Annotated in this window: 118 protein-coding genes, 1 tRNA gene and 1 pseudogene (2 of these 120 running past the window's edge); 49 read left to right on the top strand and 71 right to left on the bottom strand. The window is 71.6% G+C overall.

What is annotated here, in order from left to right:
* On the bottom strand, positions 1-1,149 hold the 5' portion of the coding sequence (locus BLW32_RS07375; protein ID WP_068741097.1) for a 2-isopropylmalate synthase. 603 nt of this gene lie to the left of the window's left edge; 1,149 of the gene's 1,752 nt are visible here — the first part of the coding sequence; its start codon is at positions 1,147-1,149; its stop codon lies off the left edge, out of view.
* 174 nt (positions 1,150-1,323) lie between these two features.
* Here BLW32_RS07375 and BLW32_RS07370 point away from each other — a divergent pair, with 174 nt between their 5' ends.
* A complete protein-coding gene (locus BLW32_RS07370; RefSeq protein ID WP_068524526.1) occupies positions 1,324-2,001 on the top strand; it encodes a FadR/GntR family transcriptional regulator in 678 nt (225 codons plus the stop codon).
* A 15-nt stretch (positions 2,002-2,016) separates the two neighbouring features.
* Here the strand turns inward: BLW32_RS07370 and BLW32_RS07365 are convergent, their stop codons facing one another.
* On the bottom strand, positions 2,017-2,850 hold the full coding sequence (locus BLW32_RS07365; RefSeq protein ID WP_068741096.1) for a helix-turn-helix transcriptional regulator: 834 nt from the start codon (positions 2,848-2,850) through the stop codon (positions 2,017-2,019).
* 112 nt (positions 2,851-2,962) lie between these two features.
* On the opposite strand from BLW32_RS07365, the gene BLW32_RS07360 reads away from it, so the two are divergent.
* Complete coding sequence (locus BLW32_RS07360) at positions 2,963-4,405, top strand: MFS transporter (RefSeq protein ID WP_068741095.1); 1,443 nt, start codon at positions 2,963-2,965, stop codon at positions 4,403-4,405.
* On the opposite strand, the gene BLW32_RS07355 is transcribed toward BLW32_RS07360, so the two are convergent.
* Genes BLW32_RS07355 through BLW32_RS07340 form a run of 4 tightly spaced genes read right to left on the bottom strand, consistent with a single transcriptional unit; the run spans position 4,389 to position 8,493 of the window.
* Positions 4,389-4,889, bottom strand: coding sequence for a MarR family winged helix-turn-helix transcriptional regulator (locus BLW32_RS07355; RefSeq protein ID WP_068524523.1), 501 nt, complete (start codon positions 4,887-4,889; stop codon positions 4,389-4,391). The two genes, BLW32_RS07360 and BLW32_RS07355, sit on opposite strands and share 17 nt — an antisense overlap.
* Positions 4,890-4,916: 27 nt before the next feature.
* Positions 4,917-5,786, bottom strand: coding sequence for a 3-hydroxyisobutyrate dehydrogenase (gene mmsB, locus BLW32_RS07350; protein ID WP_068524522.1), 870 nt, complete (start codon positions 5,784-5,786; stop codon positions 4,917-4,919).
* 11 nt (positions 5,787-5,797) lie between these two features.
* The gene (locus BLW32_RS07345; RefSeq protein WP_386113036.1) at positions 5,798-6,946 is read right to left on the bottom strand and encodes an acyl-CoA dehydrogenase family protein; all 1,149 of its coding nucleotides are present in this window, start codon (positions 6,944-6,946) and stop codon (positions 5,798-5,800) included.
* Between the two features lie 23 nt (positions 6,947-6,969).
* A complete protein-coding gene (locus tag BLW32_RS07340) occupies positions 6,970-8,493 on the bottom strand; it encodes a CoA-acylating methylmalonate-semialdehyde dehydrogenase (protein ID WP_068741094.1) in 1,524 nt (507 codons plus the stop codon).
* A gap of 106 nt (positions 8,494-8,599) precedes the next feature.
* Here BLW32_RS07340 and BLW32_RS07335 point away from each other — a divergent pair, with 106 nt between their 5' ends.
* Positions 8,600-10,267 (top strand): AMP-binding protein, encoded by a 1,668-nt coding sequence (locus BLW32_RS07335; RefSeq protein ID WP_068741093.1) that lies wholly within the window; start codon positions 8,600-8,602, stop codon positions 10,265-10,267.
* 57 nt (positions 10,268-10,324) lie between these two features.
* Here the strand turns inward: BLW32_RS07335 and BLW32_RS07330 are convergent, their stop codons facing one another.
* Entirely contained in the window at positions 10,325-10,915 is a 591-nt protein-coding gene (locus tag BLW32_RS07330) for a TetR/AcrR family transcriptional regulator (RefSeq protein ID WP_068741092.1), read from the bottom strand.
* 94 nt (positions 10,916-11,009) lie between these two features.
* Between BLW32_RS07330 and BLW32_RS07325 the strand changes: the two genes are divergently transcribed.
* Complete coding sequence (locus tag BLW32_RS07325) at positions 11,010-12,182, top strand: FAD-dependent oxidoreductase (RefSeq protein WP_068741091.1); 1,173 nt, start codon at positions 11,010-11,012, stop codon at positions 12,180-12,182.
* Positions 12,183-12,300: 118 nt separating this feature from the next.
* On the top strand, positions 12,301-13,296 hold the full coding sequence (locus BLW32_RS07320; RefSeq protein WP_068524517.1) for an ArsR/SmtB family transcription factor: 996 nt from the start codon (positions 12,301-12,303) through the stop codon (positions 13,294-13,296).
* A 16-nt stretch (positions 13,297-13,312) separates the two neighbouring features.
* Here BLW32_RS07320 and BLW32_RS07315 read toward each other — a convergent pair whose 3' ends face one another.
* The 4 genes from BLW32_RS07315 to BLW32_RS07300 all read right to left on the bottom strand — a co-directional run bounded on the left by BLW32_RS07315 (position 13,313) and on the right by BLW32_RS07300 (position 16,819).
* Positions 13,313-13,519 carry a hypothetical protein gene (locus BLW32_RS07315; protein ID WP_068524516.1) on the bottom strand — a complete coding sequence of 69 codons (207 nt, stop codon included), beginning with the start codon at positions 13,517-13,519 and terminating at the stop codon, positions 13,313-13,315.
* 102 nt (positions 13,520-13,621) lie between these two features.
* Complete coding sequence (gene selB, locus BLW32_RS07310; protein ID WP_068741090.1) at positions 13,622-15,403, bottom strand: selenocysteine-specific translation elongation factor; 1,782 nt, start codon at positions 15,401-15,403, stop codon at positions 13,622-13,624.
* Complete coding sequence (selA, locus tag BLW32_RS07305; RefSeq protein WP_068741089.1) at positions 15,391-16,677, bottom strand: L-seryl-tRNA(Sec) selenium transferase; 1,287 nt, start codon at positions 16,675-16,677, stop codon at positions 15,391-15,393. The genes selB and selA overlap by 13 nt, the downstream gene beginning before the upstream one ends.
* Before the next feature lie 46 nt (positions 16,678-16,723).
* A tRNA-Sec gene (locus tag BLW32_RS07300) sits at positions 16,724-16,819 on the bottom strand.
* A 92-nt stretch (positions 16,820-16,911) separates the two neighbouring features.
* On the opposite strand from BLW32_RS07300, the gene selD reads away from it, so the two are divergent.
* Entirely contained in the window at positions 16,912-17,901 is a 990-nt protein-coding gene (gene selD, locus BLW32_RS07295) for a selenide, water dikinase SelD (RefSeq protein ID WP_068524513.1), read from the top strand.
* Here the strand turns inward: selD and nrfD are convergent.
* The 3 genes from nrfD to fdnG are packed head-to-tail and all read right to left on the bottom strand — an operon-like array spanning position 17,891 to position 23,174.
* On the bottom strand, positions 17,891-18,991 hold the full coding sequence (gene nrfD / locus BLW32_RS07290) for an NrfD/PsrC family molybdoenzyme membrane anchor subunit (protein WP_068741088.1): 1,101 nt from the start codon (positions 18,989-18,991) through the stop codon (positions 17,891-17,893). The genes selD and nrfD overlap by 11 nt on opposite strands.
* Positions 18,988-20,010 (bottom strand): 4Fe-4S dicluster domain-containing protein, encoded by a 1,023-nt coding sequence (locus BLW32_RS07285; RefSeq protein ID WP_068524511.1) that lies wholly within the window; start codon positions 20,008-20,010, stop codon positions 18,988-18,990. The genes nrfD and BLW32_RS07285 overlap by 4 nt, the downstream gene beginning before the upstream one ends.
* Complete coding sequence (gene fdnG / locus BLW32_RS07280) at positions 20,010-23,174, bottom strand: formate dehydrogenase-N subunit alpha (protein WP_197726957.1); 3,165 nt, start codon at positions 23,172-23,174, stop codon at positions 20,010-20,012. Before fdnG ends, BLW32_RS07285 begins: the two co-directional genes overlap by 1 nt.
* Before the next feature lie 75 nt (positions 23,175-23,249).
* Between fdnG and BLW32_RS07270 the strand changes: the two genes are divergently transcribed.
* The 4 genes from BLW32_RS07270 to BLW32_RS07255 all read left to right on the top strand — a co-directional run bounded on the left by BLW32_RS07270 (position 23,250) and on the right by BLW32_RS07255 (position 26,598).
* A complete protein-coding gene (locus tag BLW32_RS07270; RefSeq protein ID WP_068741086.1) occupies positions 23,250-24,248 on the top strand; it encodes an alpha-hydroxy acid oxidase in 999 nt (332 codons plus the stop codon).
* Positions 24,249-24,314: 66 nt separating this feature from the next.
* Positions 24,315-24,953 (top strand): HAD-IA family hydrolase, encoded by a 639-nt coding sequence (locus BLW32_RS07265; RefSeq protein WP_068524507.1) that lies wholly within the window; start codon positions 24,315-24,317, stop codon positions 24,951-24,953.
* A gap of 68 nt (positions 24,954-25,021) precedes the next feature.
* Positions 25,022-25,588 (top strand): RNA polymerase sigma factor, encoded by a 567-nt coding sequence (locus tag BLW32_RS07260; protein ID WP_068741085.1) that lies wholly within the window; start codon positions 25,022-25,024, stop codon positions 25,586-25,588.
* On the top strand, positions 25,585-26,598 hold the full coding sequence (locus BLW32_RS07255; RefSeq protein WP_068741084.1) for a DUF4349 domain-containing protein: 1,014 nt from the start codon (positions 25,585-25,587) through the stop codon (positions 26,596-26,598). Before BLW32_RS07260 ends, BLW32_RS07255 begins: the two co-directional genes overlap by 4 nt.
* A gap of 4 nt (positions 26,599-26,602) precedes the next feature.
* Here the strand turns inward: BLW32_RS07255 and BLW32_RS07250 are convergent, their stop codons facing one another.
* The 3 genes from BLW32_RS07250 to BLW32_RS07240 are packed head-to-tail and all read right to left on the bottom strand — an operon-like array spanning position 26,603 to position 29,214.
* Positions 26,603-27,004 (bottom strand): PaaI family thioesterase, encoded by a 402-nt coding sequence (locus BLW32_RS07250; protein WP_068524504.1) that lies wholly within the window; start codon positions 27,002-27,004, stop codon positions 26,603-26,605.
* Positions 27,005-27,028: 24 nt separating this feature from the next.
* The gene (locus BLW32_RS07245) at positions 27,029-28,015 is read right to left on the bottom strand and encodes a DUF5995 family protein (protein WP_074850422.1); all 987 of its coding nucleotides are present in this window, start codon (positions 28,013-28,015) and stop codon (positions 27,029-27,031) included.
* A 5-nt stretch (positions 28,016-28,020) separates the two neighbouring features.
* A complete protein-coding gene (locus BLW32_RS07240; RefSeq protein WP_068741083.1) occupies positions 28,021-29,214 on the bottom strand; it encodes an NAD(P)/FAD-dependent oxidoreductase in 1,194 nt (397 codons plus the stop codon).
* Between the two features lie 91 nt (positions 29,215-29,305).
* On the opposite strand from BLW32_RS07240, the gene BLW32_RS07235 reads away from it, so the two are divergent.
* Positions 29,306-29,659, top strand: a complete 354-nt coding sequence (locus BLW32_RS07235) for a Fe-S protein (RefSeq protein WP_068524502.1) — start codon at positions 29,306-29,308, stop codon at positions 29,657-29,659.
* Here BLW32_RS07235 and BLW32_RS07230 read toward each other — a convergent pair.
* Positions 29,649-30,056 (bottom strand): MerR family transcriptional regulator, encoded by a 408-nt coding sequence (locus BLW32_RS07230; protein ID WP_170181063.1) that lies wholly within the window; start codon positions 30,054-30,056, stop codon positions 29,649-29,651. The genes BLW32_RS07235 and BLW32_RS07230 overlap by 11 nt on opposite strands.
* Before the next feature lie 9 nt (positions 30,057-30,065).
* Between BLW32_RS07230 and BLW32_RS07225 the strand changes: the two genes are divergently transcribed.
* From BLW32_RS07225 to BLW32_RS07215, 3 genes are read left to right on the top strand one after another with little or no spacing between them, the layout of a single operon-like run.
* Positions 30,066-30,695, top strand: coding sequence for an NAD(P)H-dependent oxidoreductase (locus BLW32_RS07225; RefSeq protein ID WP_068741081.1), 630 nt, complete (start codon positions 30,066-30,068; stop codon positions 30,693-30,695).
* 52 nt (positions 30,696-30,747) lie between these two features.
* Entirely contained in the window at positions 30,748-31,485 is a 738-nt protein-coding gene (locus tag BLW32_RS07220; protein ID WP_068741080.1) for a Clp protease N-terminal domain-containing protein, read from the top strand.
* A gap of 18 nt (positions 31,486-31,503) precedes the next feature.
* A complete protein-coding gene (locus tag BLW32_RS07215) occupies positions 31,504-31,968 on the top strand; it encodes a DUF8021 domain-containing protein (protein ID WP_068741079.1) in 465 nt (154 codons plus the stop codon).
* 3 nt (positions 31,969-31,971) lie between these two features.
* On the opposite strand, the gene BLW32_RS07210 is transcribed toward BLW32_RS07215, so the two are convergent.
* The 5 genes from BLW32_RS07210 to BLW32_RS07190 all read right to left on the bottom strand — a co-directional run bounded on the left by BLW32_RS07210 (position 31,972) and on the right by BLW32_RS07190 (position 35,608).
* Entirely contained in the window at positions 31,972-32,595 is a 624-nt protein-coding gene (locus BLW32_RS07210) for a maleylpyruvate isomerase family mycothiol-dependent enzyme (protein ID WP_068741078.1), read from the bottom strand.
* Between the two features lie 43 nt (positions 32,596-32,638).
* On the bottom strand, positions 32,639-33,199 hold the full coding sequence (locus BLW32_RS07205) for a DUF1707 SHOCT-like domain-containing protein (RefSeq protein WP_068524496.1): 561 nt from the start codon (positions 33,197-33,199) through the stop codon (positions 32,639-32,641).
* 36 nt (positions 33,200-33,235) lie between these two features.
* Positions 33,236-34,423: an RNA polymerase sigma factor gene (locus BLW32_RS07200; protein ID WP_068741077.1), complete on the bottom strand. Its 1,188-nt coding sequence runs from the start codon at positions 34,421-34,423 to the stop codon at positions 33,236-33,238.
* 13 nt (positions 34,424-34,436) lie between these two features.
* A complete protein-coding gene (locus BLW32_RS07195; RefSeq protein ID WP_068741076.1) occupies positions 34,437-34,823 on the bottom strand; it encodes a YciI family protein in 387 nt (128 codons plus the stop codon).
* Positions 34,824-34,915: 92 nt separating this feature from the next.
* A complete protein-coding gene (locus tag BLW32_RS07190) occupies positions 34,916-35,608 on the bottom strand; it encodes a type 1 glutamine amidotransferase domain-containing protein (protein ID WP_068741075.1) in 693 nt (230 codons plus the stop codon).
* Positions 35,609-35,702: 94 nt separating this feature from the next.
* Between BLW32_RS07190 and BLW32_RS07185 the strand changes: the two genes are divergently transcribed.
* Complete coding sequence (locus BLW32_RS07185) at positions 35,703-36,146, top strand: MarR family winged helix-turn-helix transcriptional regulator (protein ID WP_068741074.1); 444 nt, start codon at positions 35,703-35,705, stop codon at positions 36,144-36,146.
* On the opposite strand, the gene BLW32_RS07180 is transcribed toward BLW32_RS07185, so the two are convergent.
* From BLW32_RS07180 to BLW32_RS07165, 4 genes are read right to left on the bottom strand one after another with little or no spacing between them, the layout of a single operon-like run.
* Positions 36,143-36,592 (bottom strand): acetyltransferase, encoded by a 450-nt coding sequence (locus BLW32_RS07180; RefSeq protein ID WP_068741073.1) that lies wholly within the window; start codon positions 36,590-36,592, stop codon positions 36,143-36,145. The genes BLW32_RS07185 and BLW32_RS07180 overlap by 4 nt on opposite strands.
* Positions 36,589-37,254, bottom strand: a complete 666-nt coding sequence (locus BLW32_RS07175; RefSeq protein WP_068741072.1) for a hypothetical protein — start codon at positions 37,252-37,254, stop codon at positions 36,589-36,591. The genes BLW32_RS07180 and BLW32_RS07175 overlap by 4 nt, the downstream gene beginning before the upstream one ends.
* Before the next feature lie 49 nt (positions 37,255-37,303).
* Positions 37,304-37,762: a peroxiredoxin gene (locus BLW32_RS07170; RefSeq protein WP_068741071.1), complete on the bottom strand. Its 459-nt coding sequence runs from the start codon at positions 37,760-37,762 to the stop codon at positions 37,304-37,306.
* Positions 37,763-37,811: 49 nt separating this feature from the next.
* The gene (locus BLW32_RS07165) at positions 37,812-39,080 is read right to left on the bottom strand and encodes an AAA family ATPase (protein ID WP_068741070.1); all 1,269 of its coding nucleotides are present in this window, start codon (positions 39,078-39,080) and stop codon (positions 37,812-37,814) included.
* A 70-nt stretch (positions 39,081-39,150) separates the two neighbouring features.
* Here BLW32_RS07165 and BLW32_RS07160 point away from each other — a divergent pair, with 70 nt between their 5' ends.
* Entirely contained in the window at positions 39,151-39,783 is a 633-nt protein-coding gene (locus BLW32_RS07160) for a DUF2461 domain-containing protein (protein WP_068741069.1), read from the top strand.
* 28 nt (positions 39,784-39,811) lie between these two features.
* Positions 39,812-40,231 (top strand): YbaN family protein, encoded by a 420-nt coding sequence (locus tag BLW32_RS07155; protein ID WP_068741068.1) that lies wholly within the window; start codon positions 39,812-39,814, stop codon positions 40,229-40,231.
* Here BLW32_RS07155 and BLW32_RS07150 read toward each other — a convergent pair.
* Positions 40,212-40,562 carry an Rv0313 family protein gene (locus BLW32_RS07150; RefSeq protein ID WP_068524487.1) on the bottom strand — a complete coding sequence of 117 codons (351 nt, stop codon included), beginning with the start codon at positions 40,560-40,562 and terminating at the stop codon, positions 40,212-40,214. The two genes, BLW32_RS07155 and BLW32_RS07150, sit on opposite strands and share 20 nt — an antisense overlap.
* Positions 40,563-40,653: 91 nt before the next feature.
* The gene (locus BLW32_RS07145) at positions 40,654-41,085 is read right to left on the bottom strand and encodes a VOC family protein (protein ID WP_068524486.1); all 432 of its coding nucleotides are present in this window, start codon (positions 41,083-41,085) and stop codon (positions 40,654-40,656) included.
* 92 nt (positions 41,086-41,177) lie between these two features.
* Between BLW32_RS07145 and BLW32_RS07140 the strand changes: the two genes are divergently transcribed.
* Complete coding sequence (locus tag BLW32_RS07140; protein ID WP_068741067.1) at positions 41,178-41,987, top strand: nucleotidyltransferase family protein; 810 nt, start codon at positions 41,178-41,180, stop codon at positions 41,985-41,987.
* A gap of 3 nt (positions 41,988-41,990) precedes the next feature.
* On the opposite strand, the gene BLW32_RS07135 is transcribed toward BLW32_RS07140, so the two are convergent.
* Genes BLW32_RS07135 through BLW32_RS07115 form a run of 5 tightly spaced genes read right to left on the bottom strand, consistent with a single transcriptional unit; the run spans position 41,991 to position 46,175 of the window.
* Positions 41,991-42,989: an acrylyl-CoA reductase family protein gene (locus BLW32_RS07135; protein ID WP_068741066.1), complete on the bottom strand. Its 999-nt coding sequence runs from the start codon at positions 42,987-42,989 to the stop codon at positions 41,991-41,993.
* 38 nt (positions 42,990-43,027) lie between these two features.
* Entirely contained in the window at positions 43,028-43,459 is a 432-nt protein-coding gene (locus tag BLW32_RS07130) for a YdeI/OmpD-associated family protein (protein ID WP_068626165.1), read from the bottom strand.
* Positions 43,460-43,487: 28 nt separating this feature from the next.
* Complete coding sequence (locus BLW32_RS07125) at positions 43,488-43,829, bottom strand: glyoxalase/bleomycin resistance/dioxygenase family protein (protein WP_068741065.1); 342 nt, start codon at positions 43,827-43,829, stop codon at positions 43,488-43,490.
* Positions 43,826-44,656, bottom strand: a complete 831-nt coding sequence (locus BLW32_RS07120; RefSeq protein ID WP_068524763.1) for a hypothetical protein — start codon at positions 44,654-44,656, stop codon at positions 43,826-43,828. The genes BLW32_RS07125 and BLW32_RS07120 overlap by 4 nt, the downstream gene beginning before the upstream one ends.
* Before the next feature lie 22 nt (positions 44,657-44,678).
* A complete protein-coding gene (locus BLW32_RS07115) occupies positions 44,679-46,175 on the bottom strand; it encodes an MDR family MFS transporter (RefSeq protein WP_068741064.1) in 1,497 nt (498 codons plus the stop codon).
* Between the two features lie 221 nt (positions 46,176-46,396).
* Here BLW32_RS07115 and BLW32_RS07110 point away from each other — a divergent pair, with 221 nt between their 5' ends.
* A complete protein-coding gene (locus tag BLW32_RS07110) occupies positions 46,397-46,861 on the top strand; it encodes a PNPOx family protein (protein WP_231857338.1) in 465 nt (154 codons plus the stop codon).
* A 16-nt stretch (positions 46,862-46,877) separates the two neighbouring features.
* Here BLW32_RS07110 and BLW32_RS07105 read toward each other — a convergent pair whose 3' ends face one another.
* Positions 46,878-47,474: a GNAT family N-acetyltransferase gene (locus BLW32_RS07105; RefSeq protein ID WP_068741063.1), complete on the bottom strand. Its 597-nt coding sequence runs from the start codon at positions 47,472-47,474 to the stop codon at positions 46,878-46,880.
* Positions 47,471-48,169, bottom strand: a complete 699-nt coding sequence (locus BLW32_RS07100) for an NAD(P)-dependent oxidoreductase (protein WP_068741062.1) — start codon at positions 48,167-48,169, stop codon at positions 47,471-47,473. The genes BLW32_RS07105 and BLW32_RS07100 overlap by 4 nt, the downstream gene beginning before the upstream one ends.
* Positions 48,170-48,255: 86 nt before the next feature.
* Here BLW32_RS07100 and BLW32_RS07095 point away from each other — a divergent pair, with 86 nt between their 5' ends.
* The 3 genes from BLW32_RS07095 to BLW32_RS07085 all read left to right on the top strand — a co-directional run bounded on the left by BLW32_RS07095 (position 48,256) and on the right by BLW32_RS07085 (position 50,317).
* On the top strand, positions 48,256-48,906 hold the full coding sequence (locus BLW32_RS07095) for a TetR/AcrR family transcriptional regulator C-terminal domain-containing protein (RefSeq protein WP_068741061.1): 651 nt from the start codon (positions 48,256-48,258) through the stop codon (positions 48,904-48,906).
* 59 nt (positions 48,907-48,965) lie between these two features.
* Positions 48,966-49,574: a SanA/YdcF family protein gene (locus tag BLW32_RS07090; protein WP_074850418.1), complete on the top strand. Its 609-nt coding sequence runs from the start codon at positions 48,966-48,968 to the stop codon at positions 49,572-49,574.
* Positions 49,575-49,639: 65 nt separating this feature from the next.
* Entirely contained in the window at positions 49,640-50,317 is a 678-nt protein-coding gene (locus BLW32_RS07085) for a TetR/AcrR family transcriptional regulator (protein ID WP_139286097.1), read from the top strand.
* A 63-nt stretch (positions 50,318-50,380) separates the two neighbouring features.
* Here the strand turns inward: BLW32_RS07085 and BLW32_RS07080 are convergent, their stop codons facing one another.
* Entirely contained in the window at positions 50,381-50,836 is a 456-nt protein-coding gene (locus tag BLW32_RS07080) for a DUF2269 family protein (protein ID WP_068524478.1), read from the bottom strand.
* Between the two features lie 101 nt (positions 50,837-50,937).
* Between BLW32_RS07080 and BLW32_RS07075 the strand changes: the two genes are divergently transcribed.
* Together BLW32_RS07075 and BLW32_RS07070 are read left to right on the top strand one after the other, a co-directional pair.
* Complete coding sequence (locus tag BLW32_RS07075) at positions 50,938-51,552, top strand: dihydrofolate reductase family protein (RefSeq protein ID WP_068741244.1); 615 nt, start codon at positions 50,938-50,940, stop codon at positions 51,550-51,552.
* A 7-nt stretch (positions 51,553-51,559) separates the two neighbouring features.
* Positions 51,560-52,162: a hypothetical protein gene (locus BLW32_RS07070; RefSeq protein WP_068741059.1), complete on the top strand. Its 603-nt coding sequence runs from the start codon at positions 51,560-51,562 to the stop codon at positions 52,160-52,162.
* Between the two features lie 501 nt (positions 52,163-52,663).
* On the opposite strand, the gene ychF is transcribed toward BLW32_RS07070, so the two are convergent.
* The 4 genes from ychF to BLW32_RS07045 all read right to left on the bottom strand — a co-directional run bounded on the left by ychF (position 52,664) and on the right by BLW32_RS07045 (position 57,391).
* Positions 52,664-53,737 carry a redox-regulated ATPase YchF gene (gene ychF, locus BLW32_RS07060; RefSeq protein WP_068524459.1) on the bottom strand — a complete coding sequence of 358 codons (1,074 nt, stop codon included), beginning with the start codon at positions 53,735-53,737 and terminating at the stop codon, positions 52,664-52,666.
* A gap of 63 nt (positions 53,738-53,800) precedes the next feature.
* Positions 53,801-54,781, bottom strand: coding sequence for an ABC transporter substrate-binding protein (locus BLW32_RS07055; RefSeq protein WP_197467091.1), 981 nt, complete (start codon positions 54,779-54,781; stop codon positions 53,801-53,803).
* 55 nt (positions 54,782-54,836) lie between these two features.
* Entirely contained in the window at positions 54,837-55,841 is a 1,005-nt protein-coding gene (locus tag BLW32_RS07050; RefSeq protein ID WP_068524457.1) for an ABC transporter permease, read from the bottom strand.
* On the bottom strand, positions 55,841-57,391 hold the full coding sequence (locus BLW32_RS07045) for a sugar ABC transporter ATP-binding protein (protein ID WP_068524456.1): 1,551 nt from the start codon (positions 57,389-57,391) through the stop codon (positions 55,841-55,843). The genes BLW32_RS07050 and BLW32_RS07045 overlap by 1 nt, the downstream gene beginning before the upstream one ends.
* A gap of 327 nt (positions 57,392-57,718) precedes the next feature.
* On the opposite strand from BLW32_RS07045, the gene BLW32_RS07040 reads away from it, so the two are divergent.
* From BLW32_RS07040 to BLW32_RS07010, 7 genes are all read left to right on the top strand, one after another.
* Positions 57,719-59,989, top strand: a complete 2,271-nt coding sequence (locus BLW32_RS07040; protein ID WP_068741058.1) for a carbon starvation CstA family protein — start codon at positions 57,719-57,721, stop codon at positions 59,987-59,989.
* The gene (locus BLW32_RS07035; protein ID WP_068741057.1) at positions 59,950-60,150 is read left to right on the top strand and encodes a YbdD/YjiX family protein; all 201 of its coding nucleotides are present in this window, start codon (positions 59,950-59,952) and stop codon (positions 60,148-60,150) included. The genes BLW32_RS07040 and BLW32_RS07035 overlap by 40 nt, the downstream gene beginning before the upstream one ends.
* Before the next feature lie 67 nt (positions 60,151-60,217).
* Positions 60,218-61,690 carry an AlkA N-terminal domain-containing protein gene (locus BLW32_RS07030; RefSeq protein ID WP_068741056.1) on the top strand — a complete coding sequence of 491 codons (1,473 nt, stop codon included), beginning with the start codon at positions 60,218-60,220 and terminating at the stop codon, positions 61,688-61,690.
* A complete protein-coding gene (locus BLW32_RS07025) occupies positions 61,687-62,196 on the top strand; it encodes a methylated-DNA--[protein]-cysteine S-methyltransferase (RefSeq protein ID WP_068524453.1) in 510 nt (169 codons plus the stop codon). Before BLW32_RS07030 ends, BLW32_RS07025 begins: the two co-directional genes overlap by 4 nt.
* Positions 62,193-63,425, top strand: coding sequence for an AI-2E family transporter (locus BLW32_RS07020; protein ID WP_068741055.1), 1,233 nt, complete (start codon positions 62,193-62,195; stop codon positions 63,423-63,425). The genes BLW32_RS07025 and BLW32_RS07020 overlap by 4 nt, the downstream gene beginning before the upstream one ends.
* A 32-nt stretch (positions 63,426-63,457) precedes the next feature.
* Positions 63,458-64,543, top strand: a complete 1,086-nt coding sequence (locus tag BLW32_RS07015; RefSeq protein ID WP_068741054.1) for a DNA recombination protein RmuC — start codon at positions 63,458-63,460, stop codon at positions 64,541-64,543.
* A gap of 16 nt (positions 64,544-64,559) precedes the next feature.
* Positions 64,560-66,185: a DUF6542 domain-containing protein gene (locus BLW32_RS07010; protein WP_068741053.1), complete on the top strand. Its 1,626-nt coding sequence runs from the start codon at positions 64,560-64,562 to the stop codon at positions 66,183-66,185.
* 100 nt (positions 66,186-66,285) lie between these two features.
* Here the strand turns inward: BLW32_RS07010 and BLW32_RS28465 are convergent.
* Together BLW32_RS28465 and BLW32_RS07000 are read right to left on the bottom strand one after the other, a co-directional pair.
* Positions 66,286-66,405, bottom strand: a pseudogene (locus BLW32_RS28465) (DivIVA domain-containing protein); the annotation flags it as partial.
* Positions 66,406-66,456: 51 nt separating this feature from the next.
* Positions 66,457-67,407, bottom strand: a complete 951-nt coding sequence (locus BLW32_RS07000) for a 4-hydroxy-3-methylbut-2-enyl diphosphate reductase (RefSeq protein WP_068524448.1) — start codon at positions 67,405-67,407, stop codon at positions 66,457-66,459.
* Positions 67,408-67,466: 59 nt separating this feature from the next.
* Between BLW32_RS07000 and BLW32_RS06995 the strand changes: the two genes are divergently transcribed.
* From BLW32_RS06995 to BLW32_RS06985, 3 genes are read left to right on the top strand one after another with little or no spacing between them, the layout of a single operon-like run.
* Positions 67,467-68,123: a lipid droplet-associated protein gene (locus BLW32_RS06995; protein WP_074850414.1), complete on the top strand. Its 657-nt coding sequence runs from the start codon at positions 67,467-67,469 to the stop codon at positions 68,121-68,123.
* Entirely contained in the window at positions 68,120-69,409 is a 1,290-nt protein-coding gene (gene xseA, locus BLW32_RS06990) for an exodeoxyribonuclease VII large subunit (protein ID WP_074850412.1), read from the top strand. Before BLW32_RS06995 ends, xseA begins: the two co-directional genes overlap by 4 nt.
* Complete coding sequence (locus BLW32_RS06985) at positions 69,406-69,615, top strand: exodeoxyribonuclease VII small subunit (RefSeq protein WP_068524445.1); 210 nt, start codon at positions 69,406-69,408, stop codon at positions 69,613-69,615. The genes xseA and BLW32_RS06985 overlap by 4 nt, the downstream gene beginning before the upstream one ends.
* 15 nt (positions 69,616-69,630) lie before the next feature.
* Here BLW32_RS06985 and BLW32_RS06980 read toward each other — a convergent pair whose 3' ends face one another.
* Entirely contained in the window at positions 69,631-70,236 is a 606-nt protein-coding gene (locus BLW32_RS06980; protein WP_074850410.1) for a DUF4245 domain-containing protein, read from the bottom strand.
* 166 nt (positions 70,237-70,402) lie between these two features.
* On the opposite strand from BLW32_RS06980, the gene glpX reads away from it, so the two are divergent.
* On the top strand, positions 70,403-71,410 hold the full coding sequence (gene glpX, locus BLW32_RS06975; RefSeq protein ID WP_068524443.1) for a class II fructose-bisphosphatase: 1,008 nt from the start codon (positions 70,403-70,405) through the stop codon (positions 71,408-71,410).
* Between the two features lie 59 nt (positions 71,411-71,469).
* Positions 71,470-72,888 carry a class II fumarate hydratase gene (locus tag BLW32_RS06970; RefSeq protein WP_068524442.1) on the top strand — a complete coding sequence of 473 codons (1,419 nt, stop codon included), beginning with the start codon at positions 71,470-71,472 and terminating at the stop codon, positions 72,886-72,888.
* A gap of 24 nt (positions 72,889-72,912) precedes the next feature.
* On the opposite strand, the gene BLW32_RS06965 is transcribed toward BLW32_RS06970, so the two are convergent.
* Positions 72,913-73,500 (bottom strand): NPCBM/NEW2 domain-containing protein, encoded by a 588-nt coding sequence (locus BLW32_RS06965; RefSeq protein WP_139286095.1) that lies wholly within the window; start codon positions 73,498-73,500, stop codon positions 72,913-72,915.
* 38 nt (positions 73,501-73,538) lie between these two features.
* Positions 73,539-73,856: a hypothetical protein gene (locus BLW32_RS06960; RefSeq protein WP_068524440.1), complete on the bottom strand. Its 318-nt coding sequence runs from the start codon at positions 73,854-73,856 to the stop codon at positions 73,539-73,541.
* Between the two features lie 192 nt (positions 73,857-74,048).
* On the opposite strand from BLW32_RS06960, the gene BLW32_RS06955 reads away from it, so the two are divergent.
* Together BLW32_RS06955 and BLW32_RS06950 are read left to right on the top strand one after the other, a co-directional pair.
* Complete coding sequence (locus BLW32_RS06955; RefSeq protein ID WP_068741051.1) at positions 74,049-75,581, top strand: serine/threonine-protein kinase; 1,533 nt, start codon at positions 74,049-74,051, stop codon at positions 75,579-75,581.
* A 10-nt stretch (positions 75,582-75,591) separates the two neighbouring features.
* Positions 75,592-76,173 (top strand): class I SAM-dependent DNA methyltransferase, encoded by a 582-nt coding sequence (locus tag BLW32_RS06950; RefSeq protein ID WP_068741243.1) that lies wholly within the window; start codon positions 75,592-75,594, stop codon positions 76,171-76,173.
* Between the two features lie 48 nt (positions 76,174-76,221).
* Here the strand turns inward: BLW32_RS06950 and BLW32_RS06945 are convergent, their stop codons facing one another.
* Together BLW32_RS06945 and BLW32_RS06940 are read right to left on the bottom strand one after the other, a co-directional pair.
* Complete coding sequence (locus BLW32_RS06945; protein ID WP_068524438.1) at positions 76,222-77,916, bottom strand: fumarate hydratase; 1,695 nt, start codon at positions 77,914-77,916, stop codon at positions 76,222-76,224.
* A gap of 79 nt (positions 77,917-77,995) precedes the next feature.
* Positions 77,996-78,439, bottom strand: a complete 444-nt coding sequence (locus BLW32_RS06940) for an anthrone oxygenase family protein (RefSeq protein ID WP_068524437.1) — start codon at positions 78,437-78,439, stop codon at positions 77,996-77,998.
* 80 nt (positions 78,440-78,519) lie between these two features.
* Here BLW32_RS06940 and BLW32_RS06935 point away from each other — a divergent pair, with 80 nt between their 5' ends.
* Positions 78,520-79,476 carry an AraC family transcriptional regulator gene (locus BLW32_RS06935; protein WP_231857336.1) on the top strand — a complete coding sequence of 319 codons (957 nt, stop codon included), beginning with the start codon at positions 78,520-78,522 and terminating at the stop codon, positions 79,474-79,476.
* On the opposite strand, the gene BLW32_RS06930 is transcribed toward BLW32_RS06935, so the two are convergent.
* Positions 79,469-80,797, bottom strand: a complete 1,329-nt coding sequence (locus BLW32_RS06930; protein ID WP_068741050.1) for a permease prefix domain 1-containing protein — start codon at positions 80,795-80,797, stop codon at positions 79,469-79,471. The two genes, BLW32_RS06935 and BLW32_RS06930, sit on opposite strands and share 8 nt — an antisense overlap.
* Entirely contained in the window at positions 80,794-81,144 is a 351-nt protein-coding gene (locus tag BLW32_RS06925) for a PadR family transcriptional regulator (protein ID WP_068741049.1), read from the bottom strand. The genes BLW32_RS06930 and BLW32_RS06925 overlap by 4 nt, the downstream gene beginning before the upstream one ends.
* Positions 81,145-81,267: 123 nt before the next feature.
* Here BLW32_RS06925 and BLW32_RS06920 point away from each other — a divergent pair, with 123 nt between their 5' ends.
* The gene (locus tag BLW32_RS06920) at positions 81,268-82,446 is read left to right on the top strand and encodes a GNAT family N-acetyltransferase (RefSeq protein WP_231857335.1); all 1,179 of its coding nucleotides are present in this window, start codon (positions 81,268-81,270) and stop codon (positions 82,444-82,446) included.
* Positions 82,447-82,482: 36 nt separating this feature from the next.
* Here the strand turns inward: BLW32_RS06920 and BLW32_RS06915 are convergent, their stop codons facing one another.
* The 6 genes from BLW32_RS06915 to BLW32_RS06890 form a co-directional block, all read right to left on the bottom strand.
* Positions 82,483-82,977: a GNAT family N-acetyltransferase gene (locus BLW32_RS06915; protein WP_068741048.1), complete on the bottom strand. Its 495-nt coding sequence runs from the start codon at positions 82,975-82,977 to the stop codon at positions 82,483-82,485.
* 63 nt (positions 82,978-83,040) lie between these two features.
* Positions 83,041-84,348, bottom strand: coding sequence for an RNA 5'-3' helicase PhoH2 (phoH2, locus tag BLW32_RS06910; RefSeq protein WP_074850406.1), 1,308 nt, complete (start codon positions 84,346-84,348; stop codon positions 83,041-83,043).
* Between the two features lie 266 nt (positions 84,349-84,614).
* A complete protein-coding gene (locus BLW32_RS06905) occupies positions 84,615-85,445 on the bottom strand; it encodes an acyl-ACP desaturase (RefSeq protein WP_068524432.1) in 831 nt (276 codons plus the stop codon).
* Between the two features lie 32 nt (positions 85,446-85,477).
* The gene (locus BLW32_RS27435; RefSeq protein WP_068741047.1) at positions 85,478-85,915 is read right to left on the bottom strand and encodes a hypothetical protein; all 438 of its coding nucleotides are present in this window, start codon (positions 85,913-85,915) and stop codon (positions 85,478-85,480) included.
* 28 nt (positions 85,916-85,943) lie between these two features.
* Positions 85,944-87,242, bottom strand: coding sequence for a serine hydroxymethyltransferase (gene glyA, locus BLW32_RS06895; RefSeq protein WP_068524430.1), 1,299 nt, complete (start codon positions 87,240-87,242; stop codon positions 85,944-85,946).
* Positions 87,243-87,251: 9 nt separating this feature from the next.
* Entirely contained in the window at positions 87,252-88,463 is a 1,212-nt protein-coding gene (locus BLW32_RS06890; protein ID WP_068741046.1) for a hypothetical protein, read from the bottom strand.
* Between the two features lie 33 nt (positions 88,464-88,496).
* Here BLW32_RS06890 and coaA point away from each other — a divergent pair, with 33 nt between their 5' ends.
* Both coaA and BLW32_RS06880 read left to right on the top strand, forming a co-directional pair.
* Positions 88,497-89,432 carry a type I pantothenate kinase gene (gene coaA / locus BLW32_RS06885; protein ID WP_068524428.1) on the top strand — a complete coding sequence of 312 codons (936 nt, stop codon included), beginning with the start codon at positions 88,497-88,499 and terminating at the stop codon, positions 89,430-89,432.
* Between the two features lie 45 nt (positions 89,433-89,477).
* On the top strand, positions 89,478-90,089 hold the full coding sequence (locus BLW32_RS06880) for a TetR/AcrR family transcriptional regulator (protein WP_068741045.1): 612 nt from the start codon (positions 89,478-89,480) through the stop codon (positions 90,087-90,089).
* Positions 90,090-90,110: 21 nt separating this feature from the next.
* Here BLW32_RS06880 and BLW32_RS06875 read toward each other — a convergent pair whose 3' ends face one another.
* From BLW32_RS06875 to BLW32_RS06850, 6 genes are all read right to left on the bottom strand, one after another.
* The gene (locus tag BLW32_RS06875; RefSeq protein WP_068524426.1) at positions 90,111-91,097 is read right to left on the bottom strand and encodes an oxygenase MpaB family protein; all 987 of its coding nucleotides are present in this window, start codon (positions 91,095-91,097) and stop codon (positions 90,111-90,113) included.
* Positions 91,098-91,224: 127 nt separating this feature from the next.
* Complete coding sequence (locus tag BLW32_RS06870) at positions 91,225-92,025, bottom strand: isoprenyl transferase (protein WP_102103236.1); 801 nt, start codon at positions 92,023-92,025, stop codon at positions 91,225-91,227.
* 72 nt (positions 92,026-92,097) lie between these two features.
* Entirely contained in the window at positions 92,098-92,883 is a 786-nt protein-coding gene (locus BLW32_RS06865) for an ABC transporter ATP-binding protein (protein WP_068524425.1), read from the bottom strand.
* Positions 92,880-93,938, bottom strand: coding sequence for a taurine ABC transporter substrate-binding protein (locus tag BLW32_RS06860; RefSeq protein ID WP_068524424.1), 1,059 nt, complete (start codon positions 93,936-93,938; stop codon positions 92,880-92,882). The genes BLW32_RS06865 and BLW32_RS06860 overlap by 4 nt, the downstream gene beginning before the upstream one ends.
* Positions 93,935-94,795, bottom strand: a complete 861-nt coding sequence (locus tag BLW32_RS06855; RefSeq protein WP_068524423.1) for an ABC transporter permease — start codon at positions 94,793-94,795, stop codon at positions 93,935-93,937. The genes BLW32_RS06860 and BLW32_RS06855 overlap by 4 nt, the downstream gene beginning before the upstream one ends.
* Positions 94,796-94,885: 90 nt before the next feature.
* Complete coding sequence (locus tag BLW32_RS06850) at positions 94,886-95,638, bottom strand: SDR family NAD(P)-dependent oxidoreductase (protein ID WP_068741044.1); 753 nt, start codon at positions 95,636-95,638, stop codon at positions 94,886-94,888.
* A 135-nt stretch (positions 95,639-95,773) separates the two neighbouring features.
* Here BLW32_RS06850 and BLW32_RS06845 point away from each other — a divergent pair, with 135 nt between their 5' ends.
* The gene (locus BLW32_RS06845; protein ID WP_068741043.1) at positions 95,774-96,709 is read left to right on the top strand and encodes a DMT family transporter; all 936 of its coding nucleotides are present in this window, start codon (positions 95,774-95,776) and stop codon (positions 96,707-96,709) included.
* Here the strand turns inward: BLW32_RS06845 and BLW32_RS06840 are convergent.
* From BLW32_RS06840 to BLW32_RS06830, 3 genes are all read right to left on the bottom strand, one after another.
* Positions 96,621-97,157 carry a DinB family protein gene (locus BLW32_RS06840; RefSeq protein WP_082791308.1) on the bottom strand — a complete coding sequence of 179 codons (537 nt, stop codon included), beginning with the start codon at positions 97,155-97,157 and terminating at the stop codon, positions 96,621-96,623. The genes BLW32_RS06845 and BLW32_RS06840 overlap by 89 nt on opposite strands.
* Before the next feature lie 111 nt (positions 97,158-97,268).
* Entirely contained in the window at positions 97,269-98,327 is a 1,059-nt protein-coding gene (locus BLW32_RS06835; protein WP_068741041.1) for a 3-deoxy-7-phosphoheptulonate synthase, read from the bottom strand.
* Between the two features lie 190 nt (positions 98,328-98,517).
* Positions 98,518-100,503: a thioredoxin domain-containing protein gene (locus BLW32_RS06830; RefSeq protein WP_068741040.1), complete on the bottom strand. Its 1,986-nt coding sequence runs from the start codon at positions 100,501-100,503 to the stop codon at positions 98,518-98,520.
* Between the two features lie 66 nt (positions 100,504-100,569).
* On the opposite strand from BLW32_RS06830, the gene BLW32_RS06825 reads away from it, so the two are divergent.
* Positions 100,570-101,061, top strand: coding sequence for an SRPBCC family protein (locus BLW32_RS06825; protein ID WP_068741039.1), 492 nt, complete (start codon positions 100,570-100,572; stop codon positions 101,059-101,061).
* 3 nt (positions 101,062-101,064) lie between these two features.
* Here the strand turns inward: BLW32_RS06825 and BLW32_RS06820 are convergent, their stop codons facing one another.
* Positions 101,065-102,033, bottom strand: coding sequence for a helix-turn-helix transcriptional regulator (locus tag BLW32_RS06820; RefSeq protein WP_068741240.1), 969 nt, complete (start codon positions 102,031-102,033; stop codon positions 101,065-101,067).
* A 124-nt stretch (positions 102,034-102,157) separates the two neighbouring features.
* Between BLW32_RS06820 and BLW32_RS06815 the strand changes: the two genes are divergently transcribed.
* Positions 102,158-102,553, top strand: a complete 396-nt coding sequence (locus BLW32_RS06815; RefSeq protein WP_068627177.1) for a RidA family protein — start codon at positions 102,158-102,160, stop codon at positions 102,551-102,553.
* Between the two features lie 48 nt (positions 102,554-102,601).
* Here the strand turns inward: BLW32_RS06815 and BLW32_RS06810 are convergent, their stop codons facing one another.
* From BLW32_RS06810 to mca, 3 genes are all read right to left on the bottom strand, one after another.
* Positions 102,602-104,512: an ArnT family glycosyltransferase gene (locus tag BLW32_RS06810; protein WP_068741239.1), complete on the bottom strand. Its 1,911-nt coding sequence runs from the start codon at positions 104,510-104,512 to the stop codon at positions 102,602-102,604.
* Positions 104,513-104,587: 75 nt separating this feature from the next.
* Positions 104,588-104,914 carry a hypothetical protein gene (locus BLW32_RS06805; RefSeq protein WP_074850401.1) on the bottom strand — a complete coding sequence of 109 codons (327 nt, stop codon included), beginning with the start codon at positions 104,912-104,914 and terminating at the stop codon, positions 104,588-104,590.
* Positions 104,914-105,780, bottom strand: coding sequence for a mycothiol conjugate amidase Mca (gene mca, locus BLW32_RS06800; RefSeq protein WP_068524415.1), 867 nt, complete (start codon positions 105,778-105,780; stop codon positions 104,914-104,916). The genes BLW32_RS06805 and mca overlap by 1 nt, the downstream gene beginning before the upstream one ends.
* Positions 105,781-105,841: 61 nt before the next feature.
* On the opposite strand from mca, the gene BLW32_RS06795 reads away from it, so the two are divergent.
* From BLW32_RS06795 to greA, 3 genes are all read left to right on the top strand, one after another.
* Positions 105,842-106,270, top strand: coding sequence for a DUF4307 domain-containing protein (locus tag BLW32_RS06795; RefSeq protein WP_068524414.1), 429 nt, complete (start codon positions 105,842-105,844; stop codon positions 106,268-106,270).
* Complete coding sequence (locus BLW32_RS06790; RefSeq protein ID WP_068741038.1) at positions 106,267-107,028, top strand: queuosine precursor transporter; 762 nt, start codon at positions 106,267-106,269, stop codon at positions 107,026-107,028. The genes BLW32_RS06795 and BLW32_RS06790 overlap by 4 nt, the downstream gene beginning before the upstream one ends.
* A 167-nt stretch (positions 107,029-107,195) precedes the next feature.
* Positions 107,196-107,690, top strand: a complete 495-nt coding sequence (gene greA / locus BLW32_RS06785; protein ID WP_068524412.1) for a transcription elongation factor GreA — start codon at positions 107,196-107,198, stop codon at positions 107,688-107,690.
* A gap of 72 nt (positions 107,691-107,762) precedes the next feature.
* On the opposite strand, the gene BLW32_RS06780 is transcribed toward greA, so the two are convergent.
* Entirely contained in the window at positions 107,763-108,833 is a 1,071-nt protein-coding gene (locus tag BLW32_RS06780; RefSeq protein ID WP_068741037.1) for a polysaccharide deacetylase family protein, read from the bottom strand.
* 148 nt (positions 108,834-108,981) lie between these two features.
* Between BLW32_RS06780 and BLW32_RS06775 the strand changes: the two genes are divergently transcribed.
* Positions 108,982-109,449 carry a hypothetical protein gene (locus tag BLW32_RS06775; protein WP_068741036.1) on the top strand — a complete coding sequence of 156 codons (468 nt, stop codon included), beginning with the start codon at positions 108,982-108,984 and terminating at the stop codon, positions 109,447-109,449.
* Here the strand turns inward: BLW32_RS06775 and BLW32_RS06770 are convergent.
* Positions 109,442-110,392 carry the 3' portion of a cystathionine gamma-synthase gene (locus tag BLW32_RS06770; protein WP_068741035.1) on the bottom strand. 222 nt of this gene lie beyond the right edge of the window, so the window shows 951 of its 1,173 coding nt (coding positions 223-1,173); its start codon lies beyond the right edge, outside the window; the stop codon is at positions 109,442-109,444. The two genes, BLW32_RS06775 and BLW32_RS06770, sit on opposite strands and share 8 nt — an antisense overlap.

Below are 110,392 nucleotides of genomic sequence, written 5' to 3'. Positions count from 1 at the left end.
CCCCTCGGCCGCGGCGCGGGCGCGGTGCTCGGCGAGGCCCTTCTTGATGGCGTCCTGGTGCGTGCCGCTGAACGCCGTGTGCACCAGATCGCCGACATAGGGGTGCCGGTCGTGGACGGCGATCCCGTTGCAGGCCTCGACGGTCCGCCGCACCTCGTCGATGTCGGAGAAGTCGACCATGGGGTCGATTCCCTGCGCGAACATGTTGAGCGCCAGCGTCGCCAGGTCCACGTTTCCCGTGCGCTCGCCGTTGCCGAAGAGGCAGCCCTCCACGCGCTGCGCGCCGGCGAGCACGGCGAGTTCCGCACACGCGATGCCGGTCCCGCGGTCGTTGTGCGGGTGCACCGAGAGGATCACCGCGTCGCGCCGGCCCAGGTTGCGGTGCATGTACTCGATCTGGTCCGCGTAGACGTTCGGCGTCGCCACCTCAACGGTGGCGGGCAGGTTGAGGATCACGGGGCGCTCGGCCGTCGCGTCCCACAGCGCGGTCATCGCGTCGCAGACCTCGAGCACGTAGTCCGGCTCCGTCAGGTTGAAGACCTCGGGCGAGAACTCGAACCGCACGCCGTCGAGGTCGCCGGCGGCCGCCAGCAGGTGGCGGCCACCGTCGAGGATCAGCGACCGCAGCTCCGCCCGGTCGCGGCCCAGCACCACGTCGCGCCAGGTGGGCGCTGTCGCGGTGTACATGTGGATCACCACCTCGTTGCGGATCCCGCGGACGGCCTCGACGGTCCGCTCGATCAGGTCTCGGCGCGCGGGCGTGAACACCACGACGGTGACGTCCTGCGGCGCGATGTCGGTCTCGGCGATCAGGCGGACGAAGTCGTAGTCGGTCTGGGAGGCGGACGGGTAGCCGACCTCGATCTCTTTGTACCCCATGGCGACCATGAGCTCGAAGAAGCGGCGCTTGCGCGTGGGATCCATGGGTTCGGGCAGGGCCTGATTGCCGTCGCGCAGGTCGACGGGCACCCAGAGGGGTGCCGTGGTCAGGCGGCGCGCGGGCCAGGTGCGGTCGGCGAGCGGGACGTCGACACGGGCGTGGACGTCGCGGTAGCGACGGTGCGGCATCTGCGAGCCGCGTTGCCGGTTCCAGGCGGGTGCGGCGGCGGGGACGGGGCCGTGGGGCGTGTCGATCGTGGGGAAGGGCATGACGGTTCCTTCGTCGAGCGGGGCGAGAGGGCCGGCGCGGATTCCCCACGGCGGGATGCCGGCCCGAGGAATCAGGCCCCGCCGTGGCGCGGAAGGAGAAGGAGGTGTCCCCGGTACGTCATGGCGACGACCCTAGCACAACTCCTCAGACAAGCTGAGAAGTATGCTCGACGCATGCCCCCGCTCCGCCGCACCTCGCTCGCCGATCAGGCCGCCGACGCGCTGCTCGCCCGCGTCCGGTCCGGGGAGTGGGCGGTCGGCGACAAACTCCCCGGCGAGACCACCCTGGCCCCGCAGCTCGGCGTCGGACGATCGACGGTGCGCGAGGCGATCCGGCGGCTGGCGGGGATCGGTGTGCTCGCCACCCGGCAGGGCGCCGGGGTGTTCGTGACCAGGCTCGACGCCCCGTCCGGCCTCGACGTGCTCCTCGACGGCGCCGCCATCGACGCGGTGCTCGAGGCACGGATCGCGGTCGAGGTGGAGGCCGCGACGCTCGCCGCGCGGCGCCGGACCGAGGAGGACCTGGACGCCGTTCGCGCCGCGCTCGCCATCCGCGCCGCGCACCGCGCGGATCTCGTGCGGCACGTCGAGACCGACACCGACTTCCACCGGGCGGTCATCGCTGCCGCGCACAACCCCGTCCTGCTCGAGATGTTCGACGGCATCGCCGCGCACCTGCGCCGGGCGATGATCGACATGCTGCGGACCCGCGACGAAGACTTCGGCGGCGACGACGATCAGCTCTCCCACGCCGCACTGCTCGCCGCTATCGAGCACAGGGACGCGGACGCGGCCGCACGGCTGAGCCGGGAGCACTTGGCGGGCATGCTCACCCGGCGCGACGCGCACTGAGCGGCGCCGCGGGCGTCAGGCGTCGCGATACTCCGGCGGGACGATCCGGGTCAGCCGTTCGCGGGTGTCCTCGTCGCGCGGGAGGTAGGTCAGCATCCGCAGCGAAGGCCGGTCGCGCAGGTTGAACGTGCTCACCTGCAGGCGCAGCTCCCCCACCCGCGGATTGCGGATCGTCTTCTCCCAGTCGGCGGCGTCGAGCACCAGGCCCGCGTTCCACAGGTGCGCGAACAGCGGCGAAGCCGCCTGCAGCCGGCGCAGCAGCGGCTCCCACGCGGGATCGGCGTGACTGCCCGCGTACAGCGCGCGCGTCCGCGCGACGACGGCCTCGAGCTCCTGCCGGTCGGCGGCGTAGGCGCCGAGCCACAGCTCGTCCGTGAAGTCCAGCCAGAGGCAGTTCCGGTGCTCCGGCGGGAACCGTTCGACGTCGGTGATGAGGAAGCGGAAGGCGCGGTTGTACAGAACCATGTCGCCGCGGGTGTTGAGCACGGCGGCGGGATTCGGCAGGAGCGCGTCGAGCACGGGTTGGACGGTGGCCGCCGCCCCGGACTCCTCGGCCGGGGGCCCCGGCGGATGACCGGCGAGGCGCAGGACGTGGTCCCGCTCCCCCGGATCGAGCAGGAGCGCATCGGCGACGGCGCAGAGCACCTCCTGGCTGGGATTGACGTCGCGGCCCTGCTCGACCCACGTGTACCAGGTCGTGCCGACGTGCGCCCGCGCCGCGACCTCCTCCCGGCGCAGCCCGGGCGTGCGGCGCCGGCCGCCTGCCGGGAGCCCGACCCGTTCCGGAGTCACCTGCTCACGGCGGGTCCGCAGGAAGCGCGCCAGCTCTGCGTTGTTGCGGGTGCCCATGCCACTGAGTATCCCCGCTCGCCGCACGCTCGCGCGCCGCGAGCCCGGTGGTCTCACTACTAGGATCCGTGCGGTCTGGATACCCGGATGATGACGAGGCACCGTCGGGGCCATGACCTCCGCTCCCCTCCCCCGCCTGACCGGCGCCGGGCTCGCCGTCCTCGGCGTCGCCTACTTCCTCACGACCTTCCTGTTCGCGTCGGCGAACGTCGCCGTCCCCGAGGTGGCGCGGCGGCTCTCCGCGTCGCCGGCGCAGCAGACGCTGATCCTGGCCGCGTTCTCGGCGACCTTCGCGACGGCACTGATCCTGTTCGGCCGGCTCGGCGACAACCGCGGGCGACGCCGGGTCTTCGTGGTCGGCCTCATCGCGACCGGGATCGCCTCCATCGCCGCCGGATTCGCCCCGGACATCACCTCGCTCATCGTGCTCCGCGCGATGCAGGGGGTCGGCGCGGCGGCCTTCACCCCGCAGGTGCTCTCGACCGTGCAGGCGACCGCCACGGGCGAGGCGCGCCGCCGGGCGATCGCGGTCATCGCCGCCACGGCGGGCCTGGGCTTCTGCGGCGGGCAGGTCGTCGGCGGCGCTCTGCTGGCGTGGGACCCGGCGGGCCTCGGGTGGCGCACCGTGTGGTGGTCGGCCGCCGGCATCGCGCTCGTCGCGGCGGCCGCCGCCCGCGCGGTGCCCGACACGCGCGCGCAGCGCCGGCTCCCGCTGGACTACCGCGGCACGGCGCTGCTGACCGCAGCCCTGCTGGCCCTGCTGGTGGGGCTCTCGATGGGAGGCTCGCTGGGCTGGCCCCCGGTCTCCTGGGTGCTGCTCGCCGTCGCCGTCGGTGCCGGCGCGGCGTTCTGGTCGGCGCAGCGTCGCGCGGAGGCCGCGGGCGGCGCGCCGATGCTGCCGCCGTCGGTGTTCGCGCACCGGCCGATCCGGGTCGGGCTGCTCATGGCGCTGCTGTTCTTCTCCGGCTACGGCGCCCTGGTCTTCGAGTACGCGCTGGTGAGCGAGCACGCCCTGGGGATGAGCCCGATGGCGTCGGGCCTGGCCCTGGTGCCGTACGGCGCCGCCTTCGTGGCCGTCTCCCTGGGCCAGCCGGCGATCCACCGCGTCCTCGGCGCGCGGACCATGCCGGTGGGGGCCGCGCTCAACGCCGTCGGCCTCCTCGCCCTCGCGGCGACCGGCCTCGCGGCCCCGCAGATCTGGGCGTGGGCGGTGCAGCCCGCCCTGATCCTCGTGGGCGCGGCCCAGGCGATGCAGTTCGGGCCACTGGTCGGGGCCATCATGGGGGCGGTGCCGGACCGCATCGCCGGGCTCACCGGCGGTCTCGTGTCGACGGCGCAGCAGGCGGCGTTCGCGCTGGGCGTCGCGACGCTCGGGACGGGCTACACCGCGCTGGCCGGCGGGATGCCCGCGCAGCACGCCTTCGCGGTGGTCCTGGTGGTGCACGCCGGACTCGCCGCCGCCTTCGCTGCGTGCGCCCGGAGCCTGCACCGCGCACCGTCGACCGACGGCACGGAGCCCCGACTCCCCGCCGCGGCGGTCAGAAGTCGCCGTTGAAGCGGCGCAACGAGCGGATCGCGCCGACCAGGGCGGCGGACTCGTCGTCCGGCATGCCGATGTCGGAGAAGACGTCGTTGAGCACCACGGTCGCCTTCTCCACCAGCTCCCGGCCGTCCGGGGTGATGGCGACGAGCGTGGTGCGGCCGTCGGTCGGGTGGGGCTTGCGCTCGACCAGCCCGGCCTCGCCGAGCCTGTCGATCGCGTGGGTCACCGACGAGACGTGCACCTGCAGCCGGGTGCTCGCCTTCGAGATCGGCAGTTCGCCGCGCTTGGTGAAGGCGAGCAGCCGCAGCAGCTCGAATCGGGAGAACGACAGGCGGAAGGGCTTGAGCGCCGTCTCGATCCGCGCGAGCAGGATCTGGTGCGCTCGCATCACGGAGGTCACCGCCTCCATGCCCGAGGCGACGTCGCCGCCCCAGCCCGCGTCCTCCCAGTTGCGGCGGGCGCGCGCGATCGGGTCCCGGGGGTCCGGTTCAGCCATCGCGCCCGCCTTCCTCGTCGTGAATCGCTACCTCAGCGTCTGAATGATCGCACTGAAGTCCAGGCCGCCGTTGTCCTGCGCGAACGCAGAGTACAGCTCCGCGGCGTGCGTGCCGAGCGGCGCGCTCGAACCGGTGGACGCCACGGCGTCCATGGCCAGGCCCAGATCCTTGTTCATCAGGGCCGTCGCGAAGCCGGGCTTGAACTCGTTGCCCGACGGTGCCCCCGCCACCGGCCCCGGCACGGGGCAGTTGGTGTGCAGCGACCAGCAGTTGCCGGTCGCTCCGGTGACCACGTCGTACAGCGCCTGATCGGCCAGGCCCAGCTTCTCGGCGAGGACGAAGGCCTCGCCCACGACGATCTGCTGCACCGCGAGGATCATGTTGTTGCACACCTTGGCGGCCTGCCCGTTGCCGGTGCCGCCGCAGTGGATCACCTTGCCCGCCATCGGATCCAGCACGGGCCGAGCCGCGGCGAAGGCGGCGTCGTCGCCACCCACCATGAAGGCGAGCGTGCCGGCGTCGGCGCCCTTGACGCCGCCCGAGACGGGGGCGTCCACCTGCTGCATCCCGGCGGCCTCGGCGAGCGCGTGCACCGCGCGGGCGTCGTCGACCGAGATGGTGGAGCTGTCGATGAAGAGCGTGCCCGGCGCGGCGTGCGGGAGGACCGACTCGTACACGGCCTTCACGATGCCCCCGTTGGGCAGCATGGTGACCACGGCGTCGGCGCCGGTCACGGCCTCCTCGGCGGTATCGATCACGGTGACGCCGGCCGCGCGGGCCGCGTCCTGCGCCGCGGGGACGAGGTCGAAGCCGCGCACGGTGTGGCCGGCCGCGACGAGGTTCTTCGCCATCGGGCCGCCCATGTGGCCGAGGCCGAGGAATGCGATCGTGCTCATGAAGGTTCCTCCTACTTGCCCTGGATGCGAGCGGCCTCGGCGCGGCCGATCACCATCCGCATGATCTCGTTGGTGCCCTCGAGGATCCGGTTCACCCGCAGGTCGCGGACGATCTTCTCGACGCCCGTCTCGTGCAGGTAGCCGTAGCCGCCGTGCAGCTGCAGCGCCTGGTCGGCGACCTGGAAGCAGGTCTCCGTGACGAACTTCTTCGCCATGGCGCAGAGCTCTACCTTGTCGGGGTCGTTCTCGTCGAGCGCGGTGGCCGCGCGCCACAGGATCAGCCGGGAGGCCTCGAGCGAGGTGGCCATGTCGGCGAGCGCGAACCGGATGGTCGGCTCGTCGATCAGCTTGCGGCCGAACGTCTCGCGCTCCGTCATGTACCGCAGCGCGAGGTCGTACGCGGCCTGCGCACCACCGAGGGAGCAGGCGGCGATGTTGAGCCGGCCGCCGTTGAGACCGTTCATGGCGATGCCGAAGCCCTTGCCGGCACCGTCGGTCCCGCCCAGCATGCGCGACGCCGGGATCCGCACGTTCTCGAAGATCACCTGCGTGGTGGGCTGGCTGTGCCAGCCCATCTTGACCTCGGGCGGCCCGAAGGACAGGCCCTCGGTCCCCTTGTCCACCAGGAAGGTCGAGATGCCGCGCGCGCCCTCGCCCTCGCTGCGGGCCATGACGACGTACAGGTCGGAGGCGCCGCCGCCGGAGATGAACTGCTTCGTGCCGTTGAGGACGAAGTCGTCACCGTCGCGCTCGGCCCGCGTGGTCAGCGAGGCGGCGTCCGAGCCGGCGCCCGGCTCGGTGAGGCAGTAGCTGGCCATGACGTCCATCGGCGCGAGCTTGGGGATCCACTCCTGCCGCTGCTCCTCCGAACCGTACGTGTCCACCATCCAGGTGCACATGTTGTGGATCGAGATGAACGCCGCGGTCACGGGGTCGCCCTTGGCGAGCTCCTCGAAGATGCGGACGCCGTCGAGCCGGCGCAGGCCGGACCCACCCACGTCCTCGCGGGTGTAGATGGCGGCCATGCCGAGGCTGCCCGCCTCCTTCATCTCCGCCACGGGGAAGTGCTTGGTGGCGTCCCATTCGAGTGCGTAGGGCGCGAGGCGCTTGCGGGAGAAGTCGCGCGCCATCTCGACGATGGCGAGGTCGTCCCCCGTCAGGTTCGGGTAGGGCACGTGCGCTCCTAGTGCATCGTGGGGATGGAGAACTCCGCGCCGTCCTTGATGCCCGAGGGCCAGCGCGAGGTCACCGTCTTGGTCTTGGTGTAGAACAGGATCGAGTGCGGGCCGTGCTGATTCAGGTCGCCGAAGCCGGACCGCTTCCAGCCGCCGAAGGTGTGGTACGCCACGGGAACCGGGATCGGCACGTTGACGCCGACCATGCCGACCTCGACGCGGGCGACGAAGTCGCGGGCGGCGTCGCCGTCGCGCGTGAAGATGGCCACGCCGTTGCCGTACTCGTGCTCGGTGGGCAGCGCGAGGGCCTCCTCGTAGGTGTTCGCGCGAACGATGCAGAGAACGGGGCCGAAGATCTCGTCCGTGTAGATCGACATGTCCTTGGTGACGTGGTCGAACAGGGTCGGGCCGAGGTAGTTGCCGCCGGAGAGGTCGGCGTCGCCGAAGGTCAGCTCGTCGCTGGTGCGCTCGCGGCCGTCGACCACGAGGTCGGCGCCGGCGTCCACGCCCTGCTGGATGTAGCTCTTGGTGCGTTCGACGGCGGCGGGAGTGATGAGCGGCCCGTAGTCGGCCTTGGGGTCGTGGCTGTGGCCGACGCGCAGCTGCTGCACCCGCTCGACGAGGCGCTCCCGCAGGCGGTTCGCGGTCACCTCGCCGACCGGCACCGCGACGGAGATCGCCATGCAGCGCTCGCCGGCGGAGCCGTAGCCGGCGCCGATGAGGGCGTCCACGGCCTGGTCCAGGTCGGCGTCGGGGAGGATCACCATGTGGTTCTTGGCGCCGCCGAAGGCCTGGCTGCGCTTGCCGTTCTTGGCACAGGTCTCGTAGATGTACTGCGCGATGTCCGAACTGCCGACGAAGCCGACGGCCTTGACGTCCGGGTTGTTCAGCAGCGCGTCGACCGACTCCTTGTCGCCGTGGACGACCTGGAAGACGCCCTCGGGCAGGCCGGCCTCGATGAACAGCTCGGCCAGACGCACCGGCACGGAGGGGTCACGCTCGGAGGGCTTGAGGATGAAGGCGTTGCCGCAGGCCAGGGCGGGGCCGGCCTTCCACAGCGGGATCATGGCCGGGAAGTTGAAGGGCGTGATGCCGGCGACGACGCCGAGCGGCTGCCGCATCGAGTAGACGTCGATGCCGGTGCCGGCGCCCTCGGTGTACTCGCCCTTGAGCAGGTGCGGGATGCCGATCGAGAACTCGATGACCTCGATGCCGCGCTGGATGTCGCCCTTGGCGTCGGCGACGGTCTTGCCGTGCTCACTGGAGAGCAGCGAGGCGAGCTCGTCGACGTTCTGGTGGACCAGGTCGATGAACTTCATGAAGACGCGGGCGCGGCGCTGCGGGTTGAAGGCCGCCCACTCGACCTGAGCCTTCTTCGCCCGCGCGACCACGTCGTCGACCTCGGCGGTGCTCGCCAGCGGGACGGTGGCCTGCACCTGACCGGTGCTCGGGTCGAAGACGTCGGCGGTGCGGCCCGTGCCCTCCACGCGACGACCGTCGATGAAATGCGGGATGGTGCGCACGTCAGCCATGGTGTGTCCTTCTCTCTCGATCGAGGTCCATCGCGAAGCCCTTGCGCGATGTGTTGCCCATCACTATATACTTGGATATCCAAGTAATCAACCGGAGGATCTGAAAGTGGCTAGCACACAGGGGTATCGAGACTTCCTTGCCGCGCGCGACCTGCTGGTCGAGCTCGCCGACGACTACGACGCGGCGCGGGAGCGCTTCAGTTGGCCGCAGCTCGACGAGTGGAACTTCGCGCTCGACTGGTTCGACCGGGTCGCCGAGAACAACGACGCACCCGCCCTGTGGATCGTCGAGGAGGACGGCTCCGAATCGAAGTTCAGCTACGCGGACATGAGCGCGCGCAGCAACCGCGTCGCGAACTGGCTGCGCGAGCGCGGCGTGAACCCGGGCGACCGGATCCTGCTCATGCTCAGCAACCAGGTCGAGCTCTGGGACGTGATGCTCGCCGCGATCAAGCTCGGCGCCGTGGTCATCCCCGCGACCACCCTGCTCGCCGAGGCCGACATCGCCGACCGCATCGCCCGCGGCGGAGCGAAGCACGTCATCGTGCGCAGCGAGCTCGCCGAGCGCGTCCCCGCGGACGCCCAGGTCACCCGCATCGCCATCGGCGATCCCGTGCCGGGCTGGGAGTCGTTCGCCGCGGCGTACACGGCACCGTCGGACTTCACCCCCTCGTACGTCACGCACGCCGACGACACCCTGCTCCTGTACTTCACCTCGGGCACCACGAGCGCGCCGAAGCTGGTCGAGCACACGCATGCGAGCTACCCCGTCGGCCACCTGTCGACGATGTACTGGATCGGCCTGCGCCCCGGCGACGTGCACCTCAACGTGAGCTCGCCCGGCTGGGCGAAACACGCGTGGAGCAACGTCTTCACGCCGTGGATCGCGCAGGCCTGCGTCTTCATCTACAACTACAACCGGTTCGACGCGGCCGCGCTGATGAAGCAGATGGAGCGGGCCGGCGTCACCAGCTTCTGCGCGCCGCCGACGGTGTGGCGCATGCTGATCCAGGCCGATCTCAGCGCGCTGGCCACGCCGCCCCGCGTCGTCGTGGGCGCCGGCGAGCCGCTCAATCCCGAGGTGATCACCCGGGTGCGGAACGCCTGGGGCGTGACGATCCGCGACGGCTTCGGCCAGACGGAGACCACGGTGCAGGTGGCGAACACGCCGGGCCAGCCGCTCAAGGACGGGTCGATGGGGCGCCCGTGCCCCGGCTACGACGTGGTGCTGGTCGACCCGGCCACCGGCGAGCAGGGCGTGGACGAGGGCGAGATCTGCCTGCGCCTCGACCCGCGGCCACTGGGCCTCATGGTCGGCTACCACGGCGACGCCGAGAAGACCGCGAAGGTCATGGAGGGCGGCGTGTACCACACCGGCGACGTGGCCTCGAAGGACGCGGACGGCTACCTGACCTACGTGGGCCGCACCGACGACGTCTTCAAGTCGAGCGACTACAAGATCAGCCCGTTCGAGCTGGAATCGGTTCTGCTGGAGCACGATGCGGTGGCCGAGGCCGCCGTCGTCCCGGCGCCGGACGAGCTGCGCCTGGCGGTGCCGAAGGCGTACATCGTGCTCGCCGACGGCCACGCACCCGACGAGACCACCGCGCAGTCGATCTTCGACTACAGCCGCGAGCACCTCGCGCCGTACAAGCGCGTGCGCCGCATCGCGTTCGCCGAGCTGCCGAAGACGATCAGCGGCAAGATCCGCCGTGTCGAACTGCGCAAGGCCGAGGAGCAGGGCCTGACGTCCGCGGAGTTCCGCGAGTCCTGACCTGCCCGCACTCGCGCCGCGGCGGCGATCCGGACCCGGGTCGCCGCCGCGGCCGTCTCAGTCAGCCTCCGCGAGCGATGCCGACACGAGCGCGCGCACCGCGGACCGCCATCGCTCGTCCGGATCGCCGGCGCACCAGGCGCGCAGTGCGACGGCGACCACCACGTAGGCGAGGTCCTCGGCCCGCACGTCGGGTCGCAGCCGGCCCGCACGCTCCTCGGCGGCGAGCCCGTCGGCGATCGCGGCCGTGACGCCCTCGAAGCCGGCCGCGGCGTCGCCCAGCACCTCGGCCGCACGGTTCCGGAGCCCCGGCCGCGCGGCCAGCAGTCGCGCGAAAGCGGTGGCCGCGGGTTGCGACAGCGCCTCGAGTTGCGCGCAGAGCGCCTCCGCCACCGTCGTTGCCGAACCCGGTTCCGACGGGGCCGCGTTCCCCGCCTCCGCACCGAGCAGGAAACTGCGGTCCACCGCGTAGGCGGCGAGGAAGCCGTCGAAGTCGCCGAAGTGCGCGTGCAGCAGCCCCGTCGCGACCCCCGCCTGCGTGGTGACCGCGCGCCCCTTCAGGCCGTCCACTCCCTCACGGAGGATCACCGCCTCGGCGGCCGTGAACAGGCGCTGCCGCGCGCCGTCGATCGCGACTCCCCTGGGCATGCGTCGATTCTACGAGCTCGGCGCGGCGCCTTGCGCCAACTATGAACATTCGCTCATACTCGGTATGAACGGACGCTCAAACCAGGAGGACAGCATGCCGGGACCCACCGACCACGCCCTGCGGGTCGTCATCGCCGGCGCCGGGATCGCCGGCCTCGCGACCGCGCTCCGGCTGCATCGCGACGGGCACCGCGTCCTCGTCGCGGAGCGTGCACCGGCCCGTCGAACCGACGGCTACCTGGTGAATCTCCTCGGCCCCGGTTTCGACGCGGCCGAGGACCTGGGGCTCGTGCCCGCCCTGCGCGCCCGGGACCAGGGGATCTTCACCTCGCTCCTGGTCCGCGCGGACGGCTCCACGAAGCTCGCCATGCCCGCCGCACTCGCCGAGCAGTCGCTGGGCTCGCGCGCGCTGACCGTCTTCCGCGGCGACCTCGAGGACGCGCTGTGGGAGGAGATCGACGACGCGGTGGAGGTCCGGTTCGGCACGACGGTCGCCGCGATCGACGACGCCGACGGTCCGCTCCGCGTGACGCTCAGCGACGGCAGCGTCCACGACGCCGATCTGCTCGTCGGCGCCGACGGCCTGCACTCCGGGGTGCGCGAGCTCGCCTTCGGGCCGGAGCAGGAGTACGTCCGCGACCTGCGGCACGCGGTGGCGGCCTTCCCGCTGGACGAGGCTCCGGAAGGCCTGCCCGCACAGACCGCGAGCACCTTCATCGACGTCGGGCGCACCGCGGCCGTCTTCCGGCCGCGCGACCACGCGCCGTCGGCGTTCTTCACCTACCGCACCGCGGACGCCGACCCGGCCGGCTCCCCCGCCACGGCCGTCGCCGCGCACTTCGGCGACCTCACCGGCCGGGTACACGATGCGGCTCTCCGGGCCGCAGGCACCGACGGCGCCTACTTCGACTCCGTGAGCCAGGTCGTCATGGACGCGTGGAGCCGCGGACGCGTGGTGCTGGTGGGCGATGCGGCGTGGTGCGTCTCCCTGTTCGCGGGCCACGGCGCCGGTCTCGCGCTGGCGGGCGCCGACCGCTTGGGGCGCGCACTCGCGGATCACCCGGGCGACGTCGCGGCCGCTCGCCGCACATGGGAGGACGGGCTGCGACCGGAGGTCACGAAGCACCAACGGCGGGCCCGCGCCGGGATGGCGCGCTTCGCGCCGCCCAGCCGCGTGCATCTGGCCGTGCAGGATCTGATGATCCGGGCGTTGACGGCACCGCTCCTCGGGCCCGCGCTCCTACGGCTGATGAGCCGGACACGGTAACTACCGCCGGGTAGCAAGCACTCGCCGCACACGAATCCCCAGGAAACCTTCTTGACTAACGCTGTTAAGTCGTGAACCGGGGGCGGCGGGCCCGGTGCGCCCCTAAGCTGGGCGTCTCATGCTCACCTACGTACTCGACGTCCGCGATCTGTCGGACGTGCGTTTCGTTCTGGCGCCGATGAACGAGACGTCGCTGAGCCTGTTCCACCTGAACACGACGCACGACAGCTCCGCGCACCTGCAGCGCTGGCGCAGCAACGCGCAGGCGCAGCGCGACCGGTACGACCACCGGCTCGTCAGCGCACTGGTGGCACCCTCGGGGAACGCGATTCCGGACTTCCTGACGCCGATGCCGCCGCTCGGGGACTCGCGGCCGTCGCTCGACGAGGGCTTGACGGCCATCGCGGCCACCGATCCGGCGCTGATCCACGCGCAGCTGGACGAGCTGCGGGAGGGCGGGGATCCGTCGCCCGCGCTGGCGCGGCTCCTCGACGACCCCGAGCGGGCGGGGCCGCGCATCGCGGGGGCGCTGGAGCGGTACCACCGGGTGGTGATCGCCCCGATCTGGCCGTCCGTGAACCGGATCCTGGAGTCGGACATCACGTTCCGCGGCCGGGAGCTGGCGATCGGCGGGCCGACGCAGCTGTTCGCCTCGCTCAATCCGAACCTGGCGTGGGATCGTGACGGGCGGTTGCGCCTGGACCTGGCGTACACGCGATCCGGCGAGTACGCCTCCGCCGGGCGTGGGCTCATCCTGATTCCGAGCGTCTTCCTCACCCGCCTCGTCAGCGCGCACTCCCCGGAGACTGCAGTGCCGCACGCCGGCTACCCGGCGCGCGGCAGCGCGACCCTGATGGAGTCGATGCGCGAGGTTCCGCCGGGCGCACTGCGGCGTCTCATCGGCGGGGCGAAGGCGGACGTGCTGCACGCCCTGGACGAACCGGTGGCGGTCAGCGAGTTGGCGCGGCGGCTCGAGGTGACGCCGTCGGCGGCGTCCCAGAGCCTGCGCGTGCTCCACGAGAACGGTCTCGTCGACCGGGCCCGGAGCGGGCGCGAGGTGCTCTACCGGCGCACGCCGGACGGTGACCGGCTGGTGCGCGGCCACCGCGCCTGAGGGGTCGAGCGGTGGATCAGAAGCGCAGCGCGGCGGGGCCGGTGTACTCGGGGTTGGCGGTCACGAAACGCTGCATCGCGGCACGCAGGCCGGCGGCGGCGAATCCGGAGCGCGGCGCGGCGGTGGGCTTCGCGGCGTCCTCGTGGATGTCGGCGAGGCGGGCGTAGACGGTGCCGGCGGTCGGGTCGGCGGTGAGGCTCTTGAAATCACGGTAATTGGTCATGACCAAGAGTCTCCCGGTCGCGCCGCCGTGCCGCCAATCTTTAAGTGATGAGCTAAAGTGTGACCGGGGACACTGTGTGCCGGGGCACATTCCGGTGTGGCGTCAGCGCGCGACTTCGCGGCGCCCCGCGTCGAGGCGGCGCGTCCATCCGCGGCCGTCGAGCAACTCCAGCAGCGGCACGGCCACCCGGCGGCTGGTGCCCAGCGCCTGCCGCGCCTGCGAGACGGTGAAGGGCTGCGGCAGCCGCGCGAGATCCCGCATCGCGAGTGCGGGGGCGCGCGGCGCCAGGACGATTCCGTCCGCCAGCCGCAGCAGCCGCCCCGCCCGCTCGGCCGCGGCGAGTTCCCGGGCCCCGAGCCGCAGCGCCGCCAGGTCGTCGGCCTCCGGCGCGGCGAAGGGCGCCTCCGCGAGACGGCGCTCGACCTCCGCCACGGCGGGCTCCGCCGGCCCCAGGTCCGTGCGGTGCCCCGGCAACGCGAGCCGCCCGCCCTCCGCTTCGAGCCCGGCACCGTCGACGACTGCGGGCAGCAGCGCCGGATCGGGCAGGTCGAGCCCTTCGCGCGCGGCGCCCAGCGACAGTCCGGCGGCGAGCGGATCCCGCTCGTGCAGGTCGGCCACGAGACCGCGCAGGCGGGCCTGCCAGGCGTCGAGCGCGGCCTCGTGCACCCACCACGGCCCGATCACTCGCACGCCGTCCGGGACGTCCGCGCCGAAGCCGAGGTCGTCCAGGCGATCGCGCCGCACGGCGCCCCAGCGCGCGACCTCGGCGAGGAGGTCCCCGGCGGATCCCCGGCCCGCGAGGGCGTCGGCTCGGCGGGCGCCGTCGCCGCGGCGGCGCAGCGGCGGCGGGTCCGCGTCGAGCACCCGCGCGCCACCGACGATCCGCTTCTCCCCCGGATCCCGCAGCACCAGCGGGTCGCCGAGCACGAGCGGCAGCTCCCGCGACAGCGTGAGCCGGGCGTGGTCACCGTCGAACGGACGGACGCGGGCGGGGACGGCGGCGGTGCCCGCGTGCACGGTGAGCCACACGGGCACGGCCGCGTCCGGGTCCGACGGTGCGACCCGCACGTCCACGACACCGGTGGCACGCCACTGCCCGGGCGTGAGCAGGGCGTCGCCGCGGTGGATCTCGTTGACCGCGACCCCGCGCAGGTTCAGCGCGACACGCGAGACCGGCCCCACCGCGTCCGCGGATGCGCTGTGCCGCTGCAGCCCGCGCACCGTCACCCGACGGGTGCCGCGCGCGCCGAGCAGTTCCAGCTCGTCGCCCACGCGCACCGTGCCCGCCGCCACCGTGCCGGTCACGACGGTGCCGGCGCCCACGACGGTGAACGCGCGGTCGATCCAGATCCGCACGCGGGCATCCGGATCGGGCAGCGGCACGTCCGCGAGGACGGTGTCGAGCGCGGCCCGCAGCTCGCCGAGCCCGTCGCCGGTGACGGCGGAGACGGCGACGACCGGGGCCCCCGCGAGCCCGGTACCGGCCAGCTCACGGCGGGCCCGGGCGGTCACGGCGGCGACCGCGTCGGGCGCCCGGTCGGTCTTGGTGATCACGATGAGGCCGTACTCGATCCCCAGGGCCGCCACCGCGTCCCGGTGATCGTCGGACTGCGCGCTCCAGCCCTCGTCGGCGGCGATCACGAAGCACACCACCGGGACGGGCCCGAGACCGGCGAGCATGTTGCCGAGGAAGCGCTCGTGACCGGGCACGTCGACGAAGGCCAGCTCGCGGCCGGACGGCAGTGCGGTCCAGGCGAATCCGAGGTCGATGGTGAGGCCGCGGCGCTGCTCCTCGGCCCAGCGGTCCGGCTCGATCCCGGTGAGCGCGCGGACCAGCGTGGACTTGCCGTGGTCGACGTGGCCCGCGGTGGCTACGACGTGCACGCGAGCACCGCCTCCGCGACCGTCGCATCCGCCTCCTCGGGCACGCAGCGCAGGTCGAGCAAGCACGCACCGTCGGACAGACGCGGGAGAACGGGCGGGTCCCCGGCGCGCAGCGGGGCCGCGAGCGACTCCGGCAGACGAACAGCCCAGCCGGGCAACGGCACTCCCGGTGCCCCGCCACCGCCGACACGCCCGTCGTGCGGGACGACGGTGCCGCCCACGCGGGCGGCGAGGCGCTCCGCGCGCCGGTGCAGGTCCTCGGGGTCGGCGTGCAGGGAGGCGAGGACGGGCGCCTCGGGCCCACCGACGGTGGCCTCCAACGCGGCGAGCACGAGCTTGTCGGCGCGGACGGCCCGCGCGAGGGGATGCTTCGCGAGCCGGGAGACGAGTTCCGCGCGGCCGAGCAGGATCCCGGCCTGGGGACCGCCGAGCAGTTTGTCGCCGCTGGCCGTCACGACGTCGGCACCCGCCGCGAGCGCGGAGGCGGCGTCGGGTTCACCGGGCAGGGCGGGGTCCGCGGCGAGGAGGCCGCTGCCGAGGTCCATGACGAGCGGGACGTCGCCGCACACGGCGCGGAGCTCGGCGAGGGGCACGTCGGCGGTGAAGCCCTCGACGCGGAAGTTGCTGGGGTGCACCTTGAGCACGCACCCGGTCTCGGGGCCGATCGCCTCGGCGTAGTCGCGGGCGTGGGTGCGGTTCGTCGTACCGACCTCGCGCAACCGGGCGCCCGTGGAGGCGATGAGGTCCGGCAGCCGGAATCCCGCGCCGATCTCGATGAGCTCGCCCCGGCTGATGACCACCTCACGGCCGGCGGCGAGCGCCGTGGTGGCGAGGACCAGGGCGGCGGCGCCGTTGTTGACCACGAGCGCCTCCTCCGCGGCGGGGCACGCCGCGAGCAGCGCCGCCCGCGCGGCGACGCCGCGCTTGCTCCGCGCGCCGGTGCCCAGGTCCAGCTCGACGTCGGTGTACCCGGCGGCGTCGACGAGGGCCGCGACCGCCGCCGCCGATAGCGGCGCGCGGCCGAGGTTGGTGTGCACCACGACACCGGTGGCGTTGAGCACGGGACGCAGCGAGGCCGGCGACGCTCCCGCGAGCTCCCGCTCGACGGCGCCCGCGACGTCCTCCGGCGCGAGCTCCCCGCGGCGCGCGGCCTCCTGGGCGGCGGCGACGGCGCCGCGCACCCGGCGCTCGCCGAGCCGCGTGGCAGCGGCCGCGATGGACGGCGCGGCGAGGAGGTGGTCGGTGCGGGGAATCCGCCTGCGGGGGTCCGTCATCCGTCCTCCTCGTGGCTCCGGAGTCGTCCCGCGGCGCGCGGACGCTTGGCGGAGGTGGACGGGAATCGAACCCGCCAGGCCGAGATACTCGACCTCACCGGTTTTGAAGACCGGGGGGCCCACCAGGAACCCGGACACCTCCACCGACCAACATAGCCGCCGGGCCGTGCCCCCGTGCCCCGGAGGGCGTCGGTCCCCCGGAGGCCGCGGGCGGCGCGGGGCTACGGTGGGATCATGACCGACGAGATCGCCCGGCTCACCTCCTTCGCACACGGCGGCGGCTGCGCCTGCAAGATCCCGCCGGGCGAGCTCGAGGACGCGGTCCGGGGTCTGCAGGGCCAGGTGGCGCCGGACGTTCTCGTCGGGCTGGACGACGGTGACGACGCCGCCGCGGTCCGGCTCTCCGACGACCTCGCCGTGCTCTCCACGGCCGACTTCTTCACCCCCGTCGTGGACGACGCCTTCGACTGGGGCCGCATCGCCGCCGCCAACGCGCTCTCCGACGTCTACGCGATGGGCGGCCGGCCGGTGATGGCGATCAACCTGGTCGGCTGGCCCCGCGAGCGGCTGCCGATGGAGCTCATGACCGAGGTGCTGCGCGGCGGCCTGGCTGTCGCGCAGGAGGCCGGGTGCCCCGTCATCGGCGGGCACAGCATCGACGATCCGGAGCCCAAGTACGGCATGGCCGTGACCGGTGTCGCGCACCCGGACCGGTTGCTGCGCAACGACGCCGCCGCCGCCGGACTGCCGCTGACCCTGACCAAGCCCCTCGGCGTGGGCCTGCTCAACAACCGGCACAAGCGCACCGGCGAGGTCTTCGAGGCCGCGATCGCGACCATGACGGCGCTCAACCGCGACGCCGCGGCCGCGGCCCTCGAGGCGGGCGCCCGCGCGGCCACGGACGTCACCGGCTTCGGCCTGCTCGGTCACCTGTTCAAGATGTGCCGGGCCTCCGGCGTCGGGGCGGAGATCGACGCCGCCGCGGTACCGCTGGTCGACGGTGCTCGGGAGGCCCTGCGGGACGGCTTCGTCTCCGGCGGCACGCGCCGCAACCTCGATTGGGTCGCCCCGCACCTCGACGCCGCCGGCGCCGAGGAGGACGACCTGCTGTACCTCGCCGACGCGCAGACCTCCGGCGGCCTGCTGGTGGTCGGCGAGGTGCCCGGCTACCCCGTGATCGGCCGTACCGTCGCCGGGCCGGCCGGGCGCATCGTCATCCGGTGATCGAGTCGCCCGTGTTCCCGGCCGCGCGCCGGGCGGCGAGGCGCCGCTTCTGCGGCTCGATCGTGTAGCGCGGGTCCTTGGCCGATTCCAGGCCGGCCTCGAAGACGCCGAACCGGGTGCAGGCCGAGGCCGCGACGAGCGCGCCGCCGGACAGGGCGGCGAGGCCCCGTCGGACCCGACCCCGGCGACCGCCCGTGAGCAGCGCGCCCACGCCCCCGGCGATCGCGAGGCGCTCCGCCCAGCGCATGAGCTTCCCGGGCGTGCCGTGGTGCAGGGGCTCGGCGGCCACGGGGTCCATGCGGGACTCCATGATCCGCGTGGCGGCCACGTCGCCGATGACGCCGAGCACCGCGAGGTTGCGAGCGGGTGCCGCCTCCGCGGCCGGGGTGGTGACGAGCGCCAGGCCGCCGGCGGCGAGGCTCGCCGAGCTGACGAAGACGAAGGGCAGATCCTTGTAGGCGGCGTTCCACGTGGGCATCGCCGTGTCCGCGAGGAGGACCGCCGTGTACGCGGCGAGCGGGGTCGCGAAGACGGCCGCGCCGAGCCCGGCGGGCGCCTCGCCGAACCGGAGCACCGTCCGCAGCGGGCCGAGCGGGAGCCGCTCGCCGAGGAGGCGGTCGACCTCCGCCGCGGCGGCGACGCCGATCATGCCGCTGTAGCCGGAGAGGATCCATGAGCCGACGCTCATGGGCGAGGTCACCTTGAAGGTGCGCATCATGTGCAGGAAGCGTTCCGGCCGGCCGAGATCCACGACCAGCGCGAGCGCGCCGACGCCCGCGGCCCCCAGGCCGGCGAGGCGGGCGTTGCGCCGCAGCGCGGGATACCCGGCGAGCTGCGCCCCCGCGGCGAGCAGGCCGGAGCCGCCCGCGATACCGCCGAGGACGAGGTACGCGCCGACGGGCGCCTCCCACGGCGGCGGCTTCACGATCGGGTGGCCGTAGTAGCTGTCGACGTGCTCGATCACGGCCTCGGGCACCATGACGTCGTCGGGCCGGCGCCGTTTCGGCGCACCATCGCGCTTGCCGTCACCGCGCTTGCCGCGGCGCTCGGGCCGGGGCGGACGGAACTGGTCGAACTCGGAACTGGTCACCGGCGGCCCTTCTTCCGCGCCGAGAGGAAGGAGACCGCGGCCGCGGCGATCATGCCGGCCGCGGCGGTGCCGGCGCGCTTGTACATGGTCATGAGGTCGGCGGTGCACACCCGCGGGTCGGGCGGCAGCCCGTAGACCTCCGGCTCATCGAGCAGCAGGAACACCGAACCGGTGCCGCCCACCCCGTCGTCGTCGTTCGCGCCGTAGAGCCGCGCCTCGGTCATGCCCTGGGCGTGCAGCTGCGCGACGCGCTCGCGGGCCGTCGCCACCATCTCCTCACGCTCGCCGAACTTGATCGACGTGGTGGGGCAGGTCTTGGCGCACGCCGGCGTCTCGTCGTCGCGGAGCCGGTCGTAGCAGAGGGTGCACTTCTGGGCGATGCCGCGGTTGTCGACCGGGGGCTGCTCGCCCTTGCGGTGCCCCTCGCGGACCGTCGGGGCGACGGTGCCGTCGCTGCGCCGCTCGACGACGCCGAACGGGCAGCCCGCGACGCACGTGCCGCAGCCGTTGCAGATGTCGTTCTGCACGACGACGGTGCCGAACTCGGTGCGCATCATGGCGCCGGTCGGGCACACGTCGAGACACCCGGCGTGCGTGCAGTGCTTGCACACGTCGGAGGACATGAGCCAGCGGAACTCGGGGGTGTCGGGCGGGGTGACGTCCGCCTCGCCCCAGGCCGGCATCTCCTCGCTCGCCGGGGCGGCGCCGCGCACCGCGGGCATGCCGAGACCGACGAGGGCGCGGCCGGATTCGCGGGCCTGCTCGATGCGCTCGCGATCCTGCTCGATGAAGGCGACGTGCCGCCAGGTGCTGGCGCCGAGCGCGACCGTGTTGTCGTACGACATGCCCGTGAGCTCGAGGTCACCGTCGCGCGGGTTGCGGTTCCACTCCTTGCAGGCCACCTCGCACGCCTTGCAGCCGATGCAGATGGACGTGTCCGTGAAGAACCCCCGCCGGGCCTCGTGCACGTGCCAGTGCGCGTCGGCGCTCGGGTCGGTGGGGCCGGTCAGCTGTCCCATCAGGCCTCCCTCGGCGGCGTCAGCCGCACGTTGTCCGTCTCGACGGTGACGCCCGCCCGGTCCCGGTAGCTCTGCACCAGCTCCTCGAGCGCCGCGCCGCGCGGCCGGCGGCCCGCGATCACCGTGCAGGAGCCCACCTTCGACTCCTGGATCTGCGTGTTCGGGTCCAGTGTGACCCCGATCAGGTCGTTCGCGGCGTCGCCGGTCACGACGGCGTCGCTGCCGACGCCCCAGTGATACGGCAGGCCGACCTGGTGGACGGTGCGCCCGCCGACGGTCAGCGGCCGCATCCGCTCGGTGACCAACACACGGCACTCGATCGCGGCGCGGGGCGAGATGATCGTCGCCCAGCCCTCGTTCTCCAGGCCGCACTCGGCGGCGAGTCCCGGCGAGACCTCGCAGAACATCTCCGGCTGCAGCTCCGCCAGGTACGGCGACCAGCGGCTCATGCCGCCCGCGGTGTGGTGCTCGGTGAGCCGGTAGGTGGTGAAAACGTACGGGTAGACGTCCGCCCCCGGGTCGCCCGCGCTGGGCGCGTCCAGGTTGTCCTCGCGCGGGAACAGCACCCGGGCGGGGGCCTGCTGCTGCGGGTGGATCGCGTTCCGCACCGGCGATTCCTGCGCCTCGTAGTGCGTCGGCAGCGGACCGTCGACCAGGCCCGTCGGCGCGAAGAGCCAGCCCTTGCCGTCGGACTGCATGATGAACGGATCGTCGCCGGCGAGGGCCTCGGCGCCCGTCGCGCCGGGGTCGGGGACGGTGCCGGGGGCCAGCGTGGCCGGGAAGTCCGGGACGTCGGGCCCGGCCCAGCGGCCGGCGGCCTCGTCCCACCAGAGGTACTTCTTGCGCTCGCTCCACGGCCGGCCCTGCGGATCGGCCGACGCCCGGTTGTAGAGCATCCGGCGATCGGCGGGCCACACCCAGCCCCATTCGGACTGCGTGATCCCGCCGCCGCCCTGGGGCACGCGCCGCGCGGCGTGGTTGGCACCGTCGGCGTACACGCCCGTGTAGATCCAGCAGCCCGCGATCGTCGAACCGTCCGCCTTCAACTGCGTGTACGACGTGAGGTTGCGCCCCGCGTCGGGCCCGGAGACGAAGCGGCCGTTGATCTCCGAAAGCACCGCCTCGGGATCGGGGTTGCCGTGCGCGTCCGGCGGGTAGTCCCAGGTGAGGTCGAGCAGCGGGCGATCGCGCTCGTCGGTCGAGCCCGCGAGGCGCTCCCGGATCCGGAGACCGAGCTCGTAGAAGAAGTCGAGCTCGCTCTGCGCCTGGCCCGGCGGCTGCACGGCCTGGTGGCGCCACTGCAGCATCCGCTGGGTCTGTGTGAACGAGCCGGCCTTCTCGACGTGCGTGGCGGCGGGCATGAAGAAGACCTCGGTGCCGATGTCCTCGGTACGCAGCTCGCCCGAGGCGATCTCCGGGCCGTCCTTCCACCACGTGGCCGACTCGATCATGTTGAGATCGCGGACCACGAGCCATTTCAGCTTCGCCATGCCCATGCGCTGCTGCCGCCCGTTCGCGGAGCCGACGGCGGGGTTCTGGCCGAGCACGAAGTACCCGTCGACCTTCCCGTCCAGCATGTCGACGGCGGTCTGGTAGGTGCCGGCGGGGCCGTTCAGCTTCGGTAGGTAGTCGTAGGCGAAGTCGTTCTCGGCGGTCGCCGCGTCGCCGTACCAGGCCTTGAGCATGCTGATCATGTAGGCATCGGCGTACTGCCAGTAGCCCTTGCCCGTGCCCGGCCGGACCGACGCGATGTAGTCGGCCAGGGTGTCGTGCTTGCCGACCGAGGGCATCGGCAGGTAGCCGGGCAGCAGGTTGAACAGCGTGGGGATGTCGGTCGAGCCCTGGATGCTGGCGTGCCCGCGCAGCGCCATGATGCCGCTGCCCGGCCGCCCGACGTTGCCGAGGAGCAGCTGCAGGATCGCGGCGGTGCGGATGAACTGCGCACCCATCGTGTGCTGCGTCCAGCCGGTGGCGTAGCCGAAGCACGTCGTGCGCTCGCGCCCGGAGTTGCTCGTGATCGAGTCCGCCAGGTAGGTGAACTCGGCCGGCGAGATGCCGCACATGTCGGCCACCACCTCCGGGGTGTAGCGCGCGTAGTGGCGGCGCAGCACCTGGAAGACGGTCCGCGGGTCCTGCAGCGTCTCGTCGCGCCCGTCGGCGTACTGCCACGTCGCCTGGTCGTACGTGCCCGTCTCCGGGTCGAATCCCGAGAACAGGCCGTCGAGATCCTCCGTGTCGCGGTAGTCCTCGCCGACCATCTCCGCCGCGTTGGTGTACGCCACGACGTAGTCGTGGAAGTACGCGTCGGTGGCGAGCACGTGGTTGATGAGCCCACCGAGCAGCACGATGTCGGAGCCCGCACGGATCGGCACGTGCCGGTCCGCCACCGCGGAGGTCCGCGTGAACCGCGGGTCCACGTGGATCACCCGCGCGCCGCGGGCCTTCGCCTCAGCGACCCACTGGAATCCGACGGGGTGCGCCTCGGCCATGTTGCCGCCCATGAGCACGATGCAGTCCGCGTTGGCCATGTCCTGCAGGGACTGGGTGGCGCCGCCGCGCCCGAACGAGGCTCCCAGACCGGGAACCGTGGCGGAGTGTCATATGCGCGCCTGGTTCTCGATCTGGATGGCGCCCGCGGCGGTGAACAGCTTCTTGATGAGGTAGTTCTCCTCATTGTCGAGCGTCGCGCCGCCGAGTGAGGCGATGCCCATGGTGCGGCGCAGCGGCCGCCCGTGCTCGTCGAAGTCCTGCCAGCCGTGCCGCCGCGCCTCCACGAACCGGTCCGCGATCATGTCGATCGCGGTGTCCCGGTCGAGGTCCTGCCACTCGGTGGCGTACGGCGCGCGGTAGCGGATCTTCGTCTGCCGCAGCGGGTTGTTCACCAGTTGCTCGCTCGAGGAGCCCTTGGGGCACAGCCGCCCCCGGGAGATGGGCGAATCCGGGTCGCCCTCGATCTGGATGACCTTCTCGTCCTTGACGTAGACCTTCTGGCCGCAGCCGACGGCGCAGAACGGGCAGACGCTCTGCACCACGCGGTCGGCGGTCTTCGTGCGCGGCTCGAGCGCGCGGGTACGCGGGGACTCGACGGCCGGGCCGCGGCCGAAGACGTCCCCGGAGCGGAGCTGCCGCAGCACGGGCCATTCGAGGGGGCTGAACCTCGTCATACCCCCGAGCCTAGTCCCGCCGTGCCTGCGCCGCTCCGGAACCCGCAGTAGCGCCGGCTGTGAGATCGTGAAGACATGATCGAACTCGCGCAGCGCGCGGAGCGGGCGCTCCCGCCCGACGTGTGGGCCTACCTGATGCGCGGCGCGAGCAGCGGCGAGTCGCCGTGGGAGCGCTGGCGGTTCGCGCCGCGGGTGCTGCGCGACGTCCGCTCCATCGACACCGCGACGGACGCCTTCGGCGCGTGGCGCTCCCCCATCGGCGTGGCCCCGACGGCGTTCCACCGCCTCGTCGATCCCGGGGGCGAGGCGGCGGCGGCCCGCGCGGCGGCGGACTGCGGCGCCCCGTTCGTGCTGTCCATGCGGGCGACCACCCGGATCGAGGAGGTCGCCGCGGCGGCCGCCGGGCCGTGGTGGCAGCAGGTCTACCTCATGCGCGATCGGACGATCACCGATGCGCTGGTGCAGCGGGCCGCGGCGGCCGGCGCGACGGCGCTGGTCCTCACCGGTGACACGCCGTACGTGGGCCGCTCCGGGGGCCGCGGGCTGCCGCCGCTGGGCGACGATCTCGCCCTGGTCAACGTCGCCCAGCACCTGCCGCCCGGCGCCGACGCGTGGGCCGCCATCGAGCAGGACGCGGGAGCCGTCCTCGACGACATCGGCCGGCTCGCCGACCTGTCCGGGCTCCCGGTGATCGTCAAGGGCGTGCTGCGCCCCGACGAGGCCCGACGGTGCGTCGACGCGGGCGCCGCCGGGGTGTGGGTGAGCGATCACGGGGGCCGGCAGCTGGGCCGCACGGTCGCGCCCGCGCAGGCGCTGCCGCGGGTCGCGGCGGCCGTCGGCGCCGAGGCGACCGTCCTCGTCGACGGCGACGGCCTCGACGCGCTGGCCGCGCTCGCGCTCGGCGCGGACGCGGTCTTCGTCGGCCGGCCGGTCCTGTGGGGCCTGGCCGTCTCGGGCGCCGACGGTGTCCGCTCGGTCCTGACCGGGCTGCTCGACGAGCTCCGGCACGGCATGGGGCTCGCGGGCGCCACCCGCGTCGCGGAGCTGTCGCCGGACCTCGTCGTCCCCCGCTGATCCGCACCGCCTCTCCCGGGCCGGTCCGTATCGTGGTGCGCACACGCCCATCCCAGGAGGACATGCATGCTCACCGGTCGCGCTCTGCTGCTGGACATGGACGGCACGCTGGTCGATTCGCACGCCGTCGTGGAACGGTGCTGGAGCCGGTGGGCGCGGGAGAAGGGCCTCGATCCGGCCGCGGTGCTGGCCGTCGCGCACGGGCGGCAGGGGCACGCGACGATGGCGGAGCTGCTGCCCGACCGTCCCGTCGAGGTCAACCTCGTGGAGAACCGCGAGCTGCTCGCGCAGGAGACCGCCGACACCGAGGGCATCGTGCCCGTCGCGGGCGCGCCCGCCTTCCTCGCCGCGCTCGACGGCGCCCCGCACGCCCTGGTGACCTCCGCCGACGTGGCGCTGTCGACGGCGCGTATGGGCGCCGCGGACCTTCCGCTGCCGGCGGTGCGGGTGACCGCGGAGGACGTGCGCGCCAGCAAGCCCGACCCCGAGGGCTTCCTCCGCGGCGCGGAACTGCTCGGCATAGCTCCCGCCGACTGCATCGTCTTCGAGGACTCCGAGGCCGGCATCGCCGCGGGGAAGGCGGCCGGGATGCGCGTGGTCGGGGTGGGCCCGCAGGCGGCGCGGTTCTCCCCCGACGTGCACGTCGACGACCTGACCGCGGTGACGGTCACCGTCGACGGCGAGGGCATCCACCTGGCCTTCTGACCAGCACCGTCGGATCCGGGTGAGACGGTCGGTCGCCCCGGCGACATAGAGGGGGTGTGACGTCCACGATGAGAACCGACGAATCCGCGGACCGGACCCTCCTCGCCCGCGCCGCGGGCGGCGACGGCTCGGCGTTCGCGGCGATCCACGACCGCCACGTGCGCCCCGTCTACTGGCAGGCGTACACCGTCCTGCGCGACGCCGACGCCGCGCAGGAAGTCGCCCAGGACACCTTCCTCACCCTCTGGCGCCGCATCGACGCGGTGCGGATCGTCGACGAGTCGGTGCTCCCGTGGCTGCTGACCACCGCGCGGTACACCGCGCTCAACGCGGGCAGGCGCCTCTCGGCGGTCCGCGACAGAGCGGCGCCGCTCGACGACGCCGAACCGCCCGGCGCGGCACCATCGCCCGAGGACGAGGTGCTCGCCGCGGAGATCCGCGCGCTCATCGCCGCCGCGGTGGACGCACTGTCGCCCACCGACCAGCGCCTCTACCGCCTGTGCGTGGAGGACGAACAGACGTACGAGCGGGCCGCCGCCGAGGTGGGCGTGACCCACGCCGCCGTGCGCAACCGCGTCTCCCGGCTGCGCGGCCGCCTGCGCGCCGACCTGAGCACCCTGAGGGAGCAGTCATGACCACCCGGATCACCCCCGACGACATCCTCACCGACGACCGGCTCGCCGCGATGCACTCCGCGGTGATGACCGAGGTCGGCGACGACCTGCAGGCGCGGCGTCGGCGGCGCAGGCACCGGACGATGGGTATCGCCGCGGCAGCCGCCGTCGCGGTCGTGGCCGTGGGCGGCGGCGTCGTCGCGACCCAGCTCCAGAGCAGCACCAGCGAGTCCTCGCCGTCCTACGCCTCCGCTCCCCAGACCGGGGGCCGAGGCGCCGCGGAGTCCGCGCCCATCACGGGCGCCGCGCCGATGGTCGCCCCCGCCCCGAAGACGGCGCCCACGACGGCGCCGAACGCACCGTCGACCCCGATGACCGCGCCGACGAACCGGCAGGTGATCACCACCGGCACCGTCGAGGTGACGAACGCGGACCCGGCGTCGGTGGCCACGGAGCTGGCCGCGACCGCGGAACGCCTCGGCGGCCGCGTCGACGCGCGCACCGAGACGGGCGGCGAGAAGGCCCGGGCGACACTGACGCTCCGCGTGCCGAACGAGAAGGTGAACGAGCTGGTGGAGAAGGTCGGCGGCCTCGGCGAGGTCGGCTCCGTCCGGCTCGAGCACGAGGATGTGACCGGCACTGTCGTGGACCTCGAGGCGCGGATCCGCGCGACGCAGGTCTCCGTCGACCGGCTGACGGCGATTCTCGCGAGGGCCGACACCACCGATCAGGTGATCGCGGCCGAGTCCGCGCTGACCTCGCGCCAGCAGGAGCTGGAGACGCTGCAGTCGCGGCGCGCGTCGATCGAGGACCAGGTGTCGCTCTCGACGGTGACGGTGACGGTCGAGAAGCCGACGGTGACCGTCGACCGGTCCGGGTTCACGGGCGGGCTGCGGGACGGCTGGGACGCGCTGCTCGGTGCCGGGCGGTGGTTGCTGGTGATCGTGGGCGCGGTGCTGCCGTGGGCCGCGGTGCTGCTGGTGCTGTACGGCGTCTACCGGGCGGTGCGCCGCTTCCGGCGCCGCTCCTGAGCGGCTAGGAGGGAACGACGAGCGCGCGCGCCGTGGCGAACCGGGGCCCGCGCGCACCGTCGACCTCGACGAAGAAATCGGCCTCGGAGAAGCTCTGCTTGCTGCCGGGCTTGACCACCCGGCCGACGGCGAGGAAGGCCTCGCCCTGCGCGGGGCGCAGGAACTGCGTGTCCATCTGGGTGACGAGGCCGCCGGCGCCGGGGTGCATGGCGAGGGCGTAGCCGCAGGCGTTCTCGAGGACGCCCGCGATGAGCGCGGCGTGCAGGCCGCCGACGTTCTGGCACAGGTCGTCGCGGCGCTCGAGCCGCAGCACGACCTCCTCCAGATCGGCGCTGAGCACCTCGATACCGGCCCACCGGTTGAACGGCAGGGAGGCGTTGTACTTCACGAGTTCCTCGAAGGTCACCCCAGCACTATCGCACCCCGGCGTTCAGCGTCCCGTCGCGGCGAGCACCGGGGCGGGCACGGGGCGGGACGTCGGGGTCGGGGCGGGTCGCGGGTTCGGCGCCGGCGCGACCGGGGTGCCGAGGCCGCCGAGCCCGGAGAGGACGTCGAAGGCGATCTCGCCCGTCTGCCACAGCGCGAGGATCTCCCCCTCGGTCACCGGGCGCACGCCGGGGTTCTGCAGCGCGAGGCCGTTGGCGAAGGTGAGGGTGTTGTAGCCGTCGTCGGCGGCGCGGAGCATCAGGTTCGACGCGACGCCCGCGCCGACGAGGCGATCGAGCCCCTGGCCGAAGAAGTAGAAGGTCCACAGGCCCCACAGGTCGGCGCCGTAGATCCGCTTGCTCCGCTCCGGGATCACGTTGCCGTTCTTCGCGATCGAGTCGACGATGCGGTAGAAGTCGAGCGCGTTCGACGGGGTGCTGCGGGTGTGCGCGACGGTGTACGCGAGGTCCACGGTGATGTGCGCGTTGTAGCCCGCCATCGCCACCCGCCCGGGCGGCAGCTCGCACCGCGCGGCCAGCCGGAAGTAGTTGCCCCACCACTGCGGCACGGCGCCGCCGGTCCACTGCGCGTGGACGGCCCGCAGGTAGCGGCTCACCAGGTCGATGGAGAGCGACTTGGTGTACCGGGGGTCGTCGAGACCGGCCTCGTTGCGCTGCGTCGGGGTGACGGCGTCGCGGATGACGCCGTCCATGCCGACGCCGAACAGGCCGCGCCGATCGCGATGGGCGCCGAGGATGTCGGCGATGGCGCGCTGCCGCACCGTGAGGTCATCGAGACTGGCGAAGGTCGGCACCGTCGGGAGTGCGGCCAGATCGGAGAGCGCGATGATGCGCTTGTTCTCCGCGGGCGTCAGCGCGGTGCCGCAGTAGGGCGACGGTGCCGCGGTCGCCGACGGGGCGGAGACCAGCGCGACGGTGACGAGGGCGGCGGCTATCGTGCCGGCGACCCGCGCCGACCGTCGGGGCATCATGCGTACTAGACCTCCGCGAGCGGTACGCCGGGATCGGCGAGACGAGCGGCGTCGACCACCCGGCGGGACGTGATCAGCGCACGCACATCATCGCCCACGTCCCACACGTTCACGTTCATACCGGCCAGAACGCGCCCTTCGGCCAGCCAGAAGGCGACGAACTCGAGGGCGTCCACGTCGCCGCGGATCACCACGTCGTCGTACCCCGTCGACAGGCCGAGGTACTCCATGCCGAGCTGGTACTGGTCGGTGAAGAAGTACGGGAGGCGGTCGTAGACCTCGGATCCGCCGAGCATGTTGGCGGCGGCGACGCGCGGCTGGTTGAGGGCGTTGGCCCAGTGCTCGACGCGGACGCGTCGGCCGATCGTCGGGTTCTCGGCGGCGGCGATGTCGCCGACGGCGAAGACGTGCGGGTCGGAGGTGCGCAGACCGGCGTCGACGGCCACGCCGCCCTCGGCGGTCTCCAGGCCGGCGGCCTCGGCGAGCTCGATGTTCGGCATCGCCCCGATCCCGACGAGCACGGCGTCGGTCTCGATCGTGGTCCCGTCCTCGAGCACCAGTCCCCGGCCGCCGGGCTCGACGGCCCGCACGCCGGTGCCGGTGCGCAGGTCGACGCCGTGGCTGCGGTGCAGGTCGGCGAAGACCTTGCCGAGCTCGGGACCGAGGGCGCCGAGGAGCGGCTGCTCGGCGGGCTCGACGACAGTGACCTCCAGGCCGGCCCCGCGGGCAGCGGCCGCCGCCTCGAGCCCGATCCAGCCGCCGCCGACGACGCCGAGGCGACCGCCCTTGTCGAAGACGGCCCGCAGGGCGTCGCTGTCGTCGAGGGTGCGCAGGTAGCGCACCCCGTCGGCCCCGGGCAGCGGCCGGGCTCGGGATCCGGTGGCCAGCAGCAGGTCGTCGTAGGGCAGCGATTCGCCCGTGTCGAGGCCGACGGCGCGCGCCTCCCGGTCGAGGGACGTCGCGCGGACGCCGGTCCGCACGGTCACGTCGTGATCCGCGTACCAGGCGGCGTCGAAGGTGAAGACGCTGTCGCGCTCGGCCTTGCCCTGCAGGTAGTCCTTGGACAGCGGGGGTCGCTCGTACGGCGGATGGGATTCCGCGCCGATCAGAGTGATCGGGCCGTCGTGGCCCAGATCCCGTAGCGCCTCGGCCGCTTTCGCGGCCGCCAGTCCTGCTCCGACGATGACGATCGCACCCATGTCCTCGACCGTAGCCCCGTCCGCCGACGAGGGGAACCCCTCGAATCGCCGTAACGGGTGCACGATTCGTCCGGTTCGCTACGCTCGGACCATGGAAGTACTACGCAACGTAATAGTTCTGGTGCACATCGTGGGCTTCGCCGTCACGTTCGGCGGCTGGGTCGCCTCGGCGGCCGCGGGCCGGTTCCGGTTCGAGCGAGTCATGGACTACGGCCTGCTGGTCTCGCTCGTCACGGGCCTCGCGCTCGCCGCGCCGTGGCCCGCGGGGATCGAGTTGAACTACCCCAAGATCGGCATCAAGCTCGTCATCCTGCTCGTCCTCGGTGGCCTGCTCGGCATGGGCAGCGCGCGGCAGAAGCGGACCGGCGAGGCCGTGCCGCGCGGGATGTTCTACGCCGCGGGCCTGCTGTCGCTGACCGCCGCGGGGCTCGCCGTCATCTGGTGACACCGCGGATGTCGTGGACGTAGTCGCGGAGCTCGTCGAGCTTCTCCTTCGCGGCGACGAGCTGCGCGATCCGCTCGTCGAGCACGGCACGCCGCTCGCCTATCCGCACCAACGCGGCGTCCAGCTCCTCCGGCGGGGCGTCGCCCTCGCCGCAGACGATGCCCACCAGTTCCGCCGTCTCCGTGGCCGACAGCCCGGCCTCGATGAGACAGCGCGCATCGGCGACGGTGCGCACGTCCTGCTCGGTGAACACCCGGTAGCCGTTGGATTCGCGCCCCGGCGCGAGGATCCCCGTCTTCTCGTAGTGCCGGATCATGCGCGGCGTGGCACCCGTGCGGGCGCACAGGTCACGCATCCGCAGCCCGGGCTTGACCATGACACTGGTGTCAGAGTTCATGCTCTCAGTATGACGAATCACCAGCAGCTCCGCGCGGTCGTGGTGACCGCCCATCCCGATGCCGACTCCGCCACCGCCTCCACCGCCGCCGCCGTCGCCCGGGGCCTGCTCCGCGGCGGGTACACCGAGGTCGAGCGGCACGACGTCCTCGCCGCGGGCTTCGACCCGACGTTCGGTTCGGCCGACCACGCGGCGTACCGCGACCGCACCGCCGTCCCCGCCGACGTGCGGGCCGAGCAGCTCCGCCTGGAGGAGTTCGACGCGATCGCGGTCGTCTTCCCGGTGTACTGGTGGGGCCTGCCCGGCCCACTCAAGGGCTGGGTCGACCGCGTCTTCACCCGCGACTGGGCGTACGACGACACGAATTCCGGCGCCGAGCTCGCGGCGCCGAAGCGTCTGTACTTCTTCCCGATCGGCGCCGTCGGCGAATCCACCTACCGCAAGCACGGCTACCTCGACGGCATGAACGCCCAGCTGGTCGACGGGCTCGCGAATTACATGGGCGCGGAGGATTCCGGGCTGTTCCTGCTGGGCGACGGGGAATCGGACGATTCGGATCGGCATCGCGCCCGGGAGGCTGCGGCCGAGGACGCGGCCGCGGCGGTCGCCGCGCGCATCGTCGACGGTGCCGCCGCCTGATCGTCGTCAATCAATGGTTGACAACTGTGCCACGTCAACTCATGCTTGACGCATGCCGCAGAACGACCCCGTCAGCCTCGACGCCCTCATCCGCACCGTCCACGCGCTCCACCCGGACGGCGACGCCCTCGCCCACCTCGGCGACGCCGTCGCCGTCGCGGCGCACCTCGGCGAGACCGCCGACCACCTCGTCGGGCACTTCGTCGACCAGGCGCGGCGCAGCGGCGCCACCTGGACCTCGATCGGCGAGTCCATGGGCATGACGAAGCAGGCCGCGCAGCAGCGTTCCGCGCCGCCGAGCATCGACCCGTCGGCACTGATCGACGCGACCGGCTCGCCGTACTCGCGGTTCACGCCGCGCGCGCGGAGCGTCGTGGTGGCGGCGCAGGACGAGGCCCGCGAGGCGGGGAGCCCGACGATCGACACGGATCACCTGCTGCTGGGGCTGTTCCGCGAGCCCGAGGGCATCGCCGCCCGCCTCCTGCTCGGCCGGGGGATCACGGAGGAGGCGGTCACCGAAGCCGTACTGCACCGGCACATCTCGACGACGGACACCACCGAGAGCCCGGAGCTCATCCCCTTCTCGCCGGCGGCGAAGAAGGCCGTGGAGATGGTGCTGCGCGAGGCGCTCCGACTGGGCCACAACTACGTCGGCACCGAGCACATCCTGCTCGGCATCCTGGCGGAGGGCACCGGCCCCGGCGCGGCCTTCCTGATCGAGCGCGGCGTGGACCACGCGACGATCGACGCCGCGGTGCGCGAGGTCCTTTCGGCGTACACCGAGGGATGACACAGCTACTGTGAGCCCATGCCCGTCGTCGCCCGCCTCGCGACCGCCCTGATCCCCGCCGTCGCGGCTGCCTCGCTCGCCGCGCCCGCCACGGCGGCGACCTGCACTCCCGCACGCCAACTCGCCGCGGCCGACGCCTACATCGCGGCGCTCGGCGATCGTACGAAGGCCGGCGCGGTCCCCTTCGCGCCGAACGCCGTCCGGTTCGAGAACGGCATGCAGACGGGGTTCTCCGGTGACCAGCTGCGCGGGGACCTCGACCGCCACCTGCAGTACTCGATCATGGACGCGCCGCGGGTCACGGCGCGCACCGTCGCGCCCGGCGGCGACCACGACCTGGTCACCTACCGATTCATCGTGCCCGTGCGCATCGCCGGGCAGCGCGTCGTGGACGCGCCCACCGACGAGGACTTCCGGATCCCGCGCAGCACGTGCCTCATCACCCGCATCGACGCGCGGATCACGATCACGCCGCCGCGCTGAGCGTCAGGAGACCCGTTCCACGAGGGTGGGCAGGCCCTCCCCGCTCAGCTCCTCCAGGGCGACGGTGCGCCCGCTCACGGCGAGCAGCAGGGCGAGCAGCGGACCGGTGACCTCCGGGCCGCCGCCGAGCGTGACGTCCGCGTCGGTGGCGCGCAACCGCAGCCCCGCGACGTGCTCCTTCGCACCGCCCATGCCCTTCCCGGTACGGGCCTGCAGCCGCAGTGCCCGCTCGACGGCCTCCGGCGGGTAATCGCCGACGGCGCCCAACGGACGCCGGATGTCCTCGCCGTGCACGACGGCCTCGACGAGCCGCGTGTCGAGCGGGGCGGGCGGGCCCGACGTGCGGTCGACGAGCGCTCGGTACCGGTCCAGCATCTGCGCCGCCGGGCCCAGCTCGCGGTCGACGCCGTTCTGGTTGTCGCGGTCGAAGTCGAAGCGAGCGAGGACCATTCCCTTGATGAAGCCCAGGCGGGTGGTGTCCGCGGTGGAGATCTGGTGGGCGACCACGTCGCGCACGCGCCATCCCGGGCACAGCGAGGGCGTGTCCCACCGCGCGTCGTCGACGCCCTCGAGGAAGGCGATCAGGGCGCGGCGTTCCGCATGGACCAGTTGCCAGACATCGGACATGCGACTCCTTCGTTGCGCTCACCGTAGCGCGGAATCCGCGGCCTCACCGGCGAAGTTGGATCGTGCTCCCCGCGGAGGCCGAGCCGCGCAGCACGAGGAACGGACCGGCCGCTCCGGCCGCCGGGCCCGCCTTGTCCTTGAGCGAACTCCACCCCGAGTAGTCCATCCCCGAGGCGTCCACGCGCATCGTCGGCGTCAGGTGCAGCTTGAGCGTGCTCCACGAGACCTGGACGTCGATCTCGACCCCGCCGTAGGGGAAGTCGGCGTTGCGGAAATCGATTTTCGCCGTGCCCGTCGAACCCGTGATGCGGAGGCGCGCGGGCACCGTCCACACGCCCTTGCGGTGCACCGTCGTCCATTCCAGGTCGAGCACCTCGACCGGCCTGTCCGCGACCTCTGGCACCGCGGGGAAGAGCCGGTCGCGGATCGGGAGGTCGTTCACGAGCACCTGCAGCTCACCGCGATTCGCGGCGGCGTAGGCCGCGTGCGTGCGCTGGTCGAACTCCTCCACGGTCAGGTAGCCGGTCGCCATCGCCTCCCCGAGCAGCTCGACGGCCCGCTGCCGTTCGGGGTCGCCCACCCGGATCCCATCGCTGTCCGCCATGGGCCCGACCCTAGCGATTCCGCCCTGATTCCGCCGCTATCGCCCGGTTCCGCGGGCGCGGCGCCCCAGGTACTCCCGCTCGGCGGGGTCGGTGGTGAGCGAGATCGCCTTGGCGTAGGCGGCATCGGCGGCGGGATCGCCGAGCCGGTCCAGCAGCGATGCGCGCAGCGCCCACGCGGACTGCAACCGTTCCACGCCGTTGAGGGCGTCGAGCGCGTCCAGTCCCGCACGCGCACCGTCGGTCTCGGCGACGACGGCGGCGCGGGCGACGGCCGCGCCGCGGGTGGGAGCGAGGCCGAGGAGCGCGTCGTAGAGGCGCCGCAGGTGGGCCCAGTCCGGCGCCTCGCCGGCGCCCCGGGCGCAGTGCACGGCCCCGATGGCGGCCTCCAGTTGGAACCGCCCGACGGAGCCGAACGCGTGCGCGGTGCGCAGGTGCCGGTGCCCCGCCGCGACGAAGTCCCGGTCCCACCGCCGCGGATTCTGCTGTGCGAGGGGGACGTAGCGTCCGTCCTCGTCGACGCGGGCAGGCAGTCGGGCGCTGGAGAGGTACAGGAGCGCGGCGAGGCCGTGCGCCTCGGCGACCGACGGTGCCGCGTCGGCGATGGTCCCGGCGAGCCCGAGGAGCAGAGCGTGCCGTTCACGGGGCGGGGTGGGCCACTCCATGGCGTACGAGCCGTAGACGGCCTCCAGGACGGGAGCGAGCCGGCCGGCGAGGTCCGTGGGTCCGGGGACTTCGAACGGGATCCGATCCCGCGCGATCCGCTTCTTCGCGCGCGTCAGGCGGGCGGCCATCGTGGCGGTCGGGACCAGGAACGCCGCCCCGATCTGCGCAGCGGCGAAGCCCAGGACGGTGTTGAGCATGAGCGGCACGCTCGCGCCCGCGAGATCGGGGTGCGCGCAGACGAGGAGCAGTTCGAGCCGCCGGTCGCGACCGGCCTCCGGCGCCGCACCGTCGTGCTCGGCGTCGTCGAAGGGCACCGTGGTGCGCTCGGCCGCGGACTTCCACCGGTCCCGCTGCCGATTCCGCGCGACGGTGAGCAACCACGCGTCCGGGTCGTCGGGCACGCCGTCGAGCGGCCAGCGCGTGAGGGCCCGCTCGAAGGCGTCGGCGAGCGCGTCCTCGGCGGAGGCCACGTCGTGCGTGCGGGCGGCGAGCAGCGCGAGGAGCCGGCCGTACGAGGTGCGGGCGGCGTTCTCCGCCCGCACCTCCGCGTCCGTGTCCATCGGTCGGCGCTCGTCAGTCCGTGCAGGCCGCGGCGTTCCACACGCCCTCGTCGCAGGCGGCGGCGACCTTGCGGACCTCGATCACCGCGTACTGGGTGGCGGGGTGCTTCTCCGCCCAGGCGAGCGCGGCGTCGCGGTCGGGCACATCGAGCAGGAAGACGCCGGCGAGCGCCTCGCGGGTGTCGGCGAAGGGGCCGTCCTCGATCCGGAGGTCACCGTCGCGCCGCGTGACGGTGACCGTCTGCGCCTGCGGTTCCAGGATCTCAGCGCCGATCAGCACGCCCGCGGCCTGCAGGGCGGCGGTGTAATCGGCCATCGCCTGCTGCATCTGCAGCACGGCCTCCTCCGGGACCTCGCCCTCGGCGGGCTCGGCGTTGTTGAGCAGCAGTGCGTAATGCATGATTCCTCCTGATGTCCACTGTGCCCCAGGGGCGGGGCACAGTGATGACGATCGAGGCGACGCGGAATCGACAGCCCTCCCGCCGATTTCTCCTACCGGTCGGCGAGCAGGGCGAGGACCCCCTCGGCGACGGGATGGGCGCTGGCCGGGTTCTGGCCGGTCACGACGGTGCCGTCGGTGACGGCGAACGGGACCCACGCCTCGTCGGCCCGCACGTACGTCGCGCCGCGCTCGGCGATCCGCTCCTCGAGATTGAACGGGACGATGGCGTCGAGCCCGGCCAGCACCTCCTCGTTCCAGGAGAAGCCCGCGATGCGCCGGCCGGCGATGAGCGGCGCACCGTCGGCCTTCGTAGCGCCGAGGAGCCCGGCGGTGCCGTGACAGACGGCGGAGACGACCTTGCCGGCCGCGTCGAAGTCGCGGAGCAGGGTCGCGAGGCGCTCGTCGGTCGGGAAGTCGAACATGACGCCGTGGCCGCCGGTGAGGTAGATCGCGTCGAAGTCGGCGGCGTCCACGTCCCGCAGCGACGGCGTGTTCCGGAGGCGATCCATGAAGGTGGGATCGTCGTACCGGGCGCGCGTGCCGCCCTGCGCCAGCACCTCGTGGCTGAGGGATTCGGGGTCGATGGGGACGAAGCCACCGTCGATGCTGGCGACGACGGTGGTGTGCCCCGCCGCCTCGACGGCGTCGACGAAGTGGGTCAGCTCGCCGAGCCAGAGGCCGGTGCGGCGGCCGCTCATGGCGTAGGACGGGACGCTGGTGGCGACGACCAGGATGCGGCTCATGACGTTCTCCTCGCGATTGGTTTGCGTGACAACTAAACCGTAGCACAATTGATATGTACATCAACTGATATGTGACGCCTGCTAGGCTCGACGGGTGGCGGAGCACGAGGAGACCTGCGATTTCGGCTGGTCCGTGGGAGTGTTGAACAAGGCGTACGCGGAGGCGGTGGCGCCGATCCTGGACCGGATCCCGCGTGGGGTGCGCGGCTACCAGACGCTGTACGCCGCCGCGACCTACGACCTGCCGACGCAGCTCGCGCTCGCGGACTACCTGCTCATCGACAAGTCGGTGATGCCCTACGTGGTGGACGACCTGGTGGCCGCGGGCCTGGTGCGCCGCGAGCCGTCGCCCACCGACCGGCGGGCGCGACGTGTCGTCCCCACGGACGCCGGGCTCGCGATGCTCCGCGTGGTGGGCGCGGAGGTGAGCGCCGCCGAGGCCGAGCTGCTCGGGCCGCTCTCCCCCGGCGACGCCGAGGTGCTGCGCCGGGCGGTCGCGATCGTGGCACGGACGTCGCGCGACGGCTGCGCGCGTTAGTCCCTCGTCAGCGCGAGGTGCAGCAGCGGGTACGGGCGGCCCTCGCCGTCGGTCGCGCTGCGCCCTGCCACGATGAAACCGCTGTGGGCGTAGAAGCCGACGGCCTGCGCGTTCTGCTCGTTGACGTCGACGGTGCGCACGCCGAGATCACGGACCGCGTGGTCGAGCAGCGTCCGGCCGACGCCGCGCCCTCGCGCGTCGGCGTGCACGAACAGCATGGCCAGGTCGTCGCCGGCCGTGCCGGCGAACCCGGCCACCGCACCGTCGACCTCCGCGACAGTGAGCCGGACCTGCGGGAAGTAGTCGCTCGCGAGGCGTGACTCGATGGCGTCGCGGTCCGCGGCGGTGAGGAAGTCGTGCGTCGCGTCGACGGAGCTGCGCCAGACCCGGACGAGCACGGGATGGTCGGCGTCGGTGCCATTGCGGAGCGTGATCACTCCGGTCATTCTTCCGGACCTGTCGAGCGGTTTTCGCCCCACGGGTATCCCTTGGGACGATGCCGCGGCGGGATCAACGGCAAGCCGAGTTCCGGTGCAACCGCGTAGATGTAGCGCCTCACGTGGCGGGGCGCGGGCGCGGTCATCCACCCGATCGAGAACGACGCGGGACCGGCGGGATGAACCCATCGTCGTTGCCAACCCGTGAGGTCGTCAGAGACCGATTCCAGCGCGGAGGCACGCGCGGACGGATGCAGCTGGAGCAGGAAGTCCGACCGATAGGTCACGCCCCTCGCATCCCGCTTCATCACCTCGATCCTCTGGATCTCCGACCAATCCCACTCGCGGAGTGCCGGATCCGCGACCCAGGGCAGAGCGATGCCCCTCGGCGACAGGATTGCCGCGACGCGGCGCGAGGCCAGGAGAGCCGCCAGCGCCACGACGTAGCCCGCCGAAGCCACCCCCAGCGCGCCGACGACGGCCACCGCGGAGGCCGACTCACCCGCTTGCTGCATCCCCACACTCCCAACGAGTGCGAGCACCGCCATGCCTCCGTACGCCGCCAGCGCGATGAACCCCGCACCGCGGAACCCGAACCCGACGACGAACGCCGGCGGGACATCGTGCCCGAGAACACCGCTGCCGAACCTTCGCCCCATATCCGTCATCATGAATATTCGCGGGGTTGAAAGCAAATCTGCGCGGGGTTCCGGCGGCGCCTCAGGCCCGGAGAGCGGCGAGGGCGCGGTCGGCGTGGACCTGCATGTTCACCTCGGAGGCGATCACGTCGGCGACGGTGCCGTCCGGGCGGATCGCGAAGGTGGTGCGTTTGGTGGGCATGCCGGCCAGTTTGAGCAGGCCGTCGCGCTTCACGCCGAACGCCGTCGCCACGGCGCCGTGGACGTCCGAGAGCAGCGGGTAGTCGAGACCGTGCTTGGCGGTCCAGTCCTGCTGCTTGGCGACGGCGTCGCGGCTGATGCCGACGCGCTGCACGCCCGCCGCCGCGAACTCGGCGGCCAGGTCGCGGAAGTGGCACGCCTCCTTGGTGCAGCCGGGCGTGAACGCCGCCGGGTAGAAGAACAGCGCGACAGGGCCGGCGGCCAGCAGGTCGCTGAGCTTCCGCGGAGTGCCGTCCTGATCGGGCAGTTCGAAGTCGGGCGCGGTGTCACCGGGTTTCATACCGACCACGCTAGTCCCCCACCCGCGGAGGCGCCCGCGTCGGCGACGGTCACAGGTACTGGCCGACCGGGACGGCCGCCAGCCAGCCGCGCCGGCGCACCTCCAGGAGGAAGGCGTCGATGTCGGTGCCGGCGTTGGCGAGGACGACGCGCCGCACGAGCGCGCCCACGTCGGCACCGCTGGTCTCGGACGGCAGGGAGTCGGCGATCACGGCGACGTCGTCGTCCGTGAGGCCCAGCCCGGCGGTCCGCCGCTGCAGGATCCCGATCAGCGCCTCGCGGTTCGGGTAGCCCACCTCGACGACGCTGTCGAAGCGGGTCGCGCGGGTGGCGGCACCGTCGAGGGAGCGAGGATCGTTGGTCGTCGCGATGGTGAGCACCTCCGCGGACTGATCGACGCCGTCGAGCGCGTCGAGCAGCGAGGCGAGCGCGGAGTCGTCGCCGTCGCCGCGCCGACGCACCGCGAGGTCCACGTCGTCGAGGATCACGACGCACCGCCCGAACTCGACCGCGGCCGCGTACACCGACGCCAGGTCCGCGCCGATCGCGGCGGCACCGACGACGATGACCGTGAAGTCGCCCACCAGCTCGGCGGCGACCGCCCGCGACACGGCGGTCTTACCGACGCCGGGCGGCCCGCACAGGAGAACACCCCGGGCGGCACGGAAGCCGAGACGGCGCAACTGATCCGCGTGCGTGGTCACCGCGCGGACGGACAGGTCGATCTCGGCCCAGACCTGCTCGGGTACGACCACCTCGGCGCGGTCGCCCGTGAGCTCGAAGGCGCGGAAGGTGAGGCCGCCGCGCAGCGAGGCGGTGATCGCCCGCCCACGCAGCGGGTTGAGTTCCTGCGCCGCGGAGCGGATCCGGTCGCGCACCGCCTCCCCCGTCGCCACGTCGCCCGACCGAGTGACCACGCCGACGCTCAGCGTCTCGCGGAAGCCCGTCTCGCACCGCAGCACGACGGGCACCTCGGCAAGGGTGCCCGCGCCGAACGCGAACGCCGCGTCCTCGGGGATCCGGTCGGCACCGTCGCCCACGTCGATCGAGAGCCACGACGGCGGGTCCGTGTGGCTGGACGGGCCGGACTCGGCGCCGTGCTCCGCGACGAGCCGCGCGACGGCGAGGCCGATCGCGGTGGCCGTCGCGGGCGTGGAGGCGATGTTGATCACCGTGTGGTGCGCCTCGAGGACGCCGAGCGCGTCCTCCGCGAACGACGTCGCGGTGCGCGGCGTGATGTGGGCATCACCGAGCAGCGCGCGGATCACCTCCACGGCGCGCGTCACGTCCCGGTTCTCGCCGGTCAAGTCGATGGGCATCCGACGAACGATAGGCGGGCGAGACCGTCCGGCGCCACCGAATATCCGGCCCGGCGGTAGCCTCGACCCCATGAGCTTCACCGGATTCCCCGAGGCCGCGCTGGACTTCTACGACGACCTCGAGGCCGACAATTCGAAGGTCTTCTGGGAGGCGCACAAGGAGGTCTACAAGACCGCCGTCGCCGCGCCGATGGCCGCGCTGACGGAGGAACTCGCCGACGAGTTCGGCACTGCGAAGATCTTCCGGCCCTACCGGGACGTCCGCTTCTCCAAGGACAAGACGCCGTACAAGACGCACCAGGGCGCGTTCATCGGCGTCGGCCCGGCGACGGGCTACTACCTGCAGATCGGCGCGCCCGGGGTCCGGGTCGGCGCCGGCTTCTACGACGCGAGCCCCACGCGGCTCGCGGCCTTCCGGAAGGCCATCGACAACGACCTGTACGGCCCCGCGCTGGAGAAGGTGATCGCGAAGCTGCGCCGCACGGGCTGGGAGATCGGCGGCGAGACCCTCAAGACCGCGCCCCGCGGCTGGGACGCCGATCATCCGCGGATCGAACTCCTGCGGCACAAGTCGCTCAGCGCGATGCGCGACTACGGCTTCGAGGAGATCATCCACACGCCGAAGCTGGTGCCGCAGATCCGCAAGCACTGGCGCGAGACCTCGGCGCTGCTCGATTGGCTGGTCGAGCACGGTGACGCCTGACCGCGCGTCCGCTCCCTACACTGGTGACATGGCCGGGCGATCGCGACTGAAGTGGATGTGGTGGGCCTTCGCCTACATCGCGCTCGGCCTCGGCATCGTCGGCGTGGTGGTCCCGCTGATGCCGACCACGGTGTTCATCCTCATCGCGGCGTACTGCGCGGCGCGCGGTTCGGACACCCTCCACCGCAAGCTGCTGGAGCACCGGGTCTTCGGCCCGATGATCCGGGACTGGCAGACCACCGGCGCCGTGAGCCGCAAGGCCAAGTACATGGCGGTCGGCAGCATGGCGGTGTGCGCCGTGATCCTGTTCCTCGTGACCCCGACGTGGTGGATCGCCGCGACCGGCACGGCGATCATGGCGATCGTCGCGGCCTGGCTGTGGCTCCGCCCCGAACCCGTCCCCGAGCCCGAGGCGGAAGCCGACGCGGTCAGTCGTCCAGAGCAGTGACCGCGATGCCGTAGGGCAGGAACCGCACCTTCCGGGTGACGTCGGTGTTGTGCTGGTTGGCGCGCAACGCGTCGATCTCCGTCGCGTAGACCTGCTCGACGCGGGCTCCCCCGTCCTCGGCGGTGGCGATGATCGCCCACACCCCGTCGCCGGTCTCGCCCGCCGTCTCCGGCTGGCGCTTCGGGCGGCGCACGGCATCGTCGAACAGCCCGGAGAAGGCGTCCCGGCCCGCGGTACCGCCGACGAGCCTGCCGATCATGTCCCGGGCCTCGCGCGCGAGGTCGTCGAACTCGCCCGGACCGAACCCGAACGGGTTGTCGTTACCTGCCATGACTGACTCCTCGAGCCGTAGGGACCCACTTGACTCCAGTGTCCACGCCCGACGAGTCGCCGGCCACCCCGTTCGTCCAGGGCGAACCCGTTCAGTCGAGGCAGAACTCGTTGCCCTCGACGTCGGCCATGGTGAGGCACGACTCGTTCTCGCCGTCGGCCTCCTGCAGGTAGAGGCGGGTCGCGCCCAGCTTCTCCAGCCGCGCGCCCTCGGCCTCCAGTGCCGCGAGGCGCTCGGCGCCCACCATGCCGGTCCCGACGCGGACGTCGAGGTGCACGCGGTTCTTGACCGTCTTCCCCTCGGGCACGCGCTGGAAGAACAGGCGCGGGCCGACGCCGTTCGGGTCGACGCACGCGAACGCGGAGCCGTGCGCCTCCGCCGGCAACGTCGCCTCGAAGGCGTCCCAGTCCGCGAAGCCCGGCGGGGGCGGCGGTACGACGTAGCCGAGCGCCTCGCACCAGAACAGCGCGACGCGCTTCGGGTCCGCACAGTCGAAGGTGACCTGGATCTGCCTGACAGTCATGGGTCAACCGTAGCCAGCGAAGCGGTCGGTTCACGACCTGATTTCGCGGCTCGCTCCGGCGTCCGCCGCGGGCGCCGCACGTACCGTGCAGTGTGGACCGGAACACGCACCCCGAGATCGACGACGCCGTGCGGCGCTACCTCGCCGCCGCCGACCGCCTGCTGCCCGGCGCGGTGACCGCCGCCGCGCTCGGCGGTTCCGTAGCGCTCGGTGCGTACCGCCCGGGCGCGAGCGACATCGACATGGTCGCGGCACTCGACGACGCCTGGCGCGGGAGACCCGATCTGGTGCGCCGGCTGCGGCTGCTGCACCTGTCGCAGGTGCCCCGAGTCGCCGGCCGGCTCGCGCGCGGGCTCGGATTCAGCGCGACGGTCAACACGTCGTTCGTCTGGGCGTCGGACCTGCGCCGACCGGTCACAGCGATCGAACCGGTCGCGTCCCACGTCGGCGAGATCTTCGACCCGCGCGGCGCCTTCGACGTCAATCCTGTTGTCTGGGCGGAGCTCGCCCACGGCGGCGTGACGGTCCGCGGCCCCGGCGTCGCCGAGTGGGGCCTCTCCCCGGAGCCCGATCTGCTCGCCGGATGGACCCGCGACAATCTGCGCGACTACTGGTCGCCCCTCGCGGACCGCGTCGCGCGCGGCTCCCGGCCGCTGCGCGCGGGGCGGGTCGCGTGGTGCCTCACCGGCCCGGCCCGGATGCACGTCACGACGACGTCGGGCGCCGTCGTCAGCAAGGCCGACGGTGCGCGCCGGGCCCGGGCGACCTTCCCCGAACAGGCCCCGATCCTCGGGGTCGCTCTCGCGCATCTGGCCGGTTCCGCGGTGCCCGTGCAGCCGCCGCGCGATCAGTGGCGCGAGCAGACCATCGCGGCGATGCGGGAGAGCATCGCCGCGGCGTGAAGGTCACCAGCCGCGGCCGAGGTCCACGACCGCGCGGCCCGTGTACTCGCCCACGCGGAGGGCATCGACGACGGTGCCGACGCCGTCGATCCCGATGTCGTTGGCGACGAGGTCGAGGTGCCGCGGCCGCAGGTCCGTCTCGATGCGCTGCCACAGAGCACGGCGCGGCGCGATCGGCATGAGCACCGAGTCGATGCCGGCGAGGGTGACGCCGCGCAGGATGAAGGGCATGACCGTCGTCTTCAGACCGGCGCCGCCGGTGAGGCCGCTGGCGGCGACGACGCCGCCGTAGTGGAGGGTGCTGATCACGTCGGCGAGCGCGGCGCCGCCCACGCAGTCGACGGCGGCGGCCCAGCGGCTCTTCCCCAGCGGCCGGGGCTTGGCGTCGGGGTCGTGAGGGAGCCGGCCGATGACCTCGGCGGCGCCGAGCTCGCGCAGTCGGTCGGCCGCGGCGGGCTTGCCCGAGGACGCCGCGACCTCGTAGCCGAGGCCGGCCAGGAGGTCGATGCTCGTGGAGCCGACGCCGCCGGTCGCGCCGGTGACCACGACGGGCCCGTCGGCGGGAGCGATCCCGGCATCGACGATCGCGGCGACGCTCATGGCCGCGGTGAAACCGGCGGTTCCGATGGCGGCGGCCTCGCGGGTGCTCAGCGCGGTCAGCTTCACCGTCCACTCGGCGGGGACGACGGCCTGCTCGGCGTAGCCGCCGTCGCGGGCGGTGCCGATCTCGTAGCCGTGCGCGATGACGCGGTCGCCCGCGGCGAACTCGTCGGATTTGGACTCGATGACGGTGCCGGCGACGTCGATGCCGGGGACGATCGGGTACTGGCGCACCACACCGCCGCCGGGGGTGAACGCCAGCGCGTCCTTGAAGTTGACGCCGGAGAACTCGACGGCGATGCGCAGCTGCCCGGGCTCGAGCGGCGCCGGGTCGCGGGTCTCCACGCGGGAGGTCACGGCGTCGTCGGCGAGTTCGGCGATCAGTGCCCGGTACTGGGTCATTCTGTGTCTCCTCGGATCTCGGTGCGTTTCCCGCGATCCTAGAGGGAGGCGATCACTGCGGCGATGCGCCGCTCGCGGGTCTCGGCCCGCTTCGCCTCGGCGACGCCCCGCGCCGCCTCCTTGCGGCGGGTATAGCTCAGGGCGTCGAACGCCTCGCGCCGGCCCGCGCTCTGCAGCGCCGCCGCGAGGTCGTCGGGCAGGTCGACGGTGCGCTCGGCCTCGTCGAGCTCGACGACGGCGTCGACGGTGTCTCCGATCTCGACCTGGAGGTCCTTGCGTGCGGCCTTGGACAGACCGATCAGGTTGCACCCGCCCATGCCCGCGAGCCGTAGCCGCGCGGTGCGGTCGCCGATCGTGACGCGCACGGCAGCGCGCTTCCCTCCGCCGAGTTCCTCGACCTGGGCGTCGGTCAGTTCGATGGCGGTGGCCGGACCGACGGGTTCCAGCGTGGTTCGTACGTGCAGTGCCATGCGATCCATCGTCCCCGAAATCGGCGGGCTATGCGGGCCCGCCGCCGATCCCGACCTCGTTGCCGTCGGGATCGACGAAGTTCGCCTTGCGGACGCCGTTGTCGTAGACCTCCTCCGACTGCGGGCGCAGCCCACGTGCCGCGGCGGCGGCGAGGAAGTCCCCGAAGCCGTCGAGGAACAGCGTGACCGCGGAGTGTCCGGCGTGCTCGGGAAGCAGCTCCACGTAGACGTGCACGCGCTCCCCCAGCGTCCACACGTGCTCGACGTCATTGGGCGCGAACGACTCCACGTCGCCGAACAGCTGGTCACCCCACGCGATCGCGCGGGGCAGGTCGGTCACGGCGAGCCGGGCGAAGAGGTCCATGGTCATCCCTTCGACCGTCGCTTCGACGGTGCGCGGCGCAGCAGGTCCGGAAGTTCGGCGACAGCCTCGGCGCCGGCGAGGCTCTCGTCGATGTTGACGAGCGCGAGCAGTCGCAGCGGCGCCCCCACTCGCGCTGCGGCCTCGAACTTGTGGTGTCCGTCGAGGAGGAAGTGGGTGACCGCCCAATGCTCGTAATAGTCCACGGCGTCCGGAGCGATCACGGCCGGGGCGCGGCGGTCGAGCATCGACAACGCCACCGCCGTGGGAGTCGTACCGCCGGCGACCAGGTCGACGTAGTGCTGGACGCGGTTCTGGTCGTTCCAGTTGGGCTGCACCATGGGAACAACGAATTCGAAGAGGTGCTCGTCGGGCGCGACCTCGGTCTCGAACGTGCGGTAGTAGTGGGTCAACGGGTTCTGCGGCAGTCCCCAGAGCGTGTCGATTCCCCACGTGGCGACCTGCTCGTGCGTGAAGTAGTCGCGGTCGTCGTACGGTGCGACCAGTTCCGGAGTGACCTCGACCAGGAGCGGCAGATACTCGCCCTCCGGCAGCAGACCTGAGAAGGTGGCGACGACCTCGTCGTCGATCAGGTCGAGTCCTCGTTCCAGCCTGTCCAGCGGCACCCGCTCGTCCGAGATGTCGTAGCCGATGGTCTTACGTTCGAAGAGGAATGGGGACGTCCCCGTCCAGAATGATAGCTCGAGCGCTGGCGTCCCCTCGATGAACAGATACCGAGTGGAAACCCGATCGTCGGGATCGATCTGGTCGATCCGCAGCGTCGCCTCGTCGTGCGGGACGCCGAGGCGACGCTGCGGGGCCGTGGAGATCAGCATGTGCGGATCGTAGGCCGGGCCGTCAGTGATGCGCCGGGCCGGACGGGGCGGCACCGTCGACCTTGCGGGGCAGGAACAGGGCGCACACGACGACCACGACACCCATGAGCGCGGCGGCGGCGAAGGCCCACTGCAGGCCGCCGACGAAGGCCGCCGGCTGGGAGGCGCCCGTCTCGGCCAGGTGCGACGAGCGGTTGGACATGACGACGATGAGCGCCGCAGTGCCGATCGCGCCCGCTACCTGCTGGAGCGTGCCGAGCAGCGAGGAGCCGTGCGAGTACAGGTGCTCGGGCAGGTCGCCCAGGCCGACGGTGAAGACCGGGGTGAAGACGGCGGCCAACGACACCATCAGCCCGATGTGCACCGCGACGAGGACCGGGTACGGCGTCGTCGCGCTGATCCGGCTCAGCGCCGCGAGGGCGACGACGATGCCGATCGCGCCGGGGATCACCAGCGGACGCGCGCCGACGCGGTCGTAGAGCTTGCCGACCTGCGGGCCGAGCAGGCCCATCGCGAGGCCGCCGGGCATCACGAGGAGACCGGTCTGCAGCTCGGACAGACCGCGCAGATCCTGCAGGTACAGCGGAAGCAGGATCATCGAGCCGAGGAAGGCCATGAACCCGGCGGTCATCAGCAGCAGCGAGACCGCGAAGGTACGGTGGCGGAGGGCGCGCAGGTCCAGCAACGGCATCTCGCGCTGCTGGAGACGGACCTGGTACGCGGCGAACGCGGCGATGAGGAGGACGCCGGCGACGACGATGAGGACCGGGCCGGTGACATCACCCGTGCCGATCTCGCTGAGTCCGTACACGAGGCTGCCGAAGCCGCCCGCCGCGAGCACGACGCTGAGCCAGCTGATCGGCGTGCTCTCGGTCTCGCCGACGTTCTCCAACTGCCGCATCCCGGCGACGCCGACGAGCACCGCAATCGGCAGGACGAAGACGAAGATCAGGCGCCACGACCCGAGGTGCAGGATCATCCCGGACACCGCCGGGCCGAGGGCGGGCGCGCACGACATGGCCAGGGTGACCTGGCCCATCACGCGGCCGCGGTCGCTCTCCGGGACGACGGTCATCAGCGTCGTCATGAGCAGCGGCATCATCACCGCGGTGCCGCCCGCCTGGACGACGCGGGCGGCGAGCAGCACCTCGAAGGTGGGGGCGATGGCGGCGAGGGCGGTGCCGGCGCTGAACGTCGCCATGGCGACCGCGTAGGCGGTGCGGGTGCTGACCCGCTGGAGGAACCAACCCGTCACCGGGATCACGGCGGCCATGGTCAGCATGAAGACGGTGGAGAGCCACTGGGCCGCGCGGGCGTCGACGTGGAAGTCGGTCATGAGACGCGGGATCGCGTTGATCATGATCGTCTCGTTGAGAATCACGACGAAGGTGGCCGCGACCAGCAGTTTGATCACCAGCGGCGTGCGCCCGGCCTGCTCGGTCCGCTCGGTCGGCGATGCGTCGGCGGGCTTCGTCAGGTCGGTGGGGGGTTGGTCCATCTGTTCAGTGTGCGTGGCCATGGTGGCTTCCTCATAGTCGTTTTCCGCGGCGACCTGTCGATCGCCTTCATGAATACGACGAACCTCTGACAGGTTTTTCGACATCACCCGTCGACCGGATCTGTGAATTCCGCGTTCTGCTGGCCTACGAGGCCGGATTTGGCCTCGCATGCCCGAGTTCCGCTGTTTTCACGAGCGTCGGTGCTCTGGCCGGGGCCGGTGGGCGGGTCTACCGTCGAGGTATGAGTCGGAGCGCCGGGACCGCCAGCACGATGCCGCTGCAGGGCGTCATGAACGCAGTCATGCGGACGCTGCTCAAGGCGCCCGGTGTCTCGAAGTTCCTCGGCGAGCGCCTCCTCACGCTGTACGTGGTGGGCCGGAAGTCGGGCAAGGTCTTCGAGGTGCCCGTCGCGTACGCGAAGCACGACGGGAACCTGCTGGTCGGCTCCCCGTTCGCGTGGGGGAAGAACCTCCGCACCGGCGAACCGATCGACGTCCAACTCGCGGGCCGCCGAAGGACCGCCGACGTGCGGGTGGTCTCCGACGAGGCCGGCGTGGTCGGGCTGTACGGCGTGATCGCGGCCGACAACAAGAACTTCGCCTCGTTCAACAACATCGGCTTCACCGCCGACGGCTCCCCCGATCCCAACGACCTGCGACGGGCGTTCGACGGCGGAGCCAAGGTCTTCGTCCTCACCCCGCGCTGACAGCGCACCCGCCGAGTCATCGCGGATCGCGCCACATCGGCCACAGCGGGGGCGCGTCCGGAGCGGCGATGATCGGGGCGCCGAGATCTGCGAATCCGTTCCGCTCGTACAGGCGGCGGTTGGCCGACGAGGACGCCTCCAGGTAGCAGGGCAACCCGCGAGCGGCAGCGCGGCGCAGCCCCTCCGCGAGCATCACCGCGCCGATCCCGCCTCCGCGCCGATCCGGGAGGACCGCCATCGACGCGAGATGGATGTGCCGCTCGGCGGGCCGTACCGCGTCCGTCGCCGCCTGCACCGCCCGCATCCGGCGCGCGAGCGGGTTATCTCCGACGATGGCGTCCACCGGGCCGGACCGTGGATCCAGCCAGATCGAGACGCCCACGGCACCCGCGCTCGGTGCGAGCGCAGCGATGACGCCGCGCGTCGGCATCGCCTCGGCGATCGCTGCGGCGAACATCTGCTCGAGGACCACTTCCCGGGCGGACTCGTCGGGATGCATCCAGCAGGTGAAGGAGTCGTCCGCGAAGGCGGTCGCGCACACCCGCGCGAGGGAAGCAATGTCGTCGTCGCCGGTCGCGGCGCCGACGAGGAGCGTGTGGTCGCCGGTGCTCATCGCCGACCCGCCAGGGCACTCGGGGTCTCGCAACCGACGATGGCCGGCGCCTTCCGGACCAGTGAGTCGTCGGTCAGCGCCTCGACCATGTAGAGCGCGTAGTCGACGCGGCGCATGCGGTCGCTCGCGAGGGTCGGGGCGCCCACGTGCTCCCCCGCGATCGGGAGGCCCTGACCGGGACCTTCCTCGAGTGTGCTCGCCCGCACGAGGGTCCACGCCGCGTCACTCGCGTAGATCCGCCGTGCCGCCTCGACCTGGTCGTCGATGTCCATGATCCGTGCCGCCCGCATCACTTTCGTCACTGCGGACTGCACCAGTACCGTTCTCTTCGAGTACAGATCCGCATCGTCGTACGGCACGTGCCAGCCGCACGAGAAGATCAGCCGGGCATCGGGTTCCGCGGCGCCGAGGACGGCCCGCGCCGTCCCAGAGGAGTAGCCGCGAACTCCCCACGGCACGAGGACCGTGAGCACGCCGTCGCACCCGGCGACGGCGGTTCGGATCACTTCCGTGTCGTCGGAGTCGCCCGGTATGACCGTGATGCGGCCCGCGCGATCGGCGAGCTTGCCGACACTGCGCTCGCGGCAGACCCCGACCACCTCGTAGTCGCGACGCAGCGCCTCGTCGACCATGTAGCGGCCGAGCTTCCCCGACGCGCCCACGACGCAGACCCGTCGAATCCCTTGCTCCTTCATGACGTCTCCTTCTCGGACTATGAAACTTACGATGTAAGTACGCTAGACTTACGCGGTAAGTTTCCGCAAGACCCGAGAGGACCTTCGTGCGAAAGAACCGGCCGCCGCTGACCCGGGCGCGTGTCGTCGGCGCCGCCGTCGCGCTGGCGGACGCGACAGGTCTCGCCGCCGCCACTATGCGCGCGGTCGCCAGCGCCCTCGATGTCGAGGCGATGTCGCTGTACAACCACGTGAAGAACCGGGAGGACCTCCTCGACGGCATGATCGACGCAGTCTTCGCCGAGATCTCGCTTCCCGCGGAATCCACCACGTGGCGCCCCGCACTGCGCGAGATCGCCGAGCAGACCCGGGCCGCATTGCAGCGACATCCCTGGGCGATCGGCATGCTCGATTCGCGCACCACTCCAGGGCCCGCGACGCTGCGCCGCCACGACTTCGTCCTCGGTCTCCTGCTCGCTGCCGGCTTCTCCGCCGACACGGCGGTTCGAGCCGTCGCAGTGCTCGACAGTTACGTCTACGGCAGCGCACTCACCGAGAAGAGCCTTCCGCTCGGTGACGATCGCACGATCGCCGACGCGGCCACAGAACTCGCTTCGACGGTTTCCGAATCCGACTACCCCCACCTCGTCGAGGTTGCGCGAGTCCTGGCCGGCAGCCGGGGCGCCGATTCGTACGACGAGGAATTCGCGTTCGGGCTCACACTCCTGCTGGACGGCCTCCAACCCGATTCACCCTGACGACGGACCGGCGCTCCGACATCAGCGGCGTCGGCCGGGCGATCGGTACGCTCGGTCCGGTGTTCGCCATCCTGCGCCGCCTGATCCGCTACGCCGTGATCGCGGCCGTCCTGGCGATGGTCGCCTCGAGCGCGTGGGTGCAGTGGGAGAGCCGCTCGCGCATCCAGCAGGACGCATCCCGGCCGTGGGTGGTCGTGCTGGGCGACCGCGTGCACGACGGCGAACCCTCGGTCTATCTACGCGAGCGCCTCGACACCACACTGACGATCCTGCGGGAGAGCCGTGCCCAGCGGGTGCTCGTCTCGGGCCATGCGGCGTCGGCCAAGGGCGACGAGGTGGCCGCGATGCGGAAGTACCTCGAAGAGCGCGGCGTCGCCGCCGGCACCATCACCGACGACCGCTTCGGCGTGACGACCTACAACACCTGCGCCCGTGCCAGGACCGTGTTCGGGATCGACCAGGCAATCCTCGTGACACAGGACTTCCACCTACGCCGCGCCGTCGCGCTGTGTCACGCGCAGGGCATCGACGCCGTGGGGGTCGAAGCGGGCTCCGACGCCGGTGTCTACCTGACGGTGCGGAACTGGGTCCGCGAGGTCACACTGTCGCGCCCGAAGGCCGCTCTCGATGCCCTCCGCGATCCGGGACCCGTGTCGCGCGACCGGTGACCACCCCGTCGTAGGCGACCGTGGGTAAGCTCGCTTACAGCGACTGTAAACAAATCGGAGGTGACGTGACTTCCCCCAGGACCGGTGTGCGCCAGCAGAAGAAGGAGGCGACGCGCGCCCGCATCGCCGCGGTCGCGATGGACTTGTTCCTGGAACGGGGGTTCGAGAACGTGTCGGTGGTCGAGATCGCCGCGGGCGCCGGGGTCACGGAGAAGACGGTCTTCAACCACTTCGCCACCAAGGTCGACCTCGCCTTTCCGGAGGACCCCGACGCCGTGACGGCGCTGCTGGGTGCGCTGACGTCGCGCCCCGCCGGAGCCTCGGTCCTCGAGGCCTTCCGCGCCTTCGCCCTCGACGTCTACGAGCGGTACTTCCCGCTCGACGAACAGGGCCGACAGCGCGAGACGCAGATCGCGCGTCTCGTGGACACCAGCCCGGCGCTCCGCGCATGGAAGCGCGACATGCTCGCCCGCTACGCCGACATCGTCCGCGACCACCTGGCGGCGGAGCTCGGCGCCGAGTCGGCGGACATGCGCCCGACGGTCGTCGCGAGATCGCTCCTCGCCGTCCACGAGGCGGTGATCGACGGCTTCCGGGACGGCCTGATCGCCGGCGCCGAGGACGCCGCCACGCTCAGCCGGCGTCTGCGCGCCTCCGCCGAGCAGGCCTTCGACCTCCTCGGCGCCGGATTCCGCGACTACGCCCTCGGTCCGGCGAACCCGGCAGCCGGCGTGAGGAGCTGATCGCCGGCGAGCCCCGGTGGTGGTCCGTACGTCGCGACCGGTCTCTCGAGAGTCGTTGCCGCATCACACCTTCAGCACCATGTCGACGGTGGCCAGGATCAGGATCGTCGTGACGACAAGGGCGAGCCGATACCACCGCCGGGCCTCGCTCGCCGCGCCGGCCAGGTCGTCGCGATCCAGCGCTGCGGTGGCGCGTTTGGCAGTCCTGCCCAACCCGAGAATGCCGAGCGCCGTCACGATCGCGTACGCGACGAGCCCCAGGACGATCCACAGATCACTCATGTCGACCCACGGCTGACGCAGCACCAAGGCGACACCCGCAACCAGGACGGCGACCGTCGAGGGCCCGATGACGGCCGGGCCCAGCACGCGCATCAGCCGCAGGAGCCGCCGCACCGCGTCCGAGGTCGGTGCACGCACGACATCGGCGGCGACGACACAGATCGCCGCCCAGCACCCCACCCACACGGAACCGCCGACGACATGGAGCACCGCGAGCCAGGTATCGAGTTCGGTCATCGCCGGGCTCCTCCCGCAGCCTTGCCTTGATTACAGTGACTGAACTATAAATCTTACAGTGACTGAATACAATGCTGGATGAGCGTCCCGAGGAGGCCACCATGAGCAAGGTCGTCGTCAACCAGAGCATCACCGCCGACGGGTACGCCGCCGGACCCGATCAGACCGAGGATCGACCGTTCGGCGACGACGGCGGCGACGGCTGGGGAAGCAGGCTCCACGCCTGGATGTTCGACGACGCCGATGAGAACCGCGCCGAGATCGCGCAGGCCTCGGGAGCAACGGCACACATCATGGGCCGCAACATGTTCGGCCCGGTCCGTGGAGAGTGGGATCGGCCGTGGAACGGCTGGTGGGGCGAGGACCCGCCGTTCCACGGACCGGTCTACGTACTCACTCACCACGCGCGCGCCCCGCAGCCGATGGCCGGCGGGACGACGTACCACTTCGTCACTGACGGCCCCGCGTCCGCTCTCGCCCGCGCCCGCGACTCGGCCGGCGACGGCGACATCTGCATCCAGGGCGGCGCACAGACCATCAACCAGTTCCTCGCCGCCGGACTCGTCGACGAAATGCGACTGCATGTCGTGCCGTACACGTTGGGTGGCGGCGCCCGCCTCTTCTACGACGTTCCGCCGTTGGACCTCCGGCTGATCCACGCGCGCGCCGCGCGCTCGGTCCTCCACGTGACCTACCGCGTACACAAGCCTCAGTGACCTGCAGATGGTTCGACGACCATCTCCCCCGACCGCTTCGCTCCCTCCTGGCGCCGGCGCCGCGTCCCGCCGCTGGTGGGGCCACTGGCCGGCCGTCGTCGGCCTGGTTGCCGCAGGCATTCAGGTCGCTGGCGGCGTCGAGCCGGCCGCGGTCTCGATCACACTCGCCGTCGCGGCTTCGTGCTACCTGGCCGCAGCCGCTCTCGACCGTCCGTGGGCGGCCTGGGCGGGGATCCCCGCCGGTTCCGCGGTCGTCGTCGCGGGTGAGGTCTCAGGACTCCCCTGGTGGGCGGGGCTTTCGGCCTACGCTCTCATCCTGCTCCTGATCGGCGTCGTGCGTGACCACACCGCACGCCCCCTTGCGGAGCAGTGCCTCGCACTGCTGGTGTACGGCGGCGCCGCCGTGGTCGCGATCCTGGTCTCACCCCGGGGAGGGCTGGCTCTCGCCGGGTCCGCGCTGGCGTGCCACGCTCTCTGGGACCTTCGACACCTGCGCCGAGGGGACGTCGTTCCACGGTCCCTCGCCGAGTTCTGCATCGTGCTCGACATCCCGCTCGGCGCAGCGGCGATCGCGCTCGCCTGCACCGGCGCGGCGGCGCCGACGGCCTGAACCCGACGATCCGATCGCCCGCGCCGGCGCATCGGGATGTCCCGATCTAGACGTTGGGACGGAACTCGATGGTGTCACCCTTCATACGTACTGACCTGCTTTCGCGAGCTGGATCATGGGCCCAGCATCGCCCCTCGTCGCGAGCGGACCATGCCCGCCCTCGGTCATCGACAATGTCCACAATCACCGTATACCGCCACGTTCCGGCGACCACGTGGTCGGACACGAAGCGCAAGTGAAGCCATGCGGATACAACCCAATCGCCCGGCAGGCGCCGCGCCCTCAGTTGCCGGATGAGCTGCATACCGTAGCGTCGTGCCAACTGGTCGCCATGAGCGTCGTCGCGCAAGTCGATGTCAATGCCAGAGGGACCCGCGGTTCGGCACAAAAGGCCGATACCCCACCAGCCGGCTATGTCGTTGTTCCTGCTGCCGAAACTCGTGGCAATTCCTCGACACACGTCTTCGAGCTCACGGCGCCGAGGCATCGGGATGTCCCGACCTACACGTTGAAGCGGAACTCGACCACGTCACCGTCGGACATGACGTAGTCCTTACCCTCCATGCGGACCTTGCCGGCGGCCTTCGCGGCGGCCATGGTGCCGTTGGCGTCGAGATCGGCGAAGGAGACGATCTCGGCCTTGATGAAGCCCTTCTCGAAGTCGGTGTGGATCACACCGGCGGCCTTGGGGGCGGTGTCGCCCTTGCGGATAGTCCAGGCGCGCGACTCCTTGGGGCCGGCGGTGAGGTAGGTCTGCAGCCCCAGGGTGTGGAAGCCGGCACGGGCGAGCGAGTCGAGGCCCGGCTCGTCCTGGCCGATCGACTCCAGCATCTCGGCCTGGTCCTCGGGGTCGAGCTCCAGCAGCTCGGACTCGATCTTGGCATCGAGGAACACGGAATCGGCGGGCGCGACGGCGGCGGCCAGCTCCTCCCGGCGCGCAGCGTCGGTGAGCACGCCCTCGTCGGCGTTGAAGACGTACAGGAAGGGCTTGGCGGTCATGAGGTGCAGCTCGCGGATCGGCGTGGTGTCGAAGCCCGCGGAGAACAGCGTCTTGCCGTCCTCCAGCACGAGCTGCGCAGCCTTCGTGGCCTCGAGCGTCTCGACCAGCTCCTTGTTCTTGCGCGCGTCCTTCTCGAGCCGCGGCAGGGCCTTCTCGATGGTCTGCAAGTCGGCGAGAATCAGCTCGGTGGCGACGGTCTCGATGTCGGCGAGCGGGTCGACCTTGCCGGCCACGTGCACGACGTCCTCATCGGAGAAGACGCGCACCACCTGGCAGATCGCGTCCGCCTCGCGGATGTTGGAGAGGAACTGATTGCCCATGCCCTCGCCCTCGGACGCGCCCTTAACGATGCCGGCGATGTCGACGAAGGACACCGTGGCGGGGAGGATGCGCTCCGAGCCGAAGATCTCGGCCAGGCGGTTCAGCCGCGGGTCCGGCAGGTTCACCACGCCGACGTTCGGCTCGATGGTGGCGAACGGGTAGTTCGCCGCCTCCACCTCACTGTTGGTGAGGGCGTTGAACAGGGTGGACTTGCCGACATTGGGCAGTCCGACGATTCCGAGGGTAAGGCTCACGGGACCTCATTCTACGTGGTCGCGGATGCGCCTCCCGACGGTGCGGGAGGCGCACCGTCCGAGTCAGCGGTAGAGGCTGCCCGCGACCTTCGGGTCGTCGATGTTGGTCCTGTCGTACCAGTAGAAGCCGGTGTCGATGGCCTTGGGCAGCGACTCCCCCTTGATGGCCTTGACCGCCGCAGCGACCGTCTCGCGACCGATGCCCTCGGGATTCTGGGTGATGGCCCCGGCCATCAGCCCTGATCGGATGGCGTCGATCTGCGCGGCGCCCGAGTCGAAGCCGATGATCGTGAGATTCGTCCTGCCGCTGCGTTGCGCGGCGTTGACGATGCCTGTCGCCGCTCCCTCGTTGGTGCCGTACAGGCCGACGAGGTTCGGGTGCGCCTGCAGCATCGTGGCGGCGAGGTCCGCGGCCTTCGACGGGTCCCCGCCGTACTGGACGTCGACGATCCTGATGCCGGGGGCATTGGCCTTGATCCAATCGACGAAGCCGTCGCGCCGATCCACACCGGTCTTCGAGGTCTGGTCGTGCGCGACGACGCCGATCTCGCCGTTGCCGCCGACGAGCTGGACCATGTGCTTGGCGGCCTCGGCTGCAGCGGCCTTGTTGTCGGTCGACGCGGTCGTGACGGGGATGTCGCTGTCGACGCCCGAGTCGAAGGCGACGACTGGGATGCCGCGGTCTTTCGCCTGCTGGAGCATCGGTGCGACCGCGGCCGAATCGAGGGCGGCGATCGCGATCGCCGACGGGTTGCGGTCGAGCGCGGTCTGCAGGAGCTGCACCTGCTTCTCCACCTGCGTCTCGTTGTCGGGCCCCTCGAAGGTGATGGTCCTTCCCAGCTCGGTGGCCGATTCCTGAGCGCCCTTGTTCACCGCCTTCCAGAACTGGTGCTGGTACCCCTTGGAGATGATGGCGATCTGCCCGTCGCCACCCGAGGAGCCGTTGGAGCACGCGGTCGCGGTGGTGAGCATCGCGACTGCGGCGACGGTGACCGTCGCTGCGCGGAACATTCGCCGCACGGGGGTCGAAGCCTTAGTGAACACGGAATTCTCCTTGGATGGGGCGGGTCGGTGGGCGGAGCGGGCTGCGCGAGGGCGGTCAGGGCCGCTTGCGGACGATGTCGATGTAGACGGCGACGAGGATGACCACGCCGACCGCGATGGACTGCCACTCCTGCGGGATCGACATGATTCGCAGGCCGTTGGTGAGCACGCTCATGATGAGGATGCCGATCACCGTGCCGGTGATGGTGCCGCGGCCACCGGCGAGCGAGGTGCCTCCGATGACGACGGCGGCGATCGCCTCGAGCTCGAGCCCCTGACCGCCGGTGGGCTGCGCCGAGTTGAGCCGGGCGGCGGCGAGAACACCGGCCAGACCGACGAAGAAGCCGGAGAAGGTGTAGACGACGACCTTCCAGTTCTTGACGTTCACGCCGGAGAGCCGAGTGGCCTCCTCGTTGCTACCGATGGCGTAGGCGTAGCGACCGAGCTTCGTCTTGGCGAGCACGATGCCCGCGATGACCGCCATGAGGGCGAGGAGCACCACGCTGAGGGGGATGCGCGCTCCCGGCACCAGCGACTTGTTGGCGAGAGCACTGAAGCCCTCCACGGTGGTGAACCGGATCGGCTCGGTTCCCGAGATCACCAGCGACGCACCGATGGTCACCAGCATCATGGCGAGTGTGGCGATGAAGGGCGGTATCCCGAGATAGGCGACGACGAGTCCGTTCACGAGGCCGATGAACGCGCCGAAGAGCACGCCTCCGATCACGCCGATCCACAGTGGCAGGTTCCAGTTCACGAGGAAGACGCCGGTCATGATGCCGGAGAGGATCATCGCCGTGCCGATCGACAGATCGATGCCGCCGGTGATGATCACGATGGTGGTACCGAGCGCGAGCAGGCCGATGGTCACCGACGCGACCAGGATGCCCGTGAGATTGCCTGCGGTCAGGAAGTTCGGGCTCGCGAAGGAGAAGAAGGCCACGATCACGATGAGGCTGACGAAGGCCAGGAACTGCTGCATCTGCCCGCGCACCCACGACGTCAGTGCGAAACCTCCGCCGTCGCGACCGGGGGTGGGGGGCGCGGTGGTCGCGGTCATCACTGCACCGCCGTCTCGTGGAAGCGGGTGGCGTTCTCCATGATGGTCTCCTGTGTCGCTTCGTCGCTGTCGAGGATGGTGGCGAGCCTGCCCTCCCCCATCACCGCGATGCGGTGGGAAAGGCGCAGGACTTCGGGCAGGTCACTGGAGATCACCATGATCGCCTTGCCGGAAGCCGCCAATTGTTCGAGGAGCCGGTAGATCTCGTCCTTGGCTCCGATGTCGATGCCGCGCGTCGGCTCGTCCACGATGAGGATGTCGCAGTCGCGGGCGAGCCATTTGCCGATGATGACCTTCTGCTGGTTGCCGCCCGAGAGGTTGCGGACCGCCTGCCGGATCGATGGCGTCTTGATCCGGAGCCGCGAGACCATATCGGTTGCGAGCCTGCTGAGCTCGCCGTCACGGATCACACCGAACCGCGAGTACCGGTCGAGGGAGGACAGCGCGATGTTGTCGCGGACCGTCTGCTCGACGACGGCCCCGAACCGCTTGCGGTCCTCGGAGAGGTATCCGATACCGAGGGCGGCCGCGGTCGCCGGCGAGTCGATCGTGCGCGCGGCCCCGTTCACCTCGATGCGTCCCGACGTGATGGCGTCGGCACCGACGATCGCCCTGGCCAGCTCGGTGCGACCGGCGCCCATCAACCCGGCGAAGCCGAGGATCTCGCCGCGGTGCAGTTCGAACGAGATGTCGCGCAGGGGATGCTTGCTGCTCAGCCCGTCGACCCTGAGCACTACCTCGCCGGGCGTCTCCGGCACCGTCGGGCGCTGTTCGTCGACGACCTCGCGACCGACCATCATCTCGATGATCTCGCGCATCGGCGTCGTCGCCGTCGGCCGCTGGCCCACGTACGTGCCGTCGCGCAGGACGACGATGCGGTCGGAGATGCGGGGCAGCTCGTCCATGCGGTGCGAGATGTAGACGACGCCGGTCTCATCGGTGACGAAGCGGCCGATCAGCTCGAACAGGGTCTGCACCTCGGCATCATTGAGCGCAGCGGTCGGCTCGTCGAGGATGAGCAGTCGCGCGTTCTCCGAGAGAGCACGAGCGATCTCGACCATCTGCTGCTTGCCCACCGTCAGGTCCCGGACACGCGCTTCGGGGTCGATCACCATGCCGAGCCGTTCGAGGAGGGCTGCGGTGTCGCGTACGGCACCGCGGCCGTCGACGATGCCCAAGCGGGTGCGCTCGTGGCCCAGGGTGATGTTCTGGGCGACCGTGAGATCCGGAACCAGGCCCAACTCCTGGTGGATGATGCTCACACCCAGAGACTGCGCCTGCGCGGGCGAGGTCAATTGCACCGGGGACCCGGCGATCTCGATGGTCCCCTCGTCCGGCGACTCGACGCCGCTGAGCAGCTTCATGAGGGTGGATTTGCCCGCGCCGTTCTCGCCGACGAGCGCGATCCGCTCGCCCGGATACACCTCGAGGTCGACGTGGTCGAGCGCGACGACCCCGGGAAAGCGTTTGGTGACGCCGCTCATGCGGATCAGCGGTGTACGGCCGGCGGCCGACGCGTGCGGCTCCCGAGAAGTCGAGTCGGTACTCATGAGCTCACCACCCGATCCGGCGCCGACACAGCGACGACCATGGCCCTTCGGTCAGGGCGAACAATCGGCCGCCCTGTGTTCTACATCACAGTAGACATCGGATGTTTGTATGTCAATAGCTGAGATTCTGTCGAAAAACGCGAGAGGTTCGACGTATAGAGCGAACACACATCAGATGTTCTACCGATAGCGACCACGGCGGCAGCCATTCCTCCCGTCGATCGTCCCCCTGAGCCAACGCGACGGATTCCACGACGTCCGGGGCACTCGGATGAAACGATGATCCCTGCGAACCACCACCGTGGCGTAGACATCCCAGGAGGCCTCGTGTCAGCTCCCACCGCTCCGTCGACCACGGAGACCGACGGCGACATCACCTACGTCCGAACGGACCCGGACCTGCCGCCCGTCGCGGTCATCGACCGCAGCCCCATCACCACCAAACACAAGGTGATCTTCGGCGTGATCGCGCTCGTCGGCGCCGTCGCGTGGGCGATGATCGCCCTCGCCCGCGGCGAATCGGTGAACGCGGTGTGGTTCGTGCTCGCCGCGGTCTGCACCTACGTCGTCGGCTACCGCTTCTACGCGCGCCTGATCGAACTCAAGGTGGTACGCCCCCGCGACGACCACGCCACCCCGGCGGAGGTCCTGGAGAACGGCACCGACTACCTCCCCACCGACCGGCGCGTGCTGTTCGGCCACCACTTCGCCGCGATCGCCGGCGCCGGTCCGCTCGTGGGCCCCGTGCTCGCGGCGCAGATGGGCTACCTGCCCGGCACGATCTGGATCATCGTCGGTGCCCTGGTCGCCGGCTGCGTCCAGGACTACCTCGTGCTGTGGGTCGCGACCCGCCGCCGCGGACGCTCGCTGGGCCAGATGATCCGCGACGAGCTCGGCCCCGTCGGCGGCGCCGCCGCCATCATCGGCATCGCCGCCATCATGACCATCCTCATCGCCGTGCTCGCACTCGTAGTGGTGCAGGCACTGGGCCACAGCCCGTGGGGCGTCTTCTCCATCGCCGCGACGATCCCCATCGCCCTGTTCATGGGCGTCTACCTGCGCTTCCTCCGCCCCGGCCGGGTCTCCGAGGTCTCGCTCATCGGCTGTGTACTGCTCCTCGCGGCGGTGATCGGCGGGCGCTACGTGGGCGAGAGCAGCTGGGGCAAGGACCTGTTCACCCTCACGCCGGTCCAGCTCAGCTGGGCGATCATCATCTACGGCTTCGCCGCCTCCGTGCTCCCCGTGTGGCTACTGCTCGCGCCGCGCGACTACCTCTCGACCTTCATGAAGGTCGGCACCATCGTGCTGCTGGCCGTGGGCATCCTCATCGCCCGCCCGCTCATGGAGGCACCCGCCGTCTCGGACTTCGCGACCCGCGGTGACGGCCCCGTCTTCGCCGGTTCGCTGTTCCCGTTCCTCTTCATCACCATCGCGTGCGGCGCCCTCTCCGGCTTCCACTCCCTGGTCAGCTCCGGCACCACGCCGAAGCTGCTGGAGAAGGAGGGCCAGATGCGGCTGATCGGCTACGGCGGCATGCTCACCGAGTCCTTCGTCGCGATCATGGCGCTGATCACCGCGTCGATCATCAACCAGCACTTCTACTTCGCCATGAACGCGCCGATCGCCAAGACCGGCGGCACCGCGGAGACCGCGGCCACGTACGTCAACTCGCTGGGCCTGAGCGGCGATCCGGTCACCGGGCAGCAACTGTCGCAGGCGGCGAAGGACGTCGGCGAGGAGTCGATCGTCTCCCGCACGGGCGGTGCCCCGACGCTCGCCTTCGGCATGTCCGAGGTACTGCATCAGGTCTTCGGCGGCTCGTCGATGAAGTCGTTCTGGTACCACTTCGCGATCATGTTCGAGGCGCTGTTCATCCTCACCACCGTCGACGCCGGCACCCGCGTCGCCCGGTTCCTCGTCTCGGACGCGCTGAGCAACCTGGGCGGCCCGTTCCAGCGGCTCAAGGATCCGAGCTGGCGCGTGGGAGCGTGGGTCGCGTCGCTGCTCGTCGTCGCGGCCTGGGGCAGCATCCTGCTCATGGGCGTGACCGACCCGCTGGGCGGCATCAACACGCTCTTCCCGCTGTTCGGCATCGCCAATCAGCTGCTCGCCGCGATGGCGCTCACCGTGGTCGTCGTGGTGGTGGTCAAGAAGGGCTACTACAAGTGGGTCTGGATACCCGCGATCCCGCTGGTCTGGGACCTCATCATCACGATGACCGCGTCGTGGCAGAAGATCTTCAGTTCCGATCCCGCCGTGGGCTACTGGAAGCAGCACAGCAACTTCAAGGCGGCCGCCGAGGCCGGGAAGTCGTCCTTCGGCTCGGCGAAGACGCCCGAGGCCATCGACGCCGTGGTCCGCAACACCTTCATCCAGGGCACACTGTCGATCGTCTTCGCGATCATGGTGCTCATCGTGGTGATCATGGGTGCGTGGACCATTTACCGCACGGTGACCGGCAACGGCCGCCCGCTCACCGAGGAGGAACCGGTACCGAGCAAACTGTTCGCGCCGAGCGGCCTCATCCCCACGCCGGCGGAGAGGAAGGTGCAGGAGCAATGGGACGCACTGGGCGTGACCCGATCATCCGGGCACTGAAGGCGATCCGCTGGTACGTGGGCTCGGTGATGGGCGACAACCACTACCAGCGGTACGTCGAGCACCGTCGCGCGACGCATCCGGGCGAGCCCGTGATGACCGAGCGCGAGTACTGGAAGGCCCGGCATGACGGCGCGACGGTCCAGGCCCGCTGCTGCTGAGCCGCGCCGCACGGTGGTGTCCGAAAGCCGCTAGCGCTCGCCGCCCGGCGATGCGAGAGTCGATGGCGTGACCACCAGCTCACCCCACCTCGACTTCGACCGGTGCTACCGGGCGATCGCCGGGCGCGATCCCAGATTCGACGGCCAGTTCTACACGGCCGTCGCCACCACCGGGATCTACTGCCGCCCGTCGTGCCCGGCGACCACACCCAAGGCGCAGAACGTGAGCTTCCACCTCACGGCCGCCGCGGCACAGGCCGCCGGGTACCGGGCGTGCCGGCGCTGCCTGCCCGACGCCGTGCCCGGCTCGCCCCGGTGGAACCTCGAGTCCGACCTCGCCGCGCGCGCCATGCGCCTCATCGCCGACGGGGTGGTCGACCGGACCGGCGTGACGGGCCTCGCCGAGCGCCTGGGGTACAGCTCGCGGCAGCTGACCAGGGTCCTCACCGCGGAGCTCGGAGCGGGGCCGCTGGCCCTCGCGCGGGCGCACCGCGCCACCACCGCGCGGATCCTCATCACCGGCACGTCACTGCCCTTCTCCGACATCGCCTTCGCCGCGGGCTTCACCTCGATCCGCCAGTTCAACGACACGATCCGCGAGGTCTTCGCGCGGACCCCGTCGGAGCTGCGGGCGCAGCGCGGCCCCGAACCGGCGGGGCCGTCGACCGGGGAGCTGAGCCTGCGCCTCGCGCTCCGCGGACCGTACGCCACCGGCTGGGTGCGGTGGTTCCTCGCCGCGCACGCCGTCGCCGGCCTCGAGCACGCCGACGGCGACCGCTACGCCCGCGTCCTGAGCCTGCCGGGCGGGAACGGGATCGCCACCGTCGACCTGGGATCCGCGGGAGACGGGTACGTCCGTGCCAACCTCTCGCTCGCCGCGATGAGCGACCTGTCGACCGCGGTGACCCGGCTGCGGCACCTGCTGGACCTGGACGCCGATCCGGCCGCGGTGGACGAAGCGCTCGCCGCCGATCCCCAGCTCGCCCCGCTGGTGGCGGCGACACCCGGCATCCGGTTGTTCGGCTGCGTCGACCCCGCGGAGCTGCTGCTGCGCACCATGATCGGGCAGCAGATATCCATCGCCGCCGCAGCCACCCACCAGGCGCGGCTCGTCGCGGCGCTCGGCGCGGAGATCGACGACCCGTCGGGCCGGCTCACGCGGGCCTTCCCCACCCCGGCCGCGGTCGCGGAACGCGGGGGCGAGGTCCTCACCGGCCCGCGGACCCGGATCGCCGCGATCCTCGGGGCCGCGGCCGACCTCGCCGAGGGCCGGCTCGTACTGCACGCGGGCATGACCCGGGAGGAGGCCCGCGCGGAACTGCTCCGGCTCAAGGGTGTCGGGCCGTGGACCGCCGACTACGTGGCGATGCGCCTGCTCGCCGACCCCGATACCCTGCTCGCCTCCGACCTCGTCGTCGCGAAGGGCGCGGAGAACCTCGGGCTCGACATCGCGGCCGACCGCTGGAGCCCGTGGGGCAGCTACGTCTCCCTGCACCTGTGGAACCACTCCCTCACCACCGACCGGAGGATCGCCCCGTGACCGCCCAGTACTCCACCCTCGCCACGCCCACCGGGCCGTTCACCGCCGTCGTCGACGACGACGGTGCCGTGCTCGCCTCCGGGTGGACCGCGGATCTCGGCGATCTCCTCCCCGTCATCCACAGCGCATTGCGGCCCACCGCCGTCGAGGAACGGGCCGAGCTCGGCGCCGTCACCCGCGCCGTCGCGGACTTCCACGCCGGCGAGGTCACCGCGATCGACGACATCGTCGTGCGCCAGCGCTCCGGCGCGTTCGTCGAGCATGCCTGGGACGTGCTGCGCACCGTCGAACCGGGAAGACCCGTGACGTACACGGAGTACGCCGACCTGTCCGGGCGGCCCGCGGCCGTCCGGGCGGCGGCGATGGCCTGCGCCCGCAACGCGGCAGCGCTGTTCGTGCCCTGCCACCGCGTGCTGCGGCTGGACGGCTCGCTCGGCGGATTCCGGTGGGGACTCGCCGTGAAGGAGTGGCTGTTGACGCACGAGGCACATACGATCGCGACGTGAGCGAAGAGACGACGAACCCGCCGCCGGGCAAGAAGACCCGCAGCGAGGTCTACGGCGAGGCCGGCCGCTGGCTGGCCACCTGGAGCTGGCGGACGGTCGCGGTCGCGGCGTTGCTGTTCGTGCTCAGCTGGGTGATCGGCGAATTCTGGTCGATCCTGCTTCCCGTGCTCCTGGCGATCCTGCTGTGCACGGTGCTGTGGCCGCCCGTGCGCTGGCTGCGGAGCAAGGGCCTACCGCCCGCGCTCGCGACCGCGCTCGTGCTGCTGTTCTCCCTGGGCCTCCTCGGCGGGATCATCGGCGCCATCGCCCCGTCCATCGGCGGGCAGTCCAAGGAGATCGCCGACCGCGCCGTCGAGGGCGTCGGCAAGGTGCAGAAGTGGGCGCAGGGGCCGCCGCTGAACCTGCAGGACGAGCAGATCAGCAAGTTCGTCACGTCGATCACCAAGAAGCTGCAGGAGAGCGCCGAGACCATCGCGACGGGCGTCTTCACCGGCGTCAGCGCCGCGGGCTCCTTCGTGGTGGCGATCGTCATGGTCGCGATGCTGACCTTCTTTTTCCTCAAGGACGGCGACAAGTTCATGCCGTGGCTCAAGCGGCATTCGGGCACGCCGGTCTCGGAGCACTTCGCCGAACTGCTCAGCCGCATCTGGGCCACGCTGGGCGGCTTCATCCGCACCCAGGCGGTCGTCAGCTTCATCGACGCCCTCTTCATCGGCCTCGGCCTGGTGATCCTGCAGGTCCCCCTCGCGGGCGCCCTGGCCGTGATCACCTTCCTGGGCGGCTTCATCCCGATCGTCGGTGCGTTCGTCGCCGGCGCACTGGCGGTGATCGTGGCGCTGGTGACCAACGGCTTCGGCACGGCGCTGGCGGTGCTCGCGGTGGTCATCGCGGTGCAGCAGCTCGAGGGCAACGTGCTCTCGCCGATCCTGCAGTCGCGCTCCATGCAGCTGCACCCCGCGATCGTGCTGCTCGCCATCGCCTTCGGCGGCACCCAGTTCGGCATCATCGGCGCCTTCCTCGCCGTGCCCGTCGCCGCCGCGATCGCGGTGCTGTTCCGGTACCTCGGAGAGCTGGTCGACGAGCAGACCGGCGAGACCCCGCCGCCCGAGGAGGAGCCGAAGCCCAGCTTCTGGGACAAGTTCCGGCGCAAGCCCGCGGCACCGGCCGCGCAGTCCGACGCGGCGGCGGACGCCGGGCCCGCGAAGGACGCCCCGGCCGGCACGGCCTGAAACTTGTCAGTGGGGGCGGCCATGCTGAAGGCATGGACCTCTCGCATCTGATCGTCGCGCTCCTGGCGCTGCTGGTCGGCGTCGCCGTGGGGATCATCCTGGCCCGGTCGCTCCCCGCGCCGGCCTTCCGGTCCGACGGTGCCGTCCCCGCCCCCGATGCGGTGGCCGGACCCGTGAACGCGCTGCTCGCGCCGCTGCGGCAGACCCTCGACTCGCTCGGCCACGAGTTCGCCGTCGCGGAACGCAGCCGGGTCGCCGCCTTCGCCGGGCTGCGGGAGCAGATCGGCACCGTCGCGCGCACGAGCGAGGCGCTGCGCGCGGAGACCGCCACGCTCCGGTCGGCGATGAAGTCGTCGACGGTGCGTGGCCGCTGGGGCGAGCTGCAGCTCGAGCGCGTGGTGGAGCTGGCGGGGCTGAGTCGGCACTGCGACTTCTCCACGCAGGTGGGCGGCGCGGTCGGTGACGCACGGGTGCGGCCGGACGTCGTGGTGCACATGGCGGGCGGTCGCGATCTGGCCGTCGACGCGAAGGTCCCGCTCGACGCCTACCTGCAGTTGCTCGAAGCGCCGCCCGCCGAGCACGCGGCCCTGCTCTCCGACCACGCGCGGCGGTTCCGCTCCCACGTCGTGCAGTTGGCGGGCAAGCGGTACTGGGAGGCCGTCGGCTCGCCGGAGCTGGTGGTCATGTTCGTGCCCGCCGAGGCCTTCCTCGACGCCGCGCTGCAGGCCGATCCGGAGCTGCTCGAGTTCGCACTGAACCGGAATGTGGTGCTCGCCACACCGACCACGCTCGTCGCCATGCTGCGGGCCGTCGCGCTGAGCTGGCGGCAGCACGCCCCCGGCGAGGACGCCGCCCGGATCCAGGCGCTCGGCCGCGAACTGAACGAACGATTCGACGTTCTGAACAGTCACTTCTCCTCACTGGGTACGGCCCTGGGTCGGACCGTCGAGGCCTTCAACGCCACCGTCGGCTCGTACAACTCCCGCGTCGGCGTCACGGCCCGCCGCCTGGCCGACCTCGACTCCCTGCCGGACGGTTCCCGCGAGGATCCACTGGAGCTCGATCGCGCGCCGCGAGCCGTCCCCACGGCGGCAGATTCTCGGTTCTCACAGCCTTAACCGGTACGGTTCACCTGTGTCGAAGTTCCAACCGTCCCGCTCCCAGGTACCGGTCGACGAGCGTTCCGTGCTCGCGACGGTCCCCGGTCTGCCGTGGTGGGGCGCCGTCCTGACCATGCTGGTCTTCACCGCGGCGGGCGCCCTCGCGTCGGGCGAGTTCGCCGGCGCGAACGCCGGCGTGCTCGCGATGTCGGTGGGCGCGGTCGTCGCCGTGCTCGCCGTGCGCAACCGTGCGCTGTTCACCGCGATGGTGCAGCCCCCGCTCATCATCGCCACCGCGATCCCGCTGTACCGCTGGTTCTCCCTCCCCAGCCCGCGCAAGACCAGCCAGATCCTCACCGACGTGCTGTTCCCGATGATCTCGCTGTTCCCGTGGATGTTCTGGACCACCGTGGCCGTGCTGGTCATCGGCGGCGTGCGCCTGCTGCAGTACCGCGCGCTCACCGCGAACGCCCGCAGCGCGCAGCGCAGCAGCGCGGCGTCGGGTGCGAAGACGTCCGCGTCCAAGACGGCCGTCAAGGCGGGTGCGGCGAAGCCCGGCACCGCGAAGCCCGCGGCCGCGGCGGCCGCCGCGACGACGGGAGACACGACGAGTTCCGCCGCGACGAAGAAGCCCGCCGAGTCCGCCGGGCTCCCGATCGGCGATCGGATCCGCGCCGCGTTCGCCCGCCTGCGGCCTGCGCCCGCCGCCGGCGCGGTCGGGGCCGCCGCCCTCGTCGGTGACGGCGGCGGCCGCTCCGAGCGGCACCAGAGCCGCGCGACCGCGCACCGGTCCAGCCGGGCCGTCCGAGATCGCGCCGACCGGGATCGCGCCGACCGCCGCGAGCCGGCCTCCGCCGAGGCGGATGCCGCGGTCCGCGGCCGCAGCTCGGCGGCGCGCCGCGAGGATCCTCGTCGCGAGCTCCGCCGCAGCGAGGTTCGGCGCGACGAGCAGCGCCGGGACTCGGCAGCGCGCCTCGCGCGCACTCGCGAGGAGATCGCCGCGCGCGACGCCGGCGCCCCCGCCACCCAGATCAACCGCGTGGTCCGGCCCGACTCCGGGCAGATCCCGCGGCCCCCGATGCCCCGCCGCGGCCCCGCCGACGACGGTCGCGCGATGCCGCGCGGTGCCCGGCCCCGCCCCGCCGTCGCGCAGGGCGACCGGCCCCGCCCCGGGATCCACGACTCGCGGGAGCTGCGCCACGACGAGGAGCGGCGCCGGATCGGCGAGCCCCAGCCCCGGTGGCGCACCCCGCGCGCCCCGGAGGGCCGGCCGGAATCCCCCGCCGCACGGGCGGCGGCCCCCGCGGATTCGCGCGACTACCGGCGCGAGGCCCACGACATCGACCGCGCCCGCGGCGTGGCCCCGTCGGCACCCCGCGCCGCGCGGGAGCGCTCGCAGATTCCCCGCGACGACTTCGCCTCGCTCCCCCGCATCTCCGGCAGCCGCGCGGCCCAGCCCGATCTGCCCAGCCTGACCGGCGACGAGCGGCCCTCGCGACGGGGCGAGGCACCGTCGAACCCGGGGCGCTACGAGCACTACCGCCCCCCGCGCTACCGGCCGCAGAGCGAGGACACGGCGGTGGAGACCAACTTCCGCGACGACTTCGCAGAGCCCGCCGACGGGCCCCGGCAGATCCGCCGGCACCGCTACAAGGACTGAGTCAGTAGCGGCGGTAGCCGCGGTCCTCGGGCCGTTCCGCCACGGGCGCCTGCGCCTGCGGCGCGCCCTCGTACCGCGCCAGCCGGGCGTGGAGATCGCGGAGGGTCGCCTCGACGTCGTCGAGGAAGGAATCGACCTGATCCTCGTTGTAGCCCCGCTTCCCGATGGGCGGCTTGGCGAAGGCGACGTTCCGCACGTCGTCGGGCGTCAGATACCTCATACACGGCACCGTATCGCAGATACGGTGCCGTGCTACTCGGTCAGTACTCGGTCAGGCCTTGGCGCGGGGACGCAGTTCGCGCGGGAGGGCGAAGACCAGCGTCTCGTTCGCGGTGGTGACGGGCTTGACGTCGTGGAAGCCCTCGCCGTCGAGGTACTCGACGACGCCCTTGACCAGGATCTCGGGCACCGAGGCGCCGGAGGTGATGCCGACCGTCTCCACACCGTCGAGCCACGCGGGATCGATCTCGCGGGCGAAGTCGATGAGGTGCGCGGCGCGGGCGCCTGCCTGCAGCGCGACCTCGACCAGGCGCACCGAGTTGGACGAGTTCCGCGAGCCCACGACGATCACCAGATCGCACTCCGGGGCCATCGCCTTCACCGCGACCTGCCGGTTCTGGGTGGCGTAGCAGATGTCGTCGCTGGGCGGGTCCTGCAGCTTGGGGAACTTCTCGCGGAGGCGGCGCACCGTCTCCATCGTCTCGTCGACCGAGAGGGTGGTCTGCGAGAGCCAGACCAGCTTGTCCTCGTCGCGGACCGTGACGTTGTCGACCGCGTCGGGCCCGTCGACCAGCTGGACGTGCTGCGGAGCCTCGCCGGCGGTGCCCTCGACCTCCTCGTGGCCCTCGTGGCCGATGAGCAGGATGTCGAAATCGTCGCGGGCGAAGCGCTTGGCCTCCTGGTGCACCTTGGTGACCAGTGGGCACGTCGCGTCGATGGTGCGGAGGCTGCGCTGCGCCGCGCCCTCGTGCACCGCGGGCGAGACGCCGTGCGCGGAGAAGACCAGGAGCGAGCCCTCGGGCACCTCGTCGGTCTCGTCGACGAAGATCACGCCCTTGTCCTGCAGCGTCTCGACGACGTGCCGGTTGTGCACGATCTCCTTGCGCACGTACACGGGGGCGCCGTGCTTCTCGAGGGCCTTCTCGACCGTTTCCACAGCACGGTCGACGCCCGCGCAGTAGCCACGCGGCTCGGCCAGCAGGACGCGCTTGCCAGAACTCATGCCTCCAGGCTACGGCACCTGGCGGTGTGCCGGTGGCCGCGATGAGGCACCCTGGACACATGAGCCGTTTACCGTTCGTGGTCCGCGTCGCCGTCGGGGCCGTCGCCCTCGCCGCCGAGAAGGGCCAGGAGATCGTCGGGGGCGCCGTGAACGCCCCGCTCACGCTGGGCAGCAAGTCCGCGCAGGCCTTCATCCACGTCCAGCAGGACCTGGCCGACCTCGCGGTGCGCGGCGACCGCGCGATCGAGTCCGTCTTCCCCGCCAAGGAGGAGGAGCAGGCCGCGTGGGCGACCTTCGACGACGACGAGGACGTCGACGTCGACCTGCCCGCGCCGCGGCCCGCGTACGGCGACGTCCGGCCCGCCACCGAGCCCGCCCCGGGCAAGGCCGACGGTGCGCAGGGCGACGGTGCCGCGCCGTCCGCCGTCGCCACCGCGGAGGACGCCGCCGACCAGGCCCCGTCGGGCGCGGGCCGATACGCGCTCTACAGCTCCCCCGCCCCGGCGCCGACGGGCGCGACCACCACCGCGGAGGCGCCCGACGACCTGCCCGCCGTGGCGCGCCGCATCGACTACCCCGAGCTCACCCTCGCGCAGCTGCGCGGGCGGCTGCCCGGCCTGACCACACCCGAGGTGGAGTCGCTCGTCGAGTTCGAGCGCGATCACAAGGCGCGGCCGCCGTTCCTCACGATGCTCGAGAACCGCATCACGCGGTGACCGGACCGGCTTCGACCAGCGCGCCCGGCGGCGCGGGCGGCCCGTCGAGCGCGGAGCACCCCTGGCCGGTGCGCGTGGTCTCCATGAAGATCGCGCAGTGGATCGACCGCCTCGGCGAGGTATGGGTCGAGGGGCAGATCACCCAGCTCAACCGCCGGGGCGGGGGCACGGCGTTCCTCACACTGCGCGACCCGTCGGCGAACGTGTCGGTGCAGGTCACGTGCCTGCCCGCCGTGCTCGACCGTTCCGAGGTGCCGCTGAACGAGGGCACGCAGGTGATCGTCCGCGGCAAGTTCACGTACTGGACCGGGCGCGGCAGCCTGTCGCTGCGGATCACCGAGATCCGCGCCGTCGGCGTCGGCGAGCTGCTCGCCCGCATCGAGCGGCTGCGGCAGCTGCTGCACGCCGAGGGCCTGTTCGACCCGCGGCTCAAGCGGCCCCTGCCCTTCCTGCCGCGCACCGTCGGCCTGGTGACCGCGCGGGCCAGCGCCGCCGAGCGCGACGTGCGGTCCATCGCCGAGGGCCGCTGGCCCGACGTGCGGATCCGCGCCGAGTACGCGACGGTGCAGGGCCCGACCGCCGTCCCCCAGCTGGTGGCGGCCCTCCGAGCCCTGGACGCCGACCCCGAGGTCGACGTGATCATCATGGCCCGCGGCGGAGGCAGCGTGGAGGACCTGCTGCCCTTCTCCGACGAGACGCTGTGCCGCGCCGTGCACGCCGCCCGCACCCCGATCGTCTCCGCGATCGGCCACGAGCCCGACAACCCGCTCTGCGACTTCGCCGCGGACGTCCGCGCCGCGACGCCGACGGACGCCGCCAAGCGCGTGGTGCCCGACGTGGTCGCCGAGCTGCAGCGGATCGCCGAGCTGCGGCAGCGCGCCGCCGCGGCGCTGCGCGGGTGGGTCGATCGCGAGGCGCACACCCTCGAGTCGCTGCGCTCGCGGCCGGTGTTCGCGCACCCGCTGCGGCTCGTGGACGACCGCGCCGCCGACGTCGAGCGGCTGCTGCGCGACGTGCGACGGGACGTGCGGCGCACCGTCGAACGGGAGACGGACCGGACGACGCACCTGGCCGCGCGGCTGACGTCGCTCGGCCCCGCCGCGACGATGGCGCGCGGCTACGCCGTGGTCCAGAAGGTGACGCCGGACGGCGAGAACCCCGTCGTCCGCGGCATCGACGAACTCGCGCCCGGCTCGCAACTGCGGGTCAGGCTGCCCGATGGTGCCGCTTCCGCCGCGGTGATGGGCGTGACGAAGATCTCCGTACGAACCGAGGATGGGCGATGACCGACGAGACACCGGTGGCCGAGCTGGGCTACGAGCAGGCCCGCGACGAGCTCGCGGTGGTGGTCAAGCTGCTGGAACAGGGCGGGATCGACCTGGACGAGTCGCTGAACCTGTGGGAGCGCGGTGAGGCGCTCGCCAAGCGCTGCGAGGAGCACCTCGCGGGCGCGCGGGAGCGGATCGAGAAGGCGATCGCCGCCGAGGAGTGACCCCGGCCATCCGCCCTACTTCGGCGCGGGCGCCCCGGACCGGGGCAGCGGCTGCTGGGACTGCACCGCGGCCGCCAGCTCGGTGAACCGCGGCACGGTGCCACCGCCGAAGACGACGAGCACGGCACCGTCGACCTGGAGGACCCACGCGCTGCGGTTCTTGTCGTTCGGGCCGTAGACGTCCCAGGTCCGCCCCTCGACGGGGACCGTGCCGGAGGGCTTGGCCTTGGTGCCGTAGACGGACTCGAGCACCACGTCGACGGGCGAGCCGGACTGCGAGAGCTGCAGCGAGTTCTTCTCGGGCGTCACGTAATTGACGGAGAAGACCTTGCCGCCGACGACGTCGTCGTCGCGGGTGGCCGTGGCCTTCCAGCCCGCCGGCACCCCGTCGACCACGTCCGCGCCGCCCGGAATCCGCACCGGGAAGCCGAGCGTGTCCGCGGACACCTGGTAGACGCCCTTGGGGTTGATCGCCTCCACGGTCTCGTCCTTCGGGTCGGCGCCGAAGCCGAGCTTGAAGTTGCCCGACGCGAACAGGACGATCAGGCACAGCGCGATCAGCGGGACCATCGTGAACACCATGTCGCGACGGTTCTGCAGGATCCGGGGTTTGTCAGCCACGACGTCCAGTATCCCGGGCGCGACGGCCGGCGGTGGAGGCGGGCATGGTCCGGCCGCGCGTCTCGGCGCCCCGGCCCGACCGGCCCCGTCGCCGAACGGTAGGGCATGGAAGAATCGAGCGAGGCCCGCCGCGCCCACCCGCGCGCATCGAGATCCGGAGGAATCCATGTCCGATACCCACGCTGAGAAGAACCCCATCGCGCCGGACCGGAACCTGGCCATGGAGCTGGTCCGCGTGACCGAGGCCGGCGCGCTCGCCGCGGGCCGCTGGGTGGGGCGCGGCCAGAAGGAGTCGGGCGACGGCGCGGCGGTGGACGCGATGCGCCAGCTGGTCTCGACGGTGTCGATGAGCGGCGTGGTCGTGATCGGCGAGGGCGAGAAGGACGAGGCGCCCATGCTCTACAACGGCGAAGAGGTGGGCAACGGCTTCGGCCCGTCGACCGACGTCGCCGTGGACCCCGTCGACGGCACGACCCTGATGGCCAAGGGCATGCCGGGCTCGATCGCGGTGCTCGCGGTCGCCGAGCGCGGCGCCATGTACGACCCCTCGGCCGTGTTCTACATGAACAAGATCGCCGTGGGCCCCGAGGCCGCCGGCGTCATCGACATCCAGGCGCCCATCGCCGACAACATCGCCAAGGTCGCCAAGGCCAAGGGCATCAAGGTCACCGATGTGACGCTGACGGTGCTCGACCGCCCCCGGCACGAGCAGCTCATCGCCGACATCCGCGCGACCGGCGCGATCGTGCGCCTCATCTCCGACGGTGACGTGGCCGGCGCCATCGCCGCCGCCCGCCCCGAGGCCAAGACCGACATCCTCGTCGGCATCGGCGGCACCCCCGAGGGGATCATCGCCGCGGCCGCGCTGCGCTGCATGGGCGGCGAGCTGCAGGGCACCCTGGCGCCGACGTCGGACGAGGAGAAGCACCGCCTCGCCGACCTGGGCATCGACCCGAACCAGGTGCTCGGCACCACCGACCTGGTGCGCGGCGACCACGTCTACTTCGCAGCGACCGGCGTGACCGACGGCGACCTGCTGCGCGGCGTGAAGTACCGCGCCGACGGCGCGACCACGCAGTCGATCGTGATGCGCAGCAAGTCGGGCACGGTCCGCACCGTCGACGCGACGCACCGCCTGACCAAGCTGAAGACGTACGCGCAGATCTTCGACTGAGAGTGATCTTCTCCTCGGGCCCTGGGAATGATCCCGGGGCCCGAGTACTTTTCTAAGGTATGGCTAACAACGCTGATACCCCGGAGACCGAGTACCGCATCGAGCACGACACCATGGGCGAGGTCCGGGTGCCGGTGAACGCGCTGTGGCGGGCGCAGACGCAGCGCGCGGTGGAGAACTTCCCGATCAGCTTCCGCCCGCTGGAGCGCGCGCAGATCCGCGCCATGGGGCTGCTGAAGGCGGCTGCGGCGCAGGTGAACCAGGACCTCGGGCTGCTGGCGCCGGAGAAGGCCGCCGCCATCGTCGCCGCCGCGCAGGAGATCGCCGACGGGCTGCACGACGACCAGTTCCCCATCGACGTCTTCCAGACCGGCTCGGGTACCAGCTCGAACATGAACGCCAACGAGGTGATCGCCTCCCTCGCCGGCCGCGCCGGCGTGCAGGTGCACCCGAACGACGATGTGAACATGTCGCAGTCGTCGAACGACACGTTCCCGACGGCGACGCACGTCGCGGCCACCGAGGCCGCCGTGACCACCCTGATCCCCGCGCTGGAGCACCTGCAGGCGGCGCTGGCGGCGAAGGCCGTTTCCTGGCGCGAGGTGGTCAAGTCCGGCCGCACGCACCTCATGGACGCGGTGCCCGTGACGCTGGGCCAGGAGTTCGGCGGCTACGCCCGGCAGGTCGAGGCCGGCGTCGAGCGGGTCCGCGCCACGCTCCCCCGCGTCGGCGAGGTCCCGATCGGCGGCACCGCCGTGGGCACGGGGCTCAACGCGCCGGAGCGCTTCGGCTCGCTCGTCGTGGCCGAGCTGGTGCGCCTCACGGGTGTGGAGGACATCCGCCTGGCGAAGGACAACTTCGAGGCGCAGGCGGCGCGCGACGGGCTCGTGGAGCTGTCGGGCGCGCTGCGCACGATCGCCGTCTCGCTCACCAAGATCGCCAACGACGTGCGCTGGATGGGCTCCGGCCCGCTCACCGGCCTCGGCGAGATCGCGCTGCCCGACCTGCAGCCCGGCAGTTCGATCATGCCCGGCAAGGTCAATCCTGTCCTCCCCGAGGCGGTGACGCAGGTGGCCGCGCAGGTGATCGGCAACGACGCCGCGGTCGCGTGGGGCGGCGGCAACGGCGCCTTCGAGCTCAACGTCTACATCCCGATGATGGCCCGCAACGTGCTCGAGTCGATCGCGCTGCTGGCGAACGTCTCCCGGCTGTTCGCGGACCGCTGCATCGAGGGGCTCGTCGCGCACGAGGACCGGCTCCGGACGCTGGCCGAGTCGTCGCCGTCGATCGTGACGCCGCTGAACTCGCTCATCGGCTACGAGGAGGCGGCGGCCGTCGCGAAGCAGGCGCTCAAGGAGGGCAAGACGATCCGGCAGACCGTGATCGATCGCGGGCTGATCGGCGAGAAGCTGACGCTGGAGGAACTCGATCGTCGACTGGACGTGCTGGCGATGGCGAACGTCGACCGGGTCAGGTGAGGCCGCGGCGGCCCGTCCGGACGATCAGGTGAGACTCGCCGCGCCGATGGCGCCGTAGGGCGCCGCGGCGGGCGCGCACTCGCCGTCGATCGCGAGGGCGGAGACGGTGACCGACCGGGCACCGTCGAGCGGGATCGCGACGTCCTGCGGCCGGCCGTCGCGCGTGAGCGTGGCGGCCAGCCTGGTCTCCCCGTCGACGATGAGCGAGATCCGCACCCGGAGGGCCGGCGGTGTGTGCGGCTGGAGTCCCAGGACGCCGGTGAGCCTCGCGAACTCGCCGCCGAGCCGGTAGACCGCCGTCGAGGCCGTGCCCTCGCAACCGATCCAGACGCCGGTAGCGCTGCGGTACGTGGTGCCCGCCAGCGTCGCGGTGAGGGCCTGGCCGGTGTCGCCGACGGCGCTGGAGGACGCGAGCCGGGTGTAGAGCGGCGTGCCGGTGGGCGTCGGCTCGTCCTGCTCCATCGTGGTGGCCGACGACGCGGCGGCCGCCTTCGCCTCGACGCTGTGCGCGCCCGGGTGCGCCTCGTCCGACGGTGCCGCCTGCGCGCCACAGCCGGCGGTCGCGAGCGCGGCCGCGCAGGTCAATGCCGTGAAACTTGTTCTCCATCCCACCCGCTGAGGATAGCCTGTCGCCGTCGCGCGGCGCGCGACTATCCCCGGCGACGGTCGACGAGCAAGTAGGACGCGCCCGCCGCCACGGCGGCCACCCCGAGCACGGACGGCCATGCGCCGACCTTCTTCGCCAGCGGGTGCGAGGCACCGAATCCGCCCAGGTAGACCGCCCCGAGCGCGGCCGCGGTCCCCGCTCCGGCCTTCGCGTACCAGCCCTGCGCCGCCGCGGCGCCCGCCGCGGCGAGCACGACGCCGCCGAGCGGGCGGATCCCCGTCTCCCGTGCGATGTAGTACCCGCCCACGAGGCCGGCTGCGGCGATCGGTGCGGTGCCGATCCGGTCGATGATCTTCGTCATGCCCCGACATTACCCACTACCGTGCGTAGTAGATCTGCGGCCTGCGGGTAGCGCTCGATCGCCTGCGGTTTCGGCGCACGAATCGCAGGTCGCCGTCGCCGAAACCGCGGCGAACCAAGGCGCATGGTTCTCGGGATGAACCCGTGATCCAACGGTGTGCGCTCGCGGTAGGTTCTTCGCGGGGAGGTCAGCATGACATTGGAGCAGGGTGAGGTCTTCGCCGGCTACACGATCGTTCGGAAGCTCGGCGCGGGCGGTATGGGCGAGGTCTACCTCGCGCAACACCCGCGACTTCCTCGGCAGGACGCGATCAAGGTGCTGCCTCCGCACCTCGCCTCCGACGAGGCCTTCAGGCTCAGATTCCTCCGCGAAGCAGACCTTGCCGCAGGACTGAATCACCCGAACATCGTCGGCGTCCTCGACCGCGGGGAGGACGACGGTCGTCTCTGGCTGTCGATGCCGTACGTCGAGGGGGTCGACGCCGCCGAACGCCTGCACGCGAGTCCTCACGGTCTCCCCCTCTCCGAGGTCGCGGCGATCATCAGCGACACGGCGTCGGCGCTGGACTACGCGCACCAACGGGGCGTGCTCCACCGCGATGTGAAGCCGGCCAACGTACTTCTCGACGGATCACGGGCGCTCCTCTCGGATTTCGGGATCGCCCGCGCCGCCGGCGACACGTCGGATCTGACAGCAACGGGAACGACCATCGGCTCGGTCGCGTACGCCGCACCGGAGCAACTCCGAGGAGAGCCCGTCGGCCCCGCTGCCGACGTCTACTCATTGGCCGCCACCGCATTCGCTCTGCTCACGGGCCACCGGCCGTTCGAACGCAGTAACCCCGCGGCGGTTGTGGCCGCTGCCCTTGAGGGGCAGATTCCGTCGGCCCTCACGGCCCGGCCCGATCTGCCTCCGGCCATCGACACCGTTCTCGCCAATGGGATGGCCAGCGCCTCGCGTGACCGCCCCGCCACGGCGGGAGAGTTCGCCGAGCAACTGTCGTCGGCAGCTACCGCCGGCTCGGGTGATTCCACGATCGTCCGACCGGTTCCTGCGGATCACCAGTACGACTCCACTGTGATCGCTCCCGCGCAGACGCCGCTGCCTGCACATCCGACGAAGGGCCTCGCGGGTTCAACGACGCCGCGTCGAGGGGGACGCCGGCGATGGGCTCTCCCGGCGGCCGTGACGACAGCGGTGGTCGTCGGCGCATCGGTCGCAGGAGCAGTCGTCCTCACCCGCCCCGACAAATCCGGGCCCCCTACCGCCGCCAATCCCGCAGCGAGCGTCGCCGCGTCGGCGGCGGGGCACCCCTCCACGATCACGGCGACACCATCGACGGTGACCGTCCAGCCGCCGGCGACGGTGACCGCCCTTCCAGCACGACCTCCCTCGGACCTGGGACTCACCAAACCGGTGAGCACACCCTCGTGCGACGGGCGATACATCCTCGTGCTGGTCTCCATCGAGGAGTCGAACCCATCGTTGCGGACGCTCATCGGCCAACGACTCACGGCCGAACCGACCGCGCAGTACTTCTACAGCGGCGCACTCAATTGCAACTCGATCAACGCGGTCGACACGAACGGCGAGCGGTTCTACACGCCGTACATCGACTACGGAACGAACTTGAGCGCAGCGTGTTACGCCGTTCAGCACAGAGACCAGACGTACGTGAGGACGCTCCGCAACGGCGTCGCGATAGGAACGAATCCCTGCGGGTAGCTTGGACGGCATGAGCACGCCGCGCTGGTTCACGGACACCAAAGAAGGCCACAGCGAGTGGTACATCGAGCGATTCCGGGCGATGGCGCGCGAGGGCGCGGACCTCGCGGGTGAGGCGCGGCTGGTCGATGCGATGGTGGGCCGCCGGTCGCGGATCCTCGACGCGGGGTGCGGGCCGGGCCGGATCGGTGGATACCTGCACTCCGTCGGCCACGACGTGACCGGCGTCGACGTGGACCCGAAGCTCATCGCCGCGGCGCAGCAGGATCACCCGGGCCCGCGGTGGCTCGTGCAGGACCTCGCGGAGCTGGACCTCGACGGGACCTTCGACGCGATCGTCTGCGCGGGCAACGTGCTGGTCTTCGTCGCCGAGGGCACGGAGACGACGGTGCTCGCGAACTTCCGGAAGCACTTGACACCGGAGGGTTTCGCGATCGTCGGCTTCCACACCGACCGCGGGCTCACCCCGGAGCAGTTGGACGCCCACGCCGCCGAGGCCGGGCTGCGGACCGATCTCCGCCTCGCGACATGGGACGTCAAGCCGTGGCACGCCGACGCCGATTTCGCCGTGACGGTCCTGCGCCCGGCCTGACGGAACGAGCGGCGCACCGTCGAACCCGACGGCGGTGCGCCGGACGGCTTACCGCTCCTTGGAGCGCACCCGAATCCCGCTGAGCGGCAGCGCGACCTCACCCGACGGATCGGTGAAGAAGTCGTTGCCCTTGTCGTCGACGACGATGAACGCGGGGAAGTTCTCGACCTCGATCTTCCACACCGCCTCCATGCCGAGCTCGGGGTACTCGATGACCTCCTGCGACTTGATGCAGTCGAGGGCCAGGCGCGCGGCGGGGCCGCCGATGGAGCCGAGGTAGAAGCCGCCGTGATCGTTGCAGGCCTGCGTGACCTGCTTGGACCGGTTGCCCTTGGCCAGCATGACCATCGAGCCGCCCGCGGCCTGGAACTGGTCGACGTAGCTGTCCATGCGGCCCGCGGTGGTGGGGCCGAAGGAGCCCGACGCCATGCCCTCCGGCGTCTTCGCCGGGCCGGCGTAGTAGACCGGGTGGTCCTTGAGGTACTGCGGCATGGGCTGCCCCGAGTCCAGCAGGTCCTTGATCTTGGCGTGCGCGATGTCGCGCGCGACGACCAACGGGCCGGTCAGCGACAGGCGGGTCTTCACCGGGTACTTCGACAGCTCGGCGAGGATCTCGGGCATCGGCCGGTTCAGGTCGATCTCGACGACCGCGCCGCCCTCGATGTCCTCCGCGACGCCGGCGTCCGGCATGTACTGCGCCGGGTCGGTCTCGAGCTGCTCGAGGAAGACGCCGTCGGCCGTGATCTTGCCCAGCGCCTGGCGATCCGCGGAGCAGGAGACGGCGATGGCCACGGGCAGGGAGGCGCCGTGCCGCGGCAGGCGCACCACGCGCACGTCGTGGCAGAAGTACTTGCCGCCGAACTGCGCGCCGATGCCGAAGGACTGGGTGAGCTCGAAGACCTTCTCCTCCAGCTCCTTGTCGCGGAAGCCGTGCGCCGCGATGGAACCGGTCTCGGGCAGCTCGTCGAGGTAGTGCGCCGAGGCGTACTTCGCGGTCTTCAGCGCGAACTCCGCCGACGTGCCGCCGATGACGATCGCGAGGTGGTACGGCGGGCAGGCCGCGGTGCCGAGCGAGCGGATCTTCTCGTCGAGGAACGTCAGGATGCGGTCCGGGTTGAGGATCGCCTTCGTCTCCTGGAACAGGAACGACTTGTTGGCCGAGCCGCCGCCCTTGGCCATGAACAGGAACTTGTACTCCGGCCCCTTCGGCCCCTGCTCGGTGGCGTAGATCTCCACCTGGGCCGGCAGGTTGGTGCCGGTGTTCTTCTCCTCGTACATGGTGATGGGCGCGTTCTGCGAGTACCGCAGGTTGAGCTTGGTGTACGCGTCGTAGACGCCGCGGGAGATCCACTCCCCGTCGTCGACGCCGGTCAGCACGCCCTCGCCCTTCTTGCCCATCACGATCGCGGTGCCGGTGTCCTGGCACATCGGCAGCACGCCGCCGGCGGAGATGTTGACGTTCTTGAGCAGGTCGAGCGCCACGAAGCGGTCGTTGCCCGACGCCTCGGGGTCGTCGATGATCCTCCGCAGCTGCTGTAGGTGGGCGGGCCGCAGGTAGTGGCTGATGTCGTGCATCGCCTCCGCGGTCAGCTGCTGCAGCGCCTCGGGCGCGACCTTGAGGAACTTCTGCCCGTCGACCTCGAAGGTCTCCACGCCCTCGGCCGTGACGAGCCGGTACGGCGTCGAGTCGGGACCGATGGGCAGCAGGTCGGAATAGATGAATTCGGGGCTGTTCGAAGTCACGCATCGAGGGTATTCCCCGGCCTGACGCCGGTCCGGGTTAGGCTGCCCTACCTGCGGGGATCCGGGCCCGACGGTGCCGTCAGCGCAGGGCCGGGATCGCGAGACCGACGGCGGCCACGACGCTGAGCCACAGGCGTGCCAGGTTCCATACTCCCCAGGTACGCGCGAACTCGGACCATTCGACGGTGCCCGCCATGAGCCGCTGGTTCAGGGGGACGTTCACCGCCACCGTGAAGACGAACGCCGCTACCGCACACAGCGCGCCCAGCACGCCCGCGACCGTCCGGGCGTCGAAACCGTCTGCGATCACCAGCCAGATCGCGGCCACGACCGGCAGCAGCGCGCCCAGCATGAAGAGCGCCAGGAAGGGCGGCCGCTCGACCGCGACGTTCATCCGGCGCATGGCGTCGGCGCCGTCGGGTGCGCCCCGCTCGGCCGTGATCACCGTGGCGTAAGCGAAGTAGAAGCCGGCCAGCACCGCGCTGAGCAGGGCGGCCGATCCGAGGAGGAGTTTGAGTGTCATGGATCAAGGATCGCGCCGGATCGTGGCGTGATCCATGGTCAAACCCCCTGATTCCATACGCATTCGTCTAATCTGACGGCATGGACCCGCTGTTCCGGATGGTGTCCGGTCTCCGCGCGCACGGCCTGTTCTCCCTGCGCATCTCGATGGTGCCGCCGTGGTCGGTCGACATCGACGACGGCGCTCCGCTGAGCGTGATCGCCGTCGACCGCGGCGCCGCGTGGATCGCCGGAACGGGCAGCCCGATCCGGCTCGACGCGGGCGCCGTCGCGCTGGTCGCGCACGGGCCGCACTACGTCGTCGCCGACGAGCCCGATCGGCCGCCGACCGTGCGGATCGAACAGGGCGGCACGTGCGTGCCGCTCACCGAGTCGATGCGGTCGACCACGCACCGCGGGCTACTCACCTGGGGCAACCACGACGAGGGGCCCGATCAGCTCTTGGTCGGCACGTACGCCTCGGCCTCCCAGGTGGGCCGGCACCTCGTGGAGCAGCTCCCCGAATTCACGGTGCTGCCGCCCGGGGAGGTCGACGACGCGCTGATCGGGCTGATGCGGCGCGAGCTCGCGGATCCGCGGCCCGGGCACAGCTTCGTCATCGACCGGCTCCTCGACGTCGTGGTGTGCGCCGCCATCCGGTCGGCGGCGCGCACCGCCCCGACGGGCTGGCTGTCGGGCACCGTCGACGACGTGGTGGCCGGCGCCCTCGACCTGATCCACGAGTCGCCGGAGCGGCCCTGGACGGTCGCCTCGCTCGCCGGCGCGCTGCACGTCTCCCGGGCCGGGCTCGCCGCGCGGTTCCGCGCCGGGGTCGGTGAGCCGCCCGGGCGGTATCTCACGCTCTGGCGGCTCACCCTCGCGGCCGACGCGCTGACCTCCTCCGACGACGGGCTCGACGCGATCGCCCGGCGCGTGGGCTACGGCTCCGCGTTCGCCCTGAGCGCCGCGTTCAAGCGGCACCACGGCCTGAGCCCGTCGCAATTCCGCGCCCGCGAGGCGGCGGCACCCGTCGAGACCGCCGCTGCTCCGGTCAGCTGAATCCGAACAACGGAGGGAAGGCGAGGGCGACGACCGCGGCCCACCCCGCGTACGCCGGGAGCGAGCTCGTCTGCCAGCGCTCGATCGCGGCGAAGTCGCGGCGCCCCCGGACGAATCCGATCCCCCGCCACGCCGCACCGGCGAGGACCACCAGCAGGATCAGATTCAGCCCCAGCACGGCGGCCTTGTTCGGCGACGTGCCGAACTCCGCGGTGCGGGTGATCATCGCGACCAGCACCACGAGGTCCACGGCGATCGCGGCGACCACGAGCGCCACCTGCAGCCGGTCGAAGACGTCGGGGCGGCGGCGCGGATCGCGGGCCGAGACCGCGTACAGGAGCAGCCCGACGACGAGGACGAGCACGACCGTCATGAGCACGAGCAGGTCGCGGTCGCCGCCGACCAGGCCGGGGCGCGAGGCGAAGGCCCCCAGCACCACGACGAGCATGACCAGCGTGATCGGGGTGAAGATCCGCGTGAGGACCGGCGCGATGTTCTCGATCACCTCCTGCTTGGCCTCGACGAGCCACGCGGCGATCAACACGGCTCCGCCGACGCACGCCGGCAGCGCCCACTCGGTGATCGGCGACTCCGCGTCCAGCCCGACGGCGCTCAGCGCGGAGATCGTCAGCCCCATGATCGCGCCGCCGCCGAGGGCGATGAGCAGGAAGTAGATGACGAATTCGCCGGTGAATCGCACGAAGTCCATCCGCCGCGGCGCCGAGCGCCACGCGCCGCCCGTGTAGGCGACGCCCACGCCGGCCCACAGCACCACCGGAGCGCCGACGACGGCCAGGATCTCGGTGGACCCGCCGGACGCGAACGGATACACCGCGAGCAGCCCTGCCATCACGGCGAACCCGCCGAGCACCGTCGCCGCCACCCGCGCCGGCATCGCCCGCTTCCACGCGAAGTAGCCGACCAGGAACGGCGCGATCGCGAAACCGACGAACCGCGGCGCGGATTCGCCGAGGAGATGCAGTACGGTGAGCAGTGCCAGCCCGGCGGCGGCGCCGAGGGTGAGAACCACCGGCAGCTCGCCGCGGCGCCCGGTCTCGTCGTCGGCGCTGCCCAGCACGAGCTGCTTCCAGAGTCGATCGGAGTGCTCGCGGGCGAACTCGTGCGCCACCGCGTCGGCGGCGCCCATGCGCTTCACCGCGACGAGGAAGGACTCGTCGCCGTCCAGGCCGCGAGTCTCCAGGTCGGCGATCTGGTCGCGCAGGTGGGATTCGAGCTCATCGACCTCGTCGGCCCGCATGCGGCGCCGGCCCTCCAGGTACCCGCGCCACTGCCGGATCTGGGCGTCGACCGGGCCGGTCATGCGAGCCCCGGCTGCGGCGCACCGCCGGACCAGAGACCGTCGAGGGCGGCACTGACGACCCGCCACTGGTCCCGACGGTCCGCGAGGGCCTCCCGTCCGGCGGGCGTGATGGCGTAGTGCTTGCGCTTGCGGCCGGTGTCGGCGACCTCCCAGCGGGCTTCCACGTGGCCGAGGCGCTCCAGCCGGTGGAGCAGCGGGTAGAGCATGCCGTCGGACCACTCGAGCCGCCCGCCGGAGAGCTCACGGACGCGGGTGAGGATCGCGTAGCCGTAGCTGTCGCCGTGGCTGAGAATGCTCAGCACCAGCGGGGTCGCCGACGCGGCGACCAGATCCTTGTCGATGTGCATCGCTCCTCCATACCTAGAGCCACTAGGTACACATATACCTTGCGGTTCTAGGTACGACAAGCCCTCCGCCGCCCGCTACGACCCTGCGGTGGCGGGCATGCACATCCAGTACCCTGGACAGACGTGACCGAAGTCCCCCACGTGGCCGCACGGCCGGTGCCGCCCACGCTCCCGGGATCGCGCGCGGGCGCCATCGCGTCCGCCTCCGGCGAGGGCGTGCCACTCCCCGAGCACGAATTCTTCGTCGAGGAGTTCCGGGGGATCACGATCGTCGTCGCGCTGCCCCTGATCGACGACGCGACTCTCGGGGCGGCCGGCCGCACGGTCGACGCCTTCAGGGCGGGGGACACGCGCTTCGTCTTCGTCGTTCCGGCCGACCGGGTCGAGGTGGCCGCCGCCGCGATCGGGGGGCGTGCGGTGCACGGAGCGTCGACCTGGAACGACGACTTCGTCGCCGACCTCTGGCTCACCGTCACCGACGCGAAGCGTGTCGTCGTCGGGGCGGATCCCGCCGCCCTGGCGCGCACCGCGGGGGCCGTGTCCACGAGCGTCCGCGCCTCGAAGATGGTGCTCACCGACCCGGGCGGGGGCTGGGGCACCCCGCCCCGCAGCTACGCCGACATCGACCTGCACGGTGAGCGGCTCGCGGCCCACCTGGCCGAACGCGGACTCCCCGACTACGCGCCCGCCGCGCAGGCGGCGCTCGTGGGCGGGGCGTACAGCGTGAACCTCTGCCGCGCCGAGGACCTCGCCTACGAGCTCCTCACGTTCGACGGGCGCGGCACGGTGCTCACGCACGGCCGGTACCTGCACCTGACACCGCTCCAGGTCGACGACTTCGCCCGGATCGAATCGCTGGTGGGCCAGGGCGTCCGGGAGGGCATCCTCAAACCTCGCAGCCGCGCCGAGATCGCCAGGATGGCGGCCGGCGGCCTCGGCGCCCGGGTGCTCCGCACCGGTCACCTCGCGGGCGTGGTCGGACTGGAGGTGGACCGGTACGCCGGCACCGGTTACGGCGAGGTGTCGGGCCTGATCACCGTCGCCGAGTTCTCCGGTCTCGGCGCCGGGAGCCTCCTCATCGACGGATTGTTCGAGCTCTGCCGCACCCGGGGATTGACGCACGTCTTCGCCGTAACGGTGAGCGACAGCGCCGCCGACTTCTTCGCCCGGCGAGGCTTCCGGGAGGTCGGGCACCGGGACGTCCCGGCAACGAAGTGGGAGGGCTACGACGCCGAGCGCCTCGCCGTCGCCCGCTGCTTCCTGCGCCCCGTCGAGAACCCCTCCGGCTCCGCACCGTCGTAGTCGGCATCGACGACACCGGCCTACTCCCGGCAGGGCTCAGAGCTGCCGCAGGAACGCCACCCTGTCCTGCCCCGGACCGTCGTAGTCGGCGTGCACCGGCACCCCGTCGACCTCGCGATCGCCGGGCTCGACCTCGAACCCCAGGGCGCGGTGGAAGGCGATCGAACCCCGGTTCTGCGGCGACGTGATCGCACGGACCGAGGTTCGCCCGGCACTGGCCGCACGCTCGAAGAACGCGGAGTACAAACGCCGAGCGACGCCCTGACCACGCAGGTCGGGGTCCACGCCGACGAAATGGATGTACGCCTCCGCGCGCCGGTCGGCGGAATCGAATCCCACGAGGAAGGCCCGCACCCCGGACGCGTCCTCGAGGACCAGGCTCGTGCCCGCGAAGTGCTGCAGGAACAGGCGGGGCAGCAGGAGCGAGAGCTCGCGCGACTGTTCAGGAGATCGCGAATCACCCCACCAGCGCTGTACGCAGCGCACCAGGGCGCCGTGGTCGTCGGTCCTCGCTCGCCGGAGCTGCTGCACGTCGCTCTCCCAGGTTTCGACGGTGCCGGACCGGGCGGCCCGGCACCGTCGAATCTACGAGCCCTACGCGCCGGGGGCGAACTCCTCCAGCATCTCGGTGACGAGCGCGGCGATCGGCGAGCGCTCGGACCGCGTGAGCGTGACGTGCGCGAACAGCGGGTGGCCCTTGAGCTTCTCGATGACCGCGGCCACACCGTCGTGCCGGCCGACGCGCAGGTTGTCGCGCTGCGCCACGTCGTGCGTGAGCACCACCCGCGAGCCCGAGCCGAGGCGCGAGAGGACCGTGAGCAGCACGTTGCGCTCCAGGGATTGCGCCTCGTCGACGATGACGAAGGAGTCGTGCAGCGAACGGCCGCGGATGTGCGTGAGCGGCAGCACCTCCAGCATCCCGCGCGACATCACCTCGTCCATCACCTCCGGGGAGGCGAGGCCGTCGAGGGTGTCGTAGACGGCCTGCGCCCACGGCCCCATCTTCTCGTTCTCGGAGCCGGGCAGGTAGCCGAGGTCCTGGCCGCCCACGGCGTACAGCGGGCGGAAGACGACGACCTTGCGCTGCGTCCGCTTCTCCAGCACGGCCTCCAGGCCGGCGCAGAGCGCCAGCGCCGACTTGCCGGTGCCGGCCTTGCCGCCGAGGGAGACGATGCCCACCGACTCGTCGAGCAGTAGGTCGAGGGCGACGCGCTGCTCGGCGCTGCGGCCGTGCAGCCCGAAGGCCTCGCGGTCGCCGCGCACCAGCTGCAGCTGCTTCTCCGCCGTCACGCGGCCCAGCGCGCTCGACGTTCCTCCGAGCAGCCGCACGCCGGTGTTGCACGGGAGGTCCCGCGCGGCGTCGTGGTCGACCACCCCGTTCGCGAACAGCCCGTCGATCACCTCGCGGGAGACCTCCAGCTCCTCCATGCCGGTCCACCCGGAGGTCACCACGTCCTGCGCCCGGTACTCGTCGGCATCGAGGCCCACCGCGCCGGCCTTGACCCGCAGCGGGATGTCCTTCGAGACCAGCACCACGTCGCGGCCCTCGGCGCGCAGGTTCAGCGCGCACGCGAGGATGCGGGAGTCGTTGGTCTCCGTACGGAAACCGACCGGCAGCACCGTCGGATCGATGTGGTTGAGCTCCACCTGGACCGTGCCCCCGCCCGGGGTGGGGATCGGCTGGTCGAGTCGGCCGTGCTCGAGCCGCATGTCGTCGAGCATGCGCAGGGACTCGCGGGCGAACCAGCCGAGTTCGGCGTGGTGACGCTTGCCCTCGAGTTCGCTGATCACCACGAGCGGGAGCACGACGTCGTGCTCGGCGAAGCGGGTGATGGCCCAGGGATCGGACAGCAGGACGGAGGTGTCGAGCACGTACGTGCGGGGGGTCTCACGGAAAGACACGGTGACGCTCCTAGCCTGCGCGGCGCCCACGCAAGCGTGTAGCTGCGGCCGGCCGGTCCAAACGCCCTCGGTGCGCGGTTTACGCCCCGACGACGAGGACCGGGGCCGGCCCTCTCGCGACGATGAGTCGAGTCACGGTTGGAACCTCCCGGGACGAACTGCTTCCCCGCAATCCGTCACCGCCAAACTAACGCCGAACGCGCCGCGCGGCCCGGAGGCTGCGCGGCGCGTTCGTGAACACTTCGTTACGGGCCGGGGACCCGTTGTTACAGGGCCAGACCCCAGGTCGCGAGGAGGCCGTTGAGGATCTCGCGGTCGCGCTCGGGCGAGCTGATACCGGCCTCGGTGACGATGCGCCGGGCCTCGTCCAGGCCGTCGGCGGTCTCGGCCCCGATCGGCGACGCGAGGCGCGCCTGGCCGAGGAGGGCGTCCTTGACGTGGCCCTCGTTGACGTCGAGCGCGACGGTCAGCAGCTCGGTCCAGTACTGCTGCTGCACGCGGTCGTCGTTCGCGACCTTGCGGAGCGTGGTGACCAGGCCGGCGGGCGTGCCCTCGGCGGTCTCGGCGTAGTCGGCGAGGCGGTCGAAGTAGTCCGCGGAGAGCGCCTCGTGGACGATCACCATGGCGATCTGCTCGGCGATGTGGATCTCGTCGCGGGTGCCCTCGTACTGGCGGTAGCCGCGGGTCACCGCCTCGAGGCGCCACATCTCCAGCTGCTCGACGTCGCAGGTGCGGCTGACCACGACGTGGTCGCGCAGGGCGATGCCGTGGCGGTTCTCCTCGGCGGTCCAGTGGCCGACGAACTTGCCCCAGTCCGACTCGATGAGGTGGTGCTGCGCCAGCAGGCGGTGGAAGGACGGCAGGTGGTCCTTGGTCAGCAGGCCCAGGATGAGGCCGTTGCTGACCACCGCGTCGACCTTGACGTCGGCGGGGACGAAGTCCTCGCCGCCGAGGAAGGCGTAGTTGCGGCCGTCGTCCCACGGGACGAAGTCGTGCGGCTGCCAGGCGTCGCCGGCCTCGACGTAAGCCGCGCGGATGTCCGGCAGCGCCTTGTCGATGGCGAGCGTCAGGTCGTCCTCTGAAGTGCTGGAAGTCACCCGGACACTGTAAGGCAGCGCCCACCCGGCCTTCAAACCACGGTGACGACGACCCCGGCGACCGCGACCACGCCGGGCGCGCGGCCGGTCACCTCGACGTACCGATCGGTCTGGGTGATCCGGCAGCCGTCGGACGCGGCCGCGACCTCCCGATCCGCCAGGTCCACGACCCCGGCGGGGCCGATCACGGTGTAGTCGGCCGCCCGGCCGGCGAGCTGCTCCGATCGGCCGACTCCGAGCGTGATCGCCCGCTGTGCGGGCCGCCCGTCGGGCTGTGTCGTGGGCGTCGCGGTCGCGCGGCTGGTGAGGCCCTGTCCGTAGACGATGGCCGGATGGCCCCCGCTGTAGACGCGGCCGCTGCACTCGACGTTCTCGTCGGAGCCGGACCGGGTGACCAGCAGCACGACGACCGCCACGGCGGCCACGGCGAGGACCGTCGCGATCCCGGCGATCACGCCCGTCCGCTTCATCCGACGATCCCTCCCCCGGCGTCGCCGGTCAGCGCGAGAGCAGTCCCCAGTCCTCGAGGCCCTCGTACAGCGGGACCTCGAGCGCCAGGGCGGAGACGCGGGCGCGCAACGCTGCGGTGTCGGCGGCCTTGCCCTGCGCGAGGGCGGTGCCGATGATGTCGGCGACCTCGGTGAACTCCTTCTCACCGAAGCCGCGGCTCGCGAGGGCGGCGGTGCCGATCCGCAGGCCGGAGGTGACCATCGGCGGGCGCGGGTCGAAGGGCACGGCGTTGCGGTTGACGGTGATGCCCACCTCGTGGAGGAGGTCCTCGGCCTGCTGGCCATCGAGATCACTGTTGCGCAGGTCGACGAGCACGAGGTGCACGTCGGTGCCGCCGGTGAGGACGGTGACGCCGGCGTCGGCCACGTCCTTGCCGTTCAGGCGGTCGGCGAGGATCTTGGCACCGTCGAGCGTGCGCTGCTGCTTCTCGCGGAACTCCTCCGTGCCCGCGACCTTGAGTGCGACGGCCTTGGCCGCGATCACGTGCATGAGCGGGCCGCCCTGCTGGCCGGGGAAGACCGCGGAGTTGAGCTTCTTGGCCCACTCCTGCTTCGCCAGGATGATGCCGGAGCGGGGGCCGCCGAGGGTCTTGTGCACGGTGCTCGACACGACGTCGGCGTGCGGGACGGGGCTGGGGTGCAGGCCCGCGGCGACGAGACCGGCGAAGTGCGCCATGTCGACCCAGAGGTGGGCGCCCACCTCGTCGGCGATCGAGCGGAAGGCCGCGAAGTCGAGCTGCCGCGGGTACGCGGACCAGCCGGCGACGATCACCTTGGGCTTGGTGTCGAGGGCGATCTTGCGCACCTCGTCCATGTCGACCCGGTGGTCCTCCTTGGAGACGCCGTAGAAGACGTTCTCGTAGAGCTTGCCGGAGAAGTTCAGGCGCATGCCGTGCGTGAGGTGACCGCCGTGCGCGAGGTCGAGGCCCATGAGCGTCTCGCCCGGCTCCATGAGCGCCTGCAGCACGGCCGCGTTGGCCTGCGCGCCCGAGTGCGGCTGGACGTTGGCGAAGTCTGCGCCGAAGAGCTCCTTGGCCCGGTTGCGGGCGAGATCCTCGACCACGTCGACGTACTCGCAGCCGCCGTAGTAGCGGCGGCCGGGGTAGCCCTCGGCGTACTTGTTGGTGAGCACGGACCCCTGCGCCTGCAGCACGGCGCGCGGCACGAAGTTCTCCGAGGCGATCATCTCCAGCGTGTCGCGCTGCCGCGCGAGCTCGCCGTTCATGGCGGCCGCGACCTCGGGATCGAGTTCGGCCAGGGACGCGGAGTTCACGCTGGAATCGCTCATGCGGTCATCCTAAGCCGCGAGCTCCCGCCGCAGCGCAGACGGGGTGAGGGGCTCGTCGAGCAGCCTCCCGAACCGGTCGAGCCGCGCGGGCCCGGAATCGGCGCGATCGAGCCAGGTGCCGAGCAGCGCGTAGCCCTCGACGTAGGTACTGATGTACGCCCGCCACAGCGGCGAGCCGACGAAGCGCAGCGACTGCCGCGCGCTGCGCTCGGCCATGAGGCCCCAGCGCTGCAGGTAGGCGGCCACGTCGTCCTCGCTCGCGTGCTGGTCGTGCAGCAGCAGCGCGGCGTCCTGTCGCACGTGCAGCAGGCCCGACGAGGCCGCCGCGATCCGCTCGGCGAGCTCCCCGTCGAAGGTCAGGCCGAGGTCGGCGTAGATCTCCTGGGCCCAGCGGCCCCAGCCGGGGCCGATCGCGGCGCCGAGCGCGTGGTCGGCCAGCCCCTCGGCCATGAGGCACTGCGGCGTGTTGACCAGGAAGATCGTCTGCTCGGGCTGGTTCTCCCCCGCCACCAGGAGGTGTTCCTTGCGGCAGTGCTCGGTGTGGTGCCCGGGGTAGGCCTCGTGCGCGATGAGGTGGGGCAGCCCCGAGAGGTACTGGGGCAGGTCACCGTTGACCGCGACCCGCGAGGTGTAGTCGCCGAGGTAGTAGTTGAAGCCGGACCAGGGCTTGTCGTGCTCGATCTCGAAGCGCACCGTCTCCGCGTCCGGCAGGGGATACCGCTCGCGCACGACGTCGCGCAGCGCACCGGCCAGGGCGTCGACCACCTCCGGGACGCGCTCGGCGGGCACGAGGAAGCGGTCGCGCTGCGCCTGCATGCGGGGCTGCAGTGGGCCCGACCCGGGCAGGAGCTCGTCGAGGGCGGCGTGCGCCGCCTCGTAGTCGGCCGTGTCGCCCAGCGCGATGTCGACGTCGAAGTAGGCCTTCACCTCGTCGACGAAGCCGATCGGCGCACCGTCGAACTTGCGCGCCGAGCACTCGAGCGCCGCGACGTGCCCGGCCAGGAACTCCCGTCGCTGCGGGGTCAGCGAGGCCTCGGCCGCGACATCGCGCAGCAGGGTGCGGGCCTCGGCGGCGAGCCGGGCCGGGTCGGGCGCGTCCTCGGCCTCCACGGCCCGACGGTGCGCCGGGTCGCCGAAGTAGGCGTCCACGAATCCGGATTCGATGCGGTCGAACCGCAGGCCGAGCCGCAGGTAACGGTCGGTGACGCTCAGCTCCTCCATGCGTGCCAGACTAGAGGGCATGTCTGACGCGGGGTGCCTCGTCCGGTGAGCGAACCGAGCCCGTACATCGAGCTCGACCGCGCTCAGTGGCGCGAGCTCCGACAGTCGACGCCGCTGTCGCTGACCGAGGCGGACCTGTCCGACCTCCGCGGCCTGGGCGAGCAGATCGACCTCGCCGAGGTCGCCGAGGTCTACCTCCCCGTCTCCCGCCTCATCCACCTGCAGGTCGCCGCGCGGCAGCGGCTCTACGCCGCGACCGCGACCTTCCTCGGCGAGCAGCGGCACAACGCGCAGGTCCCCTTCGTCATCGGCGTGGCCGGCTCGGTCGCGGTCGGCAAGTCCACGACGGCCCGCGTGCTGCAGGCGCTGCTCGCGCGCTGGGACTCGCACCCCCGCGTGGACCTGGTGACCACCGACGGCTTCCTGCACCCCACCGCGGAGCTGGAGCGACGGGGCATCATGCACCGCAAGGGCTTCCCCGAGTCCTACGACCGGCGCGCGCTGCTCCGCTTCGTGACCACGGTGAAGTCGGGCGCGGAGGACGCGACGGCGCCCATGTACTCGCACCAGCTCTACGACATCGTGCCCGGCGAGTTCATCCACGTCCGCCGGCCCGACATCCTCATCGTCGAGGGGCTCAACGTGCTCCAGACCGGCCCGCGGCTCATGGTCTCGGACCTGTTCGACTTCTCGGTGTACGTCGACGCGCGGATCGAGGACATCGAGCGCTGGTACGTCGACCGGTTCCTGTCGATGCGGACGACGTCCTTCGCGGACCCCGCCTCGCACTTCCATCACTACGCCGGGCTCTCCGATACCGAGGCGCGCGACCGGGCCGAGGGCATCTGGGCGGGCATCAACCGCCCGAACCTGGTGCAGAACATCCTGCCCACGCGCCCGCGCGCGACGCTGGTGCTGCGCAAGGACTCCGACCACTCGATCAACCGCGTTCGGCTGCGCAAGCTCTGACGGTCCGCGCCCCGCGGCGCACCGTCGCGCCTAGGATCGATGGTCATGACCCGCCCCGGAGCGTCCCTGTCCGAGCTGCTGCTCCAGGCGGGTGCGCACACCGACGTCAGCGACGCCGATGCCGGCGTCTACCGCGCGGCGCTGAAGGTCCTCGGGGCCACCGGGACCCGGCGCACCACCGTCGAGGCGATCGCCGCCGAGTGCGGAATGAGCCGGATGACGCTGTTCCGCCGCTTCGGCTCCAAGGACGAGATCCTGGCCGCCGCGCTCGCCTGGTCCCTGAACCGCCTCTTCGCGCAGACGATGGACGTGGTGGCGGCGACTCCCGACGTCGCCGAGCGGATCCAGGAGGTCTTCGTGCTGTGCTGCCGGTTCGGCCGCTCCCTCCTGCCCACCTCGTCGCCCGACGAGCGCGCCGCGTTGTTCGCCGATGAGCGCCTCGATCCCGTCGGCCACGGCATCCGGTTCATCACCGCGATCATGGCCCAGGAGCAGGAGGCCGGGAACGTGCCCGCGGGCGATACCGAGATCCGGGCCGACGCGCTGGTCCGGATCACGGCCGCGTGCTTCGCGATCGCGCCCGCACCGTTTGATCTCGAGGACGACGACGCCGCGCGCGCCTACGCCCGCGCGGCGCTCGTCCCCCTGGTGCGGTGACCCGGCCGACGGCCGCGCGGCTCAGCCGAACGGGCAGCCCGCGGCGGACGCGCGCTCGCGCTGGAAGGCGGTGAAGTCCGGGAGATCCCGCTGCTTCATCGCGCGCAGCGCGCGCGCCTTCCCACGGGCGTAGTAGGCCAGCGGCGTGTAGCCGACGCGCTCGGGGATCACCTTGTAGGCCTGGCGGATCGCAGCGGTGACGCCGCGATAGGCGAGGTCCTCCCGGCGGCTCCACGTCACGCCCAGGATCTCGCGGATCTCGGGGCGCAGCACGCCCACGGTGAGCAGGTACACGGCCCGGTTCACGGAGACCCCGAGCGGCGTGAGCGCGGGTTCGATCGCGCGCAGGAAGGGGCCCGCCTCGGGCGGGAGCGGAGGATGGCCGTGCGCGAAGTCGTCGAGGAATCGCAGCGCACCGGGATGCGCGATGAGCTTCGGGAGCATGTCCTCGTAGTACCGCGCGAAGGCGTCCGGTTCCCAGGGGACGGCACCGTCGGGCACCTGGACGATCGCGGCGATCTTGCGCGAGTCGTCGAAGATCTCGAGGACGTCCGCGTCGGTGAGCGGCCGGCCCAGGCTGCGCGGGAGGGAGTCGATCCCGGTGATCGTGCCGGTGGCGATCACCCAGCCGTAGGCCTCGGGGTCGAGCGCACTGATGTGCTTGCCCGCGGCGTTGCGCATCTGCAGCGGCCGGTGCTGGGCGCGCAGCCGGTAGCCCTCCTCGATGGCCGTGTCCTCGCCGAAGTACCAGCGCTGCACGGAGTCCATCGAGCGGATGGCGCGGCCGACCGGGTCGGTGTACGCCACGCTGTACTCCCCCACGATGTCGCCGATCACGGGATGCATCAGCTGCATCACGAACGCCGCGCCGTTGATCGGCAGGAAGGACCACTGCCCGGCGACGGTGCCGCTCATCCCCAGGGGGTCGACGAACTGCGATCGGGGTCCGTAGCGCTCGGGCACTCGGACGGGGTCGGTACGGCTCTCGGGTGTCGCCAGCTGGGTCATGCCCGCCTCCTCGATGTTACGACTGATATTTAAATCGTAACAGCGAGTGGCGCGCGTCACCAGGAGTTGGTGATAGAAATTTCGCGATCGCCCCTCACTCGGCCGATCGACGCAGGTGGGACCGGCCTCAGGCCCCGAAACGACGGTGCCGCGCGGCGTAGTCGCGCAGGGCGCGCAGGAAGTCGACGCGACGGAACTCGGGCCAGTAGGCCTCCGTGAACCAGATCTCGCTGTACGCGCTCTGCCACAGTAGGAACCCGGAGAGCCGCTGCTCCCCCGACGTCCGGATCACCAGGTCGGGATCGGGCTGCCCCTTCGTGTAGAGGTGCTGGTCGATCCCCTCGACGGTGACCGCGTCCACCAGTTCCTGCCCCGACATCCCCTCGGCGAGCTCGCTGCGCAGCAGCGACTGCACGGCGTCGACGATCTCCTTGCGGCCCCCGTACCCGACGGCCACGTTGACGTGCGTGCCCGTCCGGCCCTTGGTGCCCTCGGCGGCGGCGGTGAGCCGGCGCGCGGCGTCGGGCGGCAGCAGGTCCATCGCGCCGACGATCTTCACCGACCAGTTCTTGTCCGGGCCGGAGATCTCCTCGACGACGTCGGTGATGATCTCCAGCAGCGCAGCGAGCTCGTCGGGATCGCGCTGGAGGTTCTCGGTGGAGAGCAGGTAGATCGTGGCGAGCTCGATGCCCGCCTCGTCGCACCACTCGAGCATCTCGGCGATCTTCTTCGCGCCCATGCGGTAGCCGTGGCTCACGTCGCTGAACCCGGCGGCGCGGGCCCAGCGCCGGTTGCCGTCGCAGAGGACGGCGACGTGCCGCGGCCGCTGCGCCCCGTCGCGGTACGCGTTGGTGAGCTCGTTCACCAGCCGTCGCTCGTAGAGCGCGTAGGCCGGCGAGACGAGCTTGCGGGCCGCGTCCGTGGGCAGCGATACGGGCAGTTTGGGGGCACTCACCACGGTGGCAACACTACGCCGCGCGACCTGTGCGCCCGCTGAGGTTCAGCCGTGTGCGGCGTAGATCGCGGCGGCGAGCTCCGTACGCAGGGCTTGGAACTCGGGCGTTCCGGTCACCGACGGGTCGCGCACGGTGTCGGGCCCGTCGCCCGGCAGCTCGACCTTGCGGTCGATCACCACGCGGCCCGGCCGGGCGCTCATCACCAGCACGCGGGTGCTCAGGAACACCGCCTCCTCGACGGAGTGCGTGATGAAGACGATGGTCTTGCCCGCCTCCCGCCAGATCTTGAGCAGGTCCACCTGCAGCCGCTCGCGGGTCAGCGCGTCGAGGGCGCCGTACGGCTCGTCCATGAGCACGATCGCAGGATCGTTCACGAGTACCCGGGCGATCTGCGCGCGCTGCTGCATGCCGCCCGACAGCTCGTAGGGCCGCTTGTCGCCGAAGTCGCCGAGGCCCACCAGGTCGAGCAGCTTCTGCGCCTGCTCGCGTCTCTCGGCCTTGCCCACGCCGCTCACCTTGGGCCCGAACTCGACGTTGCCGCGCACCGTCAGCCAGGGGTACAGGGTGGGGGCCTGGAACACCACGCCCCGGTCGGCCGACGGTGCCGTGACCCGCGCGCCGCCCACCTCGACGACGCCCTCCGTCGGGTCCTCGAAGCCGGCGATCAGCCGGAGCAGGGTCGTCTTGCCGCAGCCCGACGGCCCGACGATGGAGACGAACTCCCCGGGCTCGATCGTCAGGTCCGTGGGCTGCAGCGCGACGGTCTGCCCGCTGGCGGTGTCGTAGGTCTTGCCGAGCCCGGTCAGCTCGACGCGTTCCGTGCCGGTCACTTCGTTCCCCCCTGTGCGGCCGCCGCGTAGACGCCGTCGGTGTAGTGCTGCGCCGGGCCCACGCCCTGCACCTGGCCCTGCTGGAGCAGGAACTCGGCGGTCCGGCGGATGTCGGCGCCGAGCTGCCCGCCCAGGTGGTCGGGGCCGCCCTGGGTCTTCGCGTCGAAGTAGGCGTAACCCTTGATCTGGGTCAGCACCTGGTCCAACGGCACGCCGAGCTGGCCCGCGATGTGCTCGGCGGCCTTGTTCGGGTCGGTGTTCAGCAGGTTCGCGGCCCAGCCCTGCGCGGCGGTCCAGGCTTTGAGGAAGCCCGGGTTGTTCTTCACGAAGTCGCCGCGGGCGCCCTCGAGGTCGTACGTCGGCGCGCCCTGCTCGGCGACCTGCGCGCTGGTGGTGAGCGCGGTGCCGCCGAGTTGGCTCAGCGTCGGCTCCCAGATGTAGGTGGCGTCGATCTGCCCGCCGTTCCACGCGCCGCGGATGGCGTCGGGTGCCAGGTTGATGACCTGCGCGTCGGTGACGCCGGCCTTGTCCAGGGCGGTGAGCAGGCTGTAGTGCGCGGTCGACGCGAACGGCACCGCGATCTTCTTGCCCTTGAGGTCGCCGACGGTCTTGATCGCCGGATCCTTCGCGACCAGCGATTCCGCGGCCCCGATCCGGTCCTGGATCCAGATGACCTTCATGTCGATGTTCAGCGGCGCGCTGAGCGCCTTTGCGGCGGGCGCGCTGCCGAGCAGGCCCACGTCGAGGCTGTTGGCGCCGAACGCCTGGATGACGTCGCCACCCGAGGCGAACTTGCTCCACACGACGTTCACGTTGGGCAGGCACGTCTTGAGCAGGCCGGTGTCCTTGACGACGAGATCGCCGTTGGGGATCTCCTGCCAGCCGATCCGGACGGTGCCGCGCACCGTCGGGTCCGGGTCGACGGGGCACGCCGTGGTCCCGCCGATGGAGCGGGACTGCTCCGCCCGGCCGGATTCGACGATGCAGCCGGTCAGGGTGAGGCCGACGGTGCCGGCCACGAGCGCCGTGCGCGCGAGGCGCTTCAGGCGGTTCATGCCTTCCCCTTCCACGGGACGGCCAGCAGGCCGATCCACTTGATGAGCGAGTCCAGCAGGAGCGCGGTGACGCCGATGACGATGATGCAGGCGATGGTCAGCGGGGTGTTGAGCTGCTGGCCGGCGAGGTAGGCGAGGCCGCCGACGCCGGGGATGCCGTTGTTGAGCTCGGCCGCGACGACGGTGGTCCACGCGAAGCCGACGGCGATGCGGATGCCGTTGATCACCTCGGGCAGCGTGGCCGGGACGATGACGCCGCGGATCGTCTGCAGCCGGTTCGCGCCGAGCGCGCGGGCGGCGTTGATCTGGTCCTGGCTCACGCCCTGCACGCCGTTGACGGTCGAGATCGCGATGGCCGGGAAGGCGGCGAGGAAGAGCAGCCAGATCTTCGACGTGTCGCCGATGCCGAACCATACGATGAGCAGGCCGATGTAGCCCAGCGGCGGCAGCGCGCGCAGGAAGTTCAGGTAGGGCTCGATGATCGTGTTGATCGTCGTCGAGGTGCCCATCGCGAAGCCCAGCAGTGGGCCGATGATGATCGCCGCGCCGACGCCGGCGAAGATCCGCTGCAGGCTGGCGACGAGGTGCTCCCAGAGGAAGTAGTTCTGCTCGCCGAGCACCTCGCGCGGCACGCCGGGCGCCACCTGATGCCAGGTGCTCGCGCGCACCGCGGCGTCCCAGACCGCCTTCGGCGTGGGCAGGAAGGTCTCGTCGATCAGCCGCAGTCCGCTCACCAGCCACCAGACGGCGACGAAGGCGACCAGCGCGACGATCCGGACGAGCCACGACCTGACCGCCAGCGGCAGCGGTTCGATGACGGCGTTCTTGACCCTCAGTAGCGGGGGCTCCCCTGCCATGAATTCCTCTCCGGCGCCCCAGTGGGCACACGAACAGGAAACTCTGTCAGGCGGCGATCCGCATCGGAACCGTTCGAATCGTGGTGATCGTTAGGTGCGGCGGTGCACGTTGCGCGCGGCTACCTGGTCCCGGGGCATGATCTGAATCGAGTCGATGTTGACGTGCGGCGGGCGGGTGACGGTCCAGGTCACGGCGTCGGCGATGTCGTCGGCGGTGAGGTTGTCGACGCCCTCGTAGATCTTGTCGGCCGCGGCCTGGTCGCCGCCGAGGCGGACCACGGAGAACTCGGTCTCCACGAGGCCCGGGTCGATCTCGATGACGCGGATCGGCTCGCCCTTGAGCTCCAGGCGCAGCACGCGGGTCACCGCGCGGGCGCCGTGCTTGGCGGCGTTGTAGCCGGCGCCGGTTTCGTAGGCCTCGAGCGCGGCGACGGACCCGATGGTCACGACGCTCGCGGCCGGCGACGCCCGCAGCTTGGGCAGCAGCGCCTGGGTGACCCGCAGGATCGACAGGACGTTGATGTCGTACATGCGCGACCAGTCGGCCTCGTCGGCGGTCTCGATCCGGTCCACGCCGAGCGCGCCGCCGGCGTTGTTGACCAGCACGTCGACCTTCTCGATGGCGTCGGTGAAGTCCTTCACCGAGTCCACGTCCGAGACGTCGAGCGGCAGCGCGGTGACGATCCGCTCGGGATGCTGGGCCTCGATGTCGGCCTTGAGCGCCTCCAGCCGCTCGACGCGGCGGGCCCCGATCACGACGTCGAACCCCGCGCGCACCAGGTGCCGCGCGGTGGCGGCCCCGATCCCGCTGCTCGCTCCGGTGACGACGGCGACTTCAGCCATGACTGCTCCTGCTTCGGGACGGGGACGGTGGCCCCTCACCGTATCGCCGCCGCCGGCGCACCGTCGGGGCGAGGGCGCGAGCGATCCGACCGATTCCCGCCAGCGCCGGGTCGCCGCCCGGGATGGGATCGACGCATGCGCACGATCCCGCTGCAGTTCGCCGCCCTCGCCATCGCGTGGGGTTCGAGCTTCCTGTTCATCAAGGAGGGGCTCGCCGGGCTGTCTCCCACGCAGGTCACCGCCGCGCGCATGACGATCGGCGCACTCACGCTCGCCGTCGTCGCGGTCGGCACGCGGGCGCCGCTCATCCGGGAGCCGCGGGCCGTGGCGCACATCGCGATCGTCGCGGTCACGCTGTGCGTCGTGCCCTTCACCCTCTTCGCCTGGGCGGAGGAGCGGATCGATTCGGGGCTCGCGAGCATCCTCAACGCGACGACGCCCCTGATGACAGTGCTGGTCACCTGTGTGGCGCTGCGCTCCGAGCGGCCGACACCCGGCCAACTGGCGGGCCTCGGCGTGGGCTTCGCGGGCGTCCTCGTGGTGCTGGCGCCCTGGGCGTCGGGCGGGTCCGGAGCGGTCTCGGGGCAGCTCGCGTGTCTCGCGGCCACCGCGAGTTACGGCATCGCCTTCGTGTACCTGCGCCGGTTCGTGACCCCGCTCGCGCTGCGGGCCCCGTCGGTCGCGCTGTACCAGGTGGGCATCGGGGCGGCGATCATCGACGCGTGGGTGCTGGTCGCCGACCCGCACCCGGCGAGCGCGACGCCCCGCGTGATCTCCGCGATGCTCGCGCTCGGGGCCCTCGGCACGGGCCTGGCGTACCTGTGGAACACGAACATCGTCGCGGCGTGGGGCGCCGCCGCAGCGGCAACGGTGACCTACCTGACGCCGGTCGTCGGCGTCGTGCTGGGCGTCGCGGTCCTCGGTGAACGGCCGGCGTGGAATCAGCCACTGGGTGGGCTGATCGTCCTCGCGGGGATCGTGCTCAGTCGGCGGGACGCGCGGCCAGGCCCACATCCACCCGATGGTGCTCCAGATCATGCAGTGCGTAGATCGCGAACGACTCGACGGTGAACGCGGAGCCGTTGGAGCGCAGGCCGGTCCGCGCCCAGTCGTCGTCGCCCACGGTGCGATAGGCGGCGGCGAAGGCCGCTGCCTCGGCGGCCAGCTCCGCGGCGACAGTGGCGGGGTCCTGCTCGCCGTAGGCGTCCTCGACGGCGGTCACGTCCTGGTCCCAGTTCGCGAACGCCGCGCCGTCCTGGGCCAGCATCAGCCCCAGGCGTTCACGCATGATCCGGTGCACGTCGCGCAGGTGGCAGCCGTACTCGAGCACCGACCAGGTCGCTTCGTCGGGCCGGTCCCGGGCCTCCGGGCGGGCGAGCGCCGCGTCCCAGCCGACGGCCGACCGCGCGATTCGGTCGGCGACGTCGTCACGTCGGACGGTCGACGGGTCGAATCCGCAGGCCGCGCACGGCCGCTCGATGACCCAGGTCCAGTCCTTGGTGTCCGGTGTGATCGCCACGTCTGCAAATCTACTGCGCCCCTGTCGGCTCACGAATTCGTGTTCTGCCGAGGCACACGTGCGCCTGTGCACTCGCACCTCTCCAGAACACGAATTCGTGAACCACCCCGCTCAGCGCAGCGCGGCGGCGAGGTCGTGCAGCACCGAGTCGGTGGTACCGAAGTCCATGCACTTGTCGGTGACGGACTGGCCGTAGACGAGCGGCCCGGGGCCGGGCTGCTGCGCGCCCGCGACGAGGAAGGACTCGAGCATCACGCCGGAGATCCCCTTCTCCCCCGCGGCGAGCCGGGCCGCGACCTCGCGCGCGACCTCGGCCTGGCGGACGTGATCCTTGCCCGAGTTGGCGTGCGAGCAGTCCACCATCACCGACGGGGCGAGGCCGGCCTTCTCCAGCGCACCGACGGCGGCGGAGACGGAGGCGGCGTCGAAGTTCGGCCCGCCGCGGCCGCCGCGCAGGATGATGTGGCAGTTGTCGTTGCCGACGGTCTCGACCACGGCGGCGGCGCCCTCGTCGTCGGTGCCGAAGAAGACGTGGCGGGCCGCGGCGGCCTGCACCCCGTCGATCGCGACGGAGACGTTGCCGTCGGTCGCGTTCTTGAAGCCGATCGGCATCGACAGACCGGACGCGAGCTGGCGGTGCACCTGCGACTCGGTGGTGCGCGCGCCGATCGCGCCCCAGGCGACGGTGTCGGCGATGTACTGCGGGCTGGTCGGCTCGAGGAACTCGCAGCCCACGGGCAGCCCGATCTCCAGGATGTCGAGCAGCAGCTGCCGGGCGGTGCGCAGGCCGCGGGGCACGTCGTAGCTCTCGTCCATGCCGGGATCGTTGATGAGGCCCTTCCACCCGACCGTGGTGCGCGGCTTCTCGAAGTACACGCGCATCACGACGAGCAGCTCCTCGGCCAGCTCGTCCGCGATGGGCTTGAGCCGCCGGGCGTAGTCGAGGGCGGCTTCGGGGTCGTGCACGGAGCAGGGGCCCACGACGACGAGAAGCCGCTGGTCACGGCCCGCGATGACGTCGGCGACCGCGGCGCGGTCGGCCTCGACCTGGGCGGCCAGACGGGGCGCGAGCGGCAGCTCGTCGCGCAACTGCGCGGGCGAGGGGATCGCGTGGAACGCCGAGACCCGACGATTCGATGTCGACGCCGGTGTATCGAGTTCGATGGTCATGAGAAACCTTCCTGGTGGCGGCACCAGATCCCTTCCGGTGCCATAGAAAAAGGCAGCGAGTGATCTCGCTGCCTTCGGCTCCGGATTCGTAGGGTGTCTATCGACGCGTGCGCGACTCACCCCAGGCCCACCCGGAGCCTGACGTAAATCGCCAATACGCGTTCATACCCACGAGCCGAACATAGCACAGCTACCGGGCGATCTCTGTGGCGAGCGTCTCACCGTCGGTGACCGGCAGGGAGCAGACGGTGCCGTGGCAGACGTAGGCCGCCGCCCGACCGTCGACGGGCCCACGGCCCTCCAGCAGCGGATGCGAATCCTTAGCTCCGGCAATGACTACCGCGCCGCCGGGGGCCAACCGTCGCGCCTCCGCTACCAGCGCGGCGGCGCCCGCCCCGTCGGCGACGGCGATCTGCAGCCCCGCCGCGGCCTGCTCGGCGACGGCGAGGTGGTGACCCGCTCCGCGCGGCACCCGGCGGATGAGCTCCCCCGAGCGGGCCCGGGTCGCCGCGGCGAGCGGGGCGTAGCGCTCCCCGAGCAGGACCTCCGCGTACGTCAGGGCCTCGGCGATGAGGCTCGCGCCTGCGGGGGTGGCACCGTCCGCCGGGTCGCGCGGGCGGGTCAGCAGCGCCTCGCCGTCCGACGGGGCGTCGTACCAGCTCCCGTCCGCCGCCGGGTCGGCGAAACGCTCGATCGCGGCGTCGAGGATCGCGGCCGCCGCTGCGGCCCAGTCGGACTCGTCCGCGACAGATCCGCCGGTGCGCTGCTCCAGCGCGAGCAGCCCGGTGACGAGGGCGGCGTAGTCCTCCAGCATCCCGTCGGCCTCCCCGACCGCGCCGCCGAGCGAGCTGCGGCGCAGTCGTGCACCGTCCCAATGGGTTCCGAGGACGTACCGCGCGACCGCCTCGGCATCGTCGACCCGGCCGGCCTCCGCCAGGGCGGTGATCGCGAGGCCGTTCCAGACGGTGACCACCTTGTCGTCGCGGCCGGGCTGCGGGCGCTGCACCCGGACGTCGTAGAGGCGGCGGCGCACGTCGGCGAGGCGCACCGGGTCGGGCTCGCCGTGCAGTTGCAGAGTGGAGGTTCCGTGCTCGAAGGTGCCGCCCTGTGTGACGGCGAAAACCTCGGCGGCCCAGGCACCGTCGGCCTCGCCGAGCACGTCGACGAGCTGCGCGGGCGTCCACACGTACGTCGCACCCTCGACGCCGTGCCCGTCGACGACGGTGTCCGCGTCGAGCGAGGAGGCGAGCCCACCACCGTCGACTCCGAGGTCGCGGATCAGGAAATCGGCGGTCTCGTCGGCCACGCGGAGCGCGAGCGGCGAGCCGGTCCGCCGTCCGAGGTGCGCGTAGAAGCGGAGCAGAAGGGCGTTGTCGTACAACATTTTCTCGAAGTGCGGCACCACCCAGTCGGCGTCCACGGCGTAGCGGGCGAAGCCGCCGGCGAGCTGGTCGTAGATGCCGCCGCGGGCCATCGCCTCGGCGCACCGCACGGCCACGCCGTAGGACGCGGGGTCGCCGGTGCGCTCGTGGTGCCGCAGCAGGGCCTCGACGGTGGCCGACGGCGGGAACTTCGGGGCGCGCCCGAAGCCGCCCGACGGGTCCTCGTCGGCGCAGATCGCGCGAACCGCGCCGGCCAGGTCGTCCGCGGAGGGGGCGGCACCGTCGGGCAGGCCGGCGGAGGCCTGCCGCAGGTGCTCGGCCACCTGCCCGGACACCCGGCTCACCTCGTCGCGCCGGTCGCGCCAGGTGTCGGTGATGGCCTCGAGGAGCTGCGGGAAGCTCGCCTGGCCGTTCCGCGGCTCGGGCGGGTAGTAGGTGCCGCAGTAGAAGGGCTCGCCGGACGGGGTGAGGAAGCAGGTCATGGGCCAGCCGCCCTGCCCGGTCATGGCGACGGTGGCGTTCATGTAGATCGCGTCGAGGTCGGGGCGCTCCTCGCGGTCGACCTTGATGCAGACGAAGCCGGCGTTCATCTGCGCCGCGATGGCCTCGTTCTCGAAGGACTCGTGCGCCATGACGTGGCACCAGTGGCACGCGGCGTAGCCGATGGACAGCAGGATCGGCACGTCGCGCTCGGCGGCCTCCGCCAGCGCGGCCTCGGTCCACTCCTGCCAGTGCACCGGGTTGTCGGCGTGCTGACGCAGGTAGGGGCTGGTGGACGCGCCGAGACGGTTCATGTCCCCATCCTGCCTCAGACCGCCGACCCGGCGCGTGGCCGACGAGCGGCGACTACCGTCGGCGACATGAAGTGCACGACGTCCATCGAGATCGCGCTACCGCTCGAGCGCGTCGCGCTGCTGCTCTCCGACCCCGCGCACCTGCCGATGTGGCTGCGGGGCATGGAGGTCCACGAGCCGGTGAGCGGGAAGCACGGAGAACTCGGCACCGTCTCGCGCGTCGTTCTCCGGTCGGGGAAGCAGGCGATGGAGCTCACCGAGACCGTTACCCGCCGCGAGCCGGCGGACCTGCGTACGCTCCCCGCCGGCACCGTCGTGCGGTTCGAGCGGGAGATCGAAGGCTCGGGCATGTGGAACGCCGCGCGCGAGCGCCTGACGGAGGCCGGCCCGGACCGGACGCGGTGGGAGAGCGAGAACGAGTACCGCTTCCGCAATCCCCTGATGCGGCTCATGGCGCTCCTGATGCCCGGGATGTTCCGCAAGCAGCAGCTGCAGCACATGGAGGACTTCAAGGCGTTCGCCGAGCACGGGACGGACGTCCGCGACCACGGGGCCTGATCGTCAGGTGACCCGGTACCGGTCCGCGAGGACCTCCGCGCGAGCACGCAGGGCCGCCCGCAACTCCTCGGGCGCGAGCGCCTCAGCGGCGGTGTCGATCTGCCAGAGGGCCCAGACCGCATGGCGCAGGTCCTCGAAGGAGACGTCGAGGCGGACCCGCCCGTCGGGCTCGACGACTTCGGCGCGCACGGCGCGCGCGTGGTTCAGCAGCTCGTCGCGTCGCGCCGCCTCGACGCGGACGAGAACCGGAATGTGGTTCTCCGCGAGGAACTGCGCGCTGCGATCGGCCCAGATCCGGTCGAGGTCGACCTGCGCCGGGCGCTCCGCGGCGTCTGCGAGCACTTCGGCCGCGAGCATGCGCGACACCCGGTAAGTGCGGTCCTCCCCCGCCTTCGCCGCGAGCAGGTAGGTGCGGTCGCGCACGGTGACGAGGCCGATCGGGTCGACGGTGTGCCACCGCGGCTCCTTCTCGGGCGCGCCGTACCGGAAGCGGAGCACGCGGCCCGCGAGCACGGCGCGACGCACCTCGCCGATCACGTGCGGGTCGACGTTCTCGACCGCCGCGCGCCGCGACAGCAGATCCGCCTCGGGCTCGACGAGGAAGCGTGCGGTGGCCCGGTCCAGCTCCGCGCGGTTCCCCTCGGGCAGGGCGTCGACGACCTTGCGCATCGCGGACGCGAGGGCGCCACTGAGGCCGAAGGTCCGGCGCCCCGGGCCCGCCCCGGCAGTGAGCAGCGCGAGGGCCTCGTCGTGATTCAGGCCGGTCAGCTCGGTGCGGAAGCCCGGCAGGAGGGAGTACCCGCCCCGACGGCCGCGGTCGGCGTAGACGGGGACGCCCGCGGTCGAGAGCGCGTCGATGTCGCGCTGCACCGTGCGCGGCGACACCTCCAATTCCGCGGCCAGCTCGTCGGCCGTCATCCGTCCGCGCCGGCGCAGGAGGAGCACCAGCGAGACCAGTCGATCGGCGCGCATGCTGGACATTCTCGCCGAAAATCACGACATGAGGTGACGTGATTCGTTGCGAACCTGGTCGTACGGGTGTCGACGGGTGGTCACGGGACCGCCGGATGCCCGCCGCACCGATCGGAGAAGTGACATGGAACGTACGGCAGTCAACCCGGTGACCTGGTCGCAGGAGCTGGGGTTCAACCAGGGCGAGCTCGTCAGCGGGCACACCCGGACACTGTTCGTCTCCGGACAGACCGCCATGAGCCCCGACGGTCGACCCGAGCACGACGGCGACGTCGCGGCGCAGCTCGCGCTCGCTGTGGACAACCTCGAGGCCGTGCTCGACGCGGCCGGGATGTCGCTCGCGAACCTGGTGCGCCTGAACGTCTACAGCACCGACATCGACGAGCTGTTCCCGCACTACGGCGCCCTCGCGGCGCGCCTCGGCGCCGCGGGCGTCGCCCCCACCACCACGATGCTCGGTGTGACGCGGCTCGCGATCCCGGGGCAGAAGGTCGAGCTGGAGGGCACCGCGGTCGCCTAACCCGACGGTGCCGCCCGCGCCGGGGCCTGGTGCGGGCGGCACCGGCGGTTACGCCACCAGCTGGTAGACCGTCGCGCTCCCGACCTTCGTCGCGGTGAAGTTCTTCTCCACCCAGCTCTGGATCTCGGACTTCCCGCCGCCGGGGCGGAAGCCGCCGGAGGAGACGTAGTACGAGACCTTCCCGTCCTTCACCCACTGCTGGAACTGCGCGAGCGTGGGCGCGGGGTCGGAACCGCTGAACCCGCCGATCGCGATCACGGGCCGGCCGGAGTTCAGCTGCAGCGAGCCCTGGCTCTGCGCACCGTTGACCGCGGCCGCCCATTGCGTGGTGGTGTCCTTGAGCAGCTCGACCAGCGCGGCGTTCGCCTTCTCGTCGGGCCTCCCGCCCCCGTCGCGCGCACCGTCGGGCAGCTCGACGCCCGCCGGCAGCGCGACCTCCGCCCCGCCGCCCGACGGTGCCTTCCCGTCGCGCCCGCCACCCGGACCGCCGCCGAACATGTCGCCGGACTTCGCGGTCTTCACCGCCGTCGGCACGCCGCCGCTGTGCGCGGTACCCGCCGTCGAGACCGAGAACGCCGCCGTCGCAACGCCACCGGCGAGCAGCGCGAGCACCAGTGCGGCGGCGACCGCCCGGCCGGAACCGCGCCGGGTCACGACCAGCGCGACGATCGCCGCAGCCATCAGCACGCCCACGACGATCCCCAGCCACGGCCAGGCGTACCCCGCCCGCCACGCTCGGACGATGCCCCAGCCACCGGCGGCCACCACCAGAGAGACGAGCGCGAGCGTGCCCGGCACCGTCGACCTGCGGCTCCACGCGACGGCCGCGCCGCCGCCCACGAGCACCGCGATCGCCGGGACCAGGGCCACGGTGTAGTACGGGTGCACCGTGCCGCTCATGTACGAGAACACCACGCCGGTCACCACGAGCCAGGTGCCGAAGACCGTCAGCCCCAGCGCGAGATCGCGGTCCAGGCGGCGTCGCGCCACCAGCACCAGGCCGATCACGAGGACCAGCAGAGCCGCGGGCAGCAGCCACGAGATCTCGTTGCCGAATTCGTTGCTGAACAGGCGCGCGAGGCTCGGAGTGCCGCCGAAGGACGTGCCGGTCGCACCGTTCCCACCCGGCCCGCCGCCGAATCCGCCGGAACCGGAGCCGCCGCTGTTCCCGACGATCCGTGCGAGGCCGTTGTAGCCGAGCACGAGGTCCATGAACGTGCCGTCCTTCGAGCCCCCGATGTACGGGCGCGAGGACGCGGGCCACAGCACCGTCAGCAGCACGTACCAGCCGGCCGAGACGACGACGGCGACGACGCCCAGCGCCAGGTCCCGCGCCCTCCGCAGCCAGGAGGTCTGCGCGAACAGCAGGTAGGCCAGGCCGAAACCGGGGAGCACCAGCAGGCCCTGCAGCATCTTGGTCAGGAACGCGAAGCCGAGCAGCGCGCCGCACGCCACGAGCCATCGCCACGACGCGGCCTGGCAGGCCCGCACGGTGCAGTAGGCGGCGGCGGTCATGAGCAGCACGAGCAGCGCGTCGGGGTTGTTGAACCGGAAGATGAGCACCGCGGCCGGAGTCAGGGCGCACACGGCGCCCGCCAGGAGGGCTCCTCCGGTCGCGATGCGCGCGGGGAGCGAGCCGAGGAGCCGGCGCGTCGTCAGGTACACCAGCCCGACGGTCCCGACCCCCATCAGCGCCTGCGGCAGCAGGATCGACCAGGACGAGAGCCCGAAGACGCGCACGAACAGGCCGGTCACCCACAGCGCCGCGGGCGGCTTGTCGACGGTGATCACATTGCCCGGGTCGAGCGAACCGAACAGCCAGGCCTTCCAGCTCAGCCCGCCGGCCTGCGCCGCGGCGGCGTAGAAGTCGTTGCCGTAGCCGCTGATCGACAGGTTCCAGCAATAGAGCAGCGCCGTCGCGGCGAGCAGTGCGGTCACGGCGCAGCGCCGCGGAGTCATGTACTTCACGGACTCCACCGTCGCGGGCGGAACTGGGCGGCCGCGGCCGTGCGCCTGGGAGGTCGCTGTGAGGCCCTACCGGGGCCCGTCGCCCCCGTCACCGTCGGATCCGCCCGACGGTGCGCCGTCGCCCTTCGTCAGGGAGGCCCCGTCGGCCTCGATCCCGGCATGGTCGGTGCCGCCGGCCTCGTCGCCCTCGCCGGGCGCCTCGTCGTCGAAGGACTCGGGGAGGTTCTTGACGTGCTTGTTCATCGAGCGGATGAGCAGGAAGGTCACGGCCAGGAGCGCGACGATCACGGCCAGGCCGAGCGGTCCCGACTTGCCGAACTCCGGACCCTTCGGCTTCTGCGGATCCTGCGCCAGGATCGCGACGTCGGTGGCGAGCTGCAGTAGTGGTCCCATCACTTCTCGATCCCGCTGAACAGGTCCTTCTCGGGCATCCTGCTGCTGACGACGGTCTTCGCCAACTCGTACTCCTCGGTCGGCCACAGGCGCTGCTGCCACTCCATCGGCACCGCGAAGAAGGGTCCGTTGGGGTCGATCTGGGTGGCGTGCGCGCGCAGCGCGTCGTCGCGCACGGGGAAGTACTCGCCGCACTCGACCTGCGTGGTCACGCGGGCCATCATGTCGTTCTTCTCGTCCTTCCACCGGGCGAGCCACTCGGTGTAGGGGTTCTCGAGGCCGTTCTTCTCGAACTCGTCCGCGAAGGCCTGGAACTTGCCGCGGAGGAAACCGTGGCTGTAGTAGACCTTCGAGATCTGCCAGGGCTCGCCGGCCTCGGGGAACTGCTCGGGGTCGGCCGCGGCCTCGTACGCCGCCAGCGAGACCGTGTGGGTCATGATGTGGTCCGGGTGCGGATAGCCGCCGTTCTCGTCGTACGTGATCATCACGTGCGGGCGGAACTCGCGGATCAGGCGCACCAACGTCTCCGTCGGCACCTCGACGGGCTCCAACGCGAAGCAGCCCTCGGGGAGCGGGGGCAGCGGGTCGCCCTCGGGCAGGCCCGAGTCGACGAAGCCCAGCCAGCGGTGTTCGACGCCCAGGATCGCGGCGGCCTTGGCCATCTCCTCGCGGCGCACCTCGGGCAGGCGGTCCTTGACGCCCGCGACGTCCATCGCGGGGTTGAGGATGTCGCCCCGTTCGCCGCCCGTGAACGTCGCGACCAGCACGTCGTTCCCCTCGGCCGCGTACCGCGCCATGGTGGCGGCGCCCTTGCTCGACTCGTCGTCCGGGTGCGCGTGAACGGCGAGGAGGCGGTATCCGGTCATGACCCCCAGTGTTCCACGATCGGCCGAGGGCGCGCCGCGCCGGGTGTGCTTCGATGGAAGCATGTCGACCGCCCCCGTCCGCCCCTCCGATCGCTACCCCGACGAGCGCGATCCCGCTCGCGCGCGCCGCATCGGCATCATCGGGCTGGTCGTGGTCGTGATCCTCGGCGTCGGACTCGCGTGGGCGGGCTACCAGAAGTTCTCGCGGCAGCCGGTCACCGGCGAGACGGCGGGCTACCAGGTCCTGTCCGATTCCGCCGTGGACGTGCAGGTCACCGTCACCCGCACCGATCCGCAGCAGGCGGTCAGCTGCATCGTCTACGCCAAGAACAAGGCGGGCGACGAGATCGGCCGCCGCGAGTTCTACGTCGCCCCGTCGCCGGACCCCGTCGTGGTGGTGACCAGCGAGGTACGGACCACCGAGCCGCCCGCCGTCGGCGACGTCTTCGGTTGCGGCACGAACGTGCCCGCGTATCTTGACCGTGCGTGAGCACTGACGACTCCCCCACCCCGAAGTCTGGGCAGCCGGCCCGCAACCGCGCGCCGGCGTTCGCCACCGTTTCCAGTCACTACTTCCCCGCCCTCGTCGGCCTGTTCGTCGGCGTCATGATCATCAGCAACATCACGGGCACGAAGGCCGTGCTGTTCGCCCCGTCACTGCACGTCGAGATCCTCGGCCTGCAGGTCGACGGCATCGCCACCGACGGCGCCTTCTACCTCTTCCCCCTCGCCTACGTCCTCGGCGACGTCATCTCCGAGGTCTACGGCTTCCGCGCCATGCGCCGCGTGATCCTCACGGGCTTCGCGATCCTCGCGCTCGCCGCCCTGTGCTTCTGGGTGACGACGCTGCTGCCGCCGGCCCCGGGCTGGCCCAACGACGAAGCCTTCAAGACCGTCGCCGGCGTCGTCCCGCGGTTCCTCATCGCCGGCCTCGCGGGCTATCTCGTAGGCGAGTTCATGAACTCCTGGGTCCTGGTGCGGATGAAGGCCTGGACGGGCGAAAAACACCTGTGGTCGCGCTTGCTCGGCTCGACGGTCGTCGGCGAGTTCTTCGACACCCTGGTCTTCTGCTCGATCGCCGCGCCGGCGCTCGGGTTCACCACCCCGGGGCAGTTCCTCAACTACCTGATCCTCGGTTTCGTGTGGAAGACGCTGGTCGAGATCGTCATCATGCCGCTGAGCTACGCGGCCTGCGGCTTCCTCAAGCGCCGCGAGCCCACCTACCAGCAGGCGCTGCTGGCCGCCTGAACCGGATGCCCGTTTCCGTTTCCCATGCTAGAATCAGCGGATACACGGTTCCGGATGGAGCCGTGTATTGCTGCATTTACGGGCCCCGGGCGCCGTTCCGGGGCCGGTCGGCTGTGGGGTGGTGACATCCCGCAGCGGGCCTGCCGACTACGACGAAGGACGAAGAAATGACGGACACTCAGGTGACGTGGTTGACCCCCGAGTCCCACGAGCGCCTCAAGCACGAGTTGGACGCGTTGATCGCCAACCGCCCCGTCATCGCCGCCGAGATCAACGAGCGCCGCGAAGAGGGCGATCTCAAGGAGAACGGTGGCTACCACGCCGCGCGCGACGAGCAGGGCCAGCAGGAGGCGCGTATCCGCCAGCTGCAGGAGCTCCTCAACAACGCGAAGGTCGGCGAGGCCCCCACCCAGTCCGGTGTGGCGCTCCCCGGCTCGGTCGTGAAGGTCTACTACGACGGCGACGAGAAGGACACCGAGACCTTCCTCATCGCCACCCGCGAGGAGGGCGGCGGCGACGGTGAGCTGGAGATCTACTCGCCGAACTCCCCGCTCGGCGCCGCGCTGATCGACGCGAAGGTCGGCGAGACCCGTGAGTACACCATCCCGAGCGGCGCGGTCGTCAAGGTCACGCTCGTGAGCGCGGAGCCGTACCACTCCTGAGGCTCCCCGCACCGTCGACAGCGGCCCGTCCCCCGAGGGGGGACGGGCCGCTGTCGTATGCGGTGGGTGTCGCTACCCGGCGCGGCTGCTCAGCAGCTGACTGACGGTGACGAAGGCGTACCCCTGGTCGGCCAGCTGCGTCATCGCGCGGTCGAGCGCCGTCGCCGACGAGACGAAGGTGTCGTGCAGCATCACGATCTGCCCCGGCTTCACCTTGAGCAACACGTCCGTCAGACCGTCGGGGTTGCCCTGGTAGTTGTAGTCCATCGAGTCCAGGTCCCAGAGGATCTGGGTCAGGCCCAGCCGCTTGCCGGCGTCGACCACCGACGGCGACGTGTGTCCGCCCATCGGCCGGAACAGCGTGGGCGCGCTGCCCACGGAACTGCGGATCGCGTCGTTGGTCTGCTGCAGCTGCGCGGTGCCGTCGGCCTCGGACAGCGTCGTCATGTCCGGCTGGGTCCAGGTGCCGTTGGCCACCTCGTTCCCGGTGCCGGCGATCGCCGTCATGATGTCGGGGTTGAGGTTGACCTGCGCACCGGTCACGAAGAACGTGCCCTTCGCGCTGTGGTTGTCGAGAATCTGCAGGAACTGCCTGGTCACGGGTCCGGGGCCGCCGGAGAAGGTGAGGGCGACGCACTTGCTCTTCGCGCAGTCGACGCTGCCGTCGGGCAGGTACACGGGCTTGGTCACGGGCTTCGCCGCCGCCTGCGGGGCGGGCGCGGGGTTCGACGGTCCGCCGCCCCGGCCCGACGGTGCGCCCTCGTCCCGGTTCGCGGCGTCGCCGCCACCCCCAGCCGTGGTGGGAGCGGGCGGGACCGCGGGCGCTGTGGGCCCGGCGACGGTGGGCTGCGGCTTCGCGGGCGCGCCCGGCGGCGGCACCACGACGGTCATCGTGGCCGGTGCCTGCGGCGACGGAGGCACGGTGGTCTGCCCGGGCGGCAGCGCCCCGGGATTGACTCCCGCGCCCGGCTTCGCGGAGGCACCCGACGGTGCCGACGGCAACGGGTCGAACGTGAGGCTCGACCCGAGGCGGCTCGGGTCGCCGCCGGTCACGCCGCATCCGACCGCGACGGCAGCCGCGATCACGAGGGCACTCCCCGCGACCGCGTAGTTGCGGACCTTCCGGCTCTGCTTCGGCCTCAAGAACTCACTCCAGCCACTTGTGTCACGTTCTACAACAAGAGCCACTTTAGTCCCACGAACCCTGAAGGGGAAGTCGAAGGTTCAGATGGTGACCGAGTCGTTACTCCGAGACAAGAGGCCGACAAGGACCGCGACGGACGATCGCGGCGTGCATCCGAACTACTTCGCGCCGTGGCATCGGCGTCACCCCGCCGCCTTCGTCGTCCTGATGATCACGGCGATCGTGCTGGTCGTCCTCACGCTGGGCGCCGGACTGCTGCTCGGACTGGGCGTGCTGTTCGTGCACGCGCTGTCCGAGCCGGTCCCCGTCGACGCCCACGACGAGCGCGCGGTGCGGACGCGGTTCAGCACCTACGCCGGCGACGTCGACGCCTCGCGCGACGTCTCGGTGATGTGGTGCACCCGGCTGGCGAACGGCGACGCGAGCTCCCGGTGGTTCCCGCCCGGACCGCGATCCACCGGCGACGTCACGATCGACGGCGATGCCGCCACGATCGTCGTGCACTACTCCCCGCTGGGCGCCCCGAGCGACCCGGACGAGGACCCCGTCCGGGCGACGACGCTGGTGCGGTTCCGCTACGAGTCCAGCGCGTGGCGCTACTGCGGCGTCAGCTGAACGCGTTCTCCAGATCGGCGATGAGGTCGCCGACGTCCTCGATGCCGACGGACAGGCGCACCAGGTCCTCGGGGACCTCGAGCTGCGAGCCGGCGGTGGAGGCGTGGGTCATCGCGGCGGGGTGCTCGATGAGCGACTCGATGCCGCCGAGCGACTCCGCGAGGGTGAAGACCTCGGTCCGGGCGCAGAACCGCTGCGCGGCCTCGCGGCCGCCGGCGAGGCGCACGGAGATCATGCCGCCGAAGCGCTTCATCTGCTTGGCCGCGACCGCGTGGTTCGGGTGGCTCTCCAGGCCCGGGTACAGCACCGTCGAGACCTCGGGGCGGCCGGAGAGGAACTCGACGATCTTCTCCGCGTTGTCGCAGTGCCGGTCCATGCGGACGCCGAGCGTCTTGATGCCGCGCAGCGCGAGGTAGACGTCGAACGGGCCGGGCACCGCACCCGCGCCGTTCTGCAGGAAGGCGAAGTCGGTGTCGAGCTGCTCGTCGTTGGTCACCAGCGCGCCGCCGACGGTGTCGCTGTGCCCGCCGAGGTACTTGGTCACCGAGTGCAGCACCACGTCGGCACCGAGGGTCAGCGGCGTCTGCAGGTAGGGGCTCGCGAAGGTGTTGTCCACCACCAGCTTCGCGCCGCCGGCGTGCGCCACCTCGGCCAGCGCCTCGATGTCGCCGATGTTGAGCAGCGGGTTGGTCGGGGTCTCGATCCACACCAGCTTGGTGTTGGGGCGGATCGCGGCGCGCACGGCGTCGACGTCGGTGACCGGCGCCGGGGTGTGCTCGATCCCCCACTGCGAGAACACCTTGTCGATGAGGCGGAAGGTCCCGCCGTAGGCGTCGTCGGGGATGATCAGGTGATCGCCCGGGCGCAGGGTGGCGCGCAGCAGGGTGTCGGTGGCGGCCATGCCCGAGGCGAATCCGCGACCGAAGGTGCCCTCCTCGATCGC

The organism is Tsukamurella tyrosinosolvens (genome assembly GCF_900104775.1).
Taxonomy (GTDB): domain Bacteria; phylum Actinomycetota; class Actinomycetes; order Mycobacteriales; family Mycobacteriaceae; genus Tsukamurella; species Tsukamurella tyrosinosolvens.
The sequence above is the reverse complement of the archived record's forward strand: the minus strand, read 5'-3'. Positions and strand labels throughout refer to the sequence as shown.

Coding starts and splice junctions, on each gene's coding strand:
- BLW32_RS06890 (WP_068741046.1), bottom strand. CDS start 88,463: ATGGAGGAGCTGAGCGTCACCGACCGTTACCTGCGGCTCGGCCTGCGG.
- BLW32_RS06955 (WP_068741051.1), top strand. CDS start 74,049: ATGACATTGGAGCAGGGTGAGGTCTTCGCCGGCTACACGATCGTTCGG.
- BLW32_RS06820 (WP_068741240.1), bottom strand. CDS start 102,033: ATGCGCGCCGATCGACTGGTCTCGCTGGTGCTCCTCCTGCGCCGGCGC.
- BLW32_RS07340 (WP_068741094.1), bottom strand. CDS start 8,493: ATGGCTGACGTGCGCACCATCCCGCATTTCATCGACGGTCGTCGCGTG.
- BLW32_RS07230 (WP_170181063.1), bottom strand. CDS start 30,056: ATGAACTCTGACACCAGTGTCATGGTCAAGCCCGGGCTGCGGATGCGT.
- BLW32_RS07135 (WP_068741066.1), bottom strand. CDS start 42,989: ATGACCCAGTACCGGGCACTGATCGCCGAACTCGCCGACGACGCCGTG.
- BLW32_RS07265 (WP_068524507.1), top strand. CDS start 24,315: ATGCTCACCGGTCGCGCTCTGCTGCTGGACATGGACGGCACGCTGGTC.
- BLW32_RS06880 (WP_068741045.1), top strand. CDS start 89,478: ATGACCCGCCCCGGAGCGTCCCTGTCCGAGCTGCTGCTCCAGGCGGGT.
- BLW32_RS07100 (WP_068741062.1), bottom strand. CDS start 48,169: ATGAAGGAGCAAGGGATTCGACGGGTCTGCGTCGTGGGCGCGTCGGGG.
- BLW32_RS07325 (WP_068741091.1), top strand. CDS start 11,010: ATGCCGGGACCCACCGACCACGCCCTGCGGGTCGTCATCGCCGGCGCC.
- glpX (WP_068524443.1), top strand. CDS start 70,403: ATGTCCGATACCCACGCTGAGAAGAACCCCATCGCGCCGGACCGGAAC.
- BLW32_RS07075 (WP_068741244.1), top strand. CDS start 50,938: ATGAGCAAGGTCGTCGTCAACCAGAGCATCACCGCCGACGGGTACGCC.
- BLW32_RS06845 (WP_068741043.1), top strand. CDS start 95,774: ATGCGCACGATCCCGCTGCAGTTCGCCGCCCTCGCCATCGCGTGGGGT.
- greA (WP_068524412.1), top strand. CDS start 107,196: ATGACGGACACTCAGGTGACGTGGTTGACCCCCGAGTCCCACGAGCGC.
- BLW32_RS06795 (WP_068524414.1), top strand. CDS start 105,842: ATGTCGACCGCCCCCGTCCGCCCCTCCGATCGCTACCCCGACGAGCGC.
- selD (WP_068524513.1), top strand. CDS start 16,912: ATGACCGACGAGATCGCCCGGCTCACCTCCTTCGCACACGGCGGCGGC.
- BLW32_RS07360 (WP_068741095.1), top strand. CDS start 2,963: ATGACCTCCGCTCCCCTCCCCCGCCTGACCGGCGCCGGGCTCGCCGTC.
- BLW32_RS07120 (WP_068524763.1), bottom strand. CDS start 44,656: ATGCTGATCTCCACGGCCCCGCAGCGTCGCCTCGGCGTCCCGCACGAC.
- BLW32_RS07365 (WP_068741096.1), bottom strand. CDS start 2,850: ATGGGCACCCGCAACAACGCAGAGCTGGCGCGCTTCCTGCGGACCCGC.
- BLW32_RS07115 (WP_068741064.1), bottom strand. CDS start 46,175: ATGGCCACGCACACTGAACAGATGGACCAACCCCCCACCGACCTGACG.
- BLW32_RS07225 (WP_068741081.1), top strand. CDS start 30,066: ATGACGAATCACCAGCAGCTCCGCGCGGTCGTGGTGACCGCCCATCCC.
- BLW32_RS07160 (WP_068741069.1), top strand. CDS start 39,151: ATGAGCTTCACCGGATTCCCCGAGGCCGCGCTGGACTTCTACGACGAC.
- BLW32_RS07015 (WP_068741054.1), top strand. CDS start 63,458: ATGGACCTCTCGCATCTGATCGTCGCGCTCCTGGCGCTGCTGGTCGGC.
- BLW32_RS07175 (WP_068741072.1), bottom strand. CDS start 37,254: ATGATGACGGATATGGGGCGAAGGTTCGGCAGCGGTGTTCTCGGGCAC.
- BLW32_RS07270 (WP_068741086.1), top strand. CDS start 23,250: ATGATCGAACTCGCGCAGCGCGCGGAGCGGGCGCTCCCGCCCGACGTG.
- BLW32_RS06860 (WP_068524424.1), bottom strand. CDS start 93,938: ATGAACCGCCTGAAGCGCCTCGCGCGCACGGCGCTCGTGGCCGGCACC.
- BLW32_RS07220 (WP_068741080.1), top strand. CDS start 30,748: ATGCCGCAGAACGACCCCGTCAGCCTCGACGCCCTCATCCGCACCGTC.
- BLW32_RS07320 (WP_068524517.1), top strand. CDS start 12,301: ATGCTCACCTACGTACTCGACGTCCGCGATCTGTCGGACGTGCGTTTC.
- BLW32_RS06835 (WP_068741041.1), bottom strand. CDS start 98,327: ATGACCATCGAACTCGATACACCGGCGTCGACATCGAATCGTCGGGTC.
- BLW32_RS06825 (WP_068741039.1), top strand. CDS start 100,570: ATGAAGTGCACGACGTCCATCGAGATCGCGCTACCGCTCGAGCGCGTC.
- BLW32_RS07330 (WP_068741092.1), bottom strand. CDS start 10,915: ATGCCCAGGGGAGTCGCGATCGACGGCGCGCGGCAGCGCCTGTTCACG.
- BLW32_RS07125 (WP_068741065.1), bottom strand. CDS start 43,829: ATGACCATGGACCTCTTCGCCCGGCTCGCCGTGACCGACCTGCCCCGC.
- mca (WP_068524415.1), bottom strand. CDS start 105,780: ATGACCGGATACCGCCTCCTCGCCGTTCACGCGCACCCGGACGACGAG.
- BLW32_RS07355 (WP_068524523.1), bottom strand. CDS start 4,889: ATGGCTGAACCGGACCCCCGGGACCCGATCGCGCGCGCCCGCCGCAAC.
- mmsB (WP_068524522.1), bottom strand. CDS start 5,786: ATGAGCACGATCGCATTCCTCGGCCTCGGCCACATGGGCGGCCCGATG.
- BLW32_RS06950 (WP_068741243.1), top strand. CDS start 75,592: ATGAGCACGCCGCGCTGGTTCACGGACACCAAAGAAGGCCACAGCGAG.
- BLW32_RS06875 (WP_068524426.1), bottom strand. CDS start 91,097: ATGACCCAGCTGGCGACACCCGAGAGCCGTACCGACCCCGTCCGAGTG.
- BLW32_RS07210 (WP_068741078.1), bottom strand. CDS start 32,595: ATGTCCGATGTCTGGCAACTGGTCCATGCGGAACGCCGCGCCCTGATC.
- BLW32_RS07205 (WP_068524496.1), bottom strand. CDS start 33,199: ATGGCGGACAGCGATGGGATCCGGGTGGGCGACCCCGAACGGCAGCGG.
- BLW32_RS06830 (WP_068741040.1), bottom strand. CDS start 100,503: ATGAACCGTCTCGGCGCGTCCACCAGCCCCTACCTGCGTCAGCACGCC.
- BLW32_RS07110 (WP_231857338.1), top strand. CDS start 46,397: ATGAGTCGGAGCGCCGGGACCGCCAGCACGATGCCGCTGCAGGGCGTC.
- BLW32_RS07190 (WP_068741075.1), bottom strand. CDS start 35,608: ATGAGCCGCATCCTGGTCGTCGCCACCAGCGTCCCGTCCTACGCCATG.
- BLW32_RS27435 (WP_068741047.1), bottom strand. CDS start 85,915: ATGAAGCGGACGGGCGTGATCGCCGGGATCGCGACGGTCCTCGCCGTG.
- BLW32_RS07260 (WP_068741085.1), top strand. CDS start 25,022: ATGAGAACCGACGAATCCGCGGACCGGACCCTCCTCGCCCGCGCCGCG.
- BLW32_RS07200 (WP_068741077.1), bottom strand. CDS start 34,423: ATGGACACGGACGCGGAGGTGCGGGCGGAGAACGCCGCCCGCACCTCG.
- selA (WP_068741089.1), bottom strand. CDS start 16,677: ATGACGGACCCCCGCAGGCGGATTCCCCGCACCGACCACCTCCTCGCC.
- BLW32_RS07150 (WP_068524487.1), bottom strand. CDS start 40,562: ATGGCAGGTAACGACAACCCGTTCGGGTTCGGTCCGGGCGAGTTCGAC.
- BLW32_RS07080 (WP_068524478.1), bottom strand. CDS start 50,836: ATGACCGAACTCGATACCTGGCTCGCGGTGCTCCATGTCGTCGGCGGT.
- BLW32_RS06930 (WP_068741050.1), bottom strand. CDS start 80,797: ATGACCGGCCCGGTCGACGCCCAGATCCGGCAGTGGCGCGGGTACCTG.
- BLW32_RS06850 (WP_068741044.1), bottom strand. CDS start 95,638: ATGGCTGAAGTCGCCGTCGTCACCGGAGCGAGCAGCGGGATCGGGGCC.
- BLW32_RS07045 (WP_068524456.1), bottom strand. CDS start 57,391: ATGAGTACCGACTCGACTTCTCGGGAGCCGCACGCGTCGGCCGCCGGC.
- glyA (WP_068524430.1), bottom strand. CDS start 87,242: ATGAGCGATTCCAGCGTGAACTCCGCGTCCCTGGCCGAACTCGATCCC.
- BLW32_RS07255 (WP_068741084.1), top strand. CDS start 25,585: ATGACCACCCGGATCACCCCCGACGACATCCTCACCGACGACCGGCTC.
- BLW32_RS06805 (WP_074850401.1), bottom strand. CDS start 104,914: ATGGGACCACTACTGCAGCTCGCCACCGACGTCGCGATCCTGGCGCAG.
- BLW32_RS06810 (WP_068741239.1), bottom strand. CDS start 104,512: ATGACTCCGCGGCGCTGCGCCGTGACCGCACTGCTCGCCGCGACGGCG.
- BLW32_RS07155 (WP_068741068.1), top strand. CDS start 39,812: ATGGCCGGGCGATCGCGACTGAAGTGGATGTGGTGGGCCTTCGCCTAC.
- BLW32_RS07235 (WP_068524502.1), top strand. CDS start 29,306: ATGGAAGTACTACGCAACGTAATAGTTCTGGTGCACATCGTGGGCTTC.
- BLW32_RS06935 (WP_231857336.1), top strand. CDS start 78,520: ATGGACCCGCTGTTCCGGATGGTGTCCGGTCTCCGCGCGCACGGCCTG.
- BLW32_RS06855 (WP_068524423.1), bottom strand. CDS start 94,795: ATGGCAGGGGAGCCCCCGCTACTGAGGGTCAAGAACGCCGTCATCGAA.
- BLW32_RS07215 (WP_068741079.1), top strand. CDS start 31,504: ATGCCCGTCGTCGCCCGCCTCGCGACCGCCCTGATCCCCGCCGTCGCG.
- BLW32_RS07180 (WP_068741073.1), bottom strand. CDS start 36,592: ATGACCGGAGTGATCACGCTCCGCAATGGCACCGACGCCGACCATCCC.
- BLW32_RS07000 (WP_068524448.1), bottom strand. CDS start 67,407: ATGAGTTCTGGCAAGCGCGTCCTGCTGGCCGAGCCGCGTGGCTACTGC.
- BLW32_RS07285 (WP_068524511.1), bottom strand. CDS start 20,010: ATGGGACAGCTGACCGGCCCCACCGACCCGAGCGCCGACGCGCACTGG.
- BLW32_RS07105 (WP_068741063.1), bottom strand. CDS start 47,474: ATGAGCACCGGCGACCACACGCTCCTCGTCGGCGCCGCGACCGGCGAC.
- BLW32_RS07370 (WP_068524526.1), top strand. CDS start 1,324: ATGCCCCCGCTCCGCCGCACCTCGCTCGCCGATCAGGCCGCCGACGCG.
- BLW32_RS07245 (WP_074850422.1), bottom strand. CDS start 28,015: ATGATGCCCCGACGGTCGGCGCGGGTCGCCGGCACGATAGCCGCCGCC.
- BLW32_RS06970 (WP_068524442.1), top strand. CDS start 71,470: ATGGCTAACAACGCTGATACCCCGGAGACCGAGTACCGCATCGAGCAC.
- BLW32_RS06925 (WP_068741049.1), bottom strand. CDS start 81,144: ATGCACATCGACAAGGATCTGGTCGCCGCGTCGGCGACCCCGCTGGTG.
- BLW32_RS07315 (WP_068524516.1), bottom strand. CDS start 13,519: ATGACCAATTACCGTGATTTCAAGAGCCTCACCGCCGACCCGACCGCC.
- BLW32_RS06815 (WP_068627177.1), top strand. CDS start 102,158: ATGGAACGTACGGCAGTCAACCCGGTGACCTGGTCGCAGGAGCTGGGG.
- BLW32_RS07240 (WP_068741083.1), bottom strand. CDS start 29,214: ATGGGTGCGATCGTCATCGTCGGAGCAGGACTGGCGGCCGCGAAAGCG.
- BLW32_RS06995 (WP_074850414.1), top strand. CDS start 67,467: ATGAGCCGTTTACCGTTCGTGGTCCGCGTCGCCGTCGGGGCCGTCGCC.
- BLW32_RS07035 (WP_068741057.1), top strand. CDS start 59,950: ATGGGACGCACTGGGCGTGACCCGATCATCCGGGCACTGAAGGCGATC.
- BLW32_RS07170 (WP_068741071.1), bottom strand. CDS start 37,762: ATGAAACCCGGTGACACCGCGCCCGACTTCGAACTGCCCGATCAGGAC.
- BLW32_RS07070 (WP_068741059.1), top strand. CDS start 51,560: ATGGTTCGACGACCATCTCCCCCGACCGCTTCGCTCCCTCCTGGCGCC.
- BLW32_RS07145 (WP_068524486.1), bottom strand. CDS start 41,085: ATGACTGTCAGGCAGATCCAGGTCACCTTCGACTGTGCGGACCCGAAG.
- BLW32_RS07130 (WP_068626165.1), bottom strand. CDS start 43,459: ATGGCACTGCACGTACGAACCACGCTGGAACCCGTCGGTCCGGCCACC.
- BLW32_RS06985 (WP_068524445.1), top strand. CDS start 69,406: ATGACCGACGAGACACCGGTGGCCGAGCTGGGCTACGAGCAGGCCCGC.
- BLW32_RS07195 (WP_068741076.1), bottom strand. CDS start 34,823: ATGCATTACGCACTGCTGCTCAACAACGCCGAGCCCGCCGAGGGCGAG.
- BLW32_RS06960 (WP_068524440.1), bottom strand. CDS start 73,856: ATGACGAAGATCATCGACCGGATCGGCACCGCACCGATCGCCGCAGCC.
- BLW32_RS07050 (WP_068524457.1), bottom strand. CDS start 55,841: ATGACCGCGACCACCGCGCCCCCCACCCCCGGTCGCGACGGCGGAGGT.
- BLW32_RS07165 (WP_068741070.1), bottom strand. CDS start 39,080: ATGCCCATCGACTTGACCGGCGAGAACCGGGACGTGACGCGCGCCGTG.
- BLW32_RS06940 (WP_068524437.1), bottom strand. CDS start 78,439: ATGACACTCAAACTCCTCCTCGGATCGGCCGCCCTGCTCAGCGCGGTG.